This window comes from Bdellovibrio svalbardensis (assembly GCF_029531655.1).
Lineage (GTDB): Bacteria > Bdellovibrionota > Bdellovibrionia > Bdellovibrionales > Bdellovibrionaceae > Bdellovibrio > Bdellovibrio svalbardensis.
The window spans coordinates 230687-346029 of the sequence record NZ_JANRMI010000001.1; the positions used below are offsets into that span (position 1 = coordinate 230687).

Sequence of the window (115343 nt, forward strand, 5' to 3'; positions counted from 1 at the left end):
TCACTACAAACAAACAGGCGAAGTTCCAGAATTGAAAATGTTGTTGGTTTCTTCACGAAACTTCAAGACCAGCGAAATCTATTTTGATTTGGATGTTGAAGAATATGAAGCGTGGCTGGCTTTACGTTTGGCTGAACTGGTTGAGGAAACTAAGATTCGCGAAAAACTATTTAAGAAAAGGGTCGAGATTTCTGAAAATCTTCAGTTCCCTTTTTCATCACCTCGTCCCGGTCAGACGGAGCTGATTTCAAGCATTGAAGAAGGCTTTGCCGAAGAAAAATCGATAGTTGTGCAGGCGCCAACAGGCTTGGGGAAGACAATTGGTGTCTTGTATCCTTCGCTCAAGGACTCTTTGGCGCGAGGGCAGAAGGTTATTTACGTCACTCCTAAAAACTCTCAGCATCAGGTTGCCGAAGAGGCTGTGGATCGCATGCAAGAGTTGGGAGCAACCATTCGTCCGCTGACGATTACGGCTAAAAGCAAGATGTGCTTCAAGGCCGAGCCCATTTGCAATCCGCAGTACTGTGAATATGCCCAAGACTACTATAAGAAAATCGCAGATAACGACCTTGTTAACAAAATTTCCAAACTACGCTCTTTAAGCCAGAAAAAGCTTCGTCAATTAGGTGAAGAGTTTCAAGTTTGTCCCTTTGAACTTTCAGTAGAAGCGATTGAGCGAGCCGATGTGGTGATTGCCGACTATAACTATGTCTTCTCAACCCGAAGTCTTCTGGGGCGCCTGCAGAATCCTTTGTTGGAGCCTGATGAGAAGGCCAACTTAGTTATTGATGAAGCCCATAATCTTCCATCAAGAGCCCAGGACTACTTTTCTCCATCGATATCAACCAGAGAGCTTCGTCAGATTGAGGAACCTTTGCTCAAAGTCGCGAAAAGATTTTCAAAACGTGGATTGGCTTTATGCAAAGAAGCGCAAGATCTCATTGAAGAGTACCGCGGGGAATCGCGTAATATCAGTATAGATTTTGATCCGGTGTTTGAACTTGAGAAAAAGCTTCGTGAATTTATGGCTGAATATCTTGAAGCGGATATTGAAGTACAACCACAGGATGGCGTTCTTCGTTTGACCAATGTTTGGAGCGATTTCGCACAAGCCCTGGAGTTGAAAGGGCCTGAATTTTTTCAAACCTATCAGAAAAACAAAATATTTGGCGAAGACAATGAAACCCTGAAGGTTACCTGTTGTGATGCTTCGGCACATTTAAATGAAATCTATAAGTCGTTCAAAAATGTTGTGGCCTTTTCAGCGACGCTGAAGCCATTCTCTTACTCCTCGAAGCTCTTGGGATTCACTGAAGAATCGACAAAGTGCCTGGAGTTTGTGTCTCCTTTTCCGAAGGAGAATCGCAAGATTATTGTCATTCCACAAATATCTACAAAATACAAAGAGCGCACATTCAGCTCGCCACGAATTGCTGAGGCTATCGAGAAGATCATGGAATTGAAATCGGGAAATTACATTGCCCTATTTCCGAGCTTTGATTTTATGAAGGATGTTGAAAAACATTTGAAACAAACTTTTTACCAGCGTCTGATTCAACAACGAGAAATGAAGGCCGCTCGAGTTGATGACTTTCTTTCCTTCATGAAGAATAACGATCATCCAACTTTGCTACTGGCGGTACAGGGCGGAGTCTTCTCAGAGGGTGTGGATTTCCCTGGGGATATGCTGATTGGTGCGTTTGTCATTGGGCCGGCGCTGCCGACTTTTGACTTTGAGAGAGAACAAATTCGCCAATACTACGAGAAGAGTCACGATAAAGACGAAGCTTTTAACTATACTTACGTATATCCGGCGATGGCTAAAACGATTCAGTCAGCGGGTCGTGTGATTCGTTCAGAAAGTGACAAGGGGATTATCGTCTTGATGGACTCTAGATTCCTGGAAAGTACTTATTCAGAAACAATGCCTCAGGGTTGGTTTAAGGAGTCTCCTCGTGAATTGGTTTCTCAGAAGATTCTTTCTGACATTTCTGAATTTTGGCAAAGTATTGAAAAGGTCAAGGGCGTGGAGTCATGACACTAGCGGAATTGCCTCTGTTCTTTTTGGATTTGCAGACAACTGGATCAAAACCAGATAGTGGGGCTCATATTCTTGAGATGGCCTGGTCTTCATTGAACGGCGATATTGAAAGCACTTTGGTTCAGCTTCCTGCTGATGAGAAAATTCCATATCGCATTCAAATTATCACGGGCATCTTCAATGAAGATATGGAAGCAGCTGTTCCAGTGGCAGAAGTTTTTTCTAGAATTGAAAATAGCTTTTCTGGATTGCCGTGCGTGATTCACTTTGCCCAATTTGAAAAACCTTTTCTGGCACATGCTTACGAACAATTGGGCAAAGAGAATTCTTTAAATATTTTATGCACTCACGAAATAGCCAAGAGACTTTTCCCAAATCTGCCAACCCGCGGGATTAAGGGTCTTGCGGGATACTTCGGTTTTCCTTCTTCAGATCTAAAAAGATCAGCCCAGCAGGTAGCGGCAACGAAGGTCATTTGGAAAGGTCTTGTTGCGGCCTTGGCTGAGCAGGGCATTCATTCCTATGAAGAACTCCAACAATGGCTTCAGATCACGCCGAAAGGGACTCGCACGAAGTATGAGTATCCGCTACCAAAAGAAAAGCGTCTAAGCCTTCCAGACCAGCCGGGCGTTTATCGCATGGTGAGTAAGTGGGATGAGGTGCTGTATGTGGGTAAGGCGACCTCTTTGAAAGATCGCGTGAACAGTTACTTCCGCGGCCAGAAGAATCGCGATCCCCGAAAACTGGAAATGCTAACTCAGACCTATGATCTTCGCGTGACAGTTTGTGGGAGTCCTCTTGAGGCAGCTTTGCTTGAGACTGATGAGATCAAAAGATTGGATCCAAAATATAATATTAGTTTAAAAGCGGGTCAGCGCTCGATTGTATTTTTCAATCGTGATCTGACTGATTTCAACTTTGAGCAGAACGAAGAGTATTGTTTTGGACCTTTTTCGAACCCAATGGTTTTTGATTCCATTCGCAACCTGAGTTCTTGCCTGATTGAAGGTCTTTTCCATGACAATATCTTCTACGAACCCGTTGATGGTGCGTTGGTTGAAAGTGGTTTTGGCTTATTCTGTGAACGAAATAATCTTTGCAAGGAAACTTTCAAATCCGTTCGATCAGTTTTGGCACAGGGGCTTTGGTGGAATCGACAATACGATATTGAAGAGGAAGAGCCGCTTGAAGAAGCAGAGGGTCTTGATGCCGTCGAGTCAGCCGGCGCTGAAGAATTAGACGAAGTCCAATTAACAGCCGAAGATATCGCGGATAAGTTCGAGCGTCACTTTATGCGTGCCGGCCGTTCCTTTCTTCGCGCCAAACAACTAACCCGAATTTTGAATGCCGACATTGATTTTCATATAATGAAAGAAGATCTGAATTCAAAATACCATCTCAAAATTCGCAAGGGTTTTGTAAATAATGAAGCCCCTAGCGACAGAGTAAGAAAAGTTCAACTTTGGAATGGGCTTGATATCGACACATATGATCGCATGAGCGTACTGCTCTCTGAGTTGAATAAAATCGAAACTCAAAATGGTGAAGTTAAAATCCAACCCCTTTGAACGAATTTAGTTTTTTGCGACGGGTGGTGAGGTGAGGCCGAGGATTTCGTTGAGGTGTTCGGCTACTTTTTTGCCTGAGTCTTTGTGATTGAAATAGAGTTGGATGAGTTTGCGGTAGGGACCTTCTTTGGGAATGAGCCCTGGTGAGCCGAGGTTTACCACGATTGTTTTCTTTTTGAGATCATTCGGTAGAGCGCGAAGAAGCTTTGCTGTTTTCTTGCCGGTGACAGCGAGGATGACGACGGGGCATCGACCTTCAGACCATTGCATAATCTCCGTGGCGTCTGAATCGTTGGCGATACGATAAGTTAGGACCTTTGCGGTTGTCGCTGAGACGAAACTATTTAGGAAATCTTTCGTTGGTGAAAGAGCGCAGACTTTTTTTAGTGAGGCGGGAGCGCGAAGTTTCTTAGCTTTTCCAGGCAAGGATCTGGCGATCAGATTGGATTTGATATTTTGTGAGAGAACCTGATCCTCAAGATCGGCGTACTGTTTGGAGCTCAAACTTCCTGAAGATATAAATGAAGGCAGTGCAGGGTCTTTTTTGTAGATATTTGCGAATGCTTTGACCATAAGAATACGGTGCAGTTTTGCGTTGAGTTCTTTCGCTGAGATCTCTTTATCCACGACTGCTTTTCTTACGGTGCGAATAGCTTTTTCTTGGTCGGCAAACGACCAGGTGAGCATGACAATATCGGCACCAGCTTTAATCGCCTTAAGGGCCGCCATCTCTGGTCGAAGCAATTGTTTTGAACCCTTCATTTGCAAATCATCTGTGACGACCAGGCCTTTGTATTTCAAATCATCGCGCAAAAGATTTGTGGATATCTTTGAGGAAAAACTGGCAGGCTCACGACTTGAATCAAGTGCCGGATAGATTGAGTGAGAGAGCATCACTGCGATGTTATTTCCCAGAGAGGAATATCCCTGAAATGGAATGAGATCCTTTGCCTTAAGAGAAGAAATGGAGGCGACGTTTTTCACTATAGTTGTGTGTGGATCGGCTTTTAGATCCCCAGTCCCAGGGAAGTGTTTTGCAGTGGGAATGACTCGGGAGCGCATTAAACCCTTTGAATAAGCGACCCCCAGCTCTTTGACCAATTCAGGATCTGCACCAAAGGATCGAACGCCAATGAAGCTTGTCGAAAATGGATTCGCTACATCGAGGACGGGTGCTAAATTCATGTTAAAGCCCACTTCTCGCAGGAACAAACCAGTTTGATATCCCATCTCCTCTGCTAGAAGTGGTGATTGTGTTTGTCCGATGGCCAAGGCATTCGGTGGAGCGGGGTCAATCGGCAGCCGAGAGACAGCTCCGCCTTCTTGATCTATGGCAATGAGTGGGGGCAATTTTGAACTCTTATAGGCTGCTTGATAGAGGCTGGCATTCAAGGCGGTGATTTGCTGAACAGAATGCACGTTTCGTTTGAATAGAAGGAAAGCACCTGGTTTGTGGGTCGCAATAAATTTATGAAGGTCCTTATCCATGGCAGTGTTAGGAAAGCCAACGATAAAGAGTTGCCCGACCTTTTCGTCGACAGTCATCGCTGAGATTTTGGCATCAATAATTTGATCGAGGGATTTTCCTTGAGCTAGAACAAGGGCGGGAAAAATACAAATCAGTATAGTAAAGCTCAAAATCCTAGAAATTTCCCTGATATACTTGCACATAGGATTAGAGTACCACTCGCCAAATGCGAGAATAGACGAGATTTGAGATACAGCATGAAATTGCACCAAAGTCTTAATATCATTTTTGCTCTTTTATTGGCTCTCGGGGCTCTGCCATCAATGGCTGCGACAGAAGGCCAGTCTCTGGTGGAAATGAGAGTGGCGCAGGATGCTTTGGCGCCTTACCGCGATCGTCGCGGAACCAATGGAATGTTCATCGGAATCGATTACGAACCCCTGGTGCTAAAAAACTTTTTTTCAACGGAAGACGGTGCGACTTACAAAGACATCTTTGGGTCTGATGGAGTTCCTTTAGTTCATTTGTCGATCGACTATAAGTTCAATTTTATGTTAGGGGCACTTACGGCCGGTGCCGATATTGGAATGGGTAGTATCACGGGTAATTCCTCAAGAAAACTTGATGTGATGAAATATGGCGGAGGTGCGAGATACGTGGCCGATGCACTACTACCTGAACCATATATTGCTCCGTATGTAGGAGTTAATTTTTGGAAGATGCAAACGAAAGAGACTCTTACTTCGGGCGATACAATCTCAGAGACGACCGATATTGGATACAATTATACAGTTGGATTGCTGATCCAACTTGATTGGCTCGATTATGAAACTGCAAAGCAGGCGACCTTTAATTACGGCCTAGAAAATACATACATCGATATCTACGCCACCCAATATGCAAAAACCGGAAATCAAGCCGACGTCAATACTGAGACCGATGTGCTTTGGGGCGCAGGCCTCAAATTTGAATTCTAAATCTGCTTTAAAAGTTGTTCTAGTTCGGCGTGGACCGCGGACCAACTGATAGTCGCGAGCTTGATGTTCAGGCGATTGTCTGGCGTGAGAGAATACTTTTTATTCTCACGAACGGCCAACTGAATAACCGTTTCAGGTTTGAGTTTGGTTTTCTCTGTGAAGATCAATGAAATAGATTTTACTCCGGCACTGATATCACGAACGCCCAACTCTTTACACTGGCGACGGATGAGCATTAATCCCATCAAATTCAAAGTTTGATCTGGAATTGGACCGAATTGATCACGCAATTCTTCTTCAATGCGATCAAGATCTTCGTTTGAAGTGATATCAGCCAACGCCTTATAATATCCAAGACGAATACGGATGTCTTTGATGTAGCTGTCAGGAATAAGCGCAGGGATCTTTAAGTTGATCTCTGGATCTAACTCCATGTCCTCGATCACTTCACCTTTTGCTTCCGCGAGAGCTTCATTTAATAGATCCATATAGAGCTCATAGCCGACCGTATTCACGTGACCGGACTGCTCTTCGCCTAAAATATTTCCAGAACCGCGCAATTCAAGATCGTACTGGGCGATCTTAATTCCACTGCCCAAAGCGGTATTCTCCTGGATGATCTTTAGTCGCTCTTGCTGATCTTTATCGAGCTTTCTATTTCTTGGCATCATCAGGTAGCAGTAAGCGCGGGTCTTACTTCTGCCGACACGGCCGCGCAATTGATAGAGCTGTGACAGGCCAAACATATGAGCGGAATCAATGAACATCGTATTGGCTCGAGGAACGTCCATTCCGGATTCAACGATCGCAGTACAAATAAGCACGTCAATTTCATGATGGAAGAAAGCGAGCATCGCTTTTTCCAGCTCATGTTCTTCCATTTGTCCGTGTGCTACGCGAATGCGCGCTTCCGGCACAATCTGACGAATTTCATCAGCCAGCCCATAAAGAGACTCGATGCGATTATGAATAAAGTAGATCTGTCCACCGCGAGAGATCTCTGCGGTGATGGCCTTACGAATGGTCTCTTCGTCGAACTTTGTAACAAAGGTTCTAGTTGGCAGGCGATCGACGGGAGCCGTATTGATCAAACTTAAATCACGAATTCCCACCAAGGCCATGTTCAATGTTCTTGGAATCGGTGTCGCAGACAGAGTTAAAGTGTCCACGCTGGTTTTGATTTTTTTGATTTTCTCTTTGTGAGTAACGCCGAATTTTTGTTCTTCGTCGATAATCAAAAGCCCCAGATCTTTATAACCAATGGTTGAACCTAAGAGCTTGTGTGTTCCAACAACAAGATCGACTTTGCCATCTTTAAGATCTTGAATAGTCTTTTTTGCCTCGGCTGGAGTCACAAAACGATTTAAAACGCGAATGTCGACCGGCCATCCCTCGAAACGTTTTTTGAAAGTCTCGAAATGCTGGAAGGTCAGTACAGTGGTCGGAGCCAGGACAGCAACTTGTCTTCTAGCTTGAATTGCAAAGAAGGCGGCGCGCATGGCAACTTCAGTCTTTCCAAAGCCCACGTCGCCGCAAACCAAACGATCCATGGGTTTCGTGGATTTTAGATCCCTCAAGATATCGTTGATGGCACGCAACTGATCGTCAGTTTCTTCGTAAGGGAAACCATTTTCAAAGAGCGCAATTTCTTCCTCTTTAAAGACAAAAGGAGGTCGGTGCATTTCCGCACGTTTTGCATACAGCGCAAGAAGTTCGGAGGCGATGTCTTTGACGTGGGATTTAACTTTCGCCTTGGTTTTTTCCCAGGCTGTTCCACCAAGCTTATCCAGAACACTGGTTGCTCCAGCTCCGGAAAACTTCTGCAGTTGTCCTACGCGATACACTGGAAGATAAAGCTTATCTTTATCCTTGTAACTTAATTGAATGAACTCAGAGTCAACGCCTCCGATGTTCATAATCTTGAGGCCTTCGTAAACACCGATACCGTGCTTGATATGGACCACGTGATCGCCAGGCTTCAAGTCACCAAAGGCCAAACGTTTTGCTTGCTTCTGGAAATCTTGAGCCGCTGAAGAATCACGCGAGCGAGCCTTCTTTCCATAGAAATCTTCGTCGCGTAGGAAAATAATTTGTTCTTCATCAAAACGAAGACTGTCGGCTAGATAGCGCGGAACAATGTGAATGAGCTGCTTGTTGCCGTCTTGTTCCTGCAACCAACTATCCCACTTGTATTCGTCAGCGGTCACGCGAACTGCTTTAAGCTCGAGCTTTTCAAATATCAAAGCAAGTCGATCGATATGCGATTGATTTTTAGTCCCAACAAAAACGCGATAGCCGTCGTCTCGCCACTTGTGGAGTTTATTGGTGGCGGCTTGCAACCATAATTCAGAGCCGACTGCATTTGCCAGACTCAGATTGGTAAAGTCTTGAGTAAGTGAGGTCTTATATTCCACGCGCACATCATCAGACCCTTCAGATTCGAAGTATTCCAATGAAGAGAAATAAAGTTGCCGAGATTTTTCTGGATAAGGTAGTTTATCAAACTGACTATAGAGCTCATCCAGCTCCGGCCGTATGACGTGTGCCTCGCTACTTGCGTAGTCCGCCTTAAGCTCCGCCCAGAATTCATCGGCGCATCGGGATATTTCAATTGGATCTAAAAAGAAGACATTCAAGGCGCCAGAAAAATGATCCAGTGGCGAAGCCAGTTCGCCGTAAAAATAGGGAAGTAGAAACTCAATGCCTGGGAATGTATTCTTTAACACCAGAGAGCGCAGCATCTCGTCCGCTTCGGCCTTATCAACCGCGCGACCATCAATACTTTTGCGAACTCGTTGAAGAAGTTTTTCGTGCAGTTCATCGCGGAAAAGAATTTCGCGAGCAGGGCACAGCTGGAAGGACTGAATTTCGTCGGCACTTCTTTGATCGGCGACACTGAAGTGACGAATCGATTCGATTTGATCACCAAAAAGATCCAAACGAACGGGCATATTCTCTGTCGGTGGGAAGATATCTACGATTCCACCGCGCAAAGCATATTGACCCTTATCTTCCACCATCGGAGCCGAAACATATCCGAGAGTGTTTAAATACCCCGCAATATCTTCCGGAAGTTCGTCGCCAGATTTCAAAGTTCGGGTGAACTCTTTCAAGATTTTCGGCGGCAAAGTCTTTTGCATCAATGCGTCAGACGAGGATATGAAGATTTCTCCGGGTTTTGCGGTCTGGGCTCTGGTGAGAAAATTCAGTCGATCCGAGACGCTTTGAGTGTTTGGATAAAGACCCGAATACGCAGAAACGTCGAAGGCTGAAAGAATCGCGCTCTGACGGAGTGGGTCAAAGAACTCAATCAGTTGTTGAAGTTCGATGGCCTCACCGTGACTGCCAACAACAACTAAGTGCGGCAAGCTGTTGATTTTTTTAGAGTAAGTTTGAGACAAAAAGAAAGCAAGCGCGAGCGGCGAGGAGGCTCCCGTGACTTGAATTTTTCCGCGCGATGTTTCGAAGGCCCGTTCGAGGATAGACTCGAGCCTTGTATGAGTCATTTCTGCTTTCATTTTGTGGGCTTATCTTGCCATGCTTATCACTCTGTTTGCATTCTAATTTCTTGGATTTCGCAGACGACACATATATAACTAATTGAAATCCAAATAATAACGACAACTTTGGAGGGTTTGTGCCACTCGGTGGAGTCATTTTCATCGTCATTTTTATTGCTCTGTTTGGAGCTTTTTTAGTCTGGCTTTCTATTAAGACAGGCGGAAAAGTTCATTATCACCCGGTTAAGTATGAACCCTACGAGTGCGGTCTTCCTTCGCTCGATAAGAAAGATACGAAAGTATCGGTAAAATACTATCTTACGGCGATTCTCTTTATCCTTTTCGATATTGAGATCATCTTCATGTATCCATGGGCGACTACTTTCCGTGAGTTTATTGCTTCCGGTCAGGGTGCTGTGGTTTTTGGATCAATGATCTTCTTCTTGGCCGTGTTCATCTTCGGCTTGTTCTGGGAAGTAAAATCAAAAGCATTGGAATGGGATTAATCAATGAACATGGGTAAAGACGCATTCGAAATTATTGTTAACGGGCTTAAGCTCGTTATTATCTTTTTGATGATCGTACAACTCGTGCCAATCCTTGTATGGGTTGAGCGTCGTGGTTCTGCGTTTATTCAAAATCGCTTGGGACCAAATCGCGTAGGACCTTTGGGTTTGATGCAGTTGTTGGCCGATGCGGTTAAATTCTTAACGAAGGAAGCCTTCGTTCCGGATACAGCGAAGCCGTTGTTGTACTATGCAGCTCCAATCTTCGCGTTGATTCCAGGAGCTGTAGCATTCGCGGCGATTCCAATGTCGACACCTTTTACGGTGGGAACTTTTGAATTGTTCGGGCAAACATGGGGTCCTTATACTTTCCTGGTTCAAGGTTACGACATCGGTATCGGTATCGTTTTCATCTTGGGCGTTTCTTCTTTGGCTGCTTACACGTTGTTGATGGCAGGTTGGGGATCAGGAAATAAGTATTCTTTGATGGGTGCTTTGCGTGCTTCGGCGCAAACAATTTCTTACGAATTGGCACTAGGTCTTTCAATCGTTGGTGTGATCATGATGTATGGCACATTCAATTTGAGCGAAATGATCGGAATGCAACAAGGTGGCCTGCACTTCACTTTCATGGGTTACACGATCGCTGCAAACTGGTTGCCTAACTGGGGTATCTTCTATCAACCACTGGGTGCTTTGTTGTTCTTCACTGCGACTTTTGCGGAATCCAATCGTCTGCCATTCGACTTGGCAGAGGGCGAAGCAGAGTTGGTAGCGGGTTTCCACACTGAGTACGGTGGCTTCAAATTCAATATGTTCTTCATCGGTGAGTACGGCCATATGATGGTTGCTGCCGGTTTGATGATCATCTTCTTCTTTGGTGGCTACAGCATTCCTTATGTGTCTGTTGATCAAGTTCATCAATGGGCGGCTTCAGTAACTTCAACGCCAAACTGGGCAAGTGCTTTGACGGCCTTGATCCACTTCTTGGTGTTCAATGTGAAGTTCTTTGCTTTCCTTTGGATATTTATCTGGGTTCGTTGGACTCTTCCTCGCTTCCGTTACGATCAGTTGATGGATTTGGGTTGGAAAACAATGCTTCCTTGGGCTTTGGGTAACACGATCCTCACGGCTTTCGTGATTTACATAGCGTCATTGTAAGGAGACTAAAGTGACAGCAGATTCTTTTCTATTTTGGTTCTTAGCAATCGTAACTTTAGGCTCTGGTCTAAGCGTTGTGTTGTTGAATAACCCTATCTATTCAGCGCTTTCATTGGCGATGACGATGGTAGGGATCTCTGCCTTGTTCGTAACTTTGAATGCTTTCTTTATTGCGGGCGTTCAGTTGATCGTTTACGCGGGCGCCGTGATGGTATTATTCACGATGGTAATCATGCTTTTCGACTTGAAACATGATGTGGCGGCTTTCACTCGCGGAAAACTTTCGGGCCTGTTGAAAATTGCTTCCGTAGGTTTGTTGGCGGGTTTGATTGTTGGCGCAATCGTTATGTCGGTTGGTCTGCTGACTGAAAAAACAACGGACAATCCGGTTCTTCAAGGAACAGGCATGGAGTCTACAAAAGCTCTGGGCCATATTCTTTACACCAAATACCTTTTCGGATTTGAAGCTCTTGGCGTTTTGCTTCTGGTGATCGCTGTGGGTGCGGTAGCTCTTTCTCGCAGTAAAGGCGGAACACATGAACACTAGTTTCATCAATGAAATTGGCCTTACACACTACTTGGTTTTGGCAGCAATTCTATTTGTGATCGGAATGGCGGGGGTTCTTCTTCGTCGTAACGTGATCGTTCTTTTGATGTCGATCGAGCTTATGCTGAACTCTGTGAATTTAACATTCGTGGCGTTCAGTAAATATCTTGGCAACCTTGATGGTCACATCATGGTTTTCTTCGTAATGACAATCGCAGCAGCGGAAGCCGCTGTTGGTTTGGCCCTTGCGGTATCAATCTTTAAACGTTTCAACGAAGTAAATATTCGCTTCTTTGAACACTTGAAAGGGTAAGTAGACAATGAATCATTCTCTTTTGATGGCCATTGTGATTCTTAGCCCGCTTGTTGGTTTCCTAATCAACGGCGCTAGATACAAAAAACATTCTGGCAACGTAGCCGGAACGATTGCGACCTTGGCTGTCGCAATCTCTTTCATCTGTTCGATCCTTCTTGTTGTTGATCTTGTTGCGATGCCTGCGGAAGCGCGTCGTATCGCGGTCAGCTTCTTTGAGTGGATGGCGATGGATAAATTGAAAATCAATGCGGGATTTGTGGTCGACCAAATCAGCGCCATCATGATCTTGATCATCACGGGCGTTGGTACTTTGATCCACTTGTTCTCTATTGGTTACATGCACCACGATAAAGGTGTGGCGAAATACTTCGCGTACCTGAATCTGTTCATCTTTAATATGTTGTTGCTAGTTCTTGGTGACAGCTTGTTGGTGATGTTCGTCGGCTGGGAAGGTGTGGGACTTTGTTCTTACCTCTTGATCGGTTTCTGGTTCACAGATTCAGAAAAAGCAGCTGCGGGCATGAAAGCATTCATCACGAACCGTGTTGGTGATGCCGCTTTCCTTCTGGGTATGTTTGTTCTGTTCATGACTTTCGGTACTTTGAACTTCAGCGAGTTGAATGCTTTGGCGCCAACAGTTGCGGAAGCTTCTTGGTTGGGTGCTGTGACTTTGGGAACAATGTTCTTGTTCATCGGAGCGACTGGTAAATCTGCTCAGATTCCATTGTACGTTTGGCTTCCAGACGCGATGGCAGGTCCAACTCCGGTTTCAGCGTTGATCCATGCGGCGACGATGGTTACTGCAGGTGTTTATATGATCGTGCGTTTGAATCCTCTTTTCATCATGGCTCCAAATACTATGATGGTGATTGCGATCATCGGCGCGGCGACGGCAGTTTTGGCGGCGACAATTGGTATGACCCAATGGGATATCAAAAAGGTTCTTGCTTACTCTACTGTTTCGCAACTTGGTTACATGTTCTTGGCATGTGGTGTGGGCGCATTCGGAGCAGCGATGTTCCACTTGATGACTCACGCATTCTTCAAGGCTTTGATGTTCTTGGGTTCAGGTTCTGTGATCCACGCGATGCATGAAGAGCAGGATATTCGTAAAATGGGCGCGTTGAAAAAGTACATGCCAATCACGCATATTACATTCCTTCTTGGCTGGTTGGCGATCATCGGGGTTCCACCATTTGCAGGATTCTTCTCTAAGGATGAAATCTTGGCTTATGCTTTCAACTCACCACTGGGTTCTCCTTGGTTGTGGGCTGCGGGTGCGTTGGGTGCGACTTTGACTGCATTCTATATGACTCGTTTGATGGCTTTGACTTTCTGGGGCAAAAGCCGCGTTCCATCTGATGTACATCCGCACGAATCTCCTGCTTTGATGACGATTCCTTTGATCGTTCTTGCAGTATTGTCAGTAATCGGTGGTTGGATCGGTATTCCACATGTAATCGGCGAGCATTTGGGCGAAATCCCAAATATCTGGGAGCACTGGTTGCACCCATTGATTCGCGAAGTTCCGAACATGCACCATATGGAAGCTTCAACTGAGTGGACTTTGATGGGCGTTTCAGTCGGTCTTGCAGTGGTTTCTGCGATCGTAGCTTATCAGTTCTATGTGAAGTCACCGGAAGCTCCGAAGAAATTCGCGGCAAGCATCAAGCCTGTCTACAACCTTGTTTATAACAAGTACTTCGTAGACGAGGCGTATTTCGGCGGAATCATTAATCCTTTAGTAAACGGCAGCAAGAACCTTTGGTACTACGTTGACGTGAACTTGATTGATAAATGTACTTTCTGGATTGGTGATTTGATGAAGGGAATGGGCTCATTGTCCCGTTCTCTACAAACCGGAAATTTCCAGCAATATGCGATGTACATCGGTATCGGTGTTGTAGTCGTTCTATCCTTTGTGATCATGAGGTAATGGTATGATCCTGAGTGCAATTGTTTTTCTACCTCTTTTGTTCGCTTTGATCGTAGCCGTGTGGCCGAACGCTAAAACGCTTCGCCATTTGGCTTTGGGTCTTTCAGTGATCGAGTTCCTTTTAAGCCTTGTGATCTTGCAACAGTTCGATGCGAATTCTGCAAGCCTTCAAATGGTTGAGAAGTTTATGTGGATCGAGCGTTTCGGAATTCAATACTTCATGGGGATCGATGGGATCTCTTTGTGGTTGGTTCTTTTGACGACCTTCCTTACTCCGATCATCATCCTGGCAAGCTGGACATCGATTTCAGAGAAAGTTAAGGGCTTCCACGTTTGTATGTTCATTCTACAAACGGCGATGCTTGGTACTTTCCTGGCAATGGATGCGGTTTTCTTCTATACGTTCTGGGAATTGTCACTGGTTCCGATGTACTTCATGGTGGGTATCTGGGGCGGCGCTCGCAGAATTTATGCGACTGTTAAGTTCTTTATCTTCACAATGGCGGGTTCGGTTCTAATGCTTGTTGCGATCATCTATATGATGTATCTGACACAAGAAGTGACTGGCCACATGAGCGCGAGTCTTCTTGATTTCTACAAATTGAAGATTCCATTCGTGGGCGGAACTTTCTTCAGCCTTCAAACATTGTTGTTCTTTGCTTTTGCATTGGCATTCGCAATCAAAGTTCCGGCGTTCCCGGTTCATACTTGGTTGCCAGATGCCCACGTTGAAGCTCCAACTCCGGGCTCTGTTATTCTGGCCGGTGTGATGTTGAAAATGGGTACTTACGGTTTCTTGCGCTGGGTGATTCCACTCTTCCCTGAGGCTTCTGAGTACTGGGCTTGGTTGTTCATGTTGATCGGTACTGTGGGAATTATCTACGGTGCTTTGGTGGCGATGGTTCAACCGGATGTGAAAAAGCTGGTCGCATATTCTTCAGTTTCTCACATGGGCTATATTCTTCTTGGTCTCTTCGCTTTCAATGCTTACGGTATTGGCGGTGGATTGTACCAAATGCTGAATCACGGTATCTCAACAGGTGCTCTGTTCATCTTGATCGGTATGATTTACGAAAGAACGCATTCTCGCGAAATTTCCAAATACGGCGGCTTGGCTGGTGTATTGCCGATCTTCACGATTTTCTTCTTTATCATCACTTTGTCTTCGATTGCGGTTCCTATGACGAACGGTTTCGTGGGCGAGTTCATGATCTTGCTTGGTACTTTCAAAGCGGCTCCGGCTTTTGCTTACTTCGCAGTTCTTGGCGTGGTGCTTGGCGCGGTTTACATGCTATGGATGTTCAAACGCGTATTCTTTGGTCCACAAGGGGAGCTTGTTAAAGATGAGCATCATCCACTTCATGACTTGAATACTCGTGAGATCGCGGTTCTTGTTCCTATGGTTATTATGGTGTTCTGGATGGGTTTATTCCCGAACAACTTCTTGAATTATTCTAAGGCAAGTATCGACTTCCTGGTTAACAACAAGAATAACTACAACCTTACTATTGCTACACCTGGTGCTGCTACAACAACTCAAGCACAGGGAGGTAACTAATGAATTCGACTGTTGGACTTAGCGATATCTTGTTGATCTCTCCAATGATCGCATTGTTCCTTACGAGCTTGATCCCTTTGACCTTGAAAGTGTTGCGCGGCAACCGCGAGCAAAGCCCTATCGTGACTTTGACTCAAGGTTTGATTGGTATCGTGATTGCGATTGCATTGTTGATGGTGTTCGGTGGAGCCGGCAAAACGGCTTTCAACAACGGATTGATCTTTGATGGTGTGACTCAGTGGATGAGCGTGATTGCTTTGTTTGCTGCGGGCGCTTCAATGATCATGATGTACGAAAATCCAGCGACAACAGGAAAACAATTCTCTGAATTGATTTTCTTGGCGATGTCTTCTGCGGTGGGCATGTTGATCTTGGTTGCAGCGGTGGATCTTTTGATGGTCTTTATCGGTCTGGAAATGATGTCTTTGGCATTGTATCTAATGATCGCGATGAGCCACGAAGAGAAGCTTTCCAAAGAAGCGGCTTTGAAATACTTCGTGCTTGGTTCTTTCGCCTCTGCGATTTTCTTGTACGGCGTGGCCTTCATCTTCGGTTCAACCGGTGGCACAAATATCTTGAGCTTCATGGAAAATGCGTCTGAACTTATTCAAACTTCTCGTTTGTTCTTGTTCGGTATTACTTTTGTGATCTTGGGTTTCTGCTTCAAGGTTTCAATTGCTCCATTCCATGCTTGGACTCCTGATGTTTATCAGGGTGCTCCGACTCCGCACACTGCCTTCATGGCAACAGCGGTGAAAGCGGTTTCTTTCGCAGCGTTCTTACGTGTGATTGCAACGAAGTCGTTGATTGGATCAGACCATTTGTTTGATATCCTTCAATGGTTGGCTGTTATCACAATGATCGTGGGTAACACTGCGGCGATTTTGCAAAACAACTTCAAACGTATGATTGCTTACTCTTCAATTGCTCACTCCGGCTATGTTCTAGTTGGTGTGATCACGGCGGGCGTGAGTGACAACGGAGCCTTCGGTGCTTCTGGAGTTATTTTCTATCTGCTTAGTTACTCATTGATGACTTTGGGTGCTTTCGCGATCGCTGGCATGATGGAAAAATCTGAAAGCCATATCGTGAATATCGATGATCTTGCAGGTTTCGCAAAACAAAGACCAATGCTGGCGCTTTGTATGACGGTGTTCTTGCTTTCACTAGCAGGTATTCCGCCAACTTTGGGCTTCTTCGGTAAGTTCTACATGTTCAATGCGGCGATCGGTGAAGGTCTTCTTTGGTTGGCAATCTGGGGTATGTTGAATTCTGTTATCGCAGTTTACTACTACCTACGCCCAATCGTAGTTATGTACATGAAAGATGGCGACGCGGAAATCGCGGCACGTCCACTTAACGCAACAACAGTGACAGTCGTTGCAATGGCTTTGGCGATCGTACTCATGGGCTTCATGTCAGGCCCACTTTTCGCAGCCGTAGAAAAAAGCCTTCTTTAATCAGAACGCCCAAATTCAAAAGCACACAAAAAACCCCGGCCAAAACCGGGGTTTTTTCTTAGAGGTGTCTGCCATCTTATCGGAAAAGATGGCAGGCACCTTTTTAGATGTCGTGTTGGCGGAGGATATTGATGGCTGATTTGAAGCCGATTCGGACTATGCGGGCCAGGATTTCGGGGTTGAGACTGAAATGGTCGACGAAGAACATTTCGTAGTTTTGTGGGCGAGGGGCGATGTAGATGTAATCTACTTCGGGGCGGTGGTTTACCTTTTCCCGTATGATTTGTAGGAGCTTTTCACGGTGTTCATTTGGAACATCGGCTTGTTTTAAGTAACCATCGACAGCGTTGTAGATGTTTTTGATGTCGGTTTGGTTTTGGATATGCTTGGCAATCTTCTGTTGTACGACCTGATACAAAGCTTGGTTCAATATCAAAGGGATTCCGTACTTGTGCAGGGAACCCATCTCTTCGGTGTAGTGGTAAGGCTGAATTGAGTAAGAGGAAATGACTAAGTCAGCTCCGTTATCAGCAGCTACGTGAGTTGAAAGGGTGTCCCTGATCTCGCCATCATAATAGAAGATCTCTTTGCCATCAGGGCGTTTGATTCCATAAGGAGCAAACACGGGTGGTAAGGACGTGGAGGCTGCTACCGCCTCACTGATGGTTGAATAATTGATGTACTTGGTATTACTAGTTTTGAAAGACTCGTGGAAATTCCCGAAGATAGCTTTCCTTGAGTGATTGAGTTGTGTACCTACGATGAACAGTTCCACACCTAAACGAGCGAAGTCGTTGTCGATGAGGACCTCCTTACGCAGATAACTTTCAATTCCGCGGGTTGAAAACAGGCCGTTGAGTTTCAAACCGTTTTTCAGAAGAGACTCAATGCCTCCGCTCACCAAGGTTTTATCCAACAGAGTGCGGGGAATAAACTTCAAGAGACCGCTTGAATTCAAATTGAAAATATCGCGATAAGAAATCGGCTTCAAATAACGAAGATCTGATTTATCGAAAGAAGGATTAGTTCCAGATCCGATTTGAAAGGCGTTAATCAAAGATTCCACTGGATAGCCAGCACCCAAAATCGAAGCGACAAAAGCTCCAGCGCTAGACCCGACATAACAACGAATGGTCATGGGATCGTCTTCGTTCGTGTTTTGACGCACCATCTCTTTAGTGCCACCAGCGAACTTGAAACCTTTTTCCTGTAAAGCTAAGCAAACGCCAATATGGAAGGCGGCGGCTTTGATGCCTCCTCCACTTAATACCAGGGCTACTTTCTTTTTATCTTTAATACGCATATTGATGACTTAAGTATCTGATTTCCTTTGGCCGCGAGCAAAGAGTTCTTTATTTGACCACGCAAAACTACAGACAAAAGCATGCATAGTCAGACTTAGGTCCAGTGACCAAGAGTTGAATAGCCAGATCAAGGTCCTGTTTTTTCTTGAATTTGGATAAGTATTCACACTAAATTTGACAGACTGAAGTCCTGTGATAAGTTTGATTACGCAAGCTGAGTAGGGCTGACCACCTAACCCGAAATGCTTGAAATGAGGAATTAGATGAACGTTGAAGCTACCGATTCTTGGTTACCGCTAACGGACTATTCCACTAAACACAAAATTAGTGTGAGTACCCTCCGCCGAAGAATCAAAGCCAACGACATCAGATTCCGCTTTGAAGAAGGCAAGTACTTCATCATGGACGAACCGGTGAGTACCCATCAAAGAGTATATCGCCCCTCCCAAGAAAGCGACCTGGCTTTGGTGGGTGCTCATCAAGGAATGATGAAAGGTAGTGACATGGCTTCTTCAAAGGATGAATTGAAGGCTCAGGACCTGGCAGATAAAACCGTTAAGGTTAACAAGGATGAGCCCATTCTGACCGCTGCGAACAAACTTCTGAATGAGTTGAAGAAAGCTTACACCCTGATCTTACAAGAAAAGGAAGAGCATATTCTCCAACTAAGAGATGAAGTTGCGGATCTCAAGACTCTCGTTCGAGTTTTGGAATCCGAAAATGATCGCCTCAAAGGTTTTAAACAGTAAAAGTTTTAAGTTCCCGAACCCACCCGTAAGTACCAAAACAGAGCTCTTTCCCGCCAGTAAGTAAAACTACTGAATGCAGGCAAGGGCTCTTTTTGCATTTAAATTCGTTGCGAATATGGTTCGCGCCCGAGTGACTGTGTTTTTGACGACATTGCTGGTGGTGGCAGCGCCGGATTGATTTTTTAAGGCAAGCGTTCCTTTAAGTTCCAAATAGACTGAATTTACACAGGCACCCTGTGGGGAGGCGATGATATCCGTGAAAAAGTTCGCGGGATCGACGCGGATACCTTTTTTGGTACCCAGATATTTGGCGATAAATGAGCTGGTATTGAACTCTCGGGGGTTATTCTGCAGCAGAACGGTGGTCTTGCCCTGAAGAGAATCTATTTTGACGAGATTCAAATCGGCTTTTCGCAGACAAACAATATAAGTAGTGGAAGCATAGATCTCACTTCCGGTAATAAAGACCGAAGGTGTCTTCGCCGTTGCTGAATTATTCACATTCTTGGGGCTTCGCAAAAACACACTGGCATAATTGTAGATAATGGCATTGCCACTGGCATCCGTCTTGGCTTGGTCATCGTAGGGGTCCAATGCGGAATTCAAGTTCATGGTTGCGCTGGCAACCTCGTAGCGCCGTATATATCTTCGATCCGCATCGACAAGGGTGATTTCAGATGGTTTTTTTCCATCAGAAAATAAGGAATCTGTCGACGCATCGGCGGTTACCCGCAACTCATTGGCAGCCGCGGTTTTGTCGGCGTCATTCAACTCGGACCAGGCTCTTAAAACTCGCTCAGAACGAAGGTATCTATCTAAACTGGTATATCTAAAGACTGAATGTGTTGCATCGTTCATGCATTCAGAGGGTTCATCACCCGGGGAAATAGAGGTGAGACCGAAGTATTTTCCATCACCGCTGACTAAGAGATCTTCGGCGGGCTCCAGTCGAGCGACATTGCGTATGTCGTTTTCAAGATTCTTAATCGCAAAAGACATTTCAATTTGGGTGGAGCTCCATCCATCTAAATTCTGCTTCTCAGCGAAGAAGTAGTAGATCACGTTGATAGTCCCGCCAATAACCAAGGTTGCCAACCCGACGGCCAAAAGTAACTCAACCATAGTGTATCCGTAGTTCTTCAGTTTCATCTTTTAAATATCACCACTTGGCTGTTGAGCTGAGTTTTGCCTTCGGCATCACTCCAACCCCAAACTTGTAAAGTAACTTTTCTCAAAGTGTCAGAGTACTTCGGTAGCTTCAAACCGCTGGAACTAAAAGTCGCGTCAATAGTTGAACCAGGCTCCATCTGCCAGCCGATATAAATTTGATTGTCGACGATATTTGGAGCAGGACATTTTCCGCTCACCAGGCTTACCTGTGATTCGGAAACAAATGTTTTATCCGCCTTATAAACTCGCATCAAACATTGGCCCATCGGAGTGAGATCCGCGATTTGCAAACCTTTCAGTTCAATCACATTGTCGGTTAAAATCTCTTTTAGAATAATGGATCGATCCACATGAGTGACATGTTTGCGCGAAGACAGCACAAAAAAAAGAAAGACGGAAACTCCGATAACGGAGATTCCGATGGCCAGCATTACTTCGATGAGAGTCATTCCTCGACTGTTCATTTTACTTACTATTCCTTGTTTCAATGACTGGCTGATCGACGCCTACAATGGAGCCAATGTTGCGATAGTCTGAGGCGGGTGCTGTATGTACGAAAATATAGCGACCATTGTTAACAGAAGGCAGAACTCCGTAGGGGTCATAAGGAGCTGTTGGAGTGCTGGGAACCAGATATGCAACATTTGACTCCACACAGGGGGTCATCGGAGGCTTTGCATAATAGTAAACACCACGATCATAGGCGAAATGTTTATGAGACAGATCAAAGGGAACATCGGTGACGAAACGACTTTCTCCTCCATCATGTAGAGGTGTGTTCAAATCTCTTTTTCCCGGAATTACCATGGCATCAAAGTCCACATAGATACGAATTCCTGTGAGGAAGAGATCGGACTCCTGCCGTGCGTTTCCCATAGCGACGTTCTGAACTTTGAAAACATTTGGATAATAGATCTGAGGCAAATGACCACTTTCGTAGTACTTCGAACTGGGAGCCGGAAGCGGTGAAAGAGGAGCGCCCGCGTAGGCCGGCATACTGGCAGCATCAGTAATGAGACTTCCGGCTAAAGGAGGCAAAGGTTGTCCGGCCAGAGTCACCATACATTGATTTGCAGTGAATTGATTGGCCGATGAGTCCGGTCCACTCCACAGACCTTGTAAATAAAAAGGATTACTAACGTTGGTGGCGGAAGTGGTGATGAGGCTGATATTGTTCAAATAGAAACGACGATATCCATACTTAAAACCATCTTCCTCATAGCGAGTGTCGGTCAAATTATGATTAATCGGTTTGATCTTTCCGCCGGAAGTAGGCCAGTAAGATTTGAATTGAGTGCTGTTCATGGGAATATAAAAGGGACTGATAAGATGCACTTGCTCTGGAGAAAGAAGAACCATGGAAATGGAAGTCTTTCCCGAGGCTGTTGTGTCTTGATTGAACATCACTTCGCGAAGCCTTGCCGAATCCACACTTAGCGGGGAAGTCAGATCACTTTGCATACCCCGCAAGGTGACGGTGTCTTCACCCACCACCCAAAGTGACAAGTTTTTTCTTGCGGCATTATTGGAAAGAGAACCCACCATCAATCCTTGCAAGTTGGATTGCTTAATCTCAGTGGGTACTTTTAAATAAATCACTCGACGGAGAAGACGATCCTTCAAAGATGGATCAGCAAGTTGAGCGGGATCGAAATTGTTTAAGGCCAAGGCCTCCATGTCGAGTCTTGATGTTTTTGGACAAGCGAGGCCCGATCCCACCAACGCATACTGTTTCAGGAATTTTTTATCCCACACTGGACAATCTTCATAGGCAGAGGTCGGTGCGCTAACAACTTGCCCACATACTTGAGCATCTTCCTCGAGTGCTTCAAGATTGTCCCAATTCATTGTTGGCGAAGGAACAGCCTCAGAATCCGAAGTATAAAGATATCCATCGAGCCCAGCGTCTTTGCGCCATTTACTAAAGCCTTTAGGAAAGTGTTCTGAGTGAGAGCAGTACTTCTTGGTCGTGAAAGAGTCCGTTTTGGAAATACAAGTAGGGTTATTGCGAACTCCAAACTCATTGGCCCCTGCGTAGCCATAATAAAAGATGGAATATTTATCGACATCATTGAAGTAAGTTCCAGAGTCGGAGGCCTTCCAGGCTTCCAATGGAGGAGCTCCACCAAACAGAGCCTGCGGGTAGACGTTGGTTTTCACAGAGGTCTTCGAGAGTGGGCCGGCAGCATGATTGATCACTTGCTGATTCAAAGTTTCTGCCAGCGCAGAATCTTTTGTAAAGATCATCGAGCCCGCACCATAAGTTGACCAGTATTGTCCTGATGGACCACCCCAGATATCAGCGTAAGGAGCCAGTAGCGTCGAAAGATTTCCATAACCTGGATTCGGCGCTGGAATAACATAAGGAGTATAGTAGATGCCGCCACCGAACTGCATGCGATCACCTTGAAGAATGGTGCCGTACTCTCCAGGCCATATACTGGGAGAGCCATTCCAATCGGTATTTGGATTCGGTCGATGAATCATGGAATACGCATTGAGTGGACCCTTGGTGTAGATGCGACGATCTTTGGCGATCATCGAGGCCGGGAAGTCTTCGTTATAGCCGCGATTTATAGAGACAGGATTCGTACTTCCTGAAAAAAGAAGGTAATCGGAAACATCGAGAACTTTGACACGCTTTTTGAAAATAGAAGTGAGATTTCGATACTTCCCGGTCGCCGTCATTTCGAAATTTTTTGTTGTAAAATTAAAAGTGGTATCAACTTTCCAAGTGACACCGCTGGGAAGTGTGCCGGTTACATTGAACGTCGCTGCCTTCAAGCAGCTTCCATCCGGAGGTGGCTCCCACAATCGGCGGGAAAGAGCAGACTCCATCACCGCAAAAGATGAACTTGTGGCTTCATCAAGAAGAACTTGGTCGAAGTCGGTGGATTTATAATTATAATCTTTAGTAAAGACATCCAGGGAGCTCATCAATACGATGACTCCGACAACGCAAAGTACGGATACGATCAATAGGGTGGCCTGCCCCCTACGTCCCAGATATACCAAATGACCTCCGATAGCCTTAGAATAACCAACATTCACGGAGGCACAAAGGTTCTCGAAATCAGAGTCTCGTTTCTGGACGTTTATAAAAATCGAAAAGCAGATTCCTTACGGCATGTAGCTTTGATCGCTCTGGCACTTTTTGTTGGTCTTATGACGATAGCAATAGGGACTCATAAGATTTTGGTCTTTCCAAATTCCCATTCGCGTTCTTTTGGCTTCCGAAACGGCGGCTATATATCTTCCGTGGGAGTATTTCGTAGAATCGTAGGCCCAACCATTTTTAACGATCTCTTGATTGATATTCCGACCATTTAAGAACACCGTGCAGGTTAGGCGGTCGTAGGATTTCCCGTCGCACTCAAGATCAACTTTGTGGCCCTTCAGAAGAGCCTCAGTAAAGTGCTTCGCATCTTTCCCAAACTTCTGTGAAAGCTCTGGGCAATCGATTCCGGCGAAACGAATCTTCAAAGATTTATTACCATATTGAACCCGGCAGGTGTCTCCGTCGTGGCAGCGCTCAACCTGCCCGGAAATTTTAAAGACTTCAGCGGGCTTCTTTTTTCGGGCGAAGGAAATTGGAGTGAATGCGATGAGGGTGGAAAAAAACAAAGCTGCAAATTTATTCATGAAGAACCTCAAGCATTAAATTCTACGCGAATCAAAGTGGGAGGCAAGGCCTTCGGAATGCAGAAACGAAAAAAGGACTGATTGCTCAGTCCTTTTTTCGTTCGTCGTTTAGGGAGGGGCGACGGGCTTGGCAGCTTATTAGGCAGCCAAGCTCTTTGATTTTTTTGCTTCTTTTTTAACCGCAGGCTTCTTTGTTTGGTTTGCAGCGTCTCTGTCGAAAGCTACTGCGAACACTTCATCGAGGTTTTCTGCGAAGATAAAGTTGATCTTGTCTTTGAAAACTTTCGGAATATCCGCCAAGTCTTTTTTACAAGCCATTGGGATCACGATATTCGTAATACCTAGGTTCAAAGCTGCAAGACACTTCTCACGAATACCGCCTACTGGAAGAACGCGACCTTGAAGAGTCACTTCACCTGTCATTGCCAAGTCATGGCGTACAGGAGTTCCAGTCATCAAACTTACAAGTGCTGTTGTAAGAGTGATACCTGCAGAAGGGCCATCTTTAGGGATCGCGCCTGCTGGCAAATGGATGTGGATGTCGTACTTATCAAAGAAGTCTTCAGGGATACTGAGTTCTTCCATGTGTGCACGAGCGTATGACATCGCCGCGTGAGCGGACTCTTTCATCACGTCGCCAAGTTGACCCGTGAGTGTTAGATGTCCTTTACCTTTCATTTTCAAAGCTTCGATAGTCAACACTTCGCCACCAGCCTGTGTCCATGCAAGACCTTGCACAACACCAACCTGAGAATCAGTGATTTTATCGTCGCGGAGGAATCTAGGAGGACCAAGAAGTTCTGGAACTGTTGTTGCGTTTACTTCAACAAAAGTTTTTTCGCCCATCACAACCATTTTTGCCACCTTACGGCAAACTGATCCAACTTCACGCTCAAGGTTACGAAGTCCTGCTTCACGAGTGTAGCCCGCGATCAAATACTTGATACCTTCGTCTGTGAAAGAGACGTTTTCTTCTGTGATACCATTTGCCTCAACTTGTCTTCTGATCAAATGTTTTTTAGTGATCAAAAGCTTGTCATTCTCTGTGTAACCAGGAATGTTCAAGATTTCCATACGATCGCGCAATGCTGGTGGAATGTTTTCCAATACATTGGCAGTCGCGATGAACAACACGTTTGAAAGGTCGAAATCGACGTTCAAATAGTTGTCACGGAAAGTTGCATTTTGTTCTGGATCCAAAACCTCAAGCATCGCTGCTGAAGGGTCACCGCGGAAATCAGAACCCAATTTATCAACTTCATCGAGTACGATAACTGGATTGTTTGTTTTCGCTTGGCGAAGTGCTTGGATAATCTTACCTGGCATCGCACCTACATATGTACGGCGGTGACCACGGATTTCCGCTTCATCTTTCACGCCGCCCAAAGCGATACGGAAGTATTCACGGCCCATCGCGCGAGCGATAGATTTACCCAAAGATGTTTTACCTACTCCTGGAGGACCACCGAAGCAAAGGATTGGACCTTTGAGGTTTGGCTTAAGTTTACGTACAGCCAAGAACTCCATGATACGGTCTTTTGCTTTTTCAAGTTCATAGTGATCTTCATCAAGAATTTCTTTTGAACGCTTAAGATCGATATTGTCTTCGCTCTTTTTACCCCATGGAAGATCAGCCATCCAGTCTAGGTAAGTGCGAACCATTGTTGCTTCAGAAGCATCTGGATGCATACGCTCCAAACGTCCAAGCTGTTTCATTGCTTCAGCTTCTACGTGGGGTGGCATTCCAGCGTTTGTCAACTTGTCGCGAAGTTCGTCCATCTCTTCAGATTTAGAGTCTTGTTCGCCAAGTTCATTCTTTATAGCTTTCATTTGCTCGCGCAAGAAGTACTCACGTTGAGATTTCGACATGTCTTCTTTTGCATTGCCACGAGTTTTACCTTGAGTTTGCATAACTTCAAGTTCTGCAGCCAAGATCTCGTTAACAATTTTAAGTCTTTCAGTAGCATCGTGAGTCTCAAGAACTTTTTGAGCGCTATCAACTTTGATACCCAAGTTTGAAGCAATCAAATCAGCGATGCGACCTGGATCAGAAACATCATCCAATACCAACAAGATATCTGGAGAAAGAGGGCGACCCAACGCGATGATGCGTTCGATATGCTCTTTTGCTGTTCTGATCAAAGCCTCATTTTCCACAACTGTTTTTTGAGTTGGGATATCTTCGATCTTTTCAACAGCCACTTCGAATGAAGGAGATGTTTTGGAATAATTTTTAACGCGGCCTTTTGCCACACCTTGGATAAGGATTTTTACGCGACCATCAGAAAGCTTTCTCATTCTCATGATCATCGCAATTGTGCCCACAGTGTAGATATTTTCCGGAGAAGGGTTTTCCTCAGAGATATCTTTTTGTGACGCCAAGAAGATAAGGCGGTTTTTTGCCAAAGCTTCTTCAACTGAGCGAATAGAAGAATCACGTCCTACAAAAAGTGGGATAATCATGTAAGGGAAAACAACGATGTCTCTCACAGGTAGCATTGGAAGTGTCTGTGGGATTTCTAATACTTTATCGTCAAAACTCATACCGCTCCTCCGCGTTGATGCGGGAATTGTGTTTTCTTGGTATGAATCTTCTCGGCGTGAGACAGTTGGAGCTTAAATAAAAACTAAAAATATGGACTGACATCCATGTCAGTAGACCTCATCCAATGAGAGCTAGACGTGTAAACCTACTCTCGCAGGATGTATTACTGGTAAATATTCGAATGGCTTTCTTGTTCTTCCATGCAATCAATACAAAGGGCTGTGAATGGTCTAGCCTGAAGTCTGCGTGCTGCGATCATCTCGCCGCAAGCCTCACATTGGCCGTAAGTTCCATCACTGATTTTGCCCAACGCTCTTTCAATTGAATAAAGCGCTGTACGATCTCTTTCATGCAAATGAATGGAGATGTTGTTGCTGGCATCCAATGAAGCAATCTCAGCCTCATCGCCATGAGCTGAAACAGAGGACTGTTCCGCTTTGAATTCGTGTGACTTATTTAGGATCGAAGCTTTTTGAAAAAGCAGCGACTCTTTTAAGTTTCCGATTAAGTTCTCTAAATCTTTGATTTGCAGTTCGGTTGCGTTCATCTCACCCCCCGATATGATGATCATGGCCGAAAAATTAAGTTCCTTATTGCGGGGGATGGGATTTGTGTCACTAAAAAAGCAGTGCGTGACGAATTAGTAAGCACTGCTTTGCTGCGCTCCATCGCATTCATAGTTGCGACAGAGCATGAAGAAATGAATTTTTCAGAGGAGAAATGAACTCGCTAGAGAGATGAACTAGCGAGCGTATTTACGACTTACAGCTTCACGAAGCTCTGCGCCTTCGATGCTGAGACGAGTCCAAGGAACTGCAAGCAATCTTTCAACTTCAATTGGCTCTTCCGTTTCTTCGCACATTCCGAAATTTCCAGTTTCGATTCGTGCAAGGGCCATCTCGACTTCGAGCAGTTGATTTCTCATGCGCTCTTGTGAGACTAAAAAAGAGTGCTCCGCGATATGTGCGACAGATTGATCGGCTTCGTCGCCTGACTTTTCTGTGTGGATGTATTCACGTTGGGCTGTTCTGAATCTATTCAGGATTTCCTGCTTCTGTAGAAGAAGCTTTTTGCGGCACTCCATGATAATTGTTTCGTTAATAAAACTGTTCATAACAACCCCCTTCTTTAGATTTGGCGGCCTGCTCCGGTTTTGCCGGAGGGCTCATGGCCGCTGGTGTTCCTAAGACGAAGGCCCCCCAGAAGGGGGTTAATAAAATGTCATTAAATAAATTTATGGATGCTATTTACGAACTTTTAAGGGAGTGATTTCACCTTTTTCGACGGTTAAAGCCGTCACAGGACGCTCAATTTCCCTGTCCGGACTCATACTTAGAGGTCCAAGGGCACCTGGGAACTTTTTAAGCTCTGTGAGCTTCTTAACGAGATCCTGACGTGAATCAGCCCCAGAGGCGATGAGTTGGCGAAGAATAAGGCCAGCATCATAAGCTTGGATTTCAATAAGTGAAGGGCTCTCGTTATATAGAGACTTATATTCATTCACGAAGCGGGACTGTTCTTGAGTGTTCGGCGCAAGGCTGTCCACGAACATTAGATTATTTGCGAAATTACCAGCGCGTTTTGCAAGACCTGGGGTGTTCCACAAGTTTGTACCCATCAACTTCACGCCGCGCACATCATTGAAGGCCAACATTGCAGCGATTTGTCCCAGGGACTTTGCGCTATCAGGAATAAAGATTCCATCGAAATCAGTCACGGGTGGAAGGATGGTTTCAACATTGTCTTTACGAGCAGAACGCTTTTTATCAGACTTCTGCATTTCCTTCAGACGAAGATTAAATTCATCTTGGCGAGCCTCGCCATAGTAGGTTCCAACTAAACGTTGAATGACAAGGCGGAAATCTGTTTCTTTGGTGGAGTATGTTTGCACTGCGGTCACTTGACCTCCACGCGCCAACACCTCATCCCAGAAGATATTCGAGAACTCAATCCCGTACTGATCATTGGGATAAAGAATAGCAAACTTTTTCATGCCCAGATCGTCCATAGCTGTGCGAACTAGATAGCGAACCTGCATTTCACTGGTGAGTGAATTTCTAAAGACTGTCGGGCCGATCTCAGTCAAACCGGATCTTTGCGACAGGGCAATGGACGGGACGCCCAGCTCGTCAGATTTTGCAGCGACAGCGGGTGCGGTCTTGCTCAACAAGCTTCCAACGACTGCGATGACATTGTCTTCCTTAACCAAACGCTCGACACCGCGTCTTGCGGAGTCAGGATTCCCTTCGCTGTCCATCACGGCCAGCTTGAAGCTAGATCCCGGCAAATTAAGACCTAGACCCATTTCCAGGCCGCGCAAAGCTCTTTGACCGACAGGAGCGTTCTTTCCGCTGAGGGGCAGGACAACGCCGACGGTTTTTGCTTCAACATTACGTGTGGCTTCAAGTTGCGAAATAATATCTTGCGATCTTGCCGCCAAATCACTTCCGGGCAGATATTCAATGACACCGGTGAAATATTTTTTAGCTTTGCTGGCATCGCGAGCTTCAAGAGCTTTCTCACCCAGGCGATACATGGCGTTTCCGCGCAAGTATCCATAGTCTGAGTTGTCCGCGACTTCTTCGAGCTGCTTTTCATTGAGTTTGTTGTCGACGATTTCAATTGCTTGAAGGCGATAGGATTCCTGCTCTGGTTTGGTAGGAGCTGTAATCGACTCCATAACCAGTTTTTTCAAATTCGCCATAGGGTCCGCTGTTTGCACAGTCGGAGCAGCCGGAAGAGTTTGAGTTGCGGGACCTTTGCTGGAAGTCATGCCGCCAACACGCTTTCCTTTTTTTCCCGCAGCGGCCGCCGTCGTGGGCTTGATTTCCGGCTTTTTTGTGGCAACAGTCGTGCATGAAACAAGTAGGCAGGCTGCGGTAATCAATGAGAGATTTCTATTCAAAATCATTTTCTGTTCCTCATAAGCTGAGAGACTTTTTCCTGGAATGCCTTAACCATTGGCGTAGGCTCAGCTGACTTCGCGAGTTCATCCATAAGCTCTTTCTGTCTTGCAGATAAAGTATGGGGAGTGTCTACGAGAATTCGGACCAACATATCGCCAGATCCAAAGCCGCCGATTTTTGGGAAGCCTTTTCCTTTAAGACGGAAGGTCTGACCAGAGTGCGTTCCAGGAGGAATGCGAATCATGGCTTTTCCAGTCAAAGTTGGGACCTCAATATTTGTTCCAAGAATTGCATCTGTATAAGTCACGGGAAGATCTAAAGTGACATCGTTCTCATTGCGTTTAAAGAGAGGGTGTTCTTGCACGCCAATGATGACGTACAAATCACCAGGAGATCCGACAGATCCTGCGTCACCTTCACCGGCAAGCTTAAGACGTTGGCCTTCTTTAACGCCGGCAGGAACGTTGACAGAAAGTTTTGCGGACTCTTCTTTGCCGCCACGTTGGCGAACAAAGCTAATAACTTTTTCACATCCAAGAGCGGATTCTTCGAAAGAAACATTAAGAGTATAGCGAAGATCAGTCCCTTTGGTGGGACGACGAGTCCTTTGACCGGCGCCACGCGGGCCACCAGCGCCAAAGATGTCGCTAAAGACATCGCCGAAAATATCCTGGAAAGGATCTCCACCTTGGGAGCCACTTTGATTGTAGCCTCCGCCGCCACCGAAGCCGCCGAAACCACCGGCGCCACCGAAGGGACCACCAGCTCCGCCCCCAAATCCTTGTGCGCCCGCATGACCAAACTGATCATACATTTCACGCTTTTTAGGATCGCTCAGAGTTTCATAAGCCTCGCTAAGCTCCTTGAACTTCTCTTCAGCTTTTTTGTCGCCAGGATTTTTATCCGGATGATATTGCATCGCTAACTTGCGATAAGCCTTTTTCATCTCTTCTGGAGAAGCAGAGCGAGGAACATTCAAAATGGAGTAGAAGTCTTTTTTAGACAATCAAGGCCTCTTATTCTGGTTTTTTCGCAACAACGACCTGACCAGTGCGGATAACTTTGTCGTGTAATTTATAAGGTTTTTTAAATACGCGTGCGATGTGACCCGCCGCCACTTTATCGGTGGCTTCGGCGCTGAGGGCCTCGTGAACCGCCGGATCAAAAGGAGCACCTTCTGACGGAATTTCTTGAACAGAGTGCTTTGCAAGAAGAGATTTCAATTCTTGAGCGGTCATCTCAACACCTTGTTTGTATGTCGCGATGTTGTCAGCGTTCACATTGACTTGAAGAGCGCGTTCGAAATTATCGACAACCTCAAGAAGGTCGCGGATGAATCTTTCGCCGCCGTATTTTGTGAGATCAGAACGTTCTTTAATCGCATTACGTTTGTAGTTTTCAAACTCAGCGCGCAGATACAGGAAGTCGTTTTTATACTTCTCTGCAAGATCTTGAAGTTTCTGAATCTCTGAAGAGTTCTCAGCGTTTTCAGCTGTACCGGTATTAGAGTTTTGAGAGCTATTTTCTTCTGACATAAGAGATCCTTTCGCAATAATCAACATTGTGTATTCATTGAACAATGTCAATTCGCCCAGCGCGAATTTAGTCTCTGTGAAAGGGGAACTAGACTGCGCTTAGATATCTTCTTTTAAAAAGGTAAGTTCTTGGAAGACTTTGTTACTAATAACAAGGCCATCACGTGTTAACGACCAATTTGTTCCGTCATGCTGAACCCAGCCGCGATCAGTCAGCTTATTCATAATGCTGGAAACTTGGTGGAATACAGTTGCTGGGAACTTTTCTTGAAGTGTGCGTTCGTTGAGGCCCCGCATAAGACGCATCGAAGTATGACAAAAGTCCGTAAGAGCCTGGTGCATTTCGAGGGCCTCAAACTGATCTGATGGAAGATGCAGCGCAGGTGATGTGAACTCTTTGCCCTGATGTTCAAGTATTTGCTTTTTGTATTCGCCAATAGAATTGATGTTCCAATAGCGGGTGCCCCAAGGGGACTCTTTTGTATAGGAATGAGAGCTCAGACCAATTCCCCAATAAGGTTCATCGATCCAATAAAGCATATTGTGTCGGGACTCATGCCCTGGAAGAGCAAAGTTGGAAATCTCGTACTGCTTAAAGCCATGCTCGGTAAGTTCTTGGGCGATGAAATCAAACATATCAACTTGCTCGTCATCAATGGCGCGGCCCTTTGATAAAGGATGCCCATCAGGGACGGTGAGGCAATAGGGGCTGATGTGCTTGGCACCTTGTTCAACAGCAATGCGCACATCATTTTTCAATCCTTCCAACGTTTGTGAAGGAAGGGCGAAAAGGATATCAAAGCTAAAATTAAGATTGTGCTTTCTTAAAAGGTCCAGTGTTTCGAGGGTTTGCTTCGCGGAATGCTCGCGATGAACCATCTTTAGCAAACGATCGTCGAAAGTTTGGGCTCCGACACTAAATCGGTTCACTCCGGCGTCGAGATAGATCTTCAGCTTTTCTTCGCTGACTGTTGCCGGATTGATCTCGATGGTGATCTCTGTGTCAGGTCTAGTTGTAAAGCCATATCTACCCAGCTCTTTGATAACCGCTACAATAAGGTGAGCAGGGATCAGGCTCGGAGTGCCACCACCGAAGTAGATGGTATCTACGCTTTGAGGTTTGTAATAGCGATGCTTTTGGCGAATCTCCTCAAACAGTAGATCGACGTACTGATCCGGCGGCAAAATTTTACTTTGCTCGTAAGTCGCGAAGTCACAATAAGTGCAGCGCTGAATACAGTAAGGAATATGAACGTAAATGCCGAAAGCCATAGGAGTTATCTAGAGTATGTCTAAGAAATTTCAACTAAAAAACGGTCTAAAGGTCCTTTTCTTACCTAGCCACAAATCTCCGGTGGTCTCAGTGCAAATGTGGGTGAAGACAGGCTCCGCCGATGAAAAACGCGGCGAAGAGGGGATCTCTCACTTTATTGAACATTTGGTCTTTAAAGGCACACGTAAATATGGAGTGGGCGAAATTGCTTCCACCGTCGAAGGTTCCGGCGGAGAGCTGAATGCCTACACCTCCTTTGACCAGACTGTCTTTTATGTGACTATTTCCAAGCAGTTCTCTGACGTGGCGATGGACGTTATAAGTGAGATGATGGGATTTCCTACTTTTGATAAGCAAGAAATCGATAACGAACGTGAAGTGGTGATCGAAGAGATCAAACGAGGTCAAGACAGCCCTGGCCGACGTGCCAGCCAATTGTTATTTACGAATACTTTCCGCAAGCACCAGTATGGTCGCCCCGTAATTGGTTTTGATAAAGTTGTGCGCAATGTTTCTGTTAAAAAGATCAAAGACTATTATCACAGTCGCTACGTGCCTTCGAATATGTTCTTGGTCATCGCTGGTGACTTTGATGCTAAAGACATGAAGAAAAAAGTTGAAACTATGTTCGGTGGTTTTGCACCGTTCAAACTTCGCAAGGTGAAACGAACGAAAGAGCCGGCCCAAACCTCCATTCGTATTAAGGTTGAAGAGGCTAAGTTTGAATCAACTACAGGTTATCTAACTTGGCGCATTCCGAATGTAAAACACAAAGACATCGCTGCGTTGGAAGTTCTTTCCGCACTCTTTGGGCAGGGTGACTCTTCGCGCTTGATGCAAACCTTACGCATTAAAGAGCCTGTCACGAACTCGGTGGGCTGCTTCAGCTATTCAATGCAGGATGACGGTCTTTTCTCGATTTCCTTTAATTTAGAAAAAGAGAATCTGCAGAAAGCTTTGTCATTAATGATTCCCGAGATTACTCGCTTGATTGAGGAGCCACCGACAGCCGCTGAAGTACAAAAAGCCATGACGAATTTTGCCAGCCATGAAGTTTACTCTATGGAAACTGTCGACAACATCGCTCGCAAAGCGGGTGGAGACGAATTCTATTATGGTGATCACGATCACTATCGTAAATACATGAAGGAAGTCTATGCCTTGAAGCCAGAAGACATCCAAAAAGTTGCTAAAAAGTATTTCAAACCAGACACGTTCGGACTCTCTTTGCTAACCAATATGGAAAAGAAAGAGGCGGAAAAGATTCTGAAAAGCTTCGCTAAGGATTTGAAGAAATCCCTGACGGCCGCGAAGGCGAAAAAGCAAAAGGTTGTTAAATTCGCTGCTAAAAAATTCAATATCAATACGGCAGCAGTTGCGCACGAACCGAAAACTGAAAGAATCACCTTGAAGTCGGGCGCGACGCTTTTGATCCGAGAACAGAAAGACACTCCTTATGTCGCAATGAAGGCGGCGTTCTTGGGTGGAACTCGTGTTGAAAATGAAAGCCAAGGGGGATTGACGGAAGTCTTCTCTCGCAACTGGCTTTCTGGATCTAAAAACTTCACAGAAGATGACATCAATCTTCGTATTGACGAGCTGGCGTCTGGCATCAGTGCCTTTGGCGGAAGAAACTCTGTGGGTCTTTCTATGGACTACTTGTCGCCTTTCGAAGACAAGATGCTGGAAATTTTCAGGGACTCACTGCTCTATCCACAATTCCCAACGCAGATACTGGAACGTGAAAAGGTTGTGCAAAGAAACCAAATCAAAGCCCGCAATGATAATCCAGCACAGCTTTGCATCATGGCCTTCATGCATGAGATCTTCAAAGACCACCCCTATTCGCGAGACCTGTTGGGAAGCAATGAAAGTATTAGCAAAATTTCCCAGGAAACTTTGCAGGAATACTATAAGAAGATCGCCAATCCTAAGAATTTAACTTTCTGTGTGGTTGGTGATGTAAAAACTGATAAGTGGGTGAAAGAGCTTGAAGCGACTACTGCTCTTATGTCGAAAGGTTCAAAAGTTGAGAATTCTTTTGCAGCTCCGGTCATAAAGACTTCAAAACATTTATTCAAAGAACTTAAAAAAGAGCAAAGTCATATTATCGTTGGCTATCAAGGTTTGACTTTGAAAAGTCCGGATCGATATGCCTTGGAAATCATTCAGTCTATCTTAAGTGGGCAGGGTGGCCGTTTGTTCCTTGAGCTGCGAGATAAGAACTCACTAGCGTATTCAGTTTCTCCAATGCATATGGAAGGAATTGAATGTGGATATTTCGGTGGATATATAGGTTGTTCACCAGAGAAATCTGAAAAAGCCATCTCTATGCTGAAACAGGAATTCAATAAATTGGTCAGCACCAAGGTGGGCGAAGAAGAATTGGCTCGGGCACAAAGATATTTGATTGGCCGTCATGATATTGAGTTGCAAAGAAAAGGGACGATCTGCAATGCGATCTTGTTCGATGATATCTATGGTCTAGATTATCGCGACAGTCTTGATGTGGCAGACAAGTATTTTGCGGTGACACCGGATGATGTGCAGCGCGTGGCTGAGAATATTTTCTCCCAGCCAAGCATCATCAGCCTTGTAGGCCCCAACGACGTTCGTTAGTTGGTTGTTGATGGGGAGAGGTTGATTGAAACATCGTTTCGGCTCAACTTCTTTCCAACTTTGCGAGTGTTTTCCTGAGCAAGAAGGCGCTTTAAAACTGCTTTTGCTGAATCATTCACCATCAATTTGAAGCCCGATGGAACGGAAGCGTTCTTTTCCACGGCCTTCTTTAGGTCGGGATTGAACATGATGAAGTCTTCGTGGCTCAAACCACTTACACGCAGCAACTCTTTGGCAGAGACAGTGCGAGCGAGCTTCACTGAATGTACATCCAGTGATTTTTCTTTCTGAAGGTTTTTGAATATATCTTCTTGATAGCGTTCTGCATACAGCGCCGCCAAGAATTCAGAATAGAAATTCGAAGAGGCAAAATCAAAATTCTTGGTGCGGAAGCTCGCGACGATATCGCCCAGGTTTTTAGATCCAGTTTCGCGAATCGCTTTGCGAATTCCTGGGGGACCGTGGTTCCAAGCAGTAATAGCCAACGGCCATGAGCGATACAGAATCATATGATTCTCTTTAAGCAATCTTGCTGCTGCCTCTGTCGCCTTAAATGGAGAGTGGCGCTCATCAATTTGATGATCAACCGTCATAAAACTACGGCCTGTATTTCCCATGAATTGCCAGATGCCAGAAGCACCCACTTTGCTGACCGCGTGTTTGTTGAAACTGCTTTCTACAAATGGAATGCGAGTTAGTTCAACCGGAACTCCATGTGCTCTGAAGATCTCTTCCATTCCGGATAGATAAAGAGGGCTGACCTCAAGGCCTTCCTCAAAGAAATTCTTCTGGCCGGTTTGCACGCGAAGATTTTTTAATGCCTTTTGGGCATTTTCCTGTGGATTCCCCGGTAAAACACTTAAGCTTTTTGCGACCACAGTTTCATATTCATCAAGATTATCCAGATCTTTTCGCCCAGAAAGTGACTTCAATGCCTGGCGAATTTTGCTGACTTCGTCTTTTACAAAATCATCTGCCTTTACATTTCGCAACCAACGATGTTTTGGAGTTTCGGCATTGATGATCGATGAAACATCGACAACTTTATAGATTATCCACGGGTTGACAGAGTCATGGATAACACGGTTGTTGTTGTCGTAGCGGGTATAAATATCAAACCAGAATCCAACACGCTCACGCATATCCGCAGGAATTTTGAAATCTTCAGAGATTTTATTTTGATAGTCGTTCAATATTTCTTCGCGATTGTAGACAACGTTTGGATCTTTCTCCAAAGTCATCGCGCTTAAAAGCATTGTCGTGATTCGTTTCACTTCAATTGGAAAGCTTGCAGAATTAAAGATAGCAACGGCCAAAGAGGCTGACATGACTGTCAGAACAATTCCGCGGGTGCTTCGTTTTGAGACTATTTTGCTAACCTTATTGAGTACTTGCATACCATTAGTGGGAGCAACGAGGGTGCCACCATAGAATGGCTTTAATCCGCCACTAGGTTCTAGGGGTGGTCTTGGGGTGTCTAAAAGTTTGCCAATGAGGCGCAAATTGGCCTGGCGGGGGTGGCATTGGGCTTCGACTTCGGCCCAGAATATTTTAAACAACTAACCATTTTGAACCGATAAGTTGTTAGACTAGATAGTAGGAGAGCTTGTGTTTCCCATTGTGAGACCTGGCTCTAAGCTGTTGGGAGCTGCTGAGATGAGGGAAAAACCATCGTCTGCAACTGTAGAGCTGTTATTGAGTTCGCAAGGATTCTTTCAAGAGCTCGTTCAAAAAGGCCTGGCACAAAGGAAGATGCAAACTCCTCCTTTGGTGGAAAGTTATCTCGTAAATCTTTTGAATCATTATTTAGATGCTCGAAATCTTTTTGAGTCCGAGTATGCAAACGAGTCTGGTCAAAAGAACCCAACCACTCTTGCGGAAATGTATCTTACAGCCCAAAACGCAGAGGCTTCTGCAAAGATTGAGCTTTTGCGCAAACTTGGTGACCGTGCTTTGTATATCAGTGGCTTCTTTGGTGACTCTCTTCAGCGAAAAATTGTCGACATCGATTATTATGCGGAGATTGGTGGAGCGGCCTATGCGTCATTGGCGCACTGTACCCGCGAAGACACAATGGCCAAGGTTTATAGTACTTTCTCCAGCCGCTTTTTGGACTTTGTCGATGTGTTGACCTATATCAGTCATCACTCATTTGTGAAGAGTGATCAAAGCATTCTTCGCTTGTATGACCGCTATATGCGAACTGGCTCGGAATTGGCCCGCGAGAAGCTTGAGGAAATGGGTGTTTTGTCATTGCCCCATGACCAGGTAAAGCTTGGCAAACAGGGTTGATTCCACTATTCTGCGGCCATGTTTGGCTTAAGTATTTTTGAGATTCTCTTCCTTGCCGGTCTCGCGCTTGTCGTGATCGGACCCAAAGAACTTCCTCAGGTAGCACGCACCTTGGGGCGTTTTCTCAATGACCTCAAACGAACAACAAATGGTTTTACGGAAGAACTCAAGCAACAGGCGCGCATAGATCGCATTGATTTGAACGAAGCACCGAAAAAGCCGGAGCCTCAACAGCAGCAGCAACATGAATCTGAATCCTCCCAAGTGGTTCCTGAGCAAATGGAATTGCACGCACAAGAACCGGTTCAAGAATCCTCTTCAAGCGAAGATAAAAAATCATGAGTAACGAAGAAGTAGATCTTAAAGGTCAATCCCTGTTTGAACATCTTGGTGAACTACGTACAAGGCTTGTGTACTGTGCCTACATTCTGGTGATCGCAACGGGTATTTGCTATGGCTTCAGTGAGCATATCTTTAACTTTATCCGCGCACCCATTCAGCCGTATTTGCCAAATGGTGGTCTGATCTATACCGGTCCGTTGGATAAGTTTGTTGCACATATCAAAATCGCTTTTGTTTGCGGAATTATTATTTCTTGTCCGTTGTGGCTTTACCAGGTCTGGAAGTTCGTGGCTCCGGGCCTTTATTCCAACGAGCGAAAATACACTATTGGATTTATTTTTTCCGGCACGGCACTGTTCCTTTTGGGTGCAGCGTTTTCATACTGGGTGGTCTTGCCAATGGCCTTCCATTTCTTGATGAACTTCGGTGGTAACATCGATAAGCCAATGATCTCGATTGATCAGTACTTGGGTTTCTTCACGCAGATGTGCTTGATGTTTGGCGTATCTTTCGAACTCCCCTTGGTCATTGCTATTCTGGGAATGATGGGAATCGTGAGCCACAAGTTTCTTACTGAAAAACGTCGTTATGCTATTATGGGTCTAGCCATTGCATCAGCGATCATTACTCCGCCAGATTTGATGAGTATGATTATGATGTTGATCCCAATGGTTGGGCTGTATGAGCTTGGCGTATTTGTGGTGGGCATTGTCGAGAAGAAGCGCGCTGCGGAAGTGCGCATGAATGAAAGAGAATAGCTTTCTGACTTTTAATTGATCTGAAATAAAAAGAGGAAACTTCGCAGGAAGTTTCCTCTTTTTTTAACTAAATTCAATATTCTTGAAATTACGATGGCTCTTCGAACTTGATCAACACCGCGCCTGATTCAACAGAGTCGCCTTGTTTGACCTTGATCTCTTTGATTTTTACATCGCGAGTGGCACGCATTTCGTTTTCCATTTTCATCGCTTCCATGATCAACAATGGCTTGTTGGCTTTCACGATTTCGCCCTCTTTGGCGAAGATCTCGATAATTTTACCAGGCATTCCTGATTTCAACTCAAGATCGCCACCGAAGCCGCCACCTTTTTTCAATGATTCATGCAAAAGCATTTCGTCATTGAAGATTTTGATAGAGCGGAATGAGTTGCGCGTGAAAACTGTGTATTCCGTGTCAGATCCAACGACGTCCACAAGGTAAGACTTACCCTGGAACAAGAAGCTGATGTATTCCTCAGCTCTCTTGTAATCATTTTTGGATACATCGTGGTGAACCCACTCTTTGCCTTCTTGTTGCAAAGAGATTTTCCAAGAGTGGCGACCTTCAGTCACATCCACTTTATACTTTTTGCCTCTAAGTTCTGCTTCGAAATACATATTACGTCCTCAACTGCATTTTGCGGCCCAAACGTCTCCACGTGGAGCTGACGTTAAGCTGACGGATATCCTTCGACTTGCGATCGTTGTAGGCTTCAATAGCCGCAGCGATCAAGAACACAGGATCTTCAACTTGTTTGAACATCTCTGGCTCGATAACTTCGAAGTTTTTCTCGATAAATTGTGTCGTGTAAGTGCCGTCTCGGAAGGTCGGGTGATCCAAGATGGTTCTATGCAGAACGATATTGGTTTTAATTCCCGTCAGTACGAATTCACTCAGGGCACGTTGCATTCTGTTGATCGCCTCTTCACGAGTATCACCCCAAGTAATGAGCTTAGAGATCATTGGATCGTAGAAGATAGGTACATTGTAGCCAGGATATGCGTATGAATCCACGCGCATGAATGGACCTTGTGGATGGCGACAAGCTCTGATCACGCCTGGTGATGGCTTGTAAGTCACAGGATCTTCAGCGCAAATACGGGCTTCAATTGCATGACCCTTTTGCTTGATGTCTTCTTGTTTGAAGCTCAAAGGTTTGCCTGCAGCCACATTGATCTGCTCACGAACCAAATCCACGCCAGTCACGATTTCGGTGATCGGATGTTCAACTTGAAGACGAGTGTTCATCTCCATGAAGAAGAATTCTTTGGTCGTGTTATCGAAGATATACTCAATTGTCCCGGCACCTACGTAGTTAATCTGCTTCGCCGCGCGAACAGAAGCCTCACCCATGCGCAAGCGCACTTCCTGAGGAACTGATGGAGATGGAGACTCTTCGATGATCTTCTGATTACGACGTTGCACAGAGCACTCACGTTCAAACAAATGAACGTGGTTGTTGTGTTTGTCGCCGAAAACTTGGATTTCGATGTGTTTCGGGTCGTTGATGAATTTTTCGATATAAACAGTCGGATCCGCGAAATAGTTCTGACCTTCAGAGCGACAAGCGCGGAACGCACTTTCAATCTCGTCCATCTTGCGAACAACGCGCATCCCTTTACCGCCACCACCAGCTGACGCCTTGATGATAACCGGCAAGCCGATTTTTTCAGCGATTTTGATCGCTTCTTCCACGGAATCAACGCCGCCATCACTGCCAGGCACTGTTGGAACTCCAGACTTCTTCATCAAAGTTTTTGCAGAGATTTTATCTCCCATAGCTTCGATGTTTGCCACAGTCGGTCCGATGAAAGTGATACCTGCTTCGTCGCAAGCCTTCGCAAAGTTCGTATTTTCAGACAAGAAACCGTATCCAGGATGGATGGCATCTGCGCCTGCTTTTTTTGCGACTTCGATAATTTTTTGATAGTTCAAATAGCTTTCTTTAGAGGGAGAAGGCCCAATATGGTAAGCCTCATCCGCCAAGAAAACGTGCAAGCTGTCACGATCTGCATCTGAGAATACCGCCACAGAACCAATGCCCATCTCACGACAAGCACGGGTAATACGGATAGCAATCTCTCCACGGTTCGCAATCAGGATTTTTTTAAATACTGCCATTTAATAGATCCTTATAGAGGGATATTGCCATGCTTTTTAGCTGGCGGGATTTCGCGTTTATTTTTCAACATTTCCAAAGAGTCGATGATGCGTTTACGAGTCAAAGCTGGCTCGATAACTTCATCTGTGTAACCAAGTTCTGCAGACACATATGGATTGCTGAACTTCGCTTCGTACTCTGCTGTCAAACGAGCTTTTTCTGCTGCCGGATCTTTTGCTTTGTTGATCTCTTCGCGGCTGATGATGCTGACGGCACCTTCAGCACCCATGACTGCGATCTCTGCAGAAGGGTAGGCCAAATTCACGTCAGAACGCAAAAGTTTAGATCCCATAACGATGTAAGCGCCACCGTAAGCTTTACGAGTGATAACTGTGATTTTAGGCACAGTTGCTTCAGCGTAAGCGTACAACAACTTCGCACCGTGAGTGATGATACCATTCCACTCTTGATCTTTACCTGGCAAGAAGCCCGGAACGTCAACGAATGAAACAACGGGGATGTTGAAAGCATCACAGAAGCGGATGAAGCGGGCAGCTTTACGAGAAGCTTCGATGTTCAAGCAACCAGCCAAGTTGTTTGGTTGATTTGCTACGATACCAACAGGACGACCGTTGAAGCGCGCATAACCGACGATGATGTTTTGAGCGAAATGCTTGTGAACTTCCAGGAAGTAACCTTCATCCACGCACTCAGTGATAACTGAAAGCATGTCATATGGCTTCTTAGGATTTTCAGGGATGATATTCGCGATAGCTTCAGTCAAACGATCAGGTCTGTCTGTGTTAGGCAAAACTGGAACGTCATCCAAATTGTTAGAAGGAAGGAAGTTCATCATTTCACGGATCAACAACAAGCAATGCTTATCATCTTCAGCCGCAAAGTGAGCAACACCTGATTTAGCAGAGTGAGTTGTCGCTCCGCCAAGATCTTCTTTGGTTACTTCTTCATGAGTCACAGTCTTGATAACATCAGGGCCCGTTACGAACATATAGCTCGTGTTTTTAACCATGAATACGAAGTCAGTGATAGAAGGAGAATAAACTGCACCACCAGCGCATGGGCCCATGATTGCTGTGATCTGAGGGATCAAGCCAGAAGCCATGGTGTTGCGAGTGAAGATATCCGCGTAACCACCAAGAGATTCGATACCTTCTTGGATACGCGCTCCACCGGAGTCATTGATAGAGATAAATGGCGCACCATTTTTCATCGCAAGATCCATCACTTTGCAGATCTTGTTCGCCTGGGTGCGAGACATAGATCCACCGATGACTGTGAAATCTTGTGAAGAAACGTAGACCAATTTTCCGTTGATACGGCCGTAACCAGTGATCACGCCATCGCCAGGAACAACATTCTTGTCCATGCCGAAGTTCGTGCAACGGTGAGTAACAAAACGATCCATCTCAACGAAGCTGCCTGGATCAAGAAGTACATCGAGGCGCTCACGAGCACTCAAACGTCCACCTTGTTTATGTTTTGCAATACGGGCAGCTCCGCCACCAGCCATTGCAGCTTCATTTCTTTTTTCAAGGTCCGCAAGCTTCGCTTGAATACCTGTAGATACTTCGCTCATAAAGTCCCTTTTTTCGGCGGATAGATTCCGCAAACAGACTCCAGCAAAGCTGAAGTCCAATCGATAACTAAGGGGATATTTTGTATCATGAGAGCTTCAAGAAGCATCTTAAAACGACAGACGCAGAGCATACTTTAAAGCTCTGCGTCGAAACGATCTATGTTATTGAATTCAATGAAAATTAGGGAACTAACTGGTTGAGGACTTGCAGTGCTTTCTGGACGTTAACTCGACCTCGAGTACTTACTTTAAATTCATGCCCGCTCGTGACATCAACTGACTGCAAAATAGCCTGCTTAATCTGTGCCGCTGTGGCATTGGGTTTGGCGCTCCAAAGGAGGGCCGCGATGCCGCTGACAAACGGAGTCGCCATGCTCGTTCCATCCATGTAGGCCGTTCCATTATTTGGAATCGTACTAAGAATTTGTTCACCAGGAGCGGCAACGTGAACGGCGGTGAAACCACTATTAGACCAAGAAGTCATAAAGTCTGATTTCGAAGAAGCGGCCACGGTAATTTGATTTGATAAGTTGAATGAAGCGGGAAACTCGGGATACACGTCAACATCACGTCCGTCATTTCCAGCAGCCACCACAATCAAGATGCCTTTCGCTTCAAGTTGTTGGAACGCATTTCTTAATGAGGCAACACAGGGTGCTCCACCCCAACTTGCATTGATAATCTTGGCTCCACGAGCGGCCGCATATTGCAATGCTAACACCGCATCGCCTAGAGACCCTCCACCATCGTTGGCAATAAACTGCGCGGGAATAATCTGAGCACGGGGAGCAGTACCATAAACACTCCCGTAACTGGAGTCTGCAGCTATGATCCCTGCTACGTGAGTTCCATGAGGACTCTTGGTTGTCGTAGAGCCAGGATTGGAAACAAAGGCTGCTCCATAATAGTCGTCAATATAGCCATTGCCATCGTCGTCTTTTCCGTTGTTTGGAATTTCGCCGTAGTTAATCGCAATACGCGGGGCAATTTGTGGGTGAGTCACATCGACATACGCATCCACGACAGCAACTTTAATATTTTGCCCGTAGATGCCTTGAGACCACAAAGTATCTGCTTTAATCGTCTGTTGTCCCCAGCTGTCGTTCACTGCGCTGGTGGTAACCTCATTGAAGCGATCCATTTGAATGATGCGATCGTATTCAACCTGCTTGATATTTTCCAAATTGGGTTTGATGAACTTTTCTTTAAATTCCTCGGCGTTTTTCGCGGATTCAACGGTGAACTTTCCGTCTTCCCACTGAACGATGAATTTGTTTTGTACGGCTTGCCCCATGCATGCGCTGGAATCAAGAGCACCATTTTCTGCGAATACTGATTCGGTCGACTTTTTGCCACAAGCTGAAAGCACTAAGATGCAGGCAACCGCCGAGAGAAATTTTTGAACATCCATGTTCACTCCCTGTGCGGGCCATACTGGTCCCATCCATAAGACGTATTTCATCTCCCGCACCGGTTAGCCTTTCGGTATGAATATGTCTTATTTTGAGGCTAGATTCTGCGGGACTAGATCTTAAACGGACGGGGGCGGGGAGATCCCTCATCTCGATGAATTTTCGTTCATAAGTTTAAATATTTGGAATTACGCAAGAAAAAGAACGACTGACGCGCTCAAAGCTTCCCAGGTCGGGCTCTTTAAGCGAGGGGTTTTTTGTTCATTTATTATTTGAAGCGAACTAATTTGTCAGCGCGGACCTGGTAAAAGGTCCGGGTGATCCAGCATTAGATATGACCGATGAATTCTTTAAGGAAAGAAGTGAACTGCATCTCAACTCGTTTTGCAGTTTCAGTCACTTCGTCATGAGATAATTTTTGATTAGAGATTCCCGCAGCCAAATTAGTGATGCAGCTCAAAGCCGCGACACGAAGACCCAAGTGGTTCGCTGCGATAGTTTCAGGAACCGTACTCATGCCCACTGCTTTTCCGCCAATCAATTTCAAGTAACGAACTTCAGACGGAGTTTCATAAGTAGGACCGCTTACGCCGCAATAAACACCTTTGTGGTAGCGAGTTCCTTGTTTTTGTAGAACTTGCTCCATGATGTTGATCATGCGTTTGTCGTAAGCTTCAGTCATATCTGGGAATCTTGGACCAAGTTCCTTGATGTTCGGACCCATCAAAGGATTCGTACCCATCAAGTTGATATGATCTTCGATAATCATGAATTCGCCGGCAGACATGTTTTCACCAAAGCCGCCAGCAGAGTTCGTAAGAATAAGATTTTCAACACCCAGCAAAGCCAAAGTTCTAGTTGGATGCACAACACTTTCCATGCTGTGACCTTCATAGAAGTGATTGCGACCCTGAAGGATCACAATCGCCTGGCCGCCGACTTTTCCAAAGATCAAGTTGCCGGAATGTCCTTCAACTGTCGGAGGAGAAAAGTGCGGGATGTCTTTGTAGGGAATCGTTGTTTCGACTTCAACGTCTTTAACAAATGAGCCCAAGCCAGAGCCTAATACAACACCGATCTTCGGTTTAGCCGAAGTAATTGTGCGAATGAAGCTGACTGATTCTTGAAGCTTATTAAGTACCAAAACGTTCTCCCTTTTGTCCTTGAGCTTTAGCTCAAAACTTTGAGTATCAAACTAGGCTTTGTAATTTTTGGCAAGGAAATATTGATCGCTGATTTCAACATAGGCACTGCTGAATTAAGTAGATCTTTATCGTCGCCATGCAGAGTGAATATTGCATCACCGTTACGAACCTCATCTCCCACTTTTACATGGAACTCAATTCCTGCTGTTGGAGCAATGATATCGGTTGTTTGCGCGCGCCCTGCTTTAATTAAAATCCCTGCAATACCAATGCTTTCAGTGTGGAAGCCATGAACATAACCTTGTTTGTCAGAGCTAATAACGACGCTGTGCTTCGGCTTCGGTAATGCCGAAAGATTGCCACCGTGTATAGAACAAAGCTCTTCAAATTTCGCCATCGCTTTTCCAGAAGTCAGGATATCTTCAGCAATTTTGTAAGATTCTGTCTCGTTTTTGCCGACACCCGCCAAAAGCAACATGTGAGCAGAAAGTCGCAAACTGAGTTCGCGAGTATCCTCATAAAGATCGTACCCGTGTGCGCCGATAAACTTTTCGTTTTTCATAATTGCCACACACTCTTCCACTTCCAAAGAGTTTCCAGCAAAACGACCCAAAGGTTGATCCATATTAGTAAGCAATGATGTTACTTTTTTTCCGTAGCCCTTTGCGATGGCCATAAGATTCAGAGCCAACTCTTCCGCCAAGGCTGGAGTTTTCATGAATGCTCCAGATCCAAACTTCACATCCAGAACCAGCCCGTCGATGCCCTCAGCCAACTTCTTGGACATGATGGAGGCGCAGATCAATGGCAAGCTTTCCACTGTTGCAGTGACATCACGAAGTGCGTAGATCTTTTTATCTGCTGGGCAAATCTCTTTTGTTTGACCGATAAAACAAATTGCATGCTCGCGAACCAGATTTACAAACTCAGTCAAAGACTTTTGTGTGTTGAATCCAGGAATGGATTCGAGCTTATCTAAAGTTCCGCCAGTGTGGCCCAAGCCACGGCCTGAGATCATTGGAACGGGAACTCCGGCAGCCGCAACGATAGGACCAAGAATCAAACTTGTTTTATCGCCAACGCCCCCAGTGGAGTGTTTATCAACTTTGAACCCCGGGACAGAAGAAAAGTCGACAACTTCTCCGGAGTGAAGCATAGCTTTCGTCAAAGACAATGTTTCCTCTTTAGTCATGCCACGGAAGAATGTCGCCATCAAAAGGGCTGACATTTGGTAGTCGGGAATAGTTCCTTTCGCATAACCAAGAATAAATTCATTGATCTCGTTGAAAGTAAGTTCGCCACCGTTACGTTTAGTCTTAATAATTTCGGCTGGAAGAAATGCCATTAGTAACCACCTTGAACTTTTTGACCTTGAACCAAAGCTACACCTGAGCTTGTACCAAGTCTTGTTGCGCCAGCTTCAATCAAAGCCATTGCGGATTGAATATCTTTAATACCACCGGAAGCCTTCACTTCCATTTTTTCGCCAACAACCGACTTCATAAGTTTGACGTCAGCTACGGTGGCACCGCCGCCGCCAAAACCTGTAGAGGTTTTCACGAAGTGAGCTCCTGCCTCGAGGGCCGCTTGGCAGGCAAGAGTTTTGTCTTCCTCTGATAAAAGGGATGTCTCGATGATTACTTTAACTGTATGGCCTTTTGCAGCCATAACGACGGCTTTAATGTCGTCGCGAACATAATCCAAGCGGCGATCTTTGAGCGCGCCTACTTGAATAACCATATCAATTTCTTGAGCACCATTAGTAACGGCTGTTTGTGTTTCAAAAGCCTTTGATACTGAATCCATGGCTCCTAAAGGGAAGCCTACGACACAACAAACTTTGACAGAAGACCCCTTAAGAAGGTCTGCACAGGCTTTTACGTAAGAAGTATTTACGCAAACGCTGAAGAAGTTATTATCGCGAGCCTCCTGGCAAAGCTTCGCAATCTGTTCCATTTGTGCGTCGGGTTTTAATAATGTGTGGTCGATATAACGATTTAATTCCACGTCTTTGTCCTTTTTTGCCAATCCTGGACGGCCTAAGCCTCTAGGATTGATGTAAGGGAAAAAGGTAGTCTAAAACCATACTTCTGTCACTAGGGCATTATTAGCTGCACTAACGTAAATCTCTACTTAGTCCCGTTTACTTTTGGTTGTGAATTTGGGTAAAATACAGGAATGAGTAAATGCAAAGTTCTTTGGACCATTCTGGTAGGCTTTCTTTTTTCAATATCTGCCATCGCAGCAGACACCTGTGTTAGCACAGCAACAGAATTTGCTGCTAAAAGTGCAAGCTTCCCTCAAGTTATCCAAAAATTACCAGCGATGCTGACGACCGATGGCTTTCTTGTGACGGCGGGTTTAAAAATTCGCACAGTGGGGGAGAAGCTTAAGCTCGAAGGTTATGTTTGGAAGCCCGGTGAAATCAGTGTGGATGATGGATACGTCACGAAGGCTTGTTTTGATGGCAAAATTCTTAACGTCACCTTGGAAAACGGGACAACATACGCGGCCAAGGTTAACGGTGAAAAGAGTGTTTCTATTCAGGGGGTGGACTTTGATAGATCCAGTGAGGCTAAATTCGCAGGCATTGTAGAAAAAATCAAAGAAGCTCAAGCTAAGAAAAGCAGAAACTCAAACAGCCAGGCTGGAGTTAAATGATGTCTAGGATCTTAGCTTTATTTGTACTTTCAGCATCAATCATCACTTCGGTAATCGCCCAGGGCGGGAACAAAGGGACACCAGCACCCTTCACCTCCAAGGAGCTTTTAGATTTTGTGGGCAGAGGTGATTTGAAATTCATCGACTTCGGAAAGACCGCGGATTTTGTTGGAGTTGTCACACGAACTCATGAGCAGAGTGATGCGCGTATTGCCGATGTCTATGAGTTTAAAGACATTCAAGCGGTCCCTATGGATAAGGGCCTGTGTGAGAAAATTCTAGAAAAGATATTTGGTCCACTGGATAAGATCTCTTTGCGAGTCAAAAAAATCGAGATATTTGCATCTCACACCGGAAAAACCTGCGAAGCGCAATTGGACGACGAAGATCAGCAGGCAAAAATTCCTGAGCGCCGAGTGATTGCCGGGTTTTTAAATGCGAAACCGAGAGCACTTGTATTTAAGATGACCAGAAAGTCAGCGCCTAAAGAACAAGAGAGTATCCGCAAATTCTGGGATACTCTCCGTTAGTGTTTATATTCCAGCAATGTCGCAGGGTGCTTTATCCAACTTTTGCTTTAGTGGCACCCAATCCACCACCGGCAACGGTGTCACCACTGCCGGCTTGACCCAAGAAAGTTTTCGCATCTGTTGCTGAAACCTTTCCTTTTTTAACAAGATCTTCAATGTATTTCTCAAACAAGATCATGCCTTGGTTTGCACCAGTTTGCATTGCTGAAGCAATTTGATGGACTTTGCCCTCACGAATAAGGTTGGCAATGGCTTTTGAGTTTCTCATGATTTCATAAGCAGCCACGCGCCCTTGGCCGTCCGCTCGAGAGAAGAGGGTTTGTGCGACAACTCCACGCAAGCTTTCCGCAAGCATGGTGCGAATTTGAGCTTGTTGCCCCGCTGGGAAAACGTCGATGATACGATCGATTGTTTTCGCAGCACTGTTTGTATGAAGAGTACCGAAAACGATATGACCTGTTTCTGCAGCAGTTAAGGCTAGAGAAATAGTCTCCAAGTCACGCAACTCACCCACGAGCAAGATATCCGGATCTTCACGCAGAGCAGCCTTCAAGGCATTGCCGAAACTTTTCGTATGGCTTCCAACTTCACGTTGATTCACCAAAGAGCGAATGTTGGGATGCACGAATTCGATAGGGTCTTCAACCGTAATGATATGTGATTCGCGTGTCATGTTGATCTGATGAATCAAAGCGGCCAGCGTTGTTGATTTACCAGAGCCTGTCGGCCCGGTAACCAAGATCAAACCACGATCACAATCGATCATGTCCATCACTGCAGGTGGAAGTCCCAATTCTTGTGCGGTTTTAATTTTCTCAGGAATAATACGGAAAACGGCGCCAAGTCCTTTTCGTTGCATGAAGATGTTGCAACGGAAACGACCGATGCCCGCAAGGGTGTAGGCAAAATCCAGTTCCCATTTTTCGACGAAGGCTTTTTTCTGTTTTTCAGAAAGAATTTCGAAGATCAGACCTTGTACGTCTTGATTTGTGAGTTCGCGATAGTTCAGCGGAACCATGTTACCATGGAGACGAAGAAAAGGTGCGGCGCCACTCGTCACGTGTAAGTCCGACGCTCCTTGCTCAACCATGAGTTTAAACAGTTCATCAATTGTTGCCATCATTCACTCCATAAAGATGCTAATTCAGTGATCTTTTCGGCAAGTTGTGTTTCAATATTGAATATTATTTGTCATGGGTCTTGTTTCTGGACTATTGAATTAATGATCTAAGTCCCGCTTCAGATTTGCTTGGAGCAAAGCTAGACCCTCTCCGACTATATCGGAGTGTAAGCAGTTCCCGGAGGTAAAGTGTCTGCAGAAATTCTCATCAATGTTAGACCTCAGGAAACCCGTGTTGCCTATGTCGACGGCGGCGTTCTCTCAGATTTGAAGATCGAACGAAAAACATCACCAACTTTGGTCGGGGCCATTCATCGCGGAACAGTCATTCGTGTTCTTCCAGGAATGCAGGCGGCCTTTGTGGATATCGGTCTGGAAAAGGCGGCTTTTCTCTATGTCGGCGATATTCGTGAAGACGTTGACGACAACTTTCTGACCAACGTGGATCGTGATGAACCTCTTGAGATGGATGGTGACGACGACAAGCCACCCACACATCACAATATCAAAACACCGATTCAAGATCTGCTAAAAGAAGGGCAATCCATCCTGGTTCAAGTGGCAAAAGATCCTCTTGGTACAAAGGGCGCACGCCTGACGACTCACTTGTCATTGCCAGGTCGTTTCGTGGTTTTTTTGCCGACGGTTCGTCATCTTGGTATTTCGCGCAGAATTGAAGATGAGGGAGAGCGGGAGCGTCTTCGCAAGCTCGTGCAAAAAATCAATCCTTCCGGCGGTGTCATTGTAAGAACCGCGGGCGAAGGAGCCTCTGAAGAGATGCTCAAGGCCGATATCGAGTATTTGGATCGCTTGAGCAAAGAGATTTTTAAGAATTACGAGAAGAAAAAAACACCAGGGGCGCTTCACACTGAGCTTGATGTCGAACTTCGTGCCCTGCGCGATCTAATGAGTGAAAATGTCACGAGCGTTTGGGTGGATGACGTTGAAATTCACAAAAAAGTTGTGAAATTTGTTTCGCAGTTCATGCCGAAATACAAACAGAACATCGTTCTTTATGAAGAGCGCAAGCCCCTGTTCGATCTTTATGACATCGATATCGAGATTTCTCGTTCGATGGAAAGAAAGATATGGCTGAAATCTGGTGGATACATCGTGATTGACGAGGCGGAAGCACTGGTCGTCATCGACGTGAACACCGGCAAGTTTGTCGGCAAAAAAGATCTTGAAGATACTATCTTGAAAACAAATCTGGAAGCGGTTCGCGAGGCGGCTCATCAGCTGAGAATTCGTAACTGCGGCGGTATTATCATTATCGACTTCATCGATATGGAAAAGGAATCTCATCGCGAAAAAGTGATGGAAGCTTTCGCTGAGGAGCTTGAAAAGGACCGCGCCAGAACAAACGTTGTTTCAATGTCTCAATTGGGATTGGTTGAAATGACCCGTAAGCGTATTCGCCCAAGTTTGATTAAGACTCTGTGCGAACCATGCTCTTATTGCGACGGTAAAGGCTATATCAAGCGCAAATCCACAGTGGCGAATGAGATCTTCCGTGAGTTGGAGCGCGATGCCGACATGCTAACGAACAAAAAAACCAATGTGGTGATTCATTGCCACAGTGAAGTCGTGGATTGGATCTATGAAGTTGAAGGGGAGAGTCTTGAGAGTATCGAAAAGAAACTCGGCCGCTCTGTCGCCTTCAAGATTGAACCGAATTATCACTTAGAACAATATGAGATATTTTTCGTGTAGCGTGGGATGAGGACTTGTTAACAAGTCCTCTACCATGGACCAGTTGAGTCCTTGGAAGAAGGGGCCGATCAGGCCTAGATGAATCAACTGGCTGTTCTCATATTTGCACTTCTATTTTCCACGCAGTCATGGTCAGAGCCTTGTGCGACTGGCAAGACGAACACCTCCAGCCTTAAGGCAATTTCAACAAGCAGTTGCATAGAAACTTTGAAGTCAAAACAGTGCCAGGATCTCTTTGCGAAGATGCGGGCCAATGGTCAAAAGCCCGAAGAGAAGGCTTTGCAATGCCACGACCAAAATTCACTCTCGCGCGCCTTTGAGACCTCTTGGAACTACTCATCGGGTTGTGCCATCGGTGGCTGGAACTTCGTTGCAGATACTTTTGTAAGTCTTGGAACCGCAATTGGTGAAGGTGCGGCAAAGGCCGTAATAAGTTATCAAAATACCCAAGCTGAAAATGCGATCTGTGACAGCGATTTCCAACTCAAAAAGAATTTATTTACTGAATATAACAAGAGCGTTCCCAAAGTTCTAAGAGTGAATCCACCTTTAGATGCGGTGTTGGCAAAAGCAAATTGTGCATCAGTCAAATCCACTCTCAAGTTGGCACGCATTGATAAGTCCAATGAAGTAGGCAGATCCATCACAGCTAAAATCATGTCGAGAACTCCAAACTACACAGCCGATGAGCAGGAGTTCATGGAGTGGGGCAAAGCTCAAGCGGGTCCATCTGTGGATTTGGTTGCTTTAGCGAAGGACAAACTCAAGGAGATGGGTGTTCAGCTTCAGTGCTACAACTCCCAACAAGCTGCCGCGATGGTGTGCGAAGCTATTGCCAATGTAGCGACACTAGCTGCGGGCCCTGCGGGGGTGGCGTTGAAGGCCGCCAAGGCCAATAATATCGCAAAAATCGCCGGTGTTGCTCTGGAAGCGGAGAAGGCTGCCGAAGCAGGCACAGTCGCAAGGGCAGTTGCCAGCGCGGCCGATCTTCAGAAGGCAGCAAAGCTATCAAATGTAGAGCGAGTGGCTGCCGCAGAAAAGTCTTTGGGCAGAGCTTTGTCCAAAGCTGAAAAGCAGGCACTTATAGACGCCCATGAGGTGGCCGCAGGGACAGGCCGTGGATATGGCTCCTACTCTGCAACAGATCTGAAACAAAAAGCGGACATATTAAAGAAGGCAGGATTCTCTGACTCCGAGCGGGACCTGATGATGAGACAAGGTTTGGCGGGCACTTTTAGTGATGTTCAAGCGGCGAAGAACTCTTCAAATTCGATGCGACTGACGGGCGAAAGATTTCAGGCTGAGGGCAAGGTTTCAGAGGCAAGGCAGGCCTATAGATCGGCGGCAGACTCGTTGGAAGTGGTCATGAATGAAGCCAAGGCGCCGAAGTCAGCCAGAGACTATAATGTAGCGGCGAGAATTAATGCAGGAGCTGAGCGCTACGAGAAGGCGTCGGACTACTTTATTAAGGGCTTTGCGATGGAGCGTGATTCTGCAAAGAAAGCGGAGGCCATTTTTGAGGCTTTAAACCGCGAAAAGAATGAGTTGCGCGTTATTGCGTATAAAAACTCCTCGAGTGTTTCTGCACAAATTAACTATGAAAACCAACGTAAGCTCATTGAGGCCGTGGTGAATAATCCTCAATTCAAACTCGGTGACGCTTATAAGCGTGAACTTTTGAAGCCGTAGCTGATAGTTAACTACATGATAAGAGGAAGATTTTCGGGAACATCCAGTTTCTTAAAAAATCTTTCTTTTTCGTTGCCAACAATCAGCGCCAGGCTTAATCTCTTCTTCTTCCTGAAAAGCTGAAAAAAATAGCATGTATTAGGTTGACAAAGCCTAGTGCGAAGTGGCATTTGTCATTGGCTTAATTCGGGTAGCTGGAGGTCAAAGATGTACGCGATTATTCGTACTGGCGGTAAGCAATATAAAGTTCAAGCTGGTGATGTGGTTCAAGTTGATAAAGTTGAACACAAGCTTGGTTCAGAGTTTGATATCAACGAAATCTTGATGGTTGGTGGTGAGTCCACTCATGTTGGTCAACCTCTAGTTAAAGGTGCGAAAGTAACTGTTGTAGTTACTAAGCAAGCTAAAACTAAAAAAGAAATCGTTTTCAAAAAGAAACGTCGTCAAGGATACAGAAAGTTTGCAACTCACAAACAAGAGTTCACTGAACTATTTGTGAAAGCAATCACTTCTCCAGACGGAAAAGTAACTAAAACAGATGCTACGCCTAACGTAGTAGACGTTGCTGCAAAACGCGCTGAAGCTGAACAAGCTCGCATCGCGGCTCGCAAAGAACGCGCTGCTAACAAATCTAAAGGCGAAGAAGTTGTAAAAAAAGCTGCTAAAAAAGTAGTTGCTAAGAAGAAAGTTGCTAAGAAAGTAGTTAAAAAGACTGCTAAAAAAGCAACTAAAGCTGGCGCGAAGAAAAAAGTAGCTAAAAAGACTTCTAAAAAAGCGTAATTAATTTTTTAAGAGAGGTTTGTCATGGCAAGTAAAAAGGCCGGTGGTAGTACAAAGAATGGTCGTGATTCACAGAGTAAACGCCTTGGCGTAAAACGCTTCGGTGGAGAAAAAGTTCTTGCGGGAACTATCATTGTTCGTCAACGCGGAACTAAATTCCACGTTGGTAACAACGTAAAAATCGGTCGTGATCACACGATCTATTCTGTAATCGAAGGTCTCGTTAAGTTTGAACGTTTCGCAAAAGATCGTTTCAAAATCAGTGTTTATCCTAAAGCAGTTTAGTCTATAAGCTGAAGCCGAGCCCGAGTAGGAAACTACTCAGGCTAAGCCGAAGTTAGACAAACGGTTCCGATAAGCACCAAGAGATTTTTTCAATACGCAAAAAGGAGCCATCCAAGGCTCCTTTTTTGTTGTATAAGTCCTGTTTCGAATGGTGCTGTTATGAAATTTATCGACGAAGTTAGAATCACATTAGCCTCTGGTCACGGTGGCCCTGGATGCGTCAGTTTTCGCAGAGAATCTATGCAGGCTCGTGGCGGCCCGGATGGTGGCGACGGCGGTAAAGGTGGCGATCTCGTTATCCGCACCTCAAGACATATCAACTCTCTTGTAGATCTAAGACAAAATAAAAGATACGCAGCTAGAAATGGCGGGATGGGCTCTGGCCGTCAGCGCACAGGACAAGATGCGGAAGACCTTGTATTAATCGTTCCTGAGGGAACAATCTTCCGTAATATGGATGGTGAGATTATCATCGATATGACTGGAATCAATGAGCACGTTCTTCTTAAGGGCGGTCGCGGCGGTAAGGGAAATGAATTTTTCAAAACCAGCGTGAACCAAGCTCCAGAGCATGCCCAACCTGGCGAAGAAGGCCAAGAGATCGAAGTTAAACTCGAACTTAAGCTTATCGCGGATGTTGGTATCATTGGATTCCCTAATGCAGGGAAGTCGACTTTGATTTCTCGTATCTCGGCAGCAAAACCAAAAATCGCAGACTATCCGTTTACAACCCTAACTCCAAACTTGGGAGTGGTTAAAGCGGGCGACTACAGTTCATTTGTGGTTGCGGATATTCCGGGTCTTGTGAAAGGCGCGCACGAAGGTGTGGGTCTTGGAATTCAATTCCTGAAGCACGTTGAACGTACGCGCATCTTCATTCACTTGGTAGATGCATCAGGTATGTCAGGACGTGATCCTCTTCAGGATTTCGAAGACATCAATTATGAATTAAAAATGTACGATGAGAACAACAAGGACAAAGAGGGTTTCTTCCCTCTATCTACGCGTCCTCAGTTCGTTGTGCTCAATAAAATCGACACTCTCAGTTCCGATCAATTGCAGAAACTTTTGAATTCATTCAAAAAAATAACCGGCACTGCTCCGTTGGCCATTTCTGCTGTGACCGGCACGAACATCAATGAACTTGTTGTTGAGTTGGGTCGTCAAATCTTGAAACAGGAAGAAGAATAATGAAAATCGGTATTTTTGGTGGAAGCTTTAATCCTCCGCACATGGGCCATATCAACGCCATTCAAACAGTGGCGAAGAAAATGGGTTTGTCTAAAATTCATGTGGTTCCAGCAGCTCAAAATCCTCTTAAAACTCCGGTAGAAGGCCCCACAGCAGAACAACGTCTTGAATTGACGAAGTTGGCTTTTGCTTCTTACGGTGACACATATTTCGTCGACGACCAGGAACTAAAACGTGGTGGCAAAAGCTACACAATCGATACAGTTCTTGAGCTTCGCAAAACTTACGATGCCGCTGATTTGTATTTGATCGTTGGCGCTGACAAGTTTGAAGAGTTGGCACAATGGAAAGACTATCAAAAGATTCTTTCTGAAGTGAATTTGGTGATCACGACTCGTCCTGGGTACGATGTTCCTGAATCATTGGATGAAATGCCGGCTTACTTGAAGCCTTTGGTAGCTGATTTCGATTTCAACTTCATCGAGTTGACAACAGGTCGTAATATTCAGTTCATCACTTTGCGTGATATCGAGATTTCTTCCAGCGAAGTGCGCAAATGGCTTCGTACTGGAAAGCCTGTGGAAAAATATCTTCCATTGGCGGTTGAGTCTTATATCAAAGATCATAAGCTTTACAGAAATCTTGGCGAGCGTATCAGCGACTATAAGAAATTTGCTGAGTTCTGCGCGAATGTTTTGTTCGCTAAAAAAGGTATCAATGTTCGTGCCTTTGATTTGACGAAAATGACTGCGCCAAGCGAATACACTGTGATCGCATCTGGTACGTCAACACGTCACGCGGCTGCGATGGCCGAAAATATCGTGATGGCCGTTAAAGAAGAATACAATCTTCATCCACTCAGTGTTGAGGGAATCGACGAGGGCCGCTGGGTTCTTGTGGATTATGGTTCTTTGATCGTTCACTTGTTCTATGATTTTGTTCGTCAAGAATACAGTCTTGAAAACTTGTGGAGACAAGGTATCGATCTAGGATTGAAAGATCCAGATGCTGGTAAAACAGGACCTCAGTAGTCATGAAGTTCGTCTTGTACAATCTCGCCACGGCTAAAGAAGCTTGGGCCGATGAAGTCTGCGAATTGTACAAGAAGAAGATCTCGTTTTTTATACCCTTCGACGTTCAAAGTCTGAAAGCCAAGAAGTCTGCTCGTGAAGATGCAGACTTCAAGCGCAACGAAGAATCAGAACTCATTCTCAAAAACATCAGTAACGACGATTATGTTGTCTTGTTTGATGAACGCGGCTCTAATTTCGATTCCATCCAATTCGCAAAAAAAGTAGAAGGCATCTTAGGCAGCTCTAAGAAGCGCGCCGTATTCATTATTGGTGGAGCTTTTGGCGTTAATGAAGACGTTCGCAAGCGCGCCGACATGAAAGTGGCTCTTTCGCCAATGGTAATGAATCACCTTATGGCTCAGGCAATGAGTCTCGAACAAATCTATCGAGCCTTCACAATCATCAAGAAACTGCCATACCATAACATTTAGGTGCGGCAGGTCCCCCAAGCGTGGGTCAATTAAGAGAATTTGAGGTTTGCCGCATTGCCGGCTTCAGAACCGCAAAAGGTGCCTGGCACCTTTTGCTTCACTCAGCGCATAAAAAAAGGAAGCTTGGGCTTCCTTTTTTGTTTTCAAATTTAATGAGTGCTTAGAGCCAAGGTGGGAAATCGCCCAGCTCTTTTTCTGGACTGCGGTTGAGTTCTAACAAACGGTCCCATTCGTCTTGAAGGAAGCCACTTTGTTCTGCCTCTGCTTGGGCTGCGCTCATTGGAAGTGGGCCGTAACAGTCAGAGTCTGGATCGAAGGTGTCATGAGAGCAAATTGCGTATTGCACTTTTGTTTGCTCGCCACCAACGGCCTTGTTCCACTCTGTCAAAGTCATAGGTTTCTGTGGATTCAATGCCGGATCCACAACGTAAGCCACTTGTCCTACGCGATAAATTACAGCGACATGATACCACCATTGAACGGAGCCCCCTGGAGCATTCGTAGTCTTTGCGGAAAGGTTTCCGAAAACGAAGATCTTTTTAGGCTCGGTGAAGTGTTGGGCGATTATTTTTTGAGAAACCATCTCTGCTCGCGCGTAGCATCCGTCATCCGGGTACATCCAAGTAAGACGGCGGGGGAAATGAGAGTCCGCCATAAAGCGAGTGTCTCGAACATATTTAAACTGATTTTCCAAATCTGGAAGAGAACCTACATCAGGGATCTCTTTAAGATCTAACTTCTGAAGTGGTTTCTTGATTCTGTCAGGAGTGGAAGGCCTGCTACCAACAAGCTCGATATGACGAGGATAGTTTCTAGCAGCAGCTTGCTGATAGGACTCTCCGGCATGGCGATGCGCTGATAAGCCACGAGCTTCAGCTAGAAATGGAATGAGAACAGCGAACGAGAAAAGAACCCCTACAATACTTTTCATAAACCCCTCATATTTCTTCTAGGACGGGGTGTTGGGCTTGTCAAAAGAAAGAGTCCCATTTGTTAACCTGGCCGTCTTTTTGCGCGCCCCCTCAAGAATGAACTTCTTAACGCAACTCTTTCGATCCTTTGTATTTCCCTGTCTGCATTGCGGATCTTTGCAAAGTACCACTCTGCAATTTTGCACGAACTGTTTCGCAACACTGAGTAGGTTCCAATCAGAACGCCTTCATTGTTACAACGAAGCCCCCTATCCTATTTACGCACAATACGAATGGAACCCTGGTGAAAGCGATCTGCTTTCCACACTTTTTCTTTCGATGAAGGGAAGCAGATCCGAAGCGCGGTGGCAGACCATTGCGCCTTTGTTTGCAAACAAGCGCATGAGCGAAGAAATTGCCAGCTTGCCGGTTAGGATTGTTCCAGCGCCCTCTTCAGTTAGCGGGCCAGATCATGCCTTTTACTGGGGGAGGGCCTTGGCTGCGCATCTTCAGGCGGAGTTTGCTCCTTGCCTGGTGAAAGCTCAAAAAAGGCATCAAAGAGGAGCTAATAAGCGACAGAGGCAAAGACTTCGTATTGAGGTAGATGAAAAATATTCAGGTCTGTCAAAGGAGTCGACGGAGGTTCTTTGGGTTTTTGTCGATGATATCTTAACTACGGGCTCTACAGCGCACGCGGCCTATGAAGCTTTGGGGAGCCCCCCTCATTTTGAAGTCTGGGTCTTAGGACGAAGGAGCCTCTCTTGCGGAGCGTCCAGGTATCTGCTATAACGCCCGAATGATTAGAAATATCAGCATCTTGTTTTTTGCCTTAAGCCTGTCCGTAACTGGATTTGCTGCGCAGAAATCAAACGAAACACTGCAAAAGCTTTCCAAGAAATATCGTTCTGCCAAGTTGGTGGAGATGGATGTGGAAAAAACCGTGAAACTTGAACTTCAAGGCCGTGAGACCAAGTACGATGGCAAGATCTATCTTGCGAACGGAAAGTTTCGCTGGGAAAACACCACGCCTGAAGAAACATTGTTAGTGTTTGATGGCACGACAATTTGGAGTGTGCAGACTCCTCCAAAGGAATTTGGTGGGGCTCCACAAGTAGCGCGTGGCAAAGTTGATAAAAAGACGAAATCACAAATCCTCATCTCATCTTTATTGGGTGGCGATTTAGAGAAGAATTTTAAAGTTGTTAAAGAAGAGAAGGGCAGCGACGTTGTAAAAATTGAAGTCGCTCCTCAAGGAAATGAATTGTCTGTGAAGTCTTTGAATCTGGTGATAGATGCAAAGAAGAATCAGATGACAGAACTTTCCTACAAAGATGATTTGGGAAATCTCACGACGATGAAGTTTTCTAAAATCCAATTTTTGAAAAAAGCAGATAGTTCAAAGTTTAAATATCAACCACCTAAAGGTGCACAGGTAACCGACCTATGAAACAAGAGACCTCTGAAAATAAAAAAGTCCATTTTATCAGCCTAGGTTGCCCTAAGAATCTAGTAGACAGCGAGATCATGGCCGGTACTTTGATGAAGGACGGCTATCAAGTTGTGGGCGAAGCTGAAGATGCTGACACAGTTATCGTGAACACTTGCGGTTTTATCGAAGATTCAAAAAAGGAATCTATCCAAAGAATTTTGGATATGAGCGATTTGAAACAACAAGGTAAAGTGAAGAAGGTCGTCGTCGCGGGTTGCCTTACTCAACGTTATAAAGATGATCTTGTAGAAGGTCTTCCTGAAGCCGACCTTTTCGTAGGTTCTGGTGAGTTCCAAAACATCGCAAAAATCTTGAAAAAGTCAGATGAAGGTGAAAAGCAAAAGACCTTCTTCAATCTTCCAACTTATTTGCAAGAGGAAGAAACTCCACGCGTGAACTCTCAACCGGGTCACCGTGCTTATATCAAAATCTCTGAAGGTTGCATGAAGCGTTGTGCTTTCTGTGCGATCCCTTTGATTCGTGGAAATCTACAATCACGCTCTATTGACGCGATCGTGGCAGAAGCGAGACTTTTGGTTGCTGGCGGCGTTAAAGAATTGATCGTGATCAGCCATGACTTCACGGATTATGGTTGGGATATTCGTCGTAAAGATCCAACTCGCAAAGAAAGTCCTGTTGAGCTTTTGAAAGCTTTGGATGCAGTTGAAGGTCTTCAGTGGATCCGCTTGATGTACTTGTATCCAGATGGAATCACTCAAGAGATGGTTCAAGTAATCAAAAACAGCACTAAAATCGTGAAGTACTTCGACATGCCTTTGCAGCATATCAATGATGCTGTTTTGAAAAGCATGAATCGCAAAATGACTCGTGATGAAGTTGAAACAGCTTTGATGAACATCCGCGAACATATTCCAGATGCAGTTATCAGAACTCAATTCATCGTGGGTTTCCCTGGCGAAACTGAAGAGCAATTTGAAGAGTTGTTGCAATTCATCGCAGATCAACAGTTTGATCGCGTAGGTTGCTTCCAATATTCACCGGAAGAGAATACTCCGGGTGGAAAAATGGAAAACCAAATTGATGCTGAAACCAAGCAATACCGTCACGATGCAGTGATGGAGATTCAGCAAAACATTTCCCGCGATAAACATCGCGATTTCGTTGGTAAGACTATCGACGTTATCGTTGAAGGTTTCAGCGAAGAGACTGATTTGTTGTTGCAAGGTCGTTTCTGGGGCCAAGCTCCAGATATCGATGGCGTTGTACTTATCAATGACGGACAAGCCGAAGTCGGCGATATGGTTAAAGTGCATATCACCGACAGTTTGGAATACGATCTTCTAGGTGAGATCGTTACCCCAAATTAGAACTACGGGCAGGCCTCAGCGCCTGCCTCGAACTTTCCAACCCATTCTGTATATTTTGAATTTCTTAGTGCCGTGGTCGCTTTTCTAAAGTTCACGGCATATTTTCGGTCGTACTTGCACGCATTCTTGTAAGCAATCAATGAGACCTCGAATTTTTTAATTTCAAATGACATTGTCGCCAGGCCCAGCCAGCTGCGTGCGGCCGTTGGGTCAGCCTCTGTACCTGCCTTATAGTATTTCATCGCGTCTACGGTGTTCTTTTGGTCTTCTAGGACCTTGCCATAGGTGTATTGTGCGAATTCAGATTTCGGGAAGTCATTGGCGGCCTTCTTGAGTGTGGCATTAGCCTCTTCCTCTTTACCCGCAATCTTGAGGCTGTTGCCTAAATTTACAAAAGCATTTGCTGTTTTTGGGTCTTTGGTGGTCGCCTGTTTGCAAGTTTCAATGGCCGCCTCAAAGGTGTTGTCGTCCTGGGCATTCACTTCGCATAGTTTTTGGAAGAACTCTGGCTTGGGGCCGAGGTTGTCGATCATGTCTTGGAACAGAATACGCAATTCGTAAAGATTCGGCGGATTGCGTTTCTCATAAAGATTGGCGATTCCCAGATAAGCCGGCTCATACTTGGAGTTGATCTCAATGGCTTTTTTGTAGCTATCGAGGGCGTCTTTATTTTTCTTCTGGAGAGTGTAAGCGTTGCCGAGCAGACTGTAAGCCTCGAAGTCCTTCTCATCTTTTCCTATCAGAATATTCAAGGCGCGAATCATTTCAGCAGGCTCTTTCTTTTGCTCATGAGCTTTAGCTAAAAGAATGATTGCCGGTCGGTCAAGCTTGTCGATTTGTTTCCATAAAAGCAGAGTCGTCTTTTCATAATCCTGTTTTTTGTAGAATAAGTCAGCGAGCTCGACAATTTTTTTGATGTTGCGTGGATTCTTGTGAATTTCTGCCTTCAAACTTTCAATCTTGGCATCCAAGGGATCTATGGGCGTCGCTGCGACTGCATGGGCATCTGTGTTTGTTGCAGCTTCTGTCGTTTTAGTTGGTGTTGGGGTTAAATCTGCGACAGGTGTCGGAGCGACAGAGGGAGATGTCACTTTGCTATTGTCTTTTTTTACCTGACCAGAGGTCGAGGATTCAGCAGAGGAGATGTTTAAGAATGAGACAAAAGACAAGAACAAAGTAAATAGGAAGCGATTGAAATTCAGTCTGTATTTCATATGTTGTAGTATGACGTAAATGCCTTCACGAGTGAAGAAATCTAAATATACAGCTAGACTATCTAATGATCGTGGCCAGGCTGCGATCGAGTACGTTCTGCTATTGATTATTTCAGTCTCTCTTGTCCTCGCACTTGTGTACCAGATTTTCAAACCGATGCAGAGATATATGGATGCCTACATGGGCGATTACGTCGCATGTTTGCTTGAGACGGGAGGCCTTCCTAGTTTTGGTAGCGATATGATGTCGGCCAAAGACATGGGTTGTACAATTGCTCAGTTTGACAAAAAAGATGGAAGCTTTGGTAACTCAAAAGGTTCTAATGGCCAAGGTGGATCGGGATCCGAATCTGGAGATGGTTCAAGTGGTTCTTCTTCGAACTCCTCAGGGGGCGGAGGGTCAGATTCTTCTGGCGGCTCCTCAGGTCGGAGTGGCTATGCTGGGTCGGCTTCGCGAAATGGTGGGCGCCTAGCACGGGCTCCGCGAAAGGGCGCGGCGGGCATTGAAGGCGGTGGCCAACAAGGCGGTCGCGTTGTTGAAATTGCTCTGGACGGAAATGGAAGCGGCAGCTTTTTCGGCGGAAGCAGAGGGAGCAGTTACGCGATTCAAACTCGCCGTAAAGTTTCTTCAGTGAACATGTCAGGGTGGAGTGAGTCCGAACGTAAAAAACTAGAAAAAAATAGTGATGCTGGCCGCACAAAAGTTATTGCTACTGATGATATGGGCCCGGCGCCCAAGAAAATAATGGTTAAAAAGCCAGATGTAAAAACGGTCCTTCAAGAGGAAAAAGAAGAACTCACCGTTGGAAATTTTATACGTTACCTGTTTATTGCGGCATTAATTATCGCTCTCGTAATTTTTATCGGTGGTCAGGCACTGTCAATGTCCAAGGGCGACGAGAATTAACTGCAATGCGTTTAGAATTTTTCCATGCATTTTCTTAACTTGTCTTACACCGGTCATAATTTGTTGTAACCCCTCCGTGTTTCATACATACAGATTCTCTCACGACATTTTTGAGGGGGCCTCTTTGGATACTGTGATTGAGATCAATCGCAAGAAGACTTTTAGTTTGCAGGATGCACGTCAGTTATTGCCGATAGTTTATCGCCTTACTGAAGAGTCATGTCGTGAAGTTAAAACTCATGTGAATCGTATTGAAGCCTATTCTGATAAATCTCACCCTTCAGTGGCCGTAATTGAAGAGCAAATTAACGCCATTATTGAGCGTTGGCAGACCAAAGTAGCCAAATTAGGCGGGGAGCCTAAAGGTTTGTGGATGGCCGATTTTGACAACGGGAAGGGCTACTTTTGCTGGAAGTACCCAGAGATTGAAATAAATCACTGGCATGGCTACCAAGACGGATTTTCTGGGCGTATAGTCATTGAATGAGAATTGCATTAGCACAAGTAAACCCAACACTTGCAGACTTTAAGTTCAATAAAGAAAAAATCTTAGAATTTATTCATCAAGCACAGCAACGAAAGTGTGAGCTCGTGGTTTTCCCAGAGTGCACACTTTTCGGGTACCATCCGTTCGATCTTCTTGAGCGTTCAGAGCTTCTTAAAAAGCAAGAAGCTGAGTTTAAAGACCTCGTAAAAAGAATTCCCAAAGACATGGGCGTGATCATTGGTTTGATCACCCGCAATCCGGAAAAAAAGGGTCGTCCCTATTTTAATTCCGCAGCTTTTCTGGTTAAAGGGCAAAAGCCCCGCTTCTTTAACAAACAACTTCTTCCGACTGGCGATGTCTTCGATGAGGCGCGCTTTATCGAACCGGGAGATATGTCTAAAAACTATTTCAAATTCAAAGGCAAAAAGTTTTTCCTTACGATCTGTGAGGATATCTGGGCGTGGCCCGACACGAAGGGATGTTCTCCTTACAAAGTAAATCCCTTGGCGAAGGTGAAGAAGCAAAAGATCGATATGGTTTTGAACCTTAGCGCCTCCCCGTATTTTATCGGGAAGATGAAGCTTCGCGAGTATGTGGCTTCTAAAACTGCCGCTTATTTTGGAGCGCCGATCATGTATGCAAACTTGGTAGGTGCCCAGGATGAGATCATCTTTGATGGTGCAAGCTTCGTGATGGATAAAAAGGGCAAAAAGATTTTAAACTGTCTTCCCTTTGAAGAAGATATCAATGTGATTGATATCGACACGATGGAAGTTTGGAACAAAACCGCGAAAATCGAGACAGCCGAAGAGCTTCGTCGCGCTTTAGTGCTGGGTCTTCGTGATTTCTGTCAAAAGACGGGATTGAAGAAGGTTCATCTTGGTTTGAGTGGAGGCATCGATTCAGCTGTGGTGGCGGCCTTGGCGGTGGATGCTTTGGGTCCGGCTAACGTTGCGGGAATTGGCTTGCCTGGCCCGTTTAATTCGCCAGAAAGCCTGGCGTTGGCGCATGAACTAGCGAAGAACTTAGGAATTGATTTTAAGATCGTTGAAATCGGTTCAATGTATGATGAGGTCGTAAAGACTTTGGCCAAAGGCATTTCGTTGGAAGGCTTTAGCCTGGTGAACGAAAACCTTCAGGCGCGACTTCGTGGGCTGTCTTTGATGGCTTACTCGAACAAAGAAAACAGCATGCTTTTGACGACGGGTAATAAGAGCGAATATGCCACCGGTTACTCGACAATGTACGGAGACATGTGTGGCGGTTTGGCGCCGATTGGTGATCTTACGAAAGCGCAGGTATATGCCTTGGCTCGCCACTACAACAAGGAAGATGAGCTGATTCCGGTTGAGATCATTGAAAGAGCTCCCTCTGCAGAACTTCGTCCGGATCAAAAAGATCAGGACTCTTTGCCTCCATATGAAGACTTGGATAAATCTGTGGCTTATCTTGTGGAAAAAAATGGAGTTGCCAAAACCGCGACGGATAAATGGCTTTTGCCTATTCTTATGCGAACAGAATTTAAACGTTGGCAAGCTCCTCCTATCTTGAAAGTTTCCGGGCACTCCTTCGGGCGTGGTCGTAGATATCCGATTGCTCACAGGGCAAAAGAGTAAATGAACTGGAAGCTCCCTCGGCCGAGGGAGCTGTTTAGAGTCCCCCTAGCATGTCAAAAAGATAGACACCCGCCATCAGCTCAATTCCAACAGGCTGACTATTAAAGGGCACCCCCTTTGCTTAAGAGAATGAAAGAGTTTTTTTATTCAGGCAGAGGAAGTAATCGATGCGCGCATTTTTAATTTTGATTTCTTTGATTGGAACAGCCTTTCATTCTCATGCCTCCGAGATCACTGAAAAAATCACCTATTTTCCGGAAACCAAGTTACTTCAGGAAGTGAAGCGATTTGAGGGCTCTAAACTGATCGAGTTGATGTCATATTCACTTGAGCAAAAGATCGCATTCCATGAAAAATACGCTTACCCAAAAGACAATCAAAAACTTGTTACTACGGTATCGCCTTATCAGCCCTGTGAAGGGCAAATTGTTGGGCAAAGTCTTTTCAGTACAGAGTCAGATTCAGAGGTTTTGCTAAAAAAGTGGAACTACGACAAGGGCGATTGTCGTTTGCTTTATGTCGATTATTTTTCGCCTGAAAATTCCCAGATTATTTTGAAAAAAGAAACTTATACTACGGAGCAACGTCTGCAAGAAGTGACGACATTCACTTGGGATTCGGCAGGGGAAAATGTGACTTCATTTAGAACCGTCGATACTCATGGGCGTCTAATTAAAAGCTACCAACCCTATAAGAAGTTCGACTTAAATTTCGTTTATGCCAACTATCCTGAAGCGGAGAGAGCACGACGCATTTCATTGCATAACAAGTCGGATCGCTTGCTTATTGGAGTGATCGATTCTGGCTTTGACTATGGGCACACAGAGTTGGCGTTTAAATTTTGGAACAATCCCAAAGAGAGTTTCGACGGTCGTGATGATGACGGCAATCATTGGATTGATGATGTCTTTGGCTGGGATCAAACTTCACAAACTGGATTGCCAAGTGAAAGTGGAAGTTCTTTGGCTAAAGACCGACTACCAATGTCTCACGGTACTCACGTTGCTCATATTGCGACGAGAGATCTTGATGAAGTCGCTATTTTTGGCTTCGCTGGAGACTTTACAAATGTAGAGTATATTAATCAAATTTCTACCTTCTTGCGATCGCATCCTGTTCGCGTGATCAATATGAGCTTTTCGCTTCCGTTGGACAAGGGTGGGGACATGGGCTTGCGCAAATCTGCTAAGGCTCTTGAAAAGATGATTCAAGAAAATCCGCAGGTGCTTTTCGTGGTGGCCTCTGGCAATGACGGGAAGAATATTGTTGAGTATAAAAATCGACAGTTTCCGGCTTCTTTTCACTATGAAAATTTAATAACAGTCGGGGCGTTGGATGATCTTACGTTGGGGCTTAAGCGCGCCAGCTATAGTAACTTTGGTGAGGGCACTGTGGAAATCTATGCGCCGGGAACCAAGATATCAGCAGCAAGCATTGGTGGTGGACTGATTTCCCATACGGGGACTTCGATGGCGGCGCCTTATGTTGTGCACGTGGCCGCAGAGGCCTTGCTTTTGAAACCAGAACTTCAGCCTGCGCAACTCAAAGCTTTGATTCTAGAAAGTGCACAACAAGTTTCTGATGAAGTACTGGGCTCTATAAAAGCAGTTGATGTTGAAGCGTTGAAACGCAAACTAAAATAGGCTTTTTAGGAAGCCTATTTTTTCTTTCGACTTTTTCTCCAGGCAAAAAAGAAAAGCGATAAAAATGAGAAGGCAATCGCCAAGCCTGTCCAGATCAGATCTGTTGTCGACGCATCAGAGGCACTTTTCAAACCGAAATAAAAGATAACAACTTTCATGATAATCATCGCTTGGATCAGCGTGAATATATAGGATCTCAATTCCTTGAAGGCTTCAGTGCGCTTTTGTGTTTGCTCTTCCGTGTAAGTTGGAAAACCCCAGTAGTTGTTTTTCTTGAAACTTTCAATTACCAGCGGCCACAAACTTTCTAAATTTGCTTGGGGAGCTTGTGCGAGCTCCTGGGCTAAGCTTCGGCCAGCCGCTGTGGAGATAAAATCTTTGGTGTCGGCATCGAAAAAGATACCAGGGATAGTTATAAGATCCTCTAGATGAGACTCAGAAATTTTATTGAGGCTGTCTTGGTTAAAAGACAGCTTTAAATCGGTGGCTCTTTTTTGAAATTCTCTTTTGAAAGTTTCGACGTAAAAGGAGTCAGTTGTCTGTGTCATCAGAGCCCCTTGCTTTTAGAGGCCGCCGAAGAAATCCATTTGTTTTGGCTGACGGATAATTTGTGGGAAACGCAATTCAGGTTTCCCAGTCAAAGCAACAAGGTTTGAAACCTGTGGAGCTTGTCCGCCGATAGAAATTCTTTTCATCATTTGCGAGAACATGTGACCCAGGTAAGTTGCATCGGCCTCAGCTCTATGGAATTCCGCTGTTGGGATCTTCAAGTGTTGAACCAAAGTTCCTAGCTTGTAGTTCGGAAGACCTGGGAAGACTTTTCTTGCGATAGGAAGGGAGTCGATCACGATCCCTTTTGGCGCTGGTGATTCGTGCTTCTTAACGTCTGCGGTAAGGAACTGAGCATCGAAAGGAGCATTGTGCGCAACCATGATGTCATCACCGCAGAATTCTGCAAATGAGGCCAACAAAGTGTCGATCGTCGGTGCGCCTTTAACCATGTGGTCATAGATTTTATTGACGTTAGAAGCGCCCGGCGGAATAGGACGAAGAGGATCAACAAAAGTTGCAAAAACAGCGTCAGGCTGACCGTTGATGAAGCGAACCGCTCCAATTTCAATAATTTGGTCAACGCCAGGAACTGTGCCGGTAGTTTCGAAGTCAAAAGCTATGAATCTCATGAATTCATTGATACAAAATGGTAAGGGGGGTTTCAACTAAAGACTGCCCTTTTGAAGGAGTTCTCGGACATGAAGCCTAAGTCTGGAAAATCTATAACCTTTTTACCGGACGACAAGATTGTCTTGGTGAGTCATCAGGACGAGACTGTCTTGAATGTGGCGATCCGTGCGGGTTTGCCGATAGATCATACCTGCGGTGGCTTTGGGACTTGTGGAACTTGCGTAGTTTTTGTGCGAGCGGGGCTTGAAAACCTACCCCCACGAAACGAAATTGAGGCAGAAATGGCCCAAGACAGAGGCTTTTTGAAAGAAGAGCGTCTTTGCTGCCAAATTCCACCCGTCGATGGCTTGGTTCTGGAAAGACCTTAAGGCTGTACGTAAAATGGATTTGTATAAATCCACGTAATCCATTTTTTAGCATCAGGCAAAGGCAACATCGGGCTCACGCGAACCTGCACGCGATAGGTGCCAGTTTGTGTGATTGGATAGTTCACTTCGGGATCATTCACCTGGGCAACAGTTTCCCCGTTGCGAAGAACTCTAATTTCAAAGAAGTCTTTTGGCTTCGCTGGAAGCTTAACTTTCAAAATCATATTTTTTGAGAGCTTCATTTCAGAGCCCATTAAATGAGATCTGTTGTCTTCATCAATCGTTGCGACGAAGCCTTTGGGATCTCCAAGCATGTCCAAAGCCAAATAAGAGTTTCCATTTTTGAGTGCATTGAAAACTTTCACGCGATCACTGTTAAAGCTTCCGGTGAGTTCTGACTTCAACATGATGTGATTGCTCATCACCTCAAAGGTTCTTTTATAGCTGGGGAAGCGAATCAAATAATTCGCCAAAGGGATCGCACGTGCTGAGGCTTCAGTTCCCGCATAGATAACGATTTTTCTTTGCGTGCTGATTTTGTCGAGCAACGCAAGTTCATCAGAGGGCTCGGTATAAAGACGAAGGATCGAAAGGCGAGGGTTGAAAGGATAAATCAACAAACTCCAGATCACTGAAAGTTTGGATTCGGCCCATGCGCGATTCGAAAGACTTTTTTGATTCCAAAGTTCGAAACCATCCAGGCCCGTTGGAATCTCACCGTTCCAGTTATATCCCGCTTTGTAAGGGTGAGCTAAAACCGTGAGCGTGTCTTTGCTCGCGCCAGTTTTTTGCGACAAGAGATCCGCCAATTTTACCTGAGCATCGCCCAGTCCATTGCCAATGGCCTCCTGATTTAGGGAATAGTAAATCAAGCGAGCATCGAGATAGCTGTACTTACCTGCTGAAAAAACCAAAAGATTGCCGTGATAGGATTCAAAAGTAGTCGGTACATTAAACATGTTCACATCCGTGAACATCAGGAAATCCAGATTTGCCAATTTTGCAGAGGTGATAACAAAACTTGCTGGCGCCGAGCCTGCGCTCAAATCTGTGTGGACATTGAGAACGCCTTTATAATCATAGTAATTCGCGGCGTGCTCTGCAGTCAGTTGACGAGGAATGGTGCTGACTTCGTACTGGTTGATATAGAAACCGTACAAGAAATAAGTAACTGCTAAAAATGCGATGACAACTAATGACTTCATAAGGGTTCTTATTCTGGCTTTCGCCAGTTATTTTCCAGCTGCTTTTCAGCTCATTTACTGGCGCGTGAATTCCAACAACACAAAATCGGGAGAAATCTTTTTAATTTCTCGATGAGTCCATTGTTGTTGAGAAACCCATTCAGGTAAACCATTTGTCTCACGCTTCACTAAATAAAAACGATTTCCTGCGGGATTCGCCTCTTTAAGCGTGTCAAAAAAGTCAAAACGGCTGATGCCTTGAAGTTTGTACACCGGAACTTTGCTAAAATACCAAAGAGACGCTGCCATTTGGTAAGAAGCTGCATAAAGGGGAGAATACTCATGAGCGATAGAGCTTAATTTCTGGAAATCATAGGGTTCGCTGATCTTTGAATTTGTATTTCTAATTGCGGGGACAAAGAGAGATGTCAAAACCACCACGATAATGACACTCCAGAAGGCAACGTAGTAACGAAGCCATTTTTGGATCTGTGGATGGCAAGCCGCCAGTACGCACACTGCAGGCAGTGCAATGATCGGCCAATTGGCTTCAACCAAGGCGCGGAAAGAAGTCAGGAAGAAAAACACCAGAGGGAACCAGGCAAAGTAATAAAGATAGCGAAGCTTTTCAGGAAGTTTCGCTTTGAGAGCCGCCCACAAAACCCAGGGAAAAATAATCAGAATTTGGCCAAGAACATAAGAGCTTGTCCAACTGAATTTATAAGAGTCCCGTTCCAAGCCATGCTTGAGCTGAAAAGTGAAAGAGGCAAAATCATTTTGATAGTTCCAAAGAAGGACAGGAGTGCAGAAAATCAGTCCAGTCAGAATCGTCAGTGGAACCCACTTCCACTGGATATCCTTCCACTTCTTTTCAAAGATGAAGTAAAGAAGCAGGCAGGGAACGAAAAGGACGATGTGATATTTGGCGCAAAAGCCAAGTCCCAAAGCGGCGCCCAAGGCGGCATAACTGTTAGGATTCTTTTTCTCCAGGACTTCTTGAAACAAATAAAGCGATAGGACCCAAAAGAAAACCACGGGAAGATCCGGGGTCACAATTAATGAGCCAAATCCCAAGAGAGGAGAGAACAGAACGAGGTACATCCACCAGCGTATTTTCTCTAAGCTCAGGGCATCTTTAAAAAGCAGTATGCCGAATCCCAAAGTGCAATGACCCAAAAGAACAGCGGGCCATCGAACCGCATGCATAAAGGGCTCCAGGAAATGCCCCAGATAGAAAAGCCAAGCCACCATCGGCGGATGATCAAAATAACTCAGCTGCAATTTATGTGACCAAACCCAGTAGTAGGCTTCATCCGCACTTAAAGGAATCAGCGCGGAAATAACAAGCTTCACAAGAAGGCTGATGAGCCAAATACGCTTAAGGTCTTTCAAGACTAGTAGCTCAATTTAATAGGCTTACCAAGATCGCCGGGGATGCCGACTTCTTTGCCATTCAGGATCAAATTGACTGCGCCACCATTTGAAAAACTAATTTTCAAACCGCTGCGGCTCTTAAATGTATGAACTTGTTCAGCGGACAGTTTAATTTTTTGTGGCTTGCCATTGGGAGCTGCGTATTCAATTTCAACAGAGTCCAAGGCTTCCACAATCAATTCTACAGGCTTATTTTTTTCTTCCGGTTTTGGAGTTGGCGTCGGAGAAGGTGAAGCCGCTGGGCTTACCGCTGCTGTCGCCGCAGTTGGAGCTGGTGTGACTGAGGGAGCTGGAGTCGCCGAAGCTGCAGGAGTGGCTCCAGGAGTCACTTTTGCAGTTGCTGGAGGCGTCGCTGCCGGGGTCGGTGTCACCATCGTCGCAGGAACTGTCGCTGTTGGTTTTTTCGTCAGATCACTCAAAGGGGAAGGTTGCGGAGTTGGTTCCGGAGTCATGGACTCAACGGGTGCTACGCTAGCAACAGGAGTTGCACCTTCCATTGTTTGTTCGACTTGAGCCACTGGAACTTCAGCTTCCTTTGTATATTTGTCGATCATCTTTTTAGTAAAGAAGATCAACCCAATAAGCAAAGCACCAACAACGCAAATGACGATTGTTTTGGTATTCTTTTTCTCTTGGAGAGGGCTGTAAGGTTGAGCCTTTGAAATGGGTGCAGAAGGAGTTGCCTGCACATGACGAATAGGTGTCACGGTTGCAGCGGGAGCTGGCTTTTCCTCTGGTTTTTGTTCTGGCTTACTTTCAGTTTTCTCTTCGACTGGTGCTGCTGTTTTTTCTGTCGTCTCAACAGGAGCTTCTTTTACCGGTTCATTGGTGGGTCTGATATAGGGTTGGGGTCTTGTTGAACCGAACTCTTCATAGAATGTTTCAAGAACTTTGTCTGCATCCAGGCGAAGATAGCTGGCATAGCTTTTTACGAAACCACGTAAGAATGTTTTTGCCGGAAGGTTTTTTTCATCACCTTCTTCAATGGCTTTTAAAACCTTACTGCTGATTTTGAGCGAAAGGCCGACTTCGTTAAGGGAGAGTCCTTTTTCTTCACGGGCTTTTTTTAAAATTTCACCGGTTTTCTTCATTAGTGTCCCTTTCGCAGCAGATCCAACATGCCCTTAGCTTTTTCGCGATATTTTCCGTCCGGATAATACTTATTCAATTCTTCAAAGCGTGCCGAAGCTTTGGATTTGTCGCCGAGGCGATAGTAGGCGAGCGCACTGAAGTAGTGAGGCTCATCGAAAAGATTTTTTTGGCAAAAGCCAATGGCGCGGTCTAAAGCTTCTACAGCGCGGCCGTAATCTTTCTGTTCAAAAATCGAGCGGCCATAATAGTTGCTGGCGACGCAGTCATCATTTTTTGCTTTGAGTGCCTTGGCAAAAGCTTGTTCTGCCTGAGGATATTGTTTTTGATTAAACTTTGCCAAACCCAAATTGATATAAGCGCGGTCGGCGGATCCATAAGTCAGATCACTCAAAACAATATCGAGTTCCTTTTCCGCATCTGCGTACTTGCCCTCTTCAATCAAAACACGGGACAAGTTGTTGCGCGCATCTGTGTAGTTGGGCTGAGTCGTCACAGCTCTGCGAAATTGCTTTTCGGCAAGATCATAACGTTCACGCAGGAAGTAGACTTGTCCCAGATTATTCATGATCAAAGGATTTTTGGGGTCATATTCTTGAGCTTTTAACAAAGCAGAAAGAGCACTGGGATAATTGCCTTCTTCGATAAGGGAACTTCCCATTCGAAGATAGAGATCAGCTTTTTCTTTGTTCTGTGTGCTTGCACAACCCATCATTGAAACGACAACCGGGATTGAGCAAAGAGCGATAATCCATTTACGCATCCTAAAAAGGTATCATTCGAGGGGGATTAGTCAACCCTCAGCTCGGCAATAGTCTCTACATGGTCTGTCTGTGGAAACATCTCGAAGGCTTGTACCTTTGCTAGGTGGTATTTGCGACCCATCTTTTCCGCGTATTCGAAGAACCATTTGAGGTCGCGAGCTAGGGAAACGGGGTGGCAACTGATGTAAATGATCTTCTTCGGCTGGCTGGCGGCCAAAGCGCGCATAATGTATTCGCTGGCACCCGCGCGCGGGGGGTCCAGGACGACAAGGTCCTGCTTCGAGATCGAAGCTCTTTTCATGTAGCTTTCAACGTCCGAAAGGAAATAGTGCAGTCTCTTGTCTTTACTTTGAGCACGGCCCCGCTCGACCAGCTTTGGATTGAGCTCCACAGCTGTGATTGAGGATGCGGTTTTATACTTCTGTGCTAGAGGGAACGTGAAGTTTCCCGATCCAGCATACAAGTCAAAAACCTGTGAATAAATATCCTCACCGGCCCAGTCCAGGGCGGTCTTCAGAAGATCTTCATTTTGGAATCGATTCACTTGTGAGAATCCGATGCCGTCGTCTTCGTCGGTGATTAAACCATAACGAACCTCTTCGGTATCTGAGATATACATTTCCAGACGTTGCAAGTCTTTGGACTTCTTGGCTTCAGCCCATGCTTTCACTTCTGGAAACTTATTGGTTAAAGCCTCTTCAGTGATCAGGCAATCATCGATCTCGACAATTTCATGAGAATTTCTGGCAAAAAAACCAAATTTTCCGTCTTTGAACTTTGGCTGAATGCGGTTGCGATAGCGCAAAACACGGGGGCTTTGTTGCAATGGCAAGTATTCGAAATTCAGATTCGGATTGAACTTTTTGATGGTTTCAAGAACCAACAATTCCTTCTGGCGACGTTGTTCTTCTTCAGTCAGGTGTTGCCAGTTGCAACCGCCACATTCGTGAGCATAACGGCAAGGAGGGTTTCTGCGGGCTGGGCCTGGCTTGAGGATCTCAACGATGCGTGCTTCTGCGAAGTTTTTCTTTTTAGTCGTGAGTTCAACGAGGAGTTCGTCTTCAGGAGCGGCCTGAGGAACAAAAATAACAAGGCCATCGTGGCGGGCGATGCCCGCGCCTCCGATGGCCAATTTCTCGATCTTAATTTTGATCTGAGAAGATGAAATCATCAATTATACGTTGCAGATTTCGTGTTTTTCGAAGAACAAAGCAAGTTCGCGAGCAGCAGACTCAACGCTGTCAGAACCGTGAACTGCATTTTCGCCAACGTTGTCGCCGAATTTAGAACGGATAGTTCCAGCGTTAGCTTTTTTAGGATCAGTTGCACCCATGATTTCGCGGTTTTTCAAAACTGCGCCTTCACCTTGCAAGCACATCAACATAACTGGGCCTGAAGTCATGAAAGAAACTAGTTCGCCAAAGAATGGACGAGCTTTGTGTTCAGCGTAGAATTCGCCAGCTTTATCAGCAGTCAAAACTGTGATTTTTGCAGCAGCGATTTTCAAGCCATTTGCTTCAAACATGCTGACGATGTCGCCGATCGCATTTTTTTTCATCGCGTTTGGCTTAATGATAGAGAAAGTTTGTTCGATAGCCATTAGGTATCTCCTTGTTAATTACAAACAGTTTTAGAAATGTCGAAGAACCTAGGAGTTTTAACGAATTGAGTGTTGCATGTCCACTCTTCAGTTCTCCCATTATGCACATTTCGGACTGAAAGCTTGGTTTGAACCGCTAGGTCCATACCTTCTTCCGGCGTAGTGAAGTCCTGGTAAGTGATTGTGTAGGTTCTATCGCCGTTCATAAGGTCCAACTGAGCTTCAATGTCCTCTGTTGTCATGATAACGATTTCATTGATACGTCCCGCAAAAGCAGGGGCGGAAACAAGCAATAAAGCTGCGATGAGCTTCTTCATAAAACCTCCTGAAGTGAGCCGCATTGATAGCCTTTAGGAGGTTTAGTTGTCAACGGATTGTCTTGTGATTTTAATGCTTTAGAATATAGTACAGGCTCTATTTGTTTTGTTTTAGGTCAGGAATCAGTGAGGTTTTTGTAAAGGTCTCGCCGAAACAGGTTCCGTCATTGCAGCGATTAAAATTCAGGCAGCCGCCTTCCTTCTGGATTCGGTAAATATCGTCCTCGAGGATGTCTTCGGCCCCCGAGCTGAGAATTCCAATAAGCTCGCCATTTTTATTAAAAAGAGGGGAGCCAGAACTGCCCGAAAACGTATCCACCTCAACTTTAAAGCCACCAAAGGAACTTTCGTTCGATACTTTCCCAAGATCAGCCTTGAGAGGAAGCCCCAAAGGGTAGCTCAGACTCAGAACGGCGTCATGGGTCGAAATCTTATCTGTAGAGACTTTTACAGGCGCAACTCCGGCAACATCGCGGTCTAACTGCAGAATGGCGTAATCAAATCCTTTGCGCAGATTGTTTTCAGTTTGAATAACAGCCGTGCAGGAATAAAGGGTGTCGAGAGAGTTGGATTTCGCAGCTTGCTCAGCAGTCCATCCGAAATGAAAGCGAATATGTTCACAGCCGCCTTCATGCGGTAAACAATGTCCCGCAGTCAAAACTCGGTTGGGAGCGATCAAAACTCCAGTACAAAATCCAACCAGGGGTTGATCAAGGAACGGCTCGTTTTTGCAGAGTGGAAAGCTGTTTTTCAATGTTCTGACCGGAAACCTAAATTTCCCAGAAGCATCAACCTTCAGATTATAATCTTGAACTAAACTTGCCGTCGCCGCAGCTAAAGCATAGTACCTATCACCAGAGCTGACCTCTTTACGAGTATCTTCCCCATAAATAACAGCCTCACCGGCAACCTCAGTCACCAAAGACTTCTGCTCAGAACAAGCAGCTAACAAAAGAAACAAAAGACAAATCTTTTTCATTAAGAATTCTCATAGCAAATAAGCCCCTCACTGGGGAGGCTCCAGAGCTAACCAAGAAAACTCTATAGGGTACGCCGTACCTTTTTGCGATGCTGAGCATTCAAATAGCGCAAGATTTTCGCAAAAGGTGCCAGGCACCTTTTGCTTCACTCATTGCATTAAAGAGGACTTAGATTTTCAGTCTAAAATTGATGTATTCTTCCATCGCATTGACGATGTGGTAGAGCGAACTGGCCTTAGCTGAGTTCGCATTGAAAGTGTCTGTTTCAGAGAGCATATCGAACCACATGCCCTTCATGGGAGTTTCGAAAAACTTGAACAAAGTTCCCATCGCCTCATCCGCACCTTTTGCATAAAGAGCTTTTTGTTCGCTGGAAACTTCCGTTCCCAGGCGGACCGCGGCTTTGATGCGCTCACATTGAGGCCAGAAGCGGGAGGATTGAGTTTTGGGAGTGTAGTCACTCCACATCTCGTCGAAGACAACTTTGCGAGTAGGTGACGTGCCGTATTTCTCTGCCAATAAGAATAACTGATGGCGTGTGGCTTTCAAATCCTGTCCTGTGAGATCTTGATACAGCGACATCAGCCAAGCCCACTCATACTGGTGTCCTGGCTCATAGATGAATTTTCCGTTTTCACGAAGGTGATTCCAGCTTTCATCGAAGTACTCTCCCAGAACTTGAGTTTGGGGGTCGATAAACTTGGTTGTCGCCAAGGTGATAAGTTCGTGTCCGAGATCTTTCCACTCTTGATCCTGATCGACTTGCATCCAGGCAACTGCGGATTCAAAAAGATGCATATGGGGATTTGATTTATAGGAAACCCCGCCTTTTTCGTCGAGCTCGGTGTAGCCGCCACCTTTTACTTTGCGCTCACGCTGAAGATATTTCACCAACGCTTTTGCGCGATTCTTAATTTCTTCATTAGGCGCAATCGAATAGGCTTGGGCCAATCCGAAAAGAGCGAAGGCTTGTGTATAAAGATCTGGATTTCTGCTTTTAGGAGTTCCATCTGGATTGATTGAGTAGATAAATGCGCCAGAAGGTAAAGAGAAGCGCTCGACCATGTAGCGAGTGCCTTGTTCAATGGCCGCGTAGGCAATTTCCTTTGGGCAGCAACCAAGTTTGTAACCAGTCAGGAACGAATAAATCTGACGAGATTGCACCATGGCACGACGTGGAACATCCATTGGCTCACCGGTAAAAGTGATGCTTTCAACGAAGCCACCTTTTTCTTTGTCGATGCCTTTTTGATTCCATAGAGGATAGACATCTTGAGTGAGCCATTGCTTTGATTTTTCAATAAATTGCGCGGGTGAATTAGTCATGTATAGAAGAATTAGATCGACCGATCTTTTGGTCAAGAATTAACCACAGCAGTCCTGTGTTATTGCTGATTTTTTCTTGGCAACACACATAGCGAGATTCTTTCGGTGCCTGCCAGGAACTAAAGGTTATCGATGACCAGATAGGGAATGATCAGATACAAAGTGATGTCACGGATGAGATAATATACAACAATGCCAGCGAAGACTTTCCAGCCGTACTTTTTGCGAAGGCCTTTGAAGCCACTTTCTTTGAATGTCGCTTTGACGTCTTTGAGCATATTCAATCCCGGAATCGTAGCGAGTTCAGAATTATATACTACAGACTTCATAAAGACCTCAACAGAGAAGAGGGAGGCAGGTTCCTCCCTGGGTTTATTACAAGGAAACACCTGTCTTTTGTGCGATGGTTCGGCGAACTCAGGGCACTGAATATTTAGACCTAATTACTCCTAGGATTGTTTGAGGCGGTAGGAAAGTTGTTTAAAAGCGAATGAAGCAAGATGTTGAATCCGCTCAAAGAGGTTCAGGGGACGTGCATGCTCCTCTAAGAGCGGAATGATTTCTTTTCGACCAAAAGTTTTTGCAAAATCCAAAGCCGTTTGATGAGCGAAGTTTTGCAAGTCGGTGCGCGCGCCGTTCTTTAAGAGTAAATTCAAAATGCCAGTGTGACCCTTAAAGGCGGCGCCCATCAAAACTGAATTTCCGCCCCTATCGACGGAGTTGGCATCAGCTCCAGCCTCTACCAAAAGGAGGGCGGCATCGTATTGATCGTTGTATGCCGCAAGCATCAAAGCTGAGTAACCGCGGTGGTTTTTTTCATTGATATCTGCACCCGCCAAGATTTCACGGGCGATCGTTCCTAAATCACCAGTGCGCGCAGCTTGTAAAAGCAGCGGCTCATTTTGCTGGGTTTTCAGATATTCTGAGTACGTACTCATCTGCATCTCCTTAGAAACTCCGCAAGCAGAGCATGTTCGATGCAGTAAGAATCGGCGAATTTGGTGGATTGTTCCAATCTTCTCTATTGATAGATAATATAGAAGAAATCTATTTGGTTATACTGAGACATTGTTAATAACTATGTGGATATCTCTTTAGAGGTAAGCATTACAGAATTGAATTACATTCTTGATTTTACCCCTCGCAACAAATGTTGAAAGACTTGAGAGGTCCTCATAACCTTGAGTGATGAAGACTTCAAGATGGCTGGGCCTTTCGACGCTTTTACATGGATTGGTGATGCTCCTGTTTGTGGGGCTGCCTTCGGCCATTCAAACGTCGAAAACAACCAAAGAGGTTGTTGAGATTGAATTCCATCCTGCCATCATTGCAAAGAGTTCAATCCCAACCAGACAATCGCGTGATTCTTCTGTGGCAAGGTCAAAATCTCGATCGATGGGAAAAGCAGTCTCGCTAAAAGGTATGAATCTTTTTGGTCAGCGCTACTCATACGACTTAGCAGCGAAGAATGAATCTGAGATAGGCCAAGGTAGTGGCCTTGGCGACTATAAAGATTCCGCGACCTATGCGTTAGGCTCTGACAGTTTCTTGGGTGAAAACGATCAATGGGAATTCTATCGTCAGGTATTCGAGCGCATTGATAGTCAGCTTTTATTTGATTCAATTCTAGCTCAATATAGTCATTTCGGAAGCGTTTTTGTTGAATTCGAAGTCGATGCTCAAGGCCGTTTTGTTCAGTCTAAAATCAAAGTTTCCGCCGAAGATAGTATTTTAAAGGTTCATGCCTTACGGGCTTTGACGAAGGGATTGAAAGAATCTTTTAGAAAAGAGAAATGGAATCCCACCGGTAAGAATTCAATTCTGCATGCGAAGTTTGATTACGTGTTTGGTGACAGTGATCTCAATTTCAAAAAGCAGCGCGAATTCGGAAAACCGATATTCCTATTTAGAAGAGCGACGGCTGAAAAACCTATTCCCAATGACCTGAAAGAACACCTCTTGAATGGTGGAATTGGCTACGACGCCTTCGCGGTGGCTGAACGCTGGCAAAAGTATAATAAGAAGAAAAAACTGCGTCAGCAGGAGTTCGATCCCTTCGCGACCTACAAAAATGATCCTCTCTATAGTCTTTAAATATGAAAACTTGAGTGGGGTAGATACATCGATGAGCTAAGATCTCACTGATGTATTTGTTTTCGGCGCCGGTGTCGCTATGCTTCTTCGCCGTGGCGACTTTGGGGCCTCTTGAAGATGAGTGGAAAATTCTAAGAACAATAAGTTGGGAATAAAAAACCCTCATCCATTTCTAGATGAGGGTTTTTAGTTTTAATCAGTCGCAAGAGTTACTCTTGCAAGGCATGAGTTTAAATCAGCCTACTTTTTCAACATAGATTGCAAAGTAGTTCCCATGTCAGCAGGGCTGCGTGAGATTTTGCAACCAGCAGCTTCAAGAGCCGCGAATTTTGCTTCCGCAGTTCCTTTGCCGCCGCTGATGATCGCACCAGCGTGACCCATACGTTTACCAGCAGGAGCCGCAGCACCAGCGATAAAGACCGCAACAGGTTTTTTGAAGTGGTGTTTGATATATTCCGCAGCTTCTTCTTCTGCAGATCCACCGATTTCACCGATCATGATGACACCGTCAGTATCTGGATCTTCATTGAACAATTTCAAAACGTCGATGAAGTTAGTTCCGTTAACTGGGTCACCACCGATACCAACCGCTGTCGATTGACCAAGACCCAAAGCTGTCAATTGTCCTACAGCCTCATAAGTCAAAGTACCAGAGCGAGAAAGAACGCCGATGCGACCTGGTTTGTGGATAGAGCCAGGCATGATACCGATTTTGCATTCGCCTGGAGTGATAACGCCAGGACAGTTCGGGCCGATCAAACGAGTGCGTTTGCCTTCCATGAACTTCTTAACTTTTACCATGTCCAAAACAGGGATGCCTTCAGTGATACAGATCACAAGATCCAAGTCAGCATCAACAGCTTCCATAATAGAGTCAGCTGCGAATGGAGGTGGAACGAAGATCACAGAAGCATTGCAGCCTGTAGCCGCTTTAGCTTCTTTCACAGTGTTGAACACTGGAAGTCCGATGTGAGTTGTGCCACCTTTACCCGGAGTCACGCCACCAACCATTTTAGTTCCATAAGCCAATGCCTGCTCAGAGTGGAAAGTCCCTTGAGCACCAGTGAAACCTTGGCAGATTACTTTAGTGTTTTTGTTAATAAGAATAGACATCTCAATTATCCTTTAACTGCAGCAACGATTTTCTTAGCTGCATCCGTGAGGTTGTCAGCAGGAGTGATATTCAATCCGCTTTCTCTCAACATTTTTTTACCAAGCTCTACGTTTGTACCTTCAAGACGTACAACAAGTGGAACTTTCAATCCTAGTTCTTTAGAAGCAGCGATCACGCCGTCAGCGATGATGTCACATTTCATGATACCACCGAAGATGTTAACCAAGATGCCTTTAACGTTTGGATCTTTAAGGATGATTTTGAAAGCTTCAGTTACTTTCTCTTTATTAGCGCCGCCGCCAACGTCCAAGAAGTTTGCTGGAGATGAACCGTGCAATTTGATGATATCAAGAGTTGCCATCGCAAGACCGGCACCGTTCACCAAGCAACCGATGTTACCATCAAGTTTGATGAACGCGAGGTCGAACTTAGAGGCTTCAATTTCAGAAGGCTCTTCTTCGTTCAAATCGCGCATTTCAACGATATCAGCATGTCTGTAAAGAGCATTTGAATCGAAGTTCATTTTTGCATCCAAACAAAGAACATCGCCCTCTTTAGTGACAACTAGAGGATTGATTTCTGCGATAGAGCAATCAGTAGCAACGAAAGCGTTGTAAAGACCAGCGAAGAACTTCGTAGCTTTGTTAACGATTTCTGGAGCCATACCGATTTTGAATGCCAATTCGCGAGCTTGGAAAGGCATCAAACCTACAGCAGGATCGATGTCGACTTTGATGATCGCGTTTGGATTATGTTCAGCCACTTCTTCGATGTCCATGCCGCCTTCAGAAGAGGCCATCATTGCAGCTCTTCCAGTCGCACGGTCAACCAAGCAAGCAACATAGTATTCTTTAGCGATGTTGCAACCTTGTTCGATGTAAACTTTCTGAACGACTTTACCTTCAGGACCCGTTTGGTGAGTCACCAAAGTCATGCCGATCATTTTTTTAGTGAACTCAGAAACTTCGTCCAAAGACTTAGCAACTTTAACACCGCCACCTTTACCGCGACCACCAGCGTGGATTTGGGCCTTAACAACCCAAACGCTTCCACCGATTTCTTTCGCAGCAGCAACTGCTTCTTCTGGAGAGTGAGCAAGCTTCCCTTTAAGGGTTGCTACTCCGAACTTTCTCAAGACTTCTTTGGCCTGATACTCATGAATATTCATTTTAATTCCTTCAATTACTGAACAGTTTTAAGAGCTGATACGAGAGTGCGAACTGCATCCACAGACTTTTTGAATTCCTCTTGTTCTGCAGGATTCAATTCGAATTTGTGAACTTTTTCGATACCTTTACCGCCGACAGTTGCAAGAACACCAACCATCAAGCCTTCGTTAACACCGAACTCGCCAGTCAACTCAACAGCGACTGGAAGAACGCGTTTTTGATCTTTCAAGATAGCTTCTGCCATTTCAACCGCACCACGAGATGGAGCGTAGTAAGCAGAACCCGTTTTCAAGTGGCCGCCGATTTCCGCGCCAGCTTGTTTTGTTCTGGCAACGATTGCTGCGATTTTGTCTGCAGGCAATAGCTCCGTCAAAGGAATGCCAGATACGTTTGCGTGACGAACAAGAGGCATCATCGCGTCACCGTGGTTACCGATAACGATACCGTTTACGTCTTTAACTGAAACGCCAAGTTCTTCAGCGATGAATGTGCGGAAACGAGCTGAATCCAAGCATCCGCCCATGCCGATAACGCGTTCACGTGGGAAGCCCAGGATTTGTTTTGCATAAACAGCCATTACGTCCATTGGGTTACAAACAACGATAACGTAAGAGTTTGGAGCGTGTTTTTTAACGCCTTCGCAAACGTCTTTAACGATTTTTGCGTTGATACCAACGAGCTCATCACGGCTCATGCCTGGTTTACGTGGCATACCTGCAGTGATGATTACAACGTCAGAGTCAGCGATATCTTCGTACTTGTTAGTGCCTTTGATATTTGTGTCGAACATTTCGATCGCAGAAGCTTGAGCCAAGTCCAAAGCTTTTCCGATTGCAGCACCTTCGTTAACATCTAGAACCACGACATCGCCGAGTTCCTTTTGAGCTGCCCAGTGAGCAGTTGTTGAACCTACGAAACCCGCACCGATAACGGCGATTTTTTTTCTTTTGTGAGCCATTTGTAAATCTCCTTAAGGCATCATGAGCTTGCACGACAAATATCAGGCTTCGTTTTTAGCCATGTGGAAGGCTGCTTCTGGAGCTGATAGTTCTCATGCAAGCTCTTAAAATGAATGAAAAAATTTTGAACTTGCGTCGATGCCCCATTCAATATCAAATCGTAAACAGTGACAAGGGATACTGCTCTGCTCAGGACTCTGTATCTGGTGCTGGCAGGGCCTCTCTCAGAATGGGACCCAATGAGCGTTTCAACGAGTATTATACGTCTGCAAGATGTGACTGTGGCTTTTGATTCACAGGTCGTTTTGAAGTCCATTGATTTGGAAATCAAAGCCGGTGAATCATTTGTCATTGTAGGCCCCAGTGGGCAGGGTAAAACGGTCTTGTTGAAAACCATGGCAGGCTTGATAAACCCTCAGAATGGCAAAGTTTTTGTTGAACAGAAAGAGTGGTTAACGCTCAGCCCCAAAGAGCGCCTTCCCTTGCTTAAAAAGATGGGAATTTTGTTTCAAAAGAATGCACTTTTTGATTCGCTCACATGCTTGGAGAATATTGCATTCCCGCTTCGCGAAACGACTCAACTCACCGAATGGGAAATCATTAAGAAGGCTGAATACTTCCTGGAGGCGGTGGGAATTCCCCATGCGCGGGATCTTTTCCCGGAGGAAATTAGTGGCGGGATGCAAAAACGTCTCGGCATCGCTAGAGCACTAGCTTTAGATCCAGAGATTATTTTCTACGATGACCCCACTGCCGGCTTGGATCCGATCACATCCAAAAGAATCATTGAGCTGATTATCGATTTGAAAAAGAAAAAAGGCTCTACAGTGATTGCAATAACAAATGACATGAATCGGGCCTATCAACTTGCAGATCGCATGGGAATGGTCGTGGATCAAGAGCTGCTGATCACTGGATCTTCCGAGAAAACAAAACTACATCCCGATGCTCGAGTTCAGCAGTTCATCCGTGGAACGCTAACAGGCCCTCTGACGGCCATCACTTGACCCGAGCTTTATTCGGAACGTAAACTTAAGAGAGTGATAGAATTTAAAAACCTCGTAAAAAAATTTGGCACAAGAACAGTGCTTAACGGATTAAGTCTGAATATTCGCGAGGGAGAAATCATCTTCGTGCTGGGGACATCCGGCACCGGTAAATCTGTCTTGCTAAAAAATATTGTCGGTTTGATGACCCCTGATGAAGGAGAGATCTGGATCGATGGGCAGGAAGTCTCTAAATTCACCGAAGATCAATATCTTCCGATTCGAAAAAAGTGCGGAATGGTCTTTCAGCATCCCGCTTTATTTGATTCACTGACCATCTTTGAAAATGTGGCTTTCAGTCTTCGTCGCCACTATCAACTGCCAGAGACTGAAATAACTGAAAAAGTAAAAACAGCTCTCAAACTTGTGCATCTTCATGGTGTCGAAAGTAAAAAGCCGGCGCAAATTTCCTATGGAATGCAAAAGCGGGTGAGCTTGGCCAGAACCATTGCTTTACAACCAAAAATTCTGCTGTTCGACGAGCCGACGACGGGGCTTGATCCCGTGACAACAACGGCAGTGAACCAGTTGATTCAAGATCTTTCCAGAGAGCTGAAAACCACTTCCGTCGTGGTCAGTCACGACATGAATTGCGCACTTTCAATCGCTGATCGCATCGTCGTTCTTGATAAAGGGCAAATTGTCGCCTTGGGAACTCCCGATGAGCTGAAACGCTCAGAAATTCCTTTGGTGCGCGACTTCCTGGCGGAGGCGCTCACAGTATGAGTTATTTTATTACGGTTCTCGATGAATTGGGCGGAACGCTCTTATTCTTTAATAAAATCATTTCGACGCTATTTAAAAAAGCCCCAAAGTCCCATGACGTATTCGAACAGATTTGGAAGGTCACCGCAGATAGCTTTCTAACGACGGCAATGGCGGGTTTCTTTGTGGGTGCTATCATGAGTGTGCAATTCGCTATGCTTATGAAAGAGTTCGGTGCTCTTGGATACTTAGGGGGACTGGCGACCAGTGCCACTTTCAGAGAAGTCGGTCCATTGTTGATCGCTTTCATGCTCAGTGGAAAAGTCGGCGCATTTACCTCAGCGGAGCTTGGCACGATGAGAGTCACCGAGCAGATCGATGCAGTTCGCTGCTTGGGCGCGGATCCTATGCAGGAGATCATCGCACCTCGCTTTATCGGCATTATCATAGCCAGTTTTTTCCTGCTGGGAGCGGGCCTTATCATGTCGGTATTTGGCGGCATGCTTTTGGGTGATCTTTTTGGCGGAGTGAATTTCGAAGAGTATTTAAGACATATTCCCACCATCGTAAGTCCAATTTCCATATTGAGTGGCCTGGTGAAATGTTTTGCCTTTGCCGTGGTTCTGGCGACTGTTTGCACCTTTAAAGGATATAGCACAACAGGGGGGGCAAAAGGGGTAGGTAGAGCCGTGGTCTCTACCGCCGTCACGACGATGATTTGCATTGTGGTTATGGACTGGTTCACAAGCTTCCTGGGTGAGATTTTTCTGCAAATTATTCGAGGATACCGCTCATGATTTCACTTCTTGCGGATACCTTTTTTGGTCTTTTTGCCCCGCCATTTCGCCGCCGTGAATTTCTGCAACAGCTCTATTTTGTGGCGAATAGAAGTCTGATTATCATTGTTTTTTGCGTCAGTTTCGCAGCTATTGTGACCATTCTGGAGTCCTCCTTCCATATGAAGATGGTCATTCAAAATGATTCGATGGTCCCAGGCTTTGCAGCAGTATTAATTTTGCGAGAGCTTGCGGCTGTGGTGATGGCGCTTTTGCTGGCTTCCAGAGTTGGGGCGGGATATGCCTCTGAAGTGGGAAGCATGCAAATCACTGAACAAATCGATGCCCTAAAAATGTTGGGAATTGATCCCGTTAACTATTTGGTGGTTCCAAGATTTCTGGCCTGCGTACTTGGCGCAACCATATTAACAGTGGTTGCCAATATGTCGTGCCTTTTCTCTGCGATGCTGGTGAGCCAATCCTTATTGGGCTACACGCCGGGAATGTTCATCGCTTCAATGCACAGATTTATCCAGTTCAGGGACATTATTTTTGCGATGATCAAAGGGGCTTGCTTCGGTGGAGTGATTCCTATCGTGGCTTGCTATTTTGGTTTTAACTGTCAGCAAGGTGCTGAGGGGGTGGGGAGAGCCACAACAAATACGGTTGTGGTCGCTTCGATTGCCATTATTGTGATTGATTTTATTTTATCGTACACTTTTAGCCATCTCTATTAGCAAAAGGTGCCCACAAGAATGTGGCCGACACCTTTTGCTTCACACGGAGTGTTGAAGTAGGAGCGTTTATGAAGGTTGAAACCAAGGTTGGTTTTTTGGGTTTGGTGAGCATCATCTTGATCGCTCTGTTTGCCTATTTCATGGGATTCATTTCGCCTTTTTCAAATAGCAAAGAGCTGAACGTGATGTACAACTATGCAGGCGGCATAGAAGAAGGTTCGCCTGTTCGTGTGATGGGTATCAAAGTGGGAAAAGTGAAAGCGATTACTTTTGATCCTTCCTATAAGATGCCCAATGGGGAAGAGGCAAAACTTCGCCTGACAATTACGATTGATAAAAAAGCCTGGACCAGCGTCCGTAAAGATTCCAAATTTTTCATCAACTTAGCGGGTGTGATTGGGGAAAAGTTTCTGGAAATCTCTGCAGGCTCGGTGGATTCAGGTGAATTTTCAAATGGCGATTATGTGCGTGGTGAGGATCCACCCCGTATTGATCAGTTGATCTCTCAAGGTTACGGTTTGGCCGGAAAACTTATTGAGATCGTTGAAAAGAACCAGGGATCTGTGACAAACGTCATCAAACAGCTCGATAACTTGACGACAAACTTCAATAAGACGCTTTTGCTCTTGGATAAAACGACGAAGAATCGCGAAGTGGCAAGATTGCTTGATAATGCCATCAAAATCAGCGATGACATGGCATATTTGACGAATAATATGAGATCCAAAAAAGCGGAAGAGACCTATGATTTGGTTCACAAGCTTTTATTCCGCTTGGAACCGTTGGACGGACCAACCCTCAAGAAGTTCTTTCAAGAGGAAGGGGTCAGAGCCCGCGTGTTCTAATAATCTCTGGGAGGTTCCATGCTAGATATCACAGCACGTTTTGCTGCCCTTTTGCTGACGACCGCGGCTTTCGCAACATCTGCCCAAGCTGCCACACTGAGTGCCGATTCCAGCACTATCAGCACCAAAGCAACATCAATCGAGAAGTCCTACAGCCAGGATATGCGTGAGGAACGCAATTCGACTTCCATGAGTTATGCCTCCACTTTAAAGATGCGAGCGGATCTGCGCATGGGCGCCGGTATCGCAGTGGGTGGCCCACTTGGGGTTGTCGGCATGAATGCGGAGTTCAACTTTGAAGATGAGAACAGCGTGATCGCCGGATTTGGCACGGGCCCTGGTTATAATTCAATACAGCTCGCATGGAAGCATGCTTATGAGGGCGATTATATTGCTCCTTATTTCACGGCAGGCTATTCGCGCTGGTATAATTCCAGCAACAGCGGCGATATTAATCGCTCCAGCATTCTAGACCGTGTTTTGACAGATGACGAAAAAAAGACCGGAAAATTCGGCACAGATTTTCTCAATGCGTCTTTCGGACTTCAATATAATCAGCTTTCGGGCACCTTCTTCGGCTTTTCTTGTTTCGCGGAAATAGTCGGAATGTATGAAGTTAAAAGGGCTCAATTGATTCCATCTGGAACTTTTGGAACCATTTATTACTTCTAAATTTGCAGCATCATTTTAGAGAATTTTTTGGGGGCTTTAAGGCCCCCTTTTTTTATTCAAAAAAACAAGATAGCTGATGTTCAAAAATGGATTTCGGAATGAGATCCGCCGTCTGTTTTTTATTCGCAAAATAGCTTTGTCTTAAGAAGAAAAAGTGAGTGGAGAAATAAGAGAGTGGCGACGTAGAATCCGCTCTGGGTGCGGCTTTCAGGACTGTCTATCGAAACATTTTAGACATAAAAAAACCCCAGAGTTGCCTCTGGGGTTCCGTGTACTAAAAGTACAGCTGCTAACTACTTAGCGGCTTTTTTAGTTGCTTTTTTAGCAACTTTTTTTGTAGCTTTTTTAGCTACTTTTTTAGTAGTTTTCTTTGCAACTTTTTTAGTAGCTTTTTTTGCTGCTTTCTTTGCCATGTGCTCCTCCTAGGATGCATTCATTGTTGTTGTTACTTACTTTGTAAAAAACCTTACTTAACCTAAGTCTTCCTAATTCGACCATCGACGTCAACAAAAAAATTGCTTGCATATTTTTTGCGAGCATCGCGGTCCATGGAGGCGGCTGATGTTCATCCTTTTTTCGATATCGATGCTCGGACAAATGCTCGTTCATCGAACTCTTTTGATGATCGTGCAAGAATTTGCGATCTCTCAACACACATTAAGGTCTCTGGCAGTCCTCAATGTGCTGTTGATGTCGATTCTTGCGCTGAGCTTTCACTCATCACCAGCAACACTCTGGCTTTTCATCGGCATTATTTTAATATCTTTAAAGTTTTTCGCCCCTATTTTGCGTTTTTTTCTGATGCGCCGACTTTCCAGCACGCTGATCCCACTTCTTGATAGTGTGATATTGGGTCTTCAATCAGGAAAATCTTTCCGCATCAGCCTTCATGCGGCGATCGAAAATCAAAGTGGTTGGCGGAGGAATCAGCTGCGGGAAATTTACAACTCTTTGGTCACGGCGGAAAATGTCATCGCCGTGAAATCTGCTCTCCTCAAGGATTTGCAGTCGGAGCTTGGTGAAATTGATCGATCACAAAATCGCACGGTCGATCAAGTGAAGGCCCTTCGGCGGCACTTAAAAATTCAGGAAAATTTTCGACGTAGGTCTGGACAAGTCACCCAGCAAATAAAAATGCAGGCGATAATTGTCACCGCCCTTTTTCTTGCGCTGTTGTCGTTTGTAATTGCGCAATTTGGTTTCTTTGAGCACCGATTTTTAATTTTGGCATCAGTTTTGATTTTCATGACGGGTCTTTTTTGGATCTTCAATGTCGGAAGGAGCATGAAATGGAAGGTGTAGCACCTCCATTGGAACTTTTATTGGCGGTGAAACGCACTTTGGAGAAAGGTCAGCCAACTAAATCGGGCATTCATCTTTATTTAAAGCGCAATGAGGGCGGTTTTGCGGTGGTGGTCGCACAATGGTTGGCACTATTACACCAAGGAAAAGAGACGCAGTCGCTGATCTCGGGCCTTTCTTCGCAACATCGGCAGGTGCTTTTGCAGCTCTTGGAGCGCGGATTGCGCGGCGAAGCGATCTATAATGTCCTTTTGACCCTGGAAGAAGAAATTCTGGAAGCCTGTCATGAGGAACTCACAAATAAATTGGCGCGCCTTCCCTTTATTCTGTTAGTTCCGCTGCTTTTATTTCAGTTCCCAGCCTTTCTAATGCTTCTTTTTGGACCTCTGCTGCAAAATTTTTTTCACTCTTTGGGGGGCGGGTGATAGAGTGGCCAAGTTGGAGGATAAGCCATGGCAAAGCCCGAAAGTGAAAAGAAAGTCGCGCTTGAGAAGTTGGTCGATGAGCTGATGAAAGATCAGCCGAGTCGCCAGACGATCAAGAAGCTCACTTCTGAACTGGGGATGGCTTATTCTATTGATCCATTGACTCAAATGAATACAGTTTTGCAGTCCATGAATTCAGTCCTTCTTCCTTCCAACAGACGAAGAGACTTAGAAAGATAGTTTTTCATGTCACATGTTCTAGATTCTATTTTGGAAACCGTTGGCGAGACCCCGATGGTGGCGCTTCACAACGTCGTTAAGGGTTCAAAACATAAATTTTTCGCCAAAATCGAATATTTTAATCCAGGCGGGAGCATTAAAGACCGCGTTGCCGTAAAAATCATCGAAGAAGCTGAAAAGCGCGGTGAGTTGAAACCCGGTGGAACTATTGTTGAGGCGACTTCTGGTAATACAGGTGTTGGATTGGCATTGGCGGCAGCAGTTAAAGGCTACAAATGCATTATCGTCATGCCTCAAAAAATGAGCGAAGAGAAGCGTGCCCTTTTGCGTGCCTACGGGGCCCAGGTTGTGATCACTCCGATGGTTGATCCAGATCATCCAATGAGTCACTACAATGTCTCTAAACGAATCGTCGCAGAAATCCCAGGCGGATTTTTAGCTAATCAGTTCTTCAATCCCGACAACGTAGCCCAACATTATCAAACGACAGGTCCAGAAGTTTGGAAGCAAATGGATGGAAAGATCGACATGCTCGTGGCGGGTGCGGGTACTGGCGGAACACTTTCTGGTTGCGCCCAATATCTTAAAGAACACAAACCTAGCGTTAAAGTGGTCTGCGCGGACCCGGTCGGCAGCATTCTTTACGATTTGTACTACCATAAAAAGATCGTTGATCCTCCAGGTTCATATAAAGTCGAAGGCATTGGCGAGGACATGCTTCCTGGCAATGTTCACTTGGAGAAATATGACGGATTTGTCCGCGTGAATGACCAAGAGGCATTCGATATGACTCGTCGATTGGTGGCTGAAGAGGGTCTTTTGGTCGGTCCATCCAGTGCAACTGCCTTGGTGGGAGCGATCAAGTTCTCTGAGAAGTTTGAAACGCCACTAAATATCGTAGTGGTATTCGCAGATAGCGGCCGTCAGTATTTGAGCAAGGCATTTAACGATCAATGGATGGTTGAAAATGGTCTTCTGAAGGAAGAGCAGATCAAGGATTCATTCAATCGCGTGATCTCTGCTGAAGAAGCTTTGAAACAATATTCTAAGTAAAACAGGCGCTCCCAAGGAGCGGAAGTAACAGGTGTATTATGAAAAAAACAACTCAAGATCTCGGTTTCGCAACAAGAGCCATCCATGCAGGTCAGTCTCCTGATCCAACAACGGGAGCGATTATGACTCCTGTTTATATGACCTCGACCTATGTACAAGAATCTCCAGGTGTTCATAAAGGGTGGGAGTATTCTCGTACCCATAACCCTACACGTCGCGCCTATGAAAATTGCATGGCAAGTTTGGAAAACGGCAAATTTGGTTTTGCTTTTGCCTCAGGCTGTGCGGCCACAACGACGATCCTTCATATGTTGAAGGGTGGCGAGCATGTGATCGCGATGGATGATATGTACGGCGGCACATTCCGTTTGTTTGATAAAATCCTCAGACACGATGGCATGGAGTTTTCTTTCGTTGATTTGACGAAGTTTGAGAATTTTGAAAAGGCTATCAAACCAAATACGAAACTGGTTTGGTTGGAAACTCCGACAAATCCGACTTTGAAATTGGTCGATATCAAAAAAATCGCAGCTTTGGCGAAATCAAAAGGGATTTTGGTGGCCGTAGATAATACGTTCATGAGCCCTTACTTCCAAAAACCATTGGATTTGGGTGCGGATATCGTGGTTCATTCTGCGACAAAATATATTGGCGGCCATAGTGATGTGGTTGGCGGCATCGCGGTGACTTCTCGTGAAGATATCGCTGAAAAATTGCAGTTCTTGACCAACTCCATGGGGGGCATTCAAGCTCCGTTCGATGCTTTCTTGTGCTTGAGAAGTTTGAAAACTTTGCCTCTTCGTATGAAGGCTCATCAGGAAAATGCGATGGCCGTGGCGAAATTCTTGGAGTCGCACCCGAAAGTGGAAAAAGTGATCTATCCAGGCTTGGCGAGTCACCCCCAGCATGCTTTGGCTAAAGAGCAAATGTCTGGTTTTGGCGGCATGATCACGTTCTATATCAAGGGGGGCATGGATTCTGCCCGTAAATTCCTTGAAAACGTGAGTGTTTTTGCCCTGGCTGAGAGCTTAGGTGGTGTTGAGAGCTTGATTGAGCACCCGGCAATTATGACGCACGCCTCCGTTCCTCCTGAAAACCGCAAGGCTCTAGGGATCGATGATTCTTTGATCCGCCTCTCTGTAGGGGTGGAAGATCTTCAAGATCTTCTAAATGATCTAAAATCTGCCTTTGATAAAGCCACTGTTTGATTGCAAGGCTATTCTGCCTTTGCTGTTGACATCATAGGGGCCAAAAGATAAACATTTGGTCTCTTTGCACAACAAAGAATGCCCTGGTAGCTCAGTCGGTAGAGCAGAGGATTGAAAATCCTTGTGTCGGCGGTTCAATTCCGTCTCAGGGCACCATTTTTCTAATAAAAAACCCGCCACAAGCGGGATTTTTTTTGCCTAAAATCCAAAAAATAAAACCCACATCCCATGAAGATGTGGGTTTTTTATTTGCGGGAAGGGCTGCTATCACAAATTTGGTCTAATTCGGCATGGGCTCTTCATCGTGACAATTTGGAACAGTGTACGGCTTCTTGAACCAAAGATACTCACGCTGTTCTTTGAGAGTTGTCTTGTACACATTAACCAGGACCGTGAGGGGATATTCACCAGCGACCACATGAGGTGTGCAAACCGTTCTTTCATGAGTTTGATCGCATTGATCTTGTTGGAGTGAATATCTGATTGGGGTCGAAAGGAGCTCGTGACCTACGACAACAAATTTTGTTGGACCATGGTTGCCGACCCGAGTTTCAACGATATCGACAGGTTTCTTTGTTCTGAGCATGTCACCGCTTTTACAAACAAAAGTATAGTCAATTGAGCGGCCCATATAAACCGTTGGAGCAGCAATTCGGTAAGGCCCTCTTGCAGCAAAGATTTCCTCCCAAGAAGAGTTGGGATTGATGGAGGCGAACACAGACGACGCCATTAAAAGCATAGTGATTGAAAGCAAAAGTGATTTCATTTTACAAATTCTCCTAAAGTTTATTTAAAATATTTATGGAAGCAGTTCATAGTATTCTCTGAGCTCAAAGAGATGACTTAAGCTGCATTGGGTGCTGGGGCTTGTACAAGTTACCAGTCGGTAAAAAGTGTACTGACTGTTCCAAGAGTTTTCAGAATGATTTCTAGTGACTACTTTTTAGAGACATAGACGTTGTCGGCAATATAGAAACGCAAGGGCCAAGCAGCGGCTTCGCCTGCATAATCGACGCCGATGCGGGGACGAGCAATGATGTTCTTTGCAGAGACTTTGAAATTATCATCACTCACAAAGAGGGGCGATTTTTTCTTCCACAGGCAAACGCCATCGAGAGCTTTGGTGATGTGATAGTGCTTACAAAGTTTCCCCGGACCATTGGTTTTAATGTTCTTCTTTTTGATGTCAGGATCTGAGGGAAGGGGCTCGAGGCCACGAATGAGAACGGCCTCGGGATGTTCACTGGTGCGTGTGACGAAGTTCAGACAAAAATACATTCCATAAATCATATAGACATAAGAATGACCGCCATCCATATACATGGACTTGGTACGGGGAGTTTTTTTATTCCCAAAAGTATGACAGGCGGGATCGATCACTCCAAGATAAGCTTCAGTTTCGACGATGCGTGCGCGAAACTCCTGACCAGTTGTTTGGATATGCAGAACTTTCCCCAGCAGTGATTTGGCCACTGAGGTGGTGTCGTTAAAATAAAATTCTTGGGGAAGGATCATGGGTTTTGACAGATGAAACTGATCTGTCGACCCGCTTTTTCTTTGTCTCGTCGGTGGGAATGAAAGTCCTGATTACTAAAGGTATCGATATGTAAATCAAAGACGCGCTCGGCCTCAATTCCTTTGGATTGTAATTGTGCTTTCACAACCTGATTCAAATCCAGCAGGCATTTTTGATCTGATATTTTTTCAACGAAAAGTGATCGCTGTGCTTCAGTTAAGGTGCCGAGACTGGTCAAAATTTGATCGCGAACATCGTTACCAACTTCAAAACTTTTCTTTTGAATATGGGGGCCGATCACCACGTCGAGCTCTTGAGCCTTGGCTCCCTGTGAAATCAGCGAATCAATGGTCTTCATGAGGATCTTGTTGGCAACACCTCGCCAACCCGCATGAACACCGGCAATCAAGCCCGTCGGTTGGTGATACAAGAAAGCGGGGACGCAATCTGCGGTGATCACACAAAGAGCTAAGTTTTTTGAGCGAGTGTAGTGGGAGTCCGCAATAACCTGATAATCAAGTGAGGTGTCTTTTGATTCCACAACAGCGTCGCTGTGAATTTGTTTTACCCGAGTGAAATCAAAATGCGGATACGCGGCTTTCAAATTCGGAAGTTGTGATTCAACTCCACCAAAAAGCATTGTCAGGTGGGGGGTGCGAATCTCATAACCAAAGGGAGTCTGCTGGAGATTCACAATAAACCCCATTTTTTAATAAGACTTAAAATATCCTCGGGCCAATCCTGTTGAAAGAACATCTGCTCGCCGGTTTTAGGATGAGTAAAACCCAGTTCCGCCGCGTGAAGCAGAAAGCGTGGCAGTTTTCTAAGATCTTCCTGAATGCCTTTTTGTTCAATGGTTCTGATTTTTTTATCAGCGCCATACAGAACATCTCCTGCGATCGGCAGTGCATTCTCTGACAGATGCACGCGAATTTGGTGAGTGCGACCTGTTTCAAGTTTCAATTTCAGGTAAGTCAGTCCACTTTTTCGCGCAAGAACGTCGTAGTGAGTAACCGCCCACTTTCCAATCAAAGGTGGCTCCTCTTGATCGATTAATGGCTGGCGATCTTCGCCGATCACAGAGGCATAACGTTTTCGATCCACCGGATGCCGGGCCAAATAGCTTTTGATCGTACCGCTTAAAGTTCGAGCTGTTCCAATGGCGACCGCATAGTAAATGCGATGAGTGCTGCGTTCTTTGAACTGGCTGGTTAAAGATTCATGAGCCTTATCGTTCTTGGCGACGACAATGATTCCGCTGGTTTCTTTATCCAAACGGTGAACGATACCAGGTCGTTCTTCACCAAATTTCATGGAGAGATCATCAGTATGGGAAATCAGCGCATTCACCAGGGTGTCGTGCGCGTGCCCAGCGGCGGGGTGGACAACCAAGCCCGCAGGTTTATTGATCACGATGACATCTTCATCTTCAAAAAGAACATCCAACTTTAGATCATAGGGCTGGAGCTCCGTCGGCGTCGGTTCTGGAAGATTGATTTGGATTTGATCGCCAAGCTTTACTTTTGCGGAGGCCTTTTCGACTTTGCCGTTCAAGAGAACCCGCGCATTATCAATAAGATGGGCAGCGCGAGATCTGTTTTCGATTTCTGGAATGAAAGCCAAAGCCTTATCAAGGCGAAGCCCAGCCATCTCTTCAGTAGCAGCTATATTTAAACTTTTCACGGGGGATTTATTTTCCAAGTGAGGCTTTGAAAATCTTCATGTAAGAGTCAGCGACTTTCTTGTCGTCCAGACCCAAAGCACGAGCGATTTGCACAACGTATCCACGTACGAAGACAACCGCCGGAAGATTTCCTGGTTCTACTTTCTCAATTGCAGTGACATACCAAGAATTGATCTTGGTGATTTCACTCATGCGTTCCACAGAGATTTGCTTGTACTCGCGAACTTTCTTTAGATAGTCGCCAGTCCAATTATCTTGAGCCTGAATTTCTTTTTCGAAAGCAGGATCCTTCTTGTAAGCAGCTTCCTTTTTCTCCGTTTTTGAATCCGGATAAACTTGTTTGCTGGCTTCTACGATAGAATGATAAGTCAGGTCGTTTAAAGAGGCACGACCGCTCAACAATCTTTGATCATAGATGTTGCGAAGGATTTTGTTGCCAAGGACTTGATAGGCTTCCTCGATCATAACCAGAAGCTCACGAGCCTCTTGTTCAGAGAAGATTGTATAGATCGCAGGGTTGTCGCCAGAGTATGTATTGCGGGCGCGCTCATAGGCCGCACTCACCTCGTGTTGAGGTGCTGCTGACGTGAGTTCTAGAAGTTCGTAATAGTTATATCGCGCTGTCGCTTGCATTGCCTATTATACTACGGCGCGAAGTTCCTCAGGATCAATAAGTTGTTTGCAGGTAGCTAAAAATTGTCCCGCCAAAGGAGTGAAGGGTTGCGCTACAAGTACATGCTCACGGCCCTTTACGGACTGCCACACTGCATTGTCGTAATCAATTCCGGCAACGTAATCCAGACCTAAGTCGTAGTATTTATTGCAGACACTCTTCATTGAGTGACCTAATTCCGCATTCGCTTGGCTGCGAGACGAGTTCACAATCAAACGCACTGGCGAAGATGTGAGAGCTTCAAAGAAGTCATAGTGAAGACCTGTTTGGTCTTTGAGGTATGAACGGAAAGAGAAAGGTTTCGCCAATGTTCTTTGGCGGTGACTGCGCAGAGTGGAGATCATATCCCCATAAGCATCCGGAGTCGCATTTTGCTTTAAAGAATCGCAAACATAGGCTTCGATAAATCTGTAAGTCTTTTCGATGCTGGTTGGTTCTGGAGTCGTGACCAGGAATTTTTCGTCGGCCGCTCTGAAAAGATTCAGATGTGGTTCCAAAGCCCCCGCACCCAAATCAACGATCACATAGTCGGCGCGCAAAGACTTCATTTGTGGAATCAGGTTTGAAATTTGATCCATTGTGAAATCGATGGGTGTCCAAGAATCCCAGAATCCCTGAATGTAGGACAGATTTGAAAACTGAGTTGGAATAACGATGTCTTGAAGAGTTTTAACACCTTCAAAGAAATGGCGAATGTTCATGTGTGAAGGATTCACGCCGAGTGCCGTGTGAATATTGGCTCCGCTCAGATCAAGATCTACGATAACAACAGAGTGACCCAGTTTTGACAGAGTGATGCCAAGGCTTGATGAAACGAAGGTCTTCCCCACGCCACCTTTGCCGGAAGCGACAACCCAAATTTTGGCATTGTGATCACCGTCAGACGAAGTTTTGAACGGTCGTACATTTTCGATGCAAAGCTCATTTTCAGCGTCAAAGTCTTCCATGGCCGATCCTCATTAAATCTACTTGAGTGGAGAAATCAAAATACCTTTTTTTGTCTCTTCGGCTTCAGAGGCGCGAATATAAAGGGGAACAAACGATTTCCAGTCTAAAGTGTGTCCCTTTGATGCACGTCTTTCAGCCAGCAATCCCAAAGTTTTTGCATGAGGGTGGTCGGGGTAACTTGGGTCGCGTTGCATTTTTGCAGCTAGTTCAGTTGGAAAATATTCGTGATAGGTCTCCCAGCCATCGCCGACAACCAGGACGTCGCGGTCAATGTGCTTCGAGAGTTCACGCACCGGAATGGCTTCTGGACCTTTGATGTAAGTGGGTTCATCGCCACTCATATCGAACAGTCCAAGATAGACCATGTTTTTGTAAGCATTGATAATTGATAGAACCGGATACTTTGATCCACGGGCTTGTTCAGCAAGCAGCACCAAAGAGTCGATAGTGACCAGTGGTTTGTTGAAGCTGTATGAGAAGGTCTTGCCTGCGTTTGCCGCCACACGAATGCCTGTGAAGCTGCCCGGCCCCTGGCCGACAGCAAAGGCATCAATGTCTTCCAATTTGAGGTTGGATCTTTTCAGGCACTCGTCCACGAAGGGACTGATGATTTCGCTATGGGATTTTTGTCGCAGAGAAATTTCCTCTGCGACCACTTTTCCGTCAATCACAACCGCCACACCGCCAATTTGGGTGCTGGTTTCCATAGCTAATATTTTCATATACCGAATAAGCGCGTGAAGTCGTTGAACAAGGCAAAGATCATCAAGCTCATAAGAAGAGCCATTCCGACTTGCTGTGCGACTTCCATTTTTCTAAGACTGAGCGGCGCCCCTTTCACAACCTCGATGATATAGAACACAAGATGTCCGCCATCAAGGACTGGAACGGGAAGTAGATTTAAAATAAACAGGTTCACTGAAATGATCGCCATCATTTGCAGGAACTGTGTGATACCCATTTTATAAGTTTCACTGGCAGCCTGACCGATCGACAAAACACCGCCGATATTTTTCGGAGAGATCTTGGCCTCAAACAGACGAACGAAGCTCATCACCGTCATTACGGAAACGTCCCAAGTTCTTTGCGTTCCGCGAACCAGAGCGTCGATTGGGTTTGTGGTTTTTACCACCATCAATTCCGGCATTGCGATGTTCACAACCGGTGCGATGCCGATCGTATAACGCTTTTCTTCAGTTCCATTGGCGGTCATTTGCGTAGTCATTTTAGGCGTGATTTTCATCTCAACCTTTTGACCCTCGCGAACAACCGTCAGAGCGACAGGATTTTTTCCATCGAATGATTTGATGTTATTAAGAACATCTTCCCATTTTGTCAAAGTCACGCCATTGATCGAAGTTAAGCGATCCATCGTGCGCAGACCCGCAGCCGCGGCAGGAGAAGCCTCCACAACTTTACCCAGGTAAAGTTCAGAGCTTTCAAGTCCCAGGCTTTGCAAAGAATATGTTTTAATTGATTCAAGGGGAGCCATTGTGATGGTGAGAGGTTTTTCTGCCTTATCACCTTCGCGCGTTCCCATCACTTCAAGAGTCAAAGTTTCTTTCGGACTGAGCTTTGCCAGAACGGGTTCAAGCTCTCTCCAGTAAGTTACTTTTTGTCCGTTGATTGCAGTCAGAGTGTCGCCAGTGCGAAGTCCCATGGCATATAATGGAGAATTTCCTGGAACTCCCACAGTGGTTCCCGCCGACATTGGAGTCAGACCGTCAATCACCGCGACATAGTTATAGCTGCTAAGAACATTTGGATTTGGCTCGGACTTCGCTTCGACAGCAATTTTTGAATCTTCTTTAGAGCCCTGATGTTGAACCACAACATCCAAGTGAAGAGCGCGATCTTCCTTGAGACTCATGATCTTTTGCAGATCTTCCCAAGTATTGATGGCTTTATTATTCACGGACACCAAGCGGTCACCAGAGCGGAAGCCAGCTTCATAAGCCGCCGTTTTCGGTGCGATGTCACCAAGGATGGGTGTCTTCGCATCTTCACCAATGATCGCTACTGTGAAAAAGATGGCGATTGCGAAGAAGAAGTTCATCAAGGGTCCCGCAAGGACTACGGCGATTCTTTGCCACACAGTCTTGTGAGTGAAAGAAAACTTCTTATCTTCTTCAGTAATTGAATCACCCGGCTGCTCGCCGAACATCTTAACGTAACCGCCAAGAGGTATGATCGAAAGAGCGTAAGTAGTGTCGCCCTTTTTATACTTCAGGATTTTTTTACCAAAGCCCAAACTGAAAACTTCAACTCTGACTCCGCACCAACGTGCGACCAGGAAGTGTCCTAGCTCATGAATAAAGATGAGAACCCCAAGTAAAATAACAAAGGGAACAATTGCAGAAAGACCTTGGTTTACGAAATTTAGAATCATATCCATCCGAATATTCTAGGGGACACGGATGGGATGGAGCTAGGAAATTACAAATTTATTGTGCAGGCGCTCGACTTTTCTCTTGTGAGCGCACATCTGTTAATTCACGACAAAAGGTGAGATAGGATCACAACACCAAAGAAGATCACTGGACTTGCGAATAGGACGCCATCAATTCGATCTAGCACTCCGCCATGACCAGGCATGATCTTTCCTGAATCTTTGACGTCGGCAATGCGCTTTAGCAAAGATTCAAAGAAGTCTCCAAATTGACCGACAAATCCTGAGACAGCAGCGAGTCCTAAAATGAAACCCACTGGGTAGTTGTTCAAAAGATAGTTCCAGCAAATGAATCCCGCAATGACAGAACCAATGATTCCACCGATGGAACCTTGCCAGGTTTTCTTCGGAGAAACAGAAGGCATGACCTTGTGCTTGCCAATCAACACACCAAACACATAAGCCATCGTATCACCGGCGAAAACTACAGCGAGCAAAAAGATAAACCAAGAAAGACCCTGCATCACTTCCAGCAGGCGAAAAACAAAAGCGGGAAAAAGACCCAGGTAAACCAAACCCAAAACGGACTTCGCTTGAAAATCCGCAATGCGGGGAAGGTCGCCTTTTTTGTGAAGTGTGAGAAGGCTCAAGATGCAAAGAAGAACAACGGCCAATGCGAATACAAAAATACCAAGATTCAAAGCCACACTGGTCAAACCAAAGGTGACCAAAGTCAAAACCATGAATGAAATTTTTAAAAACCAAGAAGATTCTTTTTTAAAGAGGATGCCCACAAGTTCCCAAGAACCGACGGCCACGGCCAAAGAAATAAGAATTTTGATGCCGTTAACACCCATGTAGAAATAAAGGCCAATGATAATAGCAAGAGCAACAAGTGCCGAGATTGCTCTAGTTAGAAAGCTTTTCCAAGTTGTCATTTGTAGAGACCTTGCCATAGCGGCGTTGTCTCACGGAAAAAGCACTTAGGGCTTCCTCAAGATGAGATTCTGTGAAGTTAGGCCACAGAACTTCCGTGAAGTAGAATTCAGAATAAGCAGCCTGCCAAAGAAGGAAGTTTGAAAGTCTTTGTTCGCCACTTGTTCTAACAATCAAATCAGGATCTGGAGTCGGATAAGTGCTCAATGAAGTGCTTATCATTGCCTCATCAATATCGTCAGGGGACAGTTCGCCAGCGGCAACGCGCTCTGCGATCTCACGCACAGCCAGCGTGATTTCTTGACGAGAACCATAGCTCAAGGCAAAGACCAAATTAAGGCCTGTGCACTGAGCTGTAGCTTCGCCAGCTTGAAGAATGGCTTTGTAAACATCTGCAGGGACGCGTGACAGATCACCAATCACTGAAAAGCGAATATTCTCTTTCACAAGATTTTCAGTTTCACGATCAAGATAGCGGCGAAGAATCTTCATTAAGAAAGAAACTTCAGCTTGAGGACGGAACCAGTTTTCAGAGGAGAAGGCATAAAGAGTGAGGTTTTTAATGCCTCGGCGAGAGCAAGCCGTGATGATTTTCTTCGCGACTCGCGTGCCCTTAATGTGTCCGAACGTGCGCGGTTTGCGCTTGAGCTGAGCCCATCGACCGTTACCATCCATAATGATTGCAATATGCTTCGGCAGAGTCATGGGCTCCTAGAACCTAGATAGTCAAAATTGACTTTTCTTTTTCTTCAGCGATTTGGTCAACTTTTTTGATAAAGTCGTCAGTTGCTTTTTGGATGTCTGTTTCAGCTTTTTTCGCCTCGTCTTCGCTCAAAGGCGCCTTTTTATCTGCCTTCATCTTTTTGATTTCGTCATTGGCATCACGACGAGCCATACGAACAGCAACGCGTGCTTCTTCAGCGATTTTTTTAACTTGTTTCGCCAAATCTTTACGACGTTCTTCAGTAAGGTCAGGAACTTTCAAACGAATCACTTTACCGTCATTCATTGGCGCCATGCCAAGCTCAGACTTAACGATCGCTTGCTCGATGTCTTTAAGAATAGAAACTTCCCAAGGTGCGATAAGGAATGATTTCGCATCTGGTGTAGAGATGGAAGCAACCTGTGAAAGTGGAGATGGAGTTCCGTAGTAGTTAACACGGATATTATCCAACATTGAAACTTGCGCACGACCCGTGCGGATCTTTTTAAGCTCTTCACCCAAAGCATTGACTGCTTTTTCCATTTGAGTCTGAGCGTTCTTTTTTACATCAGCGATAGCCATAGATGAATCTCCTAGTGGACCAGAGTCCCGATGTTTTCACCCTGCACGGCCTTCAAAATGTTGCCCGGCACAGTGAGATCAAAAGTAATAATTGGAAGTTTGTTGTCCATACACATGCTGATCGCTGTAGAGTCCATAACTTGCAAGCCACGGTTCAATACATCGATGTAGCTGATTTTTTGGAATTTCACTGCATCAGCATGTTTGGTTGGATCTTTATCGTAGATACCGTCAACTTTGGTCGCTTTCATGATGACTTCGGCATTGATTTCCATTGCGCGAAGAGAAGCGGCTGTATCTGTAGTGAAGAAAGGGTTGCCTGTGCCGGCTCCGAAAATAACCAAGCGGTTCTTTTCAAGGTGGCGGATGGCTCTGCGACGGATATAAGGTTCAGCAATTTCAGCCATTTCAATGGCTGTTTGTACACGGGTTGGAACACCTGCTTTTTCAAGAGCATCTTGAAGAGCAAGGGCATTGATACAAGTTGCAAGCATACCCATGTAGTCTGCGCTTGCGCGATCCATGCCTTCAGCGGATGCGGCAACACCACGATAGATGTTACCGCCGCCGATAACGAGACCGATTTGAACGCCTGCCTTGTATGCCTCTGCCACGTCTTGCGCGATCTGTGTGATCGTCGCAGTACTGATACCAGTCCCCTGCTTTCCAGCAAGAGCTTCACCACTTAACTTGAGCAAAATGCGTTTATAGACAGGCTCTTTCAAACTAGTGTCCTTTCATTTGAGCTGCAACTTCAGCTGCGAAATCGTTAGATTTCTTTTCGATACCAGCGCCCAATTCGAAACGTACGAAACGTTTAACTGTAACGTCAGCGCCGATAGTTTTTCCAACTTGTTTCGCCAAATCAGAAACCTTAAGGTCCGGATTTTTAACGAAAGGTTGGTCAAGAAGGCAGTTTTCAGCCAAGAATTTACGGATTTGACCATCAACGATTTTTTCGATCATTTCAGGTTTTTTGCCAGACTCAAGATTTTTAGCAGTCAAAATCTCTTTCTCTTTAGTAACAACATCCGCAGGGATTTGTTCAGAAGAGATAGCCATTGGGTTCATCGCAGCGATGTGAAGGGCAACGTCTTGAGCGAAAGTTTTCAACTCAGGATTGCTAGTTGCTTCTGGTTTAGAAGCAGCAACTTCGATCATCACGCCGATTTTACCTTCGCCGTGGATATATGTGTGTACGATTGTGTTTGCAGAAGCAGTGTACTTCTCAAAACGACGGATAACGATGTTCTCACCGATAGTCGCGATAGCTTCTTTCAACATAGTTCCAACTTTTACAGTTGGGTTTTTGTGGAAAGCTTGCTCAAGAATATCGCCCACTGCGTTTACAGCGTTCAATACGTGGTGAGCAACGTCAGAAACTAGGTTTCTGAAACCATCATTACGCGCAACGAAGTCAGTTTCAGAGTTGATCTCAAGGATCACACCTGTGTTACCAACAACTTGTGCGAAGACAGTGCCTTCAGCAGCAATGCGGTCAGATTTTTTTGCAGCAGAAGAAAGACCTTTTACACGCAACCATTCAACTGCAGCTTCGAAATCGCCAGCAGTCGCTTCAAGCGCCTTTTTGCAATCCATCATACCTGCAGAAGTTTTTTCTCTGAGTTCTTTAACAAGAGTAGCGGAAATAGACATTAGGAAGACTCCTTAGCTTGTTTGCTCTCTGGATCTGCCAGAGTAGACAATTAAATTAAGATTTTTTTGAAGGGACATGTCCAGCTTGCGCGGGACAAAAAGAAGGGTGGTCAAGCCACCCTTTCTTCACTCATCTGCTGACTATTCAGCAGATTCGTCTTTGTTCTCAAGCTCAGCTTGGATTTCAACTTCTTCTGCTGTACCAGCAGCAACAAGTTTACGACCTTTGCTTGCTTTAACAACCGCAGGGCCTGCAGCTTTTTTAGGAGCTTCTTTCGCAGCGCCAGCTTTAGCAGCAGTTTTACGCTTAGGAGCTTCTTCTTTGCCTTCAGCTTTTGCTTCTTTAGCTACGTCAGACTGTTTGTCTGTCATAGTGCGGATTTTTTGCTCATAAAGTTTCGCGCCTTCCAAGTATGCTTCAGCAACTAGGTTTGCGAACAATTTGATAGAGCGAATAGCATCGTCATTTCCTGGAATTGGGAAATCGATAGATTCTGGGTCAGAGTTAGTATCAGCGATACCGATAACAGCCATACCCAAACGTTTAGCTTCAGCAACCGCGATGTGTTCTTTTGGAAGATCCACTACGAACATTGCAGAAGGCATTTCTTTCATATCGCGAATACCGTTAAGGAATTCAGAAAGACGAAGATATTCTTTTTCGATTTTTGCGCGCTCTTTTTTAGTAAGGTAGTTGAACTCGCCTTTTTCTTTCATGGTGTCTACTTTGCGAAGACGATCGATAGAAGATTTGATCGTTTCGAAGTTAGTCATCATGCCGCCCAACCAACGTTTAGTAACGTAGTGTTGACCACATTTAGCAGCAGCTTCTTGAACTGGTTCGATAGCTTGCTTTTTAGTTCCAACGAAGATCATGCGACCACCGTTAGCAGCGATTTCTTTTACGTATTCAGCAGCTTTGTTAGCGCGAACAACAGTCTTTTGAAGGTCGATAATATGAATACCGCCTCTAGCTGTGTATACGTAAGGTTTCATTTTTGGGTTCCAACGCTGTGTTTGGTGTCCGAAGTGGACTCCAGCGTCTAGCATTTCTTTCATGGTAACTTGTGCCATGTTAGTACTTCCTTTCTGGTTATTCCTCCTCAAGTGCAGAGCCAGCTTCTTTTTCTCGCCGGAAGACCCCCTTTTTCAGTACTTGGGGGACCAGTTGATGCTCTTGAGTGTGTTATTGTTGGTCTCACGGGATATCACAGCGTCCCACTCTGAGCAAGCAGTCTTTGTCAAACCCCGCACCGAGAGGGCTTAGGGGCGAACCTGTCTCGTCTTGAGGAGGTTGTATTACATCTTCTGGACTAATGTAAAAACTTGTTTAGACGTAAGGCGTTAGCCGCGATACTATTTGAGGTGCAATACAATCCCTAAGTTTGAACGTGATCGGAAGGGTATGAGGCAACGGCTTGGACTCGCAAAAAATAATCCCGAGATCAGGAAGATCTTTGATGAGCAATCATTTGAAATCTGCGCAAGAGTGGATCGGTCTTTTGCATTTTTGATGGGATTTCAATGGCTTGCAGCCATTTTGGTGGCATGGCTGGTCTCTCCCAACACTTGGTTGAGTGGTGTTGATCGAGTGCAGGAAAGCCTGGTTCTAGCATTTGTATTCGGCGGAATGTTCTCTCTCCCGGCCATATTCGCGTCCTACTTGGTTCCAGGGGAAAAAGCCACGCGCTACATAGTCGCAATCGGACAAATGCTTTTCTCTATCCTATTTATCCATTTAACGGGCGGCAGAATTGAAACCCATTTCCACGTCTTCGTCTCGTTGGCCTTTGTGGCCTTTTATAAAGATGTGGGTGTTCTGTGGGCGGCGGGGGCCATCATCCTGGCAGATCATATGATCCGTGGGGCCATCATGCCTCTCTCGGTCTATGGAGACATGAATAGCACCTATTGGCGTTGGATTGAACACGGTCTGTGGATCGCTTTCGAGAACATCGTGTTGTGGTTGGGTATACTTAAGGTTCGCGAAGAGCTGTGGGATATGGCGCGCTCAAAGTATGAGTTGATTCAAGCTAAGGACGAAGCGCAAAGGGCATCGGTTTTAAAATCCTCATTTATCAGTAATATGAGCCATGAAATTCGCACTCCACTTAACAGCATTATTGGTTTTGCAGATGTTTTGAATGATTCAGAACTCAATCAGGAACACAAAGAATACGCGAGCACCATCCATCGCTGTTCTGAATCTCTGTTGGTCTTAATTAATGATATTCTGGATATTTCCAAAATTGAAAATGGTCTTCTGGAAATAGATCGTCATCGTTTCAATGTTCATAAACTGCATGATGATGTTCAGAAAATGTTTTTAGTTCGGTGCCGCGAAAAGGGGCTTCACCTTGAAGTTAAATTGGATGAATCCATTCCCAAAATCGCAATCGGTGATTCGCATCGCATTCGTCAAGTCTTGGTGAATTTAATTGGAAATGCAGTGAAGTTTACCGATCGAGGTGGCGTGTTCGTGCAGGTGGAAAAAGACCAAGATCTTGAGCACACCTACAAGTGGAAAGTTCAGGATACAGGGGTCGGTATTGCGCCGGAAAGCCAGCACCAACTATTCAGAGCCTTTGTTCAAGGAAACGCCTCGGTGTCGCGCAATTATGGTGGCTCAGGCTTGGGCTTATTGATTTCAAAGAATCTAATCGAGCTGATGGGTGGGCGAATTTCTTTCGATAGTCAGCCTGGCGAAGGCTCGACTTTTTCATTTACTCTGAAGCTGGAATAAAAAAAGGGCGCAGTGGGCGCCCTTTGAAATTGAAAATCCAGTGGGGTTTTTCCGATTTACATCGAAGCTTCTTCGAGTTCGCTACCATGATCGGCTGAAACGTCCTCAGCGACTTGATTTGTGTGTAAGTCATCAACCTTGAAACCCAATGAAGCAACAATCATTTCAGCTTGCAGCAAAGAACCAACAAGATTTTTTTGTTCGTTCACTGTCGCGGAGGCAATCCAAAGATTTTCCAAGCTTGGAACAGTCATGTTCGCACTGAGTTTTATATCGCCATTGCCGGCAACGATAGGAGCAACAAAGATTCTTTCCAGCTTGATATCATTTAAGGCTTCAGGGTAAGCGCGTTTGATTTGGCGTTTAATTTTCTTCAAAGTCAGACCAACCACTTCGCTGTCTTCAGTCAATTCAGACTCAATGAAAGTCATCCATTGCGATGCTTGAAGGGTTTGACCTTCAACTTCAACCGCCGGAAGAAATCTTCCCGTGCAAGGACCAATTTCGTCTTGAGTTGTACCATTTAGAACATGCATTGTTGTTGCGTCTGTCACGGCTTTGCTGTGGCAGATATCAAGGCAAAGTGCAGTCCAGTAAGTATTTTTAGACAGCTTAGAGCGAGCACGGATTGAAATCGCATCTTCCGGAAGAAGAAGGGCCAAATCTTTTACAGTGCCAGCAAAAATAAAATTATGCGCATACAAAGTTTTAGAACCGTTGATAGTCAGGTGCGTGACCTTTTCGCCTTCTTGATGAAACTTTGTCACATAAGAGCGCGGCAAGAAATCACCTTTGAATTTTTGCAACAACAGGGGAGTCCACTGATGCGGTTCGACAGCGAGGTCGATTTTTTTGCTTGAAGTGAAGTAATTCAACTCTTCGTAGAAAGCGGGAGGATTTTCTCCGAAGCCCAGGAAAGTTTTAAATCCACCGGCTTCATAAGTGATCGGTGCTTCTTCTGAAACATCAGAAGCAATTTTGGTGTCTAAAAGAGTCTCTAGAAAGCGCAAAGCTTTTTCTGATAATACAGAATCAGGGACAAAACGAAGACCATTGTTGATAGGGCCTGTAGGGAAATTGATTTGTCTATTTGCGCCACCAGCAACGTCAGCTCCATCCAACAACGCGATATTGCTGGTTTCACGGCTAAGTGCTGCCGCGATGCTGAGTCCTGTTAATCCGCTTCCGATAATTGCATAGTCATAGATATGTTGAGCCATGCAAATACCTTCCTCAAAAGGGCTGGGGTTTGCAAGCCTCAAAGATGGAAAACTTAGCTAACGCATTTAATCAAAAGACGGAGAACGGCGCGCACTGCGGGTTTGAGCCAAGAGTGCTTATCCAGTAAGCAAGCAATGCGAGGAGAGATCTTGTAGTAAGCAAGAATGAAGCGGCGACCGACTAAAGAATTTTTCAGAGTAAAATCTCGGAAAACGCGCAGTTCTTGAACTTCAAGTGCCTGAGGGCCAAACGCAGAGGTTGCAATGAAGCAACGAGGGCGTTCTTTGTCCGACATTTTTAAGAACTGTTTTACGATATTTGGGTTTTTAGCCGTTCGCGTGAATGATTCAGCCTTTTTTATAATATCAGGATAAATAGGGGTGAACTGAATGAACATCGCCAGTTGTTTTGCCGCGTTCATCATCCGATCCTGGTACTTATCGTGAGTATCATAGATGCGCATGAGATCCCAGTAGACTGACGCGACCACAGTCAGCTCCGTCGTCCGCGCACTTTCTTTGAAAGCTTCGGGGCGAAGACGATCACCTTTTTTTACTTCAAAAACGATGTCCAAAATTTTTAGATATTTTTCATAGGAAATCGCTGCTTCAGAGTAAAGCTTTGAGCCCATGCACATGCGGGCTTTTTTAATCAACTGAACACGGCTTTTCCATAGTTGTAAACGATGCTGCTCACGAGCGCGTTCCTGCGCCATCAATACGCCACCGCTGCTTGTTGCAGCAGTTCGTTGAAGATCGGAAATACAACCAGCACACACTTGTGGTGGTAAATTGCTTTCGCCCGCCGCCTGAAGTTTGGAAACCAAATCAGGTGCCAGAGGGTGAAGCTCAGTAACTTGTATTCCGCAGCGCGGGCATTGAACCATTAACTAAAATCCTTACCGCAATGTAGCCCTACTCCAGCGACGCTTGAAAGTAGACCAGCCTAGATTCTAAAAAAGCTTCTGACTTAAAGCAAATTCATTGGATCAATGTCGACCAAGATCTTCACCCCGGAAGGTACCCACTCTTGGTCACCCAGAAGCTGTCTCGAAAATGGATTGGCGACGTTATTCTGACTTGTCTTCAAAAGAAGATGATAGCGAAATTGTCCGCGCAATTTTGAAAGTGGAGCCTCGGCAGGCCCCAAAACTTCCATAGACGAATACTGAGGGAATTGAGTCTTCAAACTCTGGGCTCTTCTGGCTAAAAGTCTTGCTGCCTCTTCAACTTTTCCAAGATGGGGACCTTGAATTCTGAACCCAACAAGGCGGCCGACTGGCGGATAATTGAGGGCTCCTCGGATACTGAGTTCGTTATTTGCGAAGCCTTCATAATCGTGATTGCGTGCGAAAGTGATACTTTCGTGTTCCGTATTGAAGGTCTGAATGATCACATAGCCCGGACTTTCGCCCTCTTTAACGTGACGTCCACTCCGACCACTCATTTGTGTGATCAACTGAAAGCTTCGTTCAGTGGCGCGGAAATCAGGAAGATTGAAGCCAACGTCTGCCAGTACAAGGCCGACAAGCTTCAGCTTGGGAAAATCCAAGCCCTTGGCAATCATCTGTGTGCCGACCAAAATATCAATCGCGCCGGTCTCCATGTCAGAAATGAGATCTTCCAAATCCGCTCTGCTTTGAATTTCATCACGATCGGCGCGAGCAATTCTTTTTCCAGGGAAAAGGCGTGAAAGATCTTTTTCCAAAAGTTCGGTACCAAGGCCGATGGCTTCCATCTCGCCCTCTTTGCAGTCAGGACAACGCGCCTTCATGTTTTCGTGATAGTCGCAATAGTGGCAGATCAAGTGAGAGCCGGCATGCAAGGTCAGCGAGATATCACAGTTCGGACATTCCCGAGTGTGTCCGCAAGCAGGGCACACCACCATCTGCGCCACGCCCCGGCGATTGAGGAACAAAGCCGCTTGATCACCTTGATCGAGCACTTCGTTCATTTTTTCAAACAGGGCAGGGCTTAGCCAAAAAGGCAGGTGAGAGTATTTTTCGATGATCAATTTTTGCTGGTCATCGTCCGCTTTCTGCTGGCGCAGATCAATCACTTCGATAGTGGGAAGGGCGCGACCCGCGACGCGATTTTTCAGAGTATGAAGATGATATTTTCCCTCTTGGGCGTTTTTCCAGGTTTCCAAACTGGGCGTTGCCGAGCCAAGAACGACGGGGCAATTCATCATCTTACCCATCATAACAGCGGCATCCCGGCCATTGTATTTTAATTTTTCATCTTGCTTGAAGCTCGGCTCGTGTTCCTCATCGACAATGATCAGCCCTAAATCTTCGATGGGACAAAACAGTGCAGAGCGGGCGCCGATAAGAATAGATTTTTTCCCATCGACCATGTCCCACCACTGATTGGTTTTCTCGCGCTCAGTAAGCTGAGAATGCATGGCTGCAATTTTATCGCCGAACCTGCGGGCGAAACGCTGCACGAGCTGTGGGGTGAGGGATATCTCTGGGACCAGAACTAAACCGCGCTTACCCTCTTTTAGAACCTTATCCAGCAGACGCAGATAAACTTCGGTTTTACCCGATCCGGTAACACCGAACAGAAGATGAGTTGAAAAGCCCGAATATTTCGAGATGCTTTCGAAGCAGGTACGTTGCTCGTCGGTGAGGTTTAACTCGGTGTCGGCGTCCAGTTGTGGAATCACCGGAGCGCGTTTGCTGGCGCGTTGCTTTTCAGTTTTTCGCAGTGGCGGAAAGGCCGATTGAACAACCTGACCTACGGGATGAAGATAGTAATTCCCCAACCATTCCAGCCAATTTACAAATGGAGCGGGAAGCGGGCGATACTCTTCATCGATGGAATCAATGCTTTTGATTTTAAATTCAGAGGCAGTTGCCGTGGGTGCAGCGGGGCCTAATACAAGACCCTTCACTTTTCTTTTTCCAAGTGGAACGTTGACAAGCTGACCGCGCTGCAAAGGTTCTGCATAACTATACGTTAGAGCCTCCGGAAGGGGGGCATCTACGGCGACTTTCCAAAGAGACTGGCTACCCTCCGACTTCGTCGGAGTAGGGTCGGTCATCGATACCTCGTATAGAACTCAATGATAGCGTCTTTAGCGGGCATTTTCTCAAGACCATCGAGTTTCAGGTTTGTATCCAATGAAGTCGGCTGGAAAAAGCTCACAGCCGTATTAGGGCGAGAAGCCACGCTGATTAAGCGAATATTGACGGTGTTATTGCCCCAGCGGATTGTGCGCGCGCGAGGATAATAGAGACCTTTGGCAAATTGATTGTAATTATCTGCCGTCATCTCAACTTGGCTTGGTAGGCGAAGTTTGCGAATGACGAATTGATCCTGTTCGATCCAAATTCCCGGATTGCCACTTTCTTGATCGACAGGCGTTGCTGTGCCCAACGCATAATTTGGCACGCCACCGGTGCGTGAGTAGCGAACCCATGATTCCGGTTCATATTTGAAATCTGTTCCTGATTTCGCAATGGCTTTTTTGTTGTAGGCCCCGTTTGGAATAATTTTGTAGTGGGCTAAGGTGTTCGCAAGATTTTCTGAGCTTCTAAAGTTTAAGAATTTCTCCAGGAATTCTTCAGGAAGTTTATCTGCCTTGCGATTGTTGTTAACTTGGCTCCAGCGCTGGCCACCGGTGTAGATGAACTGCAATTTGAAAGTGTTCTGCAATTCTTTAGTGCCCGTGACTGTCAGACGCATGGTGCGATCGCTGTCGATAAGCCAGGTTTCTTTCAAATGAAGGGTGTCTTCACCATTTGCAAACTGCACTTCTTGCTCGACGGCGTAGATTCCAGATCCTGCGTTTTCTGCGGTCTTTTGCAAGATCGTACGTGTTGGAATGATGTAAGCAGAAGCAAGAAGAGGTGCTAAGACCAAAGCAGCTGTTGTCATCCAGATTTTTTTCATAAGAACCTCTTTTATCTACGCTCCAATTTCGTTGGAGCCATTAATTAGAAACGTTTAACGAGTTCCTGAATATAAGCTTTTAAATCTTTATTAAGCTCGGGATTTTTCAATGCAAGTTCAATATTCGCTTGAAGGTATCCCAACTTATCGCCGGCATCATAGCGGTCTGCCGTGAAAGTCATCGCATTCAAACCCTTAACCTGGCAAAGAAGCTTCATGCTGTCGGTCAGCTGAATTTCTCCGTTCAATGTTGGCTTGGCATTTTGCAGGATATCCATAATCGCATTATCAAATACATAACGACCAGGCAGAGCCCAACGACTGGAAGTTTGCTCAGGCTTTGGTTTTTCAATCAAAGAAGTGACTTTGAAAAATCCGGATCTTTGCTCTTCAACTTCGGCGATACCGTACTTTGAAACATCTTTTTCACCAACCTTCATAACTGAGATCGTAGAAACATTTGTTTGCTCAAATGATTTTACAAGTTGTGACGTTACGCTGTCTTCGCCGTTTGCTTCCATAGTGATTTCGTCGCCCAAAAGCACGGCGAAAGGTTCTTTGCCGATAATAGGAAGTCCACAAAGGACGGCATGGCCTAAGCCCATCGCTTGTTTTTGGCGAATACTGATGATGTTTGCTTTGTCGCGAATCTTGGTGACTCGCTCAAGAAGTTTTTCTTTGCCGTCTTTGGCCAACTTGTCTTCAAGCTCGTACGAAGTATCAAAGAAGTCTTCAATGGCATGCTTTCCACGCCCTGCGATCAGGACGATGTCTTCGATCCCGGCCTTCACGGCTTCTTCGACCACATAGAGAATGATGGGAGCGTCCACGATTGTGAGCATCTCCTTAGGAACTGTTTTTGTGGCCGGAAGGAATCGAGTCCCTAGACCTGCTGCTGGAATAATGGCTTTTTTTACTTTTGACATCCCTATATAAATCTCAAACGTTTCATTCTAAGACAAGTCATATTGAGTCTTGTCTTAACATGAGAACAGGGTTGTGTTTTATCAACAAGAATCCGATGAGCATGTTAGTCTAGAGTTCGGGGGAACAGTCCATGAAAGTACGTTTTAATAAAACGACCTTGCGTGCGTTTGGAGCATTCGTCGCTTCTGGCATTCTTGTCGTGTCGTTTCAAAACTGCGGAAAAGCGGGTTTTGACTCGTCACTGGACGGCGAATTGAGCTCGGGAGCCGTCGATGCGGCGCTCTCAGCGAAATATGGATCTAATGTTGGCAGCAAAGTAGCTACCATTCCCTTTGCTTTTGACGGTGGATTTGACCAAATCACATATAATTCTTGTGCAGAATCGACTCTTGCCGGCAATACGGCCTTCTTTTCACTAAAAGCAGGTGCTTACGAAACGATGGGCATAAAGCTCACTGATGATTTCTTCAATTATGTGAGTGAGGCCAACGGTTTTAAGCCAAATTATCCTGCAACAACGATCAGCACCGCCCAATATGCTGAGTATCTGGCAGATTCCCCGATCAATAAGGATGCAATTCCAAATGCAGCGATCCGCTCCAGATCGAATCTGTTTAACGTCTACTCAGCAAATACGACGGTGACTCTGGGATCAGACGTTATCGGAATGGTCAGTAATCTGACGGACTCTTTGGTGATGGACTCGGTCACGACAAAATCGAACTCATACACTCGTTATTTCCCGTTTTCTCCTGATAACAGAAATGTTGAAGCAACCTTGTATTTTAATAAAGACCAGGGCGTTGCTGAAGGTTTCCGTAAGGTCCTCATTGGTGACGGTGTTCTTTCATTCACTTACTTGAGTAGTGCAGCGGATCCGAATTTAATCCGCGGGCCAAGCAGTGCCTCGCCAGCGAAAACAGCATACGGCAAGGGATACAATCTTTCGTTTAGCAGAACAAACACATATGGGAACTCGCCAGCTAACGTACTGACTGCGATCACTGAAACGAATCTTCAGAACGGTCAAGGTGTGGCTGCGTGGAATTGCAGCCGCAGATATAAAGTATTTAGAAGAGCCGATGTGGCGTCATGTCCTCCGTTGACTGACGCAAATATGGCCGATGCAGCTGTACGTCGTGAGTTGGATATTGCTCGCCGTCAATTGCGCGGAGATCAATGGGATATCAATCCGATTCTTCGCTGTGCAATCCCTAAGGATAACGTCTCTTGCTACAATGAAGAGCTCGTCAACGGTGCGCCTGCAGGCGTAGAGTATACTGACGGAGCCGCTTGCTTTAATCCATTGGTGCAAGCGGGTAATTATGGCGGAACGATTCCAGTTAAAAGATGCGCCAACTATATCACGGTTTGCACGCGTTTCTAGTTTCTGGCAACGCGCGCTGCAAGTTGTTCCTGCATATGATACGGATAAGATTTGATGTAATTTAAAGGGTCGACCATTCGGCCCTTATTTTTTACCGCAAAATGTAAATGGGCTCTGGTGCAATAACCCGTGCATCCCACTTCGGCAATTTTATCTCCCGCCGCAACCTTCAAGCCTTGGCGAATTTTTCTATCAATTTTGTAGAGATGATCGTAAGCCGTTTCCATTCCGTTGGAATGAAGCAGGACAATATAGTTTCCAGCGGCATGGTTGTTACCGTATCTGACGACCACACCTTTTCTGGCAGCCAAGACGGCTTCACCCACGGGCAGCTCGAAATCCACACCCAAATGAGGCTGGCGTCTGCCCGTGATCGGGTGCAGACGATTCGGTTGGAAGGTGCTCGCAATTTTTAGGTAATTGACAGGAGCATAGAGTGGGCGTTTTTCCAGAAGATCATCGCTGTTGAAGAAGACCCCGCCATCACTATTGCGCACGAAGCGCTTATGCACATCCCGGCCATCAATCTCCAGGGAGGTCTGCATGATTTCACCGTAAGTAATGAAGTGTCCGCCCTCATATTTCTTTTGTACCGTGAACCAATAACGAGCGCCGCGCTTTAGATGCTTGGCCGTGCGGATATCAAAAACATAAGCATCGGTGAAACGGCTCGCTACAAAATTGCTGTCCACTTTGGCAAGAACACTTCCCAGAATAGATCCATGAATACGCCCTTCAATGCGCTCCAAGGTGACCTTGTAATTAGGGGAGTAGGGCGTCGCAGTGACTTTGCCATTGGCTTTCAAAATCTTGAAGGCCGCCCGGGTTTGGGAGTCATACATGCGAAGCTCCGTTTCGCCTTTTTCTTTGCGCACCAGATATTTAGTATCCAAAGTGAGGAACAGGCTGCGAAGTTTGGCGCTGCTACCCAAAACAATCTCGCGCTCGCGAGCGGAAAAGCCGTTTTTCATCAGGATTGAAATCAGCGTGTCACCGGAACGGATGGGTTTTGCAGTAAAGTTGTTGGCGGCGGCCTGGACCGATGGGTAGTATGTGCATGCAACAACAATGGCACACACAATTCGTGCGAGGTGAATCATCATGCTCCGTCCTTTGAGCTTATTAAAACTTCCTGTTTTATTTCTTGTTTATCTTAGCGTGAACACAGCCTCTGCCCAAGTTTATAAGTCCTCAGCGTCGACTGCGACCGGTGGAACTGGACGTGCGGCCATAGAGCCGGGCGATGTTCTTTTGTTAAATCCCGCGACGTTGCCACATCTCAAGGGACGTTTTCTTGTGGGTTCATTTGCGAAGGACGACCTTGTTGCCAGCTTGAGTGACAATACTGAAGAAAGCGCTTTGCCCGCGGGCTTTTCATTCGTGCAAAAAAAATCGGACACATCCTTTGGTGAATTAAAGCAGCAAGATCTGGCTGTGACTTTGGCAGAATTCATCGTCAACAAATGGTCGGTCGGATTGACGATTCACTATTTGGAACAAAAAATTCCTAACGCTTCTTACACGCAAACGAACGCTGACTTGGGATTTATGTACACGCCAAAGGCGAATATTGGCTTGGGTTTGGTCGTTTATAATGCGTTCGGAGAGAAAGACACCGTTCCCAAAGAGTTTCGTGAAAAAACCTCAGTCGTCGGTGGGGTGAACTATATTTACCGAGATTCGATGCGATTCCGCTTCGATGCGAGCTCCGAGTCGTTTTTTGGGGTCGGTTTGGAGACTTATTTGAATAAATTCCTTATTACCCGCTTTGGTTACTCGGATGATACGGACGATAAAAGACAGCTTTTGAGCGCCGGATTCGGTTTTAATGGACCTAGGTTCCAAATCAACTACGCCTACCAGGGAAATACGCAAAAGTCGGGGGATTACAGGCATTCGGTTGACTTGGTGATTCCGTTTTGATAACTAACTCTCTCTGTCAAAATCTTCGGGGGTTAACATGGCTTCTAAAACTAAAAAAACTGAGTACATTCGCGAGAAGAAAAAATCTACTAGCGGCAAAAAGCGTAAAGCTGCTGTTCGCACAAACGGAACTACGAAGTCTGCAAAGACTCTTTTCAAAGACTAGTCTAAAAGACTAATTTCGTAGAGATTTTAAGTATTTAGAAATAAAAAAGCCTTTGGTCATTTGGCCAAAGGCTTTTTCCTTTTGTATTTTCACTCGAAACTTCAATGAGATTTTCGAGTGATTTTCTGTCGGATTTCTATCGCTGGCTCACGGCCGTTCTTAAACGACCGCCATCTTCCTGCATTCCACCTTTAAGGTCCCAACGGAATGGAAGTTCAACCCAACCTTCTTGGCCTGGGTAAAAACGCCATTTCTTCAGGGCGTTCAAAGTTTTCATGTCTAAATTCTGGAAGCCTGTTGATTTTCTCAACTGGAATCTTGTCACGTAGCCTTCTTTAGTCACATACGCCACATAAGTCAGTTGACCAGCATCACCGCGACGACGTTCTTCGCGATCATATTGTGGACGTGGATTGCCAGGCATTTGGCGAAGTTGATCAAGACTGCGGACTCCAGTTGGTGATCCTGCCACTTGAGTTCCCGCTGCATTTGAACCGTTATTGCCAGCTCCAGCACCTTGTTCTTGCCCGCGACCATTGCCGCCGCCGCCAAGTCCCGCTTTTCTAGCATTAGCTGCTGCGGCTGCACGAGCTGCATTTTCACGAGCTGCCGCCTCGTGAGCGGCCAGGGCTGCAGCGTTTGCGCGCTCAGAAGCAATCGCTGAAGCAATTGCTTTGGCGTTGTTCTTACGCATCGATTGTTGAAGAGCGGCGAAGCGTGCCGCATCTTCCTTATTTTGATCATCAATAGATTTCAATTCATCATCTTGCTCGGCCGCTAAAGCAGAGGCCATCGCATCCATCTTCGATTTCTCACTGGCAAGAGCTTGTTTGTGAGATCTATCAATATTTGCGAAGTCCTCATTGAAATCTTCATTTAAGTCAGAGCGAACGTTTGCTTTTGCAAAGTCACCCTGATCAAGTTCTGGAGCTTCGATATCATCAATCGTCATGGGAACTGCTTTGAAGTTGGTCTTAGGTGCGATACTGCGAGCGGCTTTTGCTCCCGCGATTTGAGCTTTCGGTGAAGCAGCTTTGTTCGCTTTAGTCGCCTTCGCCATTTTTGTCGCCTTAGCATGCTTCGAGGCGACGATTACATCACCCGGGCCACCAACATCTTTCGCTGCAGCCGCCGGTGCTGGAGCGGGAGTGGAAGGAGTGGGTTTTGACTCAGCAATAACAGGAGTGCCTCCTTGCGTGGGAGTCACTTTGGCGCCGCGAGCTTGGAGGCGAGGAGCAGGTGTATCTTCAAGTTCAATAGTGATTGTTTCGGTTTTAACTTCTTCCACCAATGGCACGCTCATCATAGCAATCGCTAAAATCGCAGCCGCATGGATGGCCATCGACATCGTCATATAGCGAGAAGTCTTGCTTTGTTCGGGTTCGGTGTGGGCCATTCTCCAAGTATGATAATCCATTGCCGAGGAACCTTGGTTGATGGGATGGTCCGCGGAAGCCTTTGGGGTGTTGATAGCCTGCTGGTTGGCTTGCTTTTCTTCGCTGAAATTCATCGAAGGCATTTCAAACAGACTTAGCTGATTTTCGTGGTTTTCTTCACCACTCTTTAGATCAAAACCCATAAATACTCCTCTGGCATAAGAGGAAGCATTATCAATTCCTAGGCCATGTGCAGAGGGCCTAGGTTTCAGCTGATAGGGATGGGACAGGTAATTAATTCAGGGATGTTCGGGCGTTTGTCAGTCAGACGTCTGTTTCAAAATGGTTTCAAAAATCGATCAAATTTGTTCCGTGATATTCCGGCATATCAGTAAAGATTTGAGATCAAATGTATTTGATTTGGTCGAGGATTGTAAAAACTTAATAAAACAACAAAGTCAAAGACGTAAAGGGCATATGAAGAGTGTTCGATAAGGTGGTGTGAGTTTTTTAACAAGTATCAACTTTTA

Annotated in this window: 109 protein-coding genes and 1 tRNA gene (1 of these 110 cut by a window edge); 48 read left to right on the top strand and 62 right to left on the bottom strand. The window is 45.4% G+C overall.

Annotated features, from left to right (window positions below; all coding sequences use genetic code 11):
• A protein-coding gene (locus NWE73_RS01150) for an ATP-dependent DNA helicase (protein WP_277576430.1) crosses the window boundary here: on the top strand, positions 1-2038 show its 3' portion. It extends 377 nt beyond the left edge of the window; the window shows 2038 of its 2415 coding nt (coding positions 378-2415); its start codon lies off the left edge, out of view; it ends in the stop codon at positions 2036-2038.
• Positions 2035-3609, top strand: a complete 1575-nt coding sequence (locus tag NWE73_RS01155; RefSeq protein ID WP_277576431.1) for an exonuclease domain-containing protein — start codon at positions 2035-2037, stop codon at positions 3607-3609. Before NWE73_RS01150 ends, NWE73_RS01155 begins: the two co-directional genes overlap by 4 nt.
• A 6-nt stretch (positions 3610-3615) precedes the next feature.
• On the opposite strand, the gene NWE73_RS01160 is transcribed toward NWE73_RS01155, so the two are convergent.
• Positions 3616-5247: a glycoside hydrolase family 3 protein gene (locus tag NWE73_RS01160; RefSeq protein WP_277576432.1), complete on the bottom strand. Its 1632-nt coding sequence runs from the start codon at positions 5245-5247 to the stop codon at positions 3616-3618.
• Positions 5248-5334: 87 nt separating this feature from the next.
• Here NWE73_RS01160 and NWE73_RS01165 point away from each other — a divergent pair, with 87 nt between their 5' ends.
• Positions 5335-6054: a hypothetical protein gene (locus NWE73_RS01165; RefSeq protein ID WP_277576433.1), complete on the top strand. Its 720-nt coding sequence runs from the start codon at positions 5335-5337 to the stop codon at positions 6052-6054.
• On the opposite strand, the gene mfd is transcribed toward NWE73_RS01165, so the two are convergent.
• Complete coding sequence (mfd, locus tag NWE73_RS01170) at positions 6051-9572, bottom strand: transcription-repair coupling factor (protein ID WP_277576434.1); 3522 nt, start codon at positions 9570-9572, stop codon at positions 6051-6053. The two genes, NWE73_RS01165 and mfd, sit on opposite strands and share 4 nt — an antisense overlap.
• A 119-nt stretch (positions 9573-9691) precedes the next feature.
• Here mfd and NWE73_RS01175 point away from each other — a divergent pair, with 119 nt between their 5' ends.
• The 7 genes from NWE73_RS01175 to NWE73_RS01205 are packed head-to-tail and all read left to right on the top strand — an operon-like array spanning position 9692 to position 17038.
• On the top strand, positions 9692-10060 hold the full coding sequence (locus NWE73_RS01175) for an NADH-quinone oxidoreductase subunit A (protein WP_277576435.1): 369 nt from the start codon (positions 9692-9694) through the stop codon (positions 10058-10060).
• Positions 10061-10069: 9 nt separating this feature from the next.
• Positions 10070-11221 (top strand): complex I subunit 1/NuoH family protein, encoded by a 1152-nt coding sequence (locus tag NWE73_RS01180; RefSeq protein ID WP_277576436.1) that lies wholly within the window; start codon positions 10070-10072, stop codon positions 11219-11221.
• 10 nt (positions 11222-11231) lie between these two features.
• The gene (locus tag NWE73_RS01185; protein WP_277576437.1) at positions 11232-11768 is read left to right on the top strand and encodes an NADH-quinone oxidoreductase subunit J; all 537 of its coding nucleotides are present in this window, start codon (positions 11232-11234) and stop codon (positions 11766-11768) included.
• Positions 11758-12081, top strand: coding sequence for an NADH-quinone oxidoreductase subunit NuoK (gene nuoK, locus NWE73_RS01190; protein ID WP_277576438.1), 324 nt, complete (start codon positions 11758-11760; stop codon positions 12079-12081). Before NWE73_RS01185 ends, nuoK begins: the two co-directional genes overlap by 11 nt.
• A gap of 7 nt (positions 12082-12088) precedes the next feature.
• On the top strand, positions 12089-14020 hold the full coding sequence (nuoL, locus tag NWE73_RS01195) for an NADH-quinone oxidoreductase subunit L (RefSeq protein WP_277576439.1): 1932 nt from the start codon (positions 12089-12091) through the stop codon (positions 14018-14020).
• A gap of 4 nt (positions 14021-14024) precedes the next feature.
• Positions 14025-15578 carry a complex I subunit 4 family protein gene (locus NWE73_RS01200; RefSeq protein ID WP_277576440.1) on the top strand — a complete coding sequence of 518 codons (1554 nt, stop codon included), beginning with the start codon at positions 14025-14027 and terminating at the stop codon, positions 15576-15578.
• Entirely contained in the window at positions 15578-17038 is a 1461-nt protein-coding gene (locus NWE73_RS01205; RefSeq protein ID WP_277576441.1) for an NADH-quinone oxidoreductase subunit N, read from the top strand. Before NWE73_RS01200 ends, NWE73_RS01205 begins: the two co-directional genes overlap by 1 nt.
• Before the next feature lie 103 nt (positions 17039-17141).
• Here the strand turns inward: NWE73_RS01205 and NWE73_RS01210 are convergent, their stop codons facing one another.
• A complete protein-coding gene (locus NWE73_RS01210) occupies positions 17142-18341 on the bottom strand; it encodes a patatin-like phospholipase family protein (protein WP_277576442.1) in 1200 nt (399 codons plus the stop codon).
• Between the two features lie 264 nt (positions 18342-18605).
• On the opposite strand from NWE73_RS01210, the gene NWE73_RS01215 reads away from it, so the two are divergent.
• A complete protein-coding gene (locus tag NWE73_RS01215; RefSeq protein WP_277576443.1) occupies positions 18606-19091 on the top strand; it encodes a hypothetical protein in 486 nt (161 codons plus the stop codon).
• Positions 19092-19157: 66 nt separating this feature from the next.
• Here NWE73_RS01215 and NWE73_RS01220 read toward each other — a convergent pair whose 3' ends face one another.
• The 11 genes from NWE73_RS01220 to hemW all read right to left on the bottom strand — a co-directional run bounded on the left by NWE73_RS01220 (position 19158) and on the right by hemW (position 32161).
• Positions 19158-20240: a hypothetical protein gene (locus tag NWE73_RS01220; protein WP_277576444.1), complete on the bottom strand. Its 1083-nt coding sequence runs from the start codon at positions 20238-20240 to the stop codon at positions 19158-19160.
• Complete coding sequence (locus tag NWE73_RS01225) at positions 20237-20725, bottom strand: type II secretion system protein (RefSeq protein ID WP_277576445.1); 489 nt, start codon at positions 20723-20725, stop codon at positions 20237-20239. The genes NWE73_RS01220 and NWE73_RS01225 overlap by 4 nt, the downstream gene beginning before the upstream one ends.
• Before the next feature lies 1 nt (position 20726).
• Complete coding sequence (locus tag NWE73_RS01230) at positions 20727-23276, bottom strand: hypothetical protein (protein WP_277576446.1); 2550 nt, start codon at positions 23274-23276, stop codon at positions 20727-20729.
• 105 nt (positions 23277-23381) lie between these two features.
• Positions 23382-23903, bottom strand: a complete 522-nt coding sequence (locus tag NWE73_RS01235; protein WP_277576447.1) for a thermonuclease family protein — start codon at positions 23901-23903, stop codon at positions 23382-23384.
• A 138-nt stretch (positions 23904-24041) separates the two neighbouring features.
• Entirely contained in the window at positions 24042-26447 is a 2406-nt protein-coding gene (gene lon / locus NWE73_RS01240) for an endopeptidase La (protein WP_277576448.1), read from the bottom strand.
• A gap of 164 nt (positions 26448-26611) precedes the next feature.
• Positions 26612-26995, bottom strand: coding sequence for a TraR/DksA family transcriptional regulator (locus tag NWE73_RS01245; protein WP_277576449.1), 384 nt, complete (start codon positions 26993-26995; stop codon positions 26612-26614).
• A gap of 195 nt (positions 26996-27190) precedes the next feature.
• Entirely contained in the window at positions 27191-27562 is a 372-nt protein-coding gene (locus tag NWE73_RS01250; protein WP_277576450.1) for a TraR/DksA family transcriptional regulator, read from the bottom strand.
• 129 nt (positions 27563-27691) lie between these two features.
• A complete protein-coding gene (locus NWE73_RS01255) occupies positions 27692-29359 on the bottom strand; it encodes a penicillin-binding protein activator (protein ID WP_277576451.1) in 1668 nt (555 codons plus the stop codon).
• Entirely contained in the window at positions 29356-30360 is a 1005-nt protein-coding gene (locus tag NWE73_RS01260; protein WP_277576452.1) for a DnaJ C-terminal domain-containing protein, read from the bottom strand. Before NWE73_RS01260 ends, NWE73_RS01255 begins: the two co-directional genes overlap by 4 nt.
• A 10-nt stretch (positions 30361-30370) precedes the next feature.
• Entirely contained in the window at positions 30371-30889 is a 519-nt protein-coding gene (locus NWE73_RS01265) for a nucleotide exchange factor GrpE (RefSeq protein ID WP_277576453.1), read from the bottom strand.
• A 99-nt stretch (positions 30890-30988) separates the two neighbouring features.
• Positions 30989-32161, bottom strand: coding sequence for a radical SAM family heme chaperone HemW (gene hemW / locus NWE73_RS01270; RefSeq protein WP_277576454.1), 1173 nt, complete (start codon positions 32159-32161; stop codon positions 30989-30991).
• Positions 32162-32177: 16 nt separating this feature from the next.
• On the opposite strand from hemW, the gene NWE73_RS01275 reads away from it, so the two are divergent.
• Positions 32178-34781: a M16 family metallopeptidase gene (locus NWE73_RS01275; protein ID WP_277576455.1), complete on the top strand. Its 2604-nt coding sequence runs from the start codon at positions 32178-32180 to the stop codon at positions 34779-34781.
• On the opposite strand, the gene NWE73_RS01280 is transcribed toward NWE73_RS01275, so the two are convergent.
• The gene (locus tag NWE73_RS01280; RefSeq protein ID WP_277576456.1) at positions 34778-36340 is read right to left on the bottom strand and encodes a lytic transglycosylase domain-containing protein; all 1563 of its coding nucleotides are present in this window, start codon (positions 36338-36340) and stop codon (positions 34778-34780) included. The two genes, NWE73_RS01275 and NWE73_RS01280, sit on opposite strands and share 4 nt — an antisense overlap.
• Positions 36341-36389: 49 nt before the next feature.
• Between NWE73_RS01280 and NWE73_RS01285 the strand changes: the two genes are divergently transcribed.
• The 3 genes from NWE73_RS01285 to tatC are packed head-to-tail and all read left to right on the top strand — an operon-like array spanning position 36390 to position 38173.
• On the top strand, positions 36390-37073 hold the full coding sequence (locus tag NWE73_RS01285) for a hypothetical protein (protein ID WP_277576457.1): 684 nt from the start codon (positions 36390-36392) through the stop codon (positions 37071-37073).
• An 18-nt stretch (positions 37074-37091) separates the two neighbouring features.
• Entirely contained in the window at positions 37092-37415 is a 324-nt protein-coding gene (locus NWE73_RS01290) for a Sec-independent protein translocase subunit TatA/TatB (protein ID WP_277576458.1), read from the top strand.
• Positions 37412-38173: a twin-arginine translocase subunit TatC gene (gene tatC / locus NWE73_RS01295; RefSeq protein ID WP_277576459.1), complete on the top strand. Its 762-nt coding sequence runs from the start codon at positions 37412-37414 to the stop codon at positions 38171-38173. The genes NWE73_RS01290 and tatC overlap by 4 nt, the downstream gene beginning before the upstream one ends.
• 88 nt (positions 38174-38261) lie before the next feature.
• Here tatC and NWE73_RS01300 read toward each other — a convergent pair whose 3' ends face one another.
• From NWE73_RS01300 to deoC, 7 genes are all read right to left on the bottom strand, one after another.
• The gene (locus NWE73_RS01300) at positions 38262-38792 is read right to left on the bottom strand and encodes an acetyl-CoA carboxylase biotin carboxyl carrier protein subunit (protein WP_277576460.1); all 531 of its coding nucleotides are present in this window, start codon (positions 38790-38792) and stop codon (positions 38262-38264) included.
• A gap of 1 nt (position 38793) precedes the next feature.
• Complete coding sequence (gene accC, locus NWE73_RS01305) at positions 38794-40296, bottom strand: acetyl-CoA carboxylase biotin carboxylase subunit (protein WP_277576461.1); 1503 nt, start codon at positions 40294-40296, stop codon at positions 38794-38796.
• An 11-nt stretch (positions 40297-40307) separates the two neighbouring features.
• On the bottom strand, positions 40308-41873 hold the full coding sequence (locus NWE73_RS01310; protein WP_277576462.1) for an acyl-CoA carboxylase subunit beta: 1566 nt from the start codon (positions 41871-41873) through the stop codon (positions 40308-40310).
• A gap of 181 nt (positions 41874-42054) precedes the next feature.
• On the bottom strand, positions 42055-43335 hold the full coding sequence (locus NWE73_RS01315; protein ID WP_277576463.1) for a S8 family peptidase: 1281 nt from the start codon (positions 43333-43335) through the stop codon (positions 42055-42057).
• 278 nt (positions 43336-43613) lie between these two features.
• Positions 43614-44429, bottom strand: coding sequence for a purine-nucleoside phosphorylase (locus NWE73_RS01320; RefSeq protein ID WP_277576464.1), 816 nt, complete (start codon positions 44427-44429; stop codon positions 43614-43616).
• A 26-nt stretch (positions 44430-44455) separates the two neighbouring features.
• Positions 44456-45775, bottom strand: a complete 1320-nt coding sequence (locus NWE73_RS01325; protein ID WP_277576465.1) for a thymidine phosphorylase — start codon at positions 45773-45775, stop codon at positions 44456-44458.
• Complete coding sequence (gene deoC, locus NWE73_RS01330) at positions 45775-46437, bottom strand: deoxyribose-phosphate aldolase (protein ID WP_277576466.1); 663 nt, start codon at positions 46435-46437, stop codon at positions 45775-45777. Before deoC ends, NWE73_RS01325 begins: the two co-directional genes overlap by 1 nt.
• A gap of 171 nt (positions 46438-46608) precedes the next feature.
• Here deoC and NWE73_RS01335 point away from each other — a divergent pair, with 171 nt between their 5' ends.
• Positions 46609-47091, top strand: a complete 483-nt coding sequence (locus NWE73_RS01335) for a hypothetical protein (protein WP_277576467.1) — start codon at positions 46609-46611, stop codon at positions 47089-47091.
• A complete protein-coding gene (locus NWE73_RS01340) occupies positions 47091-47621 on the top strand; it encodes a hypothetical protein (protein WP_277576468.1) in 531 nt (176 codons plus the stop codon). Before NWE73_RS01335 ends, NWE73_RS01340 begins: the two co-directional genes overlap by 1 nt.
• A gap of 31 nt (positions 47622-47652) precedes the next feature.
• Here NWE73_RS01340 and NWE73_RS01345 read toward each other — a convergent pair whose 3' ends face one another.
• A complete protein-coding gene (locus NWE73_RS01345; protein ID WP_407652931.1) occupies positions 47653-48741 on the bottom strand; it encodes a type IV pilus twitching motility protein PilT in 1089 nt (362 codons plus the stop codon).
• A gap of 189 nt (positions 48742-48930) precedes the next feature.
• Between NWE73_RS01345 and NWE73_RS01350 the strand changes: the two genes are divergently transcribed.
• The 7 genes from NWE73_RS01350 to NWE73_RS01380 all read left to right on the top strand — a co-directional run bounded on the left by NWE73_RS01350 (position 48931) and on the right by NWE73_RS01380 (position 55903).
• Positions 48931-50454 carry an Rne/Rng family ribonuclease gene (locus NWE73_RS01350; protein WP_277576470.1) on the top strand — a complete coding sequence of 508 codons (1524 nt, stop codon included), beginning with the start codon at positions 48931-48933 and terminating at the stop codon, positions 50452-50454.
• Between the two features lie 78 nt (positions 50455-50532).
• On the top strand, positions 50533-52143 hold the full coding sequence (locus tag NWE73_RS01355; RefSeq protein ID WP_277576471.1) for a hypothetical protein: 1611 nt from the start codon (positions 50533-50535) through the stop codon (positions 52141-52143).
• 207 nt (positions 52144-52350) lie between these two features.
• Positions 52351-52923, top strand: a complete 573-nt coding sequence (gene rplU / locus NWE73_RS01360; RefSeq protein WP_277576472.1) for a 50S ribosomal protein L21 — start codon at positions 52351-52353, stop codon at positions 52921-52923.
• Between the two features lie 24 nt (positions 52924-52947).
• The gene (rpmA, locus tag NWE73_RS01365) at positions 52948-53208 is read left to right on the top strand and encodes a 50S ribosomal protein L27 (RefSeq protein WP_277576473.1); all 261 of its coding nucleotides are present in this window, start codon (positions 52948-52950) and stop codon (positions 53206-53208) included.
• A 159-nt stretch (positions 53209-53367) separates the two neighbouring features.
• Positions 53368-54399 carry a GTPase ObgE gene (obgE, locus tag NWE73_RS01370; RefSeq protein WP_277576474.1) on the top strand — a complete coding sequence of 344 codons (1032 nt, stop codon included), beginning with the start codon at positions 53368-53370 and terminating at the stop codon, positions 54397-54399.
• Complete coding sequence (nadD, locus tag NWE73_RS01375; RefSeq protein WP_277576475.1) at positions 54399-55430, top strand: nicotinate (nicotinamide) nucleotide adenylyltransferase; 1032 nt, start codon at positions 54399-54401, stop codon at positions 55428-55430. The genes obgE and nadD overlap by 1 nt, the downstream gene beginning before the upstream one ends.
• 2 nt (positions 55431-55432) lie before the next feature.
• Complete coding sequence (locus NWE73_RS01380) at positions 55433-55903, top strand: 23S rRNA (pseudouridine(1915)-N(3))-methyltransferase RlmH (RefSeq protein ID WP_277576476.1); 471 nt, start codon at positions 55433-55435, stop codon at positions 55901-55903.
• 160 nt (positions 55904-56063) lie between these two features.
• Here NWE73_RS01380 and NWE73_RS01385 read toward each other — a convergent pair whose 3' ends face one another.
• Positions 56064-56834: a protein-glutamine glutaminase family protein gene (locus NWE73_RS01385; RefSeq protein WP_277576477.1), complete on the bottom strand. Its 771-nt coding sequence runs from the start codon at positions 56832-56834 to the stop codon at positions 56064-56066.
• A gap of 776 nt (positions 56835-57610) precedes the next feature.
• On the opposite strand from NWE73_RS01385, the gene NWE73_RS01390 reads away from it, so the two are divergent.
• Complete coding sequence (locus NWE73_RS01390; RefSeq protein WP_277576478.1) at positions 57611-58261, top strand: LolA family protein; 651 nt, start codon at positions 57611-57613, stop codon at positions 58259-58261.
• Positions 58258-59631 carry a 30S ribosomal protein S12 methylthiotransferase RimO gene (rimO, locus tag NWE73_RS01395; protein ID WP_277576479.1) on the top strand — a complete coding sequence of 458 codons (1374 nt, stop codon included), beginning with the start codon at positions 58258-58260 and terminating at the stop codon, positions 59629-59631. Before NWE73_RS01390 ends, rimO begins: the two co-directional genes overlap by 4 nt.
• Before the next feature lie 2 nt (positions 59632-59633).
• Here the strand turns inward: rimO and NWE73_RS01400 are convergent, their stop codons facing one another.
• Positions 59634-60845, bottom strand: a complete 1212-nt coding sequence (locus NWE73_RS01400) for a tetratricopeptide repeat protein (protein ID WP_277576480.1) — start codon at positions 60843-60845, stop codon at positions 59634-59636.
• 31 nt (positions 60846-60876) lie between these two features.
• Here NWE73_RS01400 and NWE73_RS01405 point away from each other — a divergent pair, with 31 nt between their 5' ends.
• The 4 genes from NWE73_RS01405 to NWE73_RS01420 all read left to right on the top strand — a co-directional run bounded on the left by NWE73_RS01405 (position 60877) and on the right by NWE73_RS01420 (position 65498).
• Positions 60877-61752 carry a hypothetical protein gene (locus NWE73_RS01405; protein ID WP_277576481.1) on the top strand — a complete coding sequence of 292 codons (876 nt, stop codon included), beginning with the start codon at positions 60877-60879 and terminating at the stop codon, positions 61750-61752.
• Between the two features lie 133 nt (positions 61753-61885).
• A complete protein-coding gene (locus NWE73_RS01410; RefSeq protein WP_277577280.1) occupies positions 61886-62239 on the top strand; it encodes a DUF2203 domain-containing protein in 354 nt (117 codons plus the stop codon).
• Positions 62236-63855: an NAD+ synthase gene (locus tag NWE73_RS01415; RefSeq protein WP_277576482.1), complete on the top strand. Its 1620-nt coding sequence runs from the start codon at positions 62236-62238 to the stop codon at positions 63853-63855. Before NWE73_RS01410 ends, NWE73_RS01415 begins: the two co-directional genes overlap by 4 nt.
• Before the next feature lie 167 nt (positions 63856-64022).
• Positions 64023-65498 carry a S8 family serine peptidase gene (locus NWE73_RS01420; RefSeq protein ID WP_277576483.1) on the top strand — a complete coding sequence of 492 codons (1476 nt, stop codon included), beginning with the start codon at positions 64023-64025 and terminating at the stop codon, positions 65496-65498.
• Positions 65499-65512: 14 nt separating this feature from the next.
• Here the strand turns inward: NWE73_RS01420 and NWE73_RS01425 are convergent, their stop codons facing one another.
• Together NWE73_RS01425 and NWE73_RS01430 are read right to left on the bottom strand one after the other, a co-directional pair.
• On the bottom strand, positions 65513-66046 hold the full coding sequence (locus tag NWE73_RS01425) for a hypothetical protein (protein ID WP_277576484.1): 534 nt from the start codon (positions 66044-66046) through the stop codon (positions 65513-65515).
• 15 nt (positions 66047-66061) lie between these two features.
• Complete coding sequence (locus NWE73_RS01430; protein ID WP_277576485.1) at positions 66062-66679, bottom strand: 3'-5' exonuclease; 618 nt, start codon at positions 66677-66679, stop codon at positions 66062-66064.
• Between the two features lie 69 nt (positions 66680-66748).
• Here NWE73_RS01430 and NWE73_RS01435 point away from each other — a divergent pair, with 69 nt between their 5' ends.
• Positions 66749-67048, top strand: coding sequence for a 2Fe-2S iron-sulfur cluster-binding protein (locus NWE73_RS01435; protein ID WP_277576486.1), 300 nt, complete (start codon positions 66749-66751; stop codon positions 67046-67048).
• On the opposite strand, the gene NWE73_RS01440 is transcribed toward NWE73_RS01435, so the two are convergent.
• From NWE73_RS01440 to NWE73_RS01490, 11 genes are all read right to left on the bottom strand, one after another.
• Positions 67045-68253 carry a hypothetical protein gene (locus NWE73_RS01440; RefSeq protein ID WP_277576487.1) on the bottom strand — a complete coding sequence of 403 codons (1209 nt, stop codon included), beginning with the start codon at positions 68251-68253 and terminating at the stop codon, positions 67045-67047. The genes NWE73_RS01435 and NWE73_RS01440 overlap by 4 nt on opposite strands.
• Before the next feature lie 54 nt (positions 68254-68307).
• Positions 68308-69624 (bottom strand): ArnT family glycosyltransferase, encoded by a 1317-nt coding sequence (locus tag NWE73_RS01445; RefSeq protein ID WP_277576488.1) that lies wholly within the window; start codon positions 69622-69624, stop codon positions 68308-68310.
• 2 nt (positions 69625-69626) lie between these two features.
• Positions 69627-70757: a helix-turn-helix domain-containing protein gene (locus NWE73_RS01450; RefSeq protein ID WP_277576489.1), complete on the bottom strand. Its 1131-nt coding sequence runs from the start codon at positions 70755-70757 to the stop codon at positions 69627-69629.
• The gene (locus tag NWE73_RS01455) at positions 70757-71518 is read right to left on the bottom strand and encodes a tetratricopeptide repeat protein (protein ID WP_277576490.1); all 762 of its coding nucleotides are present in this window, start codon (positions 71516-71518) and stop codon (positions 70757-70759) included. Before NWE73_RS01455 ends, NWE73_RS01450 begins: the two co-directional genes overlap by 1 nt.
• A 26-nt stretch (positions 71519-71544) precedes the next feature.
• Entirely contained in the window at positions 71545-72690 is a 1146-nt protein-coding gene (locus NWE73_RS01460; protein WP_277576491.1) for a class I SAM-dependent RNA methyltransferase, read from the bottom strand.
• 3 nt (positions 72691-72693) lie between these two features.
• A complete protein-coding gene (gene ndk / locus NWE73_RS01465; RefSeq protein ID WP_328517222.1) occupies positions 72694-73119 on the bottom strand; it encodes a nucleoside-diphosphate kinase in 426 nt (141 codons plus the stop codon).
• A gap of 14 nt (positions 73120-73133) precedes the next feature.
• A complete protein-coding gene (locus tag NWE73_RS01470; protein ID WP_277576492.1) occupies positions 73134-73436 on the bottom strand; it encodes a hypothetical protein in 303 nt (100 codons plus the stop codon).
• A 97-nt stretch (positions 73437-73533) separates the two neighbouring features.
• Entirely contained in the window at positions 73534-74415 is an 882-nt protein-coding gene (locus NWE73_RS01475) for a trypsin-like serine peptidase (protein WP_277576493.1), read from the bottom strand.
• A 169-nt stretch (positions 74416-74584) separates the two neighbouring features.
• The gene (locus NWE73_RS01480) at positions 74585-75742 is read right to left on the bottom strand and encodes an AGE family epimerase/isomerase (RefSeq protein WP_277576494.1); all 1158 of its coding nucleotides are present in this window, start codon (positions 75740-75742) and stop codon (positions 74585-74587) included.
• A 119-nt stretch (positions 75743-75861) separates the two neighbouring features.
• On the bottom strand, positions 75862-76071 hold the full coding sequence (locus tag NWE73_RS01485) for a hypothetical protein (protein WP_277576495.1): 210 nt from the start codon (positions 76069-76071) through the stop codon (positions 75862-75864).
• Between the two features lie 120 nt (positions 76072-76191).
• Positions 76192-76680: an ankyrin repeat domain-containing protein gene (locus NWE73_RS01490; RefSeq protein WP_277576496.1), complete on the bottom strand. Its 489-nt coding sequence runs from the start codon at positions 76678-76680 to the stop codon at positions 76192-76194.
• A 250-nt stretch (positions 76681-76930) separates the two neighbouring features.
• Between NWE73_RS01490 and NWE73_RS01495 the strand changes: the two genes are divergently transcribed.
• Positions 76931-77836: a hypothetical protein gene (locus NWE73_RS01495; protein ID WP_277576497.1), complete on the top strand. Its 906-nt coding sequence runs from the start codon at positions 76931-76933 to the stop codon at positions 77834-77836.
• A gap of 240 nt (positions 77837-78076) precedes the next feature.
• On the opposite strand, the gene sucD is transcribed toward NWE73_RS01495, so the two are convergent.
• Genes sucD through mdh form a run of 3 tightly spaced genes read right to left on the bottom strand, consistent with a single transcriptional unit; the run spans position 78077 to position 81077 of the window.
• A complete protein-coding gene (sucD, locus tag NWE73_RS01500; protein ID WP_277576498.1) occupies positions 78077-78949 on the bottom strand; it encodes a succinate--CoA ligase subunit alpha in 873 nt (290 codons plus the stop codon).
• Positions 78950-78954: 5 nt separating this feature from the next.
• Positions 78955-80118, bottom strand: a complete 1164-nt coding sequence (gene sucC, locus NWE73_RS01505) for an ADP-forming succinate--CoA ligase subunit beta (protein WP_277576499.1) — start codon at positions 80116-80118, stop codon at positions 78955-78957.
• A 14-nt stretch (positions 80119-80132) separates the two neighbouring features.
• Positions 80133-81077, bottom strand: coding sequence for a malate dehydrogenase (gene mdh, locus NWE73_RS01510; protein ID WP_277576500.1), 945 nt, complete (start codon positions 81075-81077; stop codon positions 80133-80135).
• Between the two features lie 240 nt (positions 81078-81317).
• Here mdh and NWE73_RS01515 point away from each other — a divergent pair, with 240 nt between their 5' ends.
• The 12 genes from NWE73_RS01515 (at position 81318) to NWE73_RS01570 (ending at position 90243) form a co-directional block, all read left to right on the top strand.
• Entirely contained in the window at positions 81318-82085 is a 768-nt protein-coding gene (locus NWE73_RS01515) for an ABC transporter ATP-binding protein (protein WP_277576501.1), read from the top strand.
• Positions 82086-82118: 33 nt separating this feature from the next.
• Positions 82119-82850, top strand: a complete 732-nt coding sequence (locus NWE73_RS01520; protein ID WP_277576502.1) for an ABC transporter ATP-binding protein — start codon at positions 82119-82121, stop codon at positions 82848-82850.
• Complete coding sequence (locus tag NWE73_RS01525) at positions 82847-83626, top strand: MlaE family ABC transporter permease (RefSeq protein WP_277576503.1); 780 nt, start codon at positions 82847-82849, stop codon at positions 83624-83626. Before NWE73_RS01520 ends, NWE73_RS01525 begins: the two co-directional genes overlap by 4 nt.
• On the top strand, positions 83623-84342 hold the full coding sequence (locus NWE73_RS01530; protein ID WP_277576504.1) for an MlaE family ABC transporter permease: 720 nt from the start codon (positions 83623-83625) through the stop codon (positions 84340-84342). The genes NWE73_RS01525 and NWE73_RS01530 overlap by 4 nt, the downstream gene beginning before the upstream one ends.
• Before the next feature lie 68 nt (positions 84343-84410).
• Complete coding sequence (locus NWE73_RS01535) at positions 84411-85187, top strand: MlaD family protein (protein WP_277576505.1); 777 nt, start codon at positions 84411-84413, stop codon at positions 85185-85187.
• Between the two features lie 18 nt (positions 85188-85205).
• A complete protein-coding gene (locus tag NWE73_RS01540) occupies positions 85206-85859 on the top strand; it encodes a hypothetical protein (RefSeq protein WP_277576506.1) in 654 nt (217 codons plus the stop codon).
• Positions 85860-86420: 561 nt separating this feature from the next.
• On the top strand, positions 86421-87161 hold the full coding sequence (locus NWE73_RS01545; protein ID WP_277576507.1) for a hypothetical protein: 741 nt from the start codon (positions 86421-86423) through the stop codon (positions 87159-87161).
• Complete coding sequence (locus NWE73_RS01550) at positions 87149-87586, top strand: hypothetical protein (protein WP_277576508.1); 438 nt, start codon at positions 87149-87151, stop codon at positions 87584-87586. Before NWE73_RS01545 ends, NWE73_RS01550 begins: the two co-directional genes overlap by 13 nt.
• Positions 87587-87613: 27 nt before the next feature.
• Positions 87614-87826 (top strand): hypothetical protein, encoded by a 213-nt coding sequence (locus NWE73_RS01555; RefSeq protein WP_277576509.1) that lies wholly within the window; start codon positions 87614-87616, stop codon positions 87824-87826.
• A 6-nt stretch (positions 87827-87832) separates the two neighbouring features.
• Positions 87833-88879: a PLP-dependent cysteine synthase family protein gene (locus NWE73_RS01560; protein ID WP_277576510.1), complete on the top strand. Its 1047-nt coding sequence runs from the start codon at positions 87833-87835 to the stop codon at positions 88877-88879.
• 38 nt (positions 88880-88917) lie between these two features.
• Entirely contained in the window at positions 88918-90087 is a 1170-nt protein-coding gene (locus tag NWE73_RS01565) for a cystathionine gamma-synthase (protein WP_277576511.1), read from the top strand.
• 80 nt (positions 90088-90167) lie between these two features.
• A tRNA-Phe gene (locus NWE73_RS01570) sits at positions 90168-90243 on the top strand.
• 124 nt (positions 90244-90367) lie between these two features.
• Here the strand turns inward: NWE73_RS01570 and NWE73_RS01575 are convergent.
• The 14 genes from NWE73_RS01575 to rpsB all read right to left on the bottom strand — a co-directional run bounded on the left by NWE73_RS01575 (position 90368) and on the right by rpsB (position 102248).
• Positions 90368-90853, bottom strand: coding sequence for a hypothetical protein (locus NWE73_RS01575; RefSeq protein ID WP_277576512.1), 486 nt, complete (start codon positions 90851-90853; stop codon positions 90368-90370).
• Between the two features lie 170 nt (positions 90854-91023).
• Positions 91024-91602: a DNA-3-methyladenine glycosylase gene (locus NWE73_RS01580; RefSeq protein ID WP_277576513.1), complete on the bottom strand. Its 579-nt coding sequence runs from the start codon at positions 91600-91602 to the stop codon at positions 91024-91026.
• On the bottom strand, positions 91599-92297 hold the full coding sequence (gene pgeF, locus NWE73_RS01585) for a peptidoglycan editing factor PgeF (protein ID WP_277576514.1): 699 nt from the start codon (positions 92295-92297) through the stop codon (positions 91599-91601). Before pgeF ends, NWE73_RS01580 begins: the two co-directional genes overlap by 4 nt.
• A complete protein-coding gene (locus tag NWE73_RS01590) occupies positions 92294-93286 on the bottom strand; it encodes an RluA family pseudouridine synthase (RefSeq protein WP_277576515.1) in 993 nt (330 codons plus the stop codon). The genes pgeF and NWE73_RS01590 overlap by 4 nt, the downstream gene beginning before the upstream one ends.
• Positions 93287-93293: 7 nt before the next feature.
• Positions 93294-93920: a helix-turn-helix domain-containing protein gene (locus NWE73_RS01595; RefSeq protein WP_277576516.1), complete on the bottom strand. Its 627-nt coding sequence runs from the start codon at positions 93918-93920 to the stop codon at positions 93294-93296.
• A 6-nt stretch (positions 93921-93926) separates the two neighbouring features.
• Entirely contained in the window at positions 93927-94907 is a 981-nt protein-coding gene (locus NWE73_RS01600; RefSeq protein WP_277576517.1) for a P-loop NTPase, read from the bottom strand.
• Positions 94908-94925: 18 nt separating this feature from the next.
• Positions 94926-95630 carry a tRNA (adenosine(37)-N6)-threonylcarbamoyltransferase complex dimerization subunit type 1 TsaB gene (gene tsaB / locus NWE73_RS01605; protein WP_277576518.1) on the bottom strand — a complete coding sequence of 235 codons (705 nt, stop codon included), beginning with the start codon at positions 95628-95630 and terminating at the stop codon, positions 94926-94928.
• Entirely contained in the window at positions 95627-97303 is a 1677-nt protein-coding gene (gene rseP, locus NWE73_RS01610) for an RIP metalloprotease RseP (RefSeq protein ID WP_277576519.1), read from the bottom strand. Before rseP ends, tsaB begins: the two co-directional genes overlap by 4 nt.
• Before the next feature lie 98 nt (positions 97304-97401).
• Positions 97402-98253: a phosphatidate cytidylyltransferase gene (locus NWE73_RS01615; RefSeq protein WP_277576520.1), complete on the bottom strand. Its 852-nt coding sequence runs from the start codon at positions 98251-98253 to the stop codon at positions 97402-97404.
• Positions 98207-98938 carry an isoprenyl transferase gene (locus tag NWE73_RS01620; RefSeq protein WP_277576521.1) on the bottom strand — a complete coding sequence of 244 codons (732 nt, stop codon included), beginning with the start codon at positions 98936-98938 and terminating at the stop codon, positions 98207-98209. The genes NWE73_RS01615 and NWE73_RS01620 overlap by 47 nt, the downstream gene beginning before the upstream one ends.
• Before the next feature lie 13 nt (positions 98939-98951).
• Positions 98952-99518: a ribosome recycling factor gene (gene frr, locus NWE73_RS01625; protein ID WP_277576522.1), complete on the bottom strand. Its 567-nt coding sequence runs from the start codon at positions 99516-99518 to the stop codon at positions 98952-98954.
• 11 nt (positions 99519-99529) lie between these two features.
• Complete coding sequence (gene pyrH / locus NWE73_RS01630) at positions 99530-100243, bottom strand: UMP kinase (RefSeq protein ID WP_407652924.1); 714 nt, start codon at positions 100241-100243, stop codon at positions 99530-99532.
• Between the two features lies 1 nt (position 100244).
• The gene (gene tsf / locus NWE73_RS01635; RefSeq protein ID WP_277576524.1) at positions 100245-101174 is read right to left on the bottom strand and encodes a translation elongation factor Ts; all 930 of its coding nucleotides are present in this window, start codon (positions 101172-101174) and stop codon (positions 100245-100247) included.
• A 141-nt stretch (positions 101175-101315) separates the two neighbouring features.
• Positions 101316-102248 (bottom strand): 30S ribosomal protein S2, encoded by a 933-nt coding sequence (rpsB, locus tag NWE73_RS01640; protein ID WP_277576525.1) that lies wholly within the window; start codon positions 102246-102248, stop codon positions 101316-101318.
• A 331-nt stretch (positions 102249-102579) separates the two neighbouring features.
• Between rpsB and NWE73_RS01645 the strand changes: the two genes are divergently transcribed.
• Positions 102580-103917, top strand: coding sequence for a sensor histidine kinase (locus NWE73_RS01645; RefSeq protein WP_277576526.1), 1338 nt, complete (start codon positions 102580-102582; stop codon positions 103915-103917).
• A 56-nt stretch (positions 103918-103973) separates the two neighbouring features.
• On the opposite strand, the gene NWE73_RS01650 is transcribed toward NWE73_RS01645, so the two are convergent.
• The 5 genes from NWE73_RS01650 to galU form a co-directional block, all read right to left on the bottom strand.
• Entirely contained in the window at positions 103974-105137 is a 1164-nt protein-coding gene (locus tag NWE73_RS01650; protein ID WP_277576527.1) for an FAD-dependent oxidoreductase, read from the bottom strand.
• A gap of 53 nt (positions 105138-105190) precedes the next feature.
• Complete coding sequence (locus NWE73_RS01655) at positions 105191-106024, bottom strand: CFI-box-CTERM domain-containing protein (RefSeq protein ID WP_277576528.1); 834 nt, start codon at positions 106022-106024, stop codon at positions 105191-105193.
• 83 nt (positions 106025-106107) lie between these two features.
• Positions 106108-108183 carry a replication restart helicase PriA gene (priA, locus tag NWE73_RS01660; RefSeq protein ID WP_277576529.1) on the bottom strand — a complete coding sequence of 692 codons (2076 nt, stop codon included), beginning with the start codon at positions 108181-108183 and terminating at the stop codon, positions 106108-106110.
• Positions 108180-109034: a hypothetical protein gene (locus NWE73_RS01665; RefSeq protein WP_277576530.1), complete on the bottom strand. Its 855-nt coding sequence runs from the start codon at positions 109032-109034 to the stop codon at positions 108180-108182. The genes priA and NWE73_RS01665 overlap by 4 nt, the downstream gene beginning before the upstream one ends.
• 44 nt (positions 109035-109078) lie before the next feature.
• The gene (gene galU, locus NWE73_RS01670) at positions 109079-109960 is read right to left on the bottom strand and encodes a UTP--glucose-1-phosphate uridylyltransferase GalU (protein ID WP_277576531.1); all 882 of its coding nucleotides are present in this window, start codon (positions 109958-109960) and stop codon (positions 109079-109081) included.
• Between the two features lie 131 nt (positions 109961-110091).
• On the opposite strand from galU, the gene NWE73_RS01675 reads away from it, so the two are divergent.
• Complete coding sequence (locus NWE73_RS01675; RefSeq protein ID WP_277576532.1) at positions 110092-111348, top strand: hypothetical protein; 1257 nt, start codon at positions 110092-110094, stop codon at positions 111346-111348.
• Here the strand turns inward: NWE73_RS01675 and NWE73_RS01680 are convergent.
• Complete coding sequence (locus NWE73_RS01680) at positions 111345-112451, bottom strand: M23 family metallopeptidase (RefSeq protein ID WP_277576533.1); 1107 nt, start codon at positions 112449-112451, stop codon at positions 111345-111347. The two genes, NWE73_RS01675 and NWE73_RS01680, sit on opposite strands and share 4 nt — an antisense overlap.
• Here NWE73_RS01680 and NWE73_RS01685 point away from each other — a divergent pair.
• Positions 112450-113271 (top strand): PorV/PorQ family protein, encoded by an 822-nt coding sequence (locus tag NWE73_RS01685; protein WP_277576534.1) that lies wholly within the window; start codon positions 112450-112452, stop codon positions 113269-113271. The genes NWE73_RS01680 and NWE73_RS01685 overlap by 2 nt on opposite strands.
• Positions 113272-113308: 37 nt before the next feature.
• Positions 113309-113437 (top strand): hypothetical protein, encoded by a 129-nt coding sequence (locus tag NWE73_RS01690; RefSeq protein ID WP_277576535.1) that lies wholly within the window; start codon positions 113309-113311, stop codon positions 113435-113437.
• 136 nt (positions 113438-113573) lie between these two features.
• Here the strand turns inward: NWE73_RS01690 and NWE73_RS01695 are convergent, their stop codons facing one another.
• Complete coding sequence (locus NWE73_RS01695; protein WP_277576536.1) at positions 113574-115016, bottom strand: energy transducer TonB; 1443 nt, start codon at positions 115014-115016, stop codon at positions 113574-113576.
• Between the last annotated feature and the right edge of the window lie 327 nt (positions 115017-115343).

Coding starts and splice junctions, on each gene's coding strand:
- NWE73_RS01155 (WP_277576431.1), top strand. CDS start 2,035: ATGACACTAGCGGAATTGCCTCTGTTCTTTTTGGATTTGCAGACAACT.
- NWE73_RS01165 (WP_277576433.1), top strand. CDS start 5,335: ATGAAATTGCACCAAAGTCTTAATATCATTTTTGCTCTTTTATTGGCT.
- mfd (WP_277576434.1), bottom strand. CDS start 9,572: ATGAAAGCAGAAATGACTCATACAAGGCTCGAGTCTATCCTCGAACGG.
- NWE73_RS01180 (WP_277576436.1), top strand. CDS start 10,070: ATGGGTAAAGACGCATTCGAAATTATTGTTAACGGGCTTAAGCTCGTT.
- nuoK (WP_277576438.1), top strand. CDS start 11,758: ATGAACACTAGTTTCATCAATGAAATTGGCCTTACACACTACTTGGTT.
- nuoL (WP_277576439.1), top strand. CDS start 12,089: ATGAATCATTCTCTTTTGATGGCCATTGTGATTCTTAGCCCGCTTGTT.
- NWE73_RS01200 (WP_277576440.1), top strand. CDS start 14,025: ATGATCCTGAGTGCAATTGTTTTTCTACCTCTTTTGTTCGCTTTGATC.
- NWE73_RS01205 (WP_277576441.1), top strand. CDS start 15,578: ATGAATTCGACTGTTGGACTTAGCGATATCTTGTTGATCTCTCCAATG.
- NWE73_RS01210 (WP_277576442.1), bottom strand. CDS start 18,341: ATGCGTATTAAAGATAAAAAGAAAGTAGCCCTGGTATTAAGTGGAGGA.
- NWE73_RS01215 (WP_277576443.1), top strand. CDS start 18,606: ATGAACGTTGAAGCTACCGATTCTTGGTTACCGCTAACGGACTATTCC.
- NWE73_RS01220 (WP_277576444.1), bottom strand. CDS start 20,240: ATGAAACTGAAGAACTACGGATACACTATGGTTGAGTTACTTTTGGCC.
- NWE73_RS01225 (WP_277576445.1), bottom strand. CDS start 20,725: ATGAACAGTCGAGGAATGACTCTCATCGAAGTAATGCTGGCCATCGGA.
- NWE73_RS01235 (WP_277576447.1), bottom strand. CDS start 23,903: ATGAATAAATTTGCAGCTTTGTTTTTTTCCACCCTCATCGCATTCACT.
- lon (WP_277576448.1), bottom strand. CDS start 26,447: ATGAGTTTTGACGATAAAGTATTAGAAATCCCACAGACACTTCCAATG.
- NWE73_RS01245 (WP_277576449.1), bottom strand. CDS start 26,995: ATGAACGCAACCGAACTGCAAATCAAAGATTTAGAGAACTTAATCGGA.
- NWE73_RS01250 (WP_277576450.1), bottom strand. CDS start 27,562: ATGAACAGTTTTATTAACGAAACAATTATCATGGAGTGCCGCAAAAAG.
- NWE73_RS01255 (WP_277576451.1), bottom strand. CDS start 29,359: ATGATTTTGAATAGAAATCTCTCATTGATTACCGCAGCCTGCCTACTT.
- NWE73_RS01265 (WP_277576453.1), bottom strand. CDS start 30,889: ATGTCAGAAGAAAATAGCTCTCAAAACTCTAATACCGGTACAGCTGAA.
- hemW (WP_277576454.1), bottom strand. CDS start 32,161: ATGGCTTTCGGCATTTACGTTCATATTCCTTACTGTATTCAGCGCTGC.
- NWE73_RS01275 (WP_277576455.1), top strand. CDS start 32,178: ATGTCTAAGAAATTTCAACTAAAAAACGGTCTAAAGGTCCTTTTCTTA.
- NWE73_RS01290 (WP_277576458.1), top strand. CDS start 37,092: ATGTTTGGCTTAAGTATTTTTGAGATTCTCTTCCTTGCCGGTCTCGCG.
- tatC (WP_277576459.1), top strand. CDS start 37,412: ATGAGTAACGAAGAAGTAGATCTTAAAGGTCAATCCCTGTTTGAACAT.
- NWE73_RS01300 (WP_277576460.1), bottom strand. CDS start 38,792: ATGTATTTCGAAGCAGAACTTAGAGGCAAAAAGTATAAAGTGGATGTG.
- accC (WP_277576461.1), bottom strand. CDS start 40,296: ATGGCAGTATTTAAAAAAATCCTGATTGCGAACCGTGGAGAGATTGCT.
- NWE73_RS01310 (WP_277576462.1), bottom strand. CDS start 41,873: ATGAGCGAAGTATCTACAGGTATTCAAGCGAAGCTTGCGGACCTTGAA.
- NWE73_RS01315 (WP_277576463.1), bottom strand. CDS start 43,335: ATGAAATACGTCTTATGGATGGGACCAGTATGGCCCGCACAGGGAGTG.
- NWE73_RS01325 (WP_277576465.1), bottom strand. CDS start 45,775: ATGGCATTTCTTCCAGCCGAAATTATTAAGACTAAACGTAACGGTGGC.
- NWE73_RS01335 (WP_277576467.1), top strand. CDS start 46,609: ATGAGTAAATGCAAAGTTCTTTGGACCATTCTGGTAGGCTTTCTTTTT.
- NWE73_RS01340 (WP_277576468.1), top strand. CDS start 47,091: ATGTCTAGGATCTTAGCTTTATTTGTACTTTCAGCATCAATCATCACT.
- NWE73_RS01345 (WP_407652931.1), bottom strand. CDS start 48,741: ATGGCAACAATTGATGAACTGTTTAAACTCATGGTTGAGCAAGGAGCG.
- NWE73_RS01355 (WP_277576471.1), top strand. CDS start 50,533: ATGAATCAACTGGCTGTTCTCATATTTGCACTTCTATTTTCCACGCAG.
- rplU (WP_277576472.1), top strand. CDS start 52,351: ATGTACGCGATTATTCGTACTGGCGGTAAGCAATATAAAGTTCAAGCT.
- rpmA (WP_277576473.1), top strand. CDS start 52,948: ATGGCAAGTAAAAAGGCCGGTGGTAGTACAAAGAATGGTCGTGATTCA.
- obgE (WP_277576474.1), top strand. CDS start 53,368: ATGAAATTTATCGACGAAGTTAGAATCACATTAGCCTCTGGTCACGGT.
- nadD (WP_277576475.1), top strand. CDS start 54,399: ATGAAAATCGGTATTTTTGGTGGAAGCTTTAATCCTCCGCACATGGGC.
- NWE73_RS01380 (WP_277576476.1), top strand. CDS start 55,433: ATGAAGTTCGTCTTGTACAATCTCGCCACGGCTAAAGAAGCTTGGGCC.
- NWE73_RS01385 (WP_277576477.1), bottom strand. CDS start 56,834: ATGAAAAGTATTGTAGGGGTTCTTTTCTCGTTCGCTGTTCTCATTCCA.
- NWE73_RS01390 (WP_277576478.1), top strand. CDS start 57,611: ATGATTAGAAATATCAGCATCTTGTTTTTTGCCTTAAGCCTGTCCGTA.
- rimO (WP_277576479.1), top strand. CDS start 58,258: ATGAAACAAGAGACCTCTGAAAATAAAAAAGTCCATTTTATCAGCCTA.
- NWE73_RS01400 (WP_277576480.1), bottom strand. CDS start 60,845: ATGAAATACAGACTGAATTTCAATCGCTTCCTATTTACTTTGTTCTTG.
- NWE73_RS01415 (WP_277576482.1), top strand. CDS start 62,236: ATGAGAATTGCATTAGCACAAGTAAACCCAACACTTGCAGACTTTAAG.
- NWE73_RS01420 (WP_277576483.1), top strand. CDS start 64,023: ATGCGCGCATTTTTAATTTTGATTTCTTTGATTGGAACAGCCTTTCAT.
- NWE73_RS01425 (WP_277576484.1), bottom strand. CDS start 66,046: ATGACACAGACAACTGACTCCTTTTACGTCGAAACTTTCAAAAGAGAA.
- NWE73_RS01430 (WP_277576485.1), bottom strand. CDS start 66,679: ATGAGATTCATAGCTTTTGACTTCGAAACTACCGGCACAGTTCCTGGC.
- NWE73_RS01435 (WP_277576486.1), top strand. CDS start 66,749: ATGAAGCCTAAGTCTGGAAAATCTATAACCTTTTTACCGGACGACAAG.
- NWE73_RS01440 (WP_277576487.1), bottom strand. CDS start 68,253: ATGAAGTCATTAGTTGTCATCGCATTTTTAGCAGTTACTTATTTCTTG.
- NWE73_RS01450 (WP_277576489.1), bottom strand. CDS start 70,757: ATGAAGAAAACCGGTGAAATTTTAAAAAAAGCCCGTGAAGAAAAAGGA.
- NWE73_RS01455 (WP_277576490.1), bottom strand. CDS start 71,518: ATGCGTAAATGGATTATCGCTCTTTGCTCAATCCCGGTTGTCGTTTCA.
- NWE73_RS01460 (WP_277576491.1), bottom strand. CDS start 72,690: ATGATTTCATCTTCTCAGATCAAAATTAAGATCGAGAAATTGGCCATC.
- ndk (WP_328517222.1), bottom strand. CDS start 73,119: ATGGCTATCGAACAAACTTTCTCTATCATTAAGCCAAACGCGATGAAA.
- NWE73_RS01470 (WP_277576492.1), bottom strand. CDS start 73,436: ATGAAGAAGCTCATCGCAGCTTTATTGCTTGTTTCCGCCCCTGCTTTT.
- NWE73_RS01475 (WP_277576493.1), bottom strand. CDS start 74,415: ATGAAAAAGATTTGTCTTTTGTTTCTTTTGTTAGCTGCTTGTTCTGAG.
- NWE73_RS01480 (WP_277576494.1), bottom strand. CDS start 75,742: ATGACTAATTCACCCGCGCAATTTATTGAAAAATCAAAGCAATGGCTC.
- NWE73_RS01485 (WP_277576495.1), bottom strand. CDS start 76,071: ATGAAGTCTGTAGTATATAATTCTGAACTCGCTACGATTCCGGGATTG.
- NWE73_RS01490 (WP_277576496.1), bottom strand. CDS start 76,680: ATGAGTACGTACTCAGAATATCTGAAAACCCAGCAAAATGAGCCGCTG.
- NWE73_RS01495 (WP_277576497.1), top strand. CDS start 76,931: ATGAAGACTTCAAGATGGCTGGGCCTTTCGACGCTTTTACATGGATTG.
- sucD (WP_277576498.1), bottom strand. CDS start 78,949: ATGTCTATTCTTATTAACAAAAACACTAAAGTAATCTGCCAAGGTTTC.
- sucC (WP_277576499.1), bottom strand. CDS start 80,118: ATGAATATTCATGAGTATCAGGCCAAAGAAGTCTTGAGAAAGTTCGGA.
- mdh (WP_277576500.1), bottom strand. CDS start 81,077: ATGGCTCACAAAAGAAAAAAAATCGCCGTTATCGGTGCGGGTTTCGTA.
- NWE73_RS01515 (WP_277576501.1), top strand. CDS start 81,318: ATGAGCGTTTCAACGAGTATTATACGTCTGCAAGATGTGACTGTGGCT.
- NWE73_RS01525 (WP_277576503.1), top strand. CDS start 82,847: ATGAGTTATTTTATTACGGTTCTCGATGAATTGGGCGGAACGCTCTTA.
- NWE73_RS01530 (WP_277576504.1), top strand. CDS start 83,623: ATGATTTCACTTCTTGCGGATACCTTTTTTGGTCTTTTTGCCCCGCCA.
- NWE73_RS01535 (WP_277576505.1), top strand. CDS start 84,411: ATGAAGGTTGAAACCAAGGTTGGTTTTTTGGGTTTGGTGAGCATCATC.
- NWE73_RS01540 (WP_277576506.1), top strand. CDS start 85,206: ATGCTAGATATCACAGCACGTTTTGCTGCCCTTTTGCTGACGACCGCG.
- NWE73_RS01545 (WP_277576507.1), top strand. CDS start 86,421: ATGTTCATCCTTTTTTCGATATCGATGCTCGGACAAATGCTCGTTCAT.
- NWE73_RS01550 (WP_277576508.1), top strand. CDS start 87,149: ATGGAAGGTGTAGCACCTCCATTGGAACTTTTATTGGCGGTGAAACGC.
- NWE73_RS01555 (WP_277576509.1), top strand. CDS start 87,614: ATGGCAAAGCCCGAAAGTGAAAAGAAAGTCGCGCTTGAGAAGTTGGTC.
- NWE73_RS01560 (WP_277576510.1), top strand. CDS start 87,833: ATGTCACATGTTCTAGATTCTATTTTGGAAACCGTTGGCGAGACCCCG.
- NWE73_RS01565 (WP_277576511.1), top strand. CDS start 88,918: ATGAAAAAAACAACTCAAGATCTCGGTTTCGCAACAAGAGCCATCCAT.
- NWE73_RS01575 (WP_277576512.1), bottom strand. CDS start 90,853: ATGAAATCACTTTTGCTTTCAATCACTATGCTTTTAATGGCGTCGTCT.
- NWE73_RS01580 (WP_277576513.1), bottom strand. CDS start 91,602: ATGATCCTTCCCCAAGAATTTTATTTTAACGACACCACCTCAGTGGCC.
- NWE73_RS01595 (WP_277576516.1), bottom strand. CDS start 93,920: ATGCAAGCGACAGCGCGATATAACTATTACGAACTTCTAGAACTCACG.
- NWE73_RS01600 (WP_277576517.1), bottom strand. CDS start 94,907: ATGGAAGACTTTGACGCTGAAAATGAGCTTTGCATCGAAAATGTACGA.
- tsaB (WP_277576518.1), bottom strand. CDS start 95,630: ATGAAAATATTAGCTATGGAAACCAGCACCCAAATTGGCGGTGTGGCG.
- rseP (WP_277576519.1), bottom strand. CDS start 97,303: ATGGATATGATTCTAAATTTCGTAAACCAAGGTCTTTCTGCAATTGTT.
- NWE73_RS01615 (WP_277576520.1), bottom strand. CDS start 98,253: ATGGCAAGGTCTCTACAAATGACAACTTGGAAAAGCTTTCTAACTAGA.
- NWE73_RS01620 (WP_277576521.1), bottom strand. CDS start 98,938: ATGACTCTGCCGAAGCATATTGCAATCATTATGGATGGTAACGGTCGA.
- frr (WP_277576522.1), bottom strand. CDS start 99,518: ATGGCTATCGCTGATGTAAAAAAGAACGCTCAGACTCAAATGGAAAAA.
- tsf (WP_277576524.1), bottom strand. CDS start 101,174: ATGTCTATTTCCGCTACTCTTGTTAAAGAACTCAGAGAAAAAACTTCT.
- rpsB (WP_277576525.1), bottom strand. CDS start 102,248: ATGGCACAAGTTACCATGAAAGAAATGCTAGACGCTGGAGTCCACTTC.
- NWE73_RS01645 (WP_277576526.1), top strand. CDS start 102,580: ATGAGGCAACGGCTTGGACTCGCAAAAAATAATCCCGAGATCAGGAAG.
- NWE73_RS01650 (WP_277576527.1), bottom strand. CDS start 105,137: ATGGCTCAACATATCTATGACTATGCAATTATCGGAAGCGGATTAACA.
- NWE73_RS01655 (WP_277576528.1), bottom strand. CDS start 106,024: ATGGTTCAATGCCCGCGCTGCGGAATACAAGTTACTGAGCTTCACCCT.
- priA (WP_277576529.1), bottom strand. CDS start 108,183: ATGACCGACCCTACTCCGACGAAGTCGGAGGGTAGCCAGTCTCTTTGG.
- NWE73_RS01665 (WP_277576530.1), bottom strand. CDS start 109,034: ATGAAAAAAATCTGGATGACAACAGCTGCTTTGGTCTTAGCACCTCTT.
- galU (WP_277576531.1), bottom strand. CDS start 109,960: ATGTCAAAAGTAAAAAAAGCCATTATTCCAGCAGCAGGTCTAGGGACT.
- NWE73_RS01675 (WP_277576532.1), top strand. CDS start 110,092: ATGAAAGTACGTTTTAATAAAACGACCTTGCGTGCGTTTGGAGCATTC.
- NWE73_RS01685 (WP_277576534.1), top strand. CDS start 112,450: ATGCTCCGTCCTTTGAGCTTATTAAAACTTCCTGTTTTATTTCTTGTT.
- NWE73_RS01680 (WP_277576533.1), bottom strand. CDS start 112,451: ATGATGATTCACCTCGCACGAATTGTGTGTGCCATTGTTGTTGCATGC.
- NWE73_RS01690 (WP_277576535.1), top strand. CDS start 113,309: ATGGCTTCTAAAACTAAAAAAACTGAGTACATTCGCGAGAAGAAAAAA.
- NWE73_RS01695 (WP_277576536.1), bottom strand. CDS start 115,016: ATGGGTTTTGATCTAAAGAGTGGTGAAGAAAACCACGAAAATCAGCTA.